Source organism: Desulfobulbus sp. (assembly GCF_031547805.1).
In the GTDB taxonomy this organism is placed as follows: Bacteria; Desulfobacterota; Desulfobulbia; order Desulfobulbales; family Desulfobulbaceae; genus Desulfobulbus.
In genome coordinates this window covers 115,344-200,913 of sequence record NZ_JAVBRQ010000035.1, presented here as the reverse complement: position 1 = coordinate 200,913, position 85,570 = coordinate 115,344, and the positions used below count along the sequence as shown (strand labels likewise).

General features: G+C 60.7%; 71 protein-coding genes, 6 tRNA genes, 1 pseudogene and 1 riboswitch (1 of these 79 running past the window's edge). Of the genes and pseudogenes, 31 read left to right on the top strand and 47 right to left on the bottom strand.

Annotated features, from left to right (window positions below; translation table 11 throughout):
* From RMR13_RS13125 to RMR13_RS13035, 19 genes are all read right to left on the bottom strand, one after another.
* Window positions 1-138, bottom strand: a 138-nt coding sequence (locus tag RMR13_RS13125) for a GTP-binding protein (protein ID WP_310601077.1), incomplete at its 3' end; no start/stop codon positions are given.
* A gap of 68 nt (window positions 139-206) precedes the next feature.
* Window positions 207-281: transfer RNA gene (locus tag RMR13_RS13120), tRNA-Thr, on the bottom strand.
* A gap of 52 nt (window positions 282-333) precedes the next feature.
* A tRNA-Gly gene (locus RMR13_RS13115) sits at window positions 334-408 on the bottom strand.
* Between the two features lie 49 nt (window positions 409-457).
* Window positions 458-542: transfer RNA gene (locus tag RMR13_RS13110), tRNA-Tyr, on the bottom strand.
* A gap of 82 nt (window positions 543-624) precedes the next feature.
* Window positions 625-700: transfer RNA gene (locus tag RMR13_RS13105), tRNA-Thr, on the bottom strand.
* 120 nt (window positions 701-820) lie between these two features.
* Window positions 821-2,023 carry a quinone-interacting membrane-bound oxidoreductase complex subunit QmoC gene (qmoC, locus tag RMR13_RS13100; RefSeq protein WP_310601073.1) on the bottom strand — a complete coding sequence of 401 codons (1,203 nt, stop codon included), beginning with the start codon at window positions 2,021-2,023 and terminating at the stop codon, window positions 821-823.
* 130 nt (window positions 2,024-2,153) lie between these two features.
* Window positions 2,154-4,403: an FAD-dependent oxidoreductase gene (locus RMR13_RS13095; RefSeq protein WP_409070293.1), complete on the bottom strand. Its 2,250-nt coding sequence runs from the start codon at window positions 4,401-4,403 to the stop codon at window positions 2,154-2,156.
* A 12-nt stretch (window positions 4,404-4,415) separates the two neighbouring features.
* The gene (locus RMR13_RS13090) at window positions 4,416-5,669 is read right to left on the bottom strand and encodes an FAD-dependent oxidoreductase (protein ID WP_310601071.1); all 1,254 of its coding nucleotides are present in this window, start codon (window positions 5,667-5,669) and stop codon (window positions 4,416-4,418) included.
* 188 nt (window positions 5,670-5,857) lie between these two features.
* Window positions 5,858-7,873 (bottom strand): adenylyl-sulfate reductase subunit alpha, encoded by a 2,016-nt coding sequence (aprA, locus tag RMR13_RS13085; protein WP_310601070.1) that lies wholly within the window; start codon window positions 7,871-7,873, stop codon window positions 5,858-5,860.
* Window positions 7,874-7,943: 70 nt separating this feature from the next.
* A complete protein-coding gene (gene aprB, locus RMR13_RS13080) occupies window positions 7,944-8,369 on the bottom strand; it encodes an adenylyl-sulfate reductase subunit beta (protein WP_310601069.1) in 426 nt (141 codons plus the stop codon).
* 382 nt (window positions 8,370-8,751) lie between these two features.
* Window positions 8,752-10,899: a DNA translocase FtsK 4TM domain-containing protein gene (locus RMR13_RS13075; protein WP_310601068.1), complete on the bottom strand. Its 2,148-nt coding sequence runs from the start codon at window positions 10,897-10,899 to the stop codon at window positions 8,752-8,754.
* Window positions 10,900-11,111: 212 nt separating this feature from the next.
* Window positions 11,112-11,537, bottom strand: a complete 426-nt coding sequence (gene nusB / locus RMR13_RS13070) for a transcription antitermination factor NusB (protein ID WP_310601067.1) — start codon at window positions 11,535-11,537, stop codon at window positions 11,112-11,114.
* Window positions 11,538-11,605: 68 nt separating this feature from the next.
* The gene (gene ribE, locus RMR13_RS13065; protein ID WP_310601066.1) at window positions 11,606-12,073 is read right to left on the bottom strand and encodes a 6,7-dimethyl-8-ribityllumazine synthase; all 468 of its coding nucleotides are present in this window, start codon (window positions 12,071-12,073) and stop codon (window positions 11,606-11,608) included.
* A 21-nt stretch (window positions 12,074-12,094) separates the two neighbouring features.
* Window positions 12,095-13,339 carry a bifunctional 3,4-dihydroxy-2-butanone-4-phosphate synthase/GTP cyclohydrolase II gene (locus tag RMR13_RS13060; RefSeq protein ID WP_310601065.1) on the bottom strand — a complete coding sequence of 415 codons (1,245 nt, stop codon included), beginning with the start codon at window positions 13,337-13,339 and terminating at the stop codon, window positions 12,095-12,097.
* A 79-nt stretch (window positions 13,340-13,418) separates the two neighbouring features.
* Entirely contained in the window at window positions 13,419-14,075 is a 657-nt protein-coding gene (locus RMR13_RS13055; protein WP_310601064.1) for a riboflavin synthase, read from the bottom strand.
* 1 nt (window position 14,076) lies between these two features.
* Window positions 14,077-14,685 carry a tetratricopeptide repeat protein gene (locus RMR13_RS13050; protein WP_310601063.1) on the bottom strand — a complete coding sequence of 203 codons (609 nt, stop codon included), beginning with the start codon at window positions 14,683-14,685 and terminating at the stop codon, window positions 14,077-14,079.
* Window positions 14,675-15,838, bottom strand: coding sequence for a DVU0298 family protein (locus RMR13_RS13045; RefSeq protein ID WP_310601062.1), 1,164 nt, complete (start codon window positions 15,836-15,838; stop codon window positions 14,675-14,677). The genes RMR13_RS13050 and RMR13_RS13045 overlap by 11 nt, the downstream gene beginning before the upstream one ends.
* Window positions 15,839-15,843: 5 nt before the next feature.
* Entirely contained in the window at window positions 15,844-16,476 is a 633-nt protein-coding gene (locus RMR13_RS13040; protein WP_310601061.1) for a tetratricopeptide repeat protein, read from the bottom strand.
* Between the two features lie 114 nt (window positions 16,477-16,590).
* The gene (locus RMR13_RS13035) at window positions 16,591-17,562 is read right to left on the bottom strand and encodes a bifunctional riboflavin kinase/FAD synthetase (RefSeq protein WP_310601060.1); all 972 of its coding nucleotides are present in this window, start codon (window positions 17,560-17,562) and stop codon (window positions 16,591-16,593) included.
* 399 nt (window positions 17,563-17,961) lie between these two features.
* On the opposite strand from RMR13_RS13035, the gene RMR13_RS13030 reads away from it, so the two are divergent.
* A tRNA-Leu gene (locus RMR13_RS13030) sits at window positions 17,962-18,048 on the top strand.
* A gap of 279 nt (window positions 18,049-18,327) precedes the next feature.
* On the top strand, window positions 18,328-20,817 hold the full coding sequence (locus tag RMR13_RS13025) for a glycogen/starch/alpha-glucan phosphorylase (protein WP_310601059.1): 2,490 nt from the start codon (window positions 18,328-18,330) through the stop codon (window positions 20,815-20,817).
* An 80-nt stretch (window positions 20,818-20,897) separates the two neighbouring features.
* Here RMR13_RS13025 and orn read toward each other — a convergent pair whose 3' ends face one another.
* Window positions 20,898-21,443: an oligoribonuclease gene (gene orn, locus RMR13_RS13020; protein WP_310601058.1), complete on the bottom strand. Its 546-nt coding sequence runs from the start codon at window positions 21,441-21,443 to the stop codon at window positions 20,898-20,900.
* Between the two features lie 339 nt (window positions 21,444-21,782).
* Here orn and RMR13_RS13015 point away from each other — a divergent pair, with 339 nt between their 5' ends.
* The 10 genes from RMR13_RS13015 (at window position 21,783) to RMR13_RS12970 (ending at window position 32,862) form a co-directional block, all read left to right on the top strand.
* On the top strand, window positions 21,783-23,186 hold the full coding sequence (locus RMR13_RS13015) for an FAD-dependent oxidoreductase (protein WP_310601057.1): 1,404 nt from the start codon (window positions 21,783-21,785) through the stop codon (window positions 23,184-23,186).
* Between the two features lie 6 nt (window positions 23,187-23,192).
* Window positions 23,193-23,582 carry a RidA family protein gene (locus RMR13_RS13010; RefSeq protein ID WP_310601056.1) on the top strand — a complete coding sequence of 130 codons (390 nt, stop codon included), beginning with the start codon at window positions 23,193-23,195 and terminating at the stop codon, window positions 23,580-23,582.
* 530 nt (window positions 23,583-24,112) lie between these two features.
* Window positions 24,113-24,904: an enoyl-CoA hydratase-related protein gene (locus RMR13_RS13005; protein WP_310601055.1), complete on the top strand. Its 792-nt coding sequence runs from the start codon at window positions 24,113-24,115 to the stop codon at window positions 24,902-24,904.
* Window positions 24,905-24,938: 34 nt separating this feature from the next.
* Window positions 24,939-26,234 carry an acetyl-CoA C-acetyltransferase gene (locus RMR13_RS13000; protein ID WP_310601054.1) on the top strand — a complete coding sequence of 432 codons (1,296 nt, stop codon included), beginning with the start codon at window positions 24,939-24,941 and terminating at the stop codon, window positions 26,232-26,234.
* A gap of 66 nt (window positions 26,235-26,300) precedes the next feature.
* Window positions 26,301-27,152, top strand: a complete 852-nt coding sequence (locus RMR13_RS12995) for a 3-hydroxybutyryl-CoA dehydrogenase (RefSeq protein WP_310601053.1) — start codon at window positions 26,301-26,303, stop codon at window positions 27,150-27,152.
* Between the two features lie 60 nt (window positions 27,153-27,212).
* Window positions 27,213-27,662, top strand: coding sequence for a PaaI family thioesterase (locus RMR13_RS12990; protein WP_310601052.1), 450 nt, complete (start codon window positions 27,213-27,215; stop codon window positions 27,660-27,662).
* A gap of 176 nt (window positions 27,663-27,838) precedes the next feature.
* Window positions 27,839-28,984, top strand: coding sequence for an acyl-CoA dehydrogenase (locus RMR13_RS12985; RefSeq protein WP_310601051.1), 1,146 nt, complete (start codon window positions 27,839-27,841; stop codon window positions 28,982-28,984).
* A gap of 139 nt (window positions 28,985-29,123) precedes the next feature.
* Window positions 29,124-31,121, top strand: coding sequence for a heterodisulfide reductase-related iron-sulfur binding cluster (locus RMR13_RS12980; protein WP_310601050.1), 1,998 nt, complete (start codon window positions 29,124-29,126; stop codon window positions 31,119-31,121).
* A 43-nt stretch (window positions 31,122-31,164) separates the two neighbouring features.
* Window positions 31,165-31,935 (top strand): electron transfer flavoprotein subunit beta/FixA family protein, encoded by a 771-nt coding sequence (locus RMR13_RS12975; RefSeq protein WP_310601049.1) that lies wholly within the window; start codon window positions 31,165-31,167, stop codon window positions 31,933-31,935.
* Window positions 31,936-31,944: 9 nt separating this feature from the next.
* The gene (locus RMR13_RS12970; RefSeq protein WP_310601048.1) at window positions 31,945-32,862 is read left to right on the top strand and encodes an electron transfer flavoprotein subunit alpha/FixB family protein; all 918 of its coding nucleotides are present in this window, start codon (window positions 31,945-31,947) and stop codon (window positions 32,860-32,862) included.
* Window positions 32,863-33,244: 382 nt separating this feature from the next.
* On the opposite strand, the gene RMR13_RS12965 is transcribed toward RMR13_RS12970, so the two are convergent.
* A complete protein-coding gene (locus RMR13_RS12965; RefSeq protein WP_310601047.1) occupies window positions 33,245-34,189 on the bottom strand; it encodes a Tim44 domain-containing protein in 945 nt (314 codons plus the stop codon).
* Between the two features lie 214 nt (window positions 34,190-34,403).
* On the opposite strand from RMR13_RS12965, the gene RMR13_RS12960 reads away from it, so the two are divergent.
* The 3 genes from RMR13_RS12960 to hflC all read left to right on the top strand — a co-directional run bounded on the left by RMR13_RS12960 (window position 34,404) and on the right by hflC (window position 37,644).
* The gene (locus tag RMR13_RS12960) at window positions 34,404-35,300 is read left to right on the top strand and encodes a rhomboid family intramembrane serine protease (RefSeq protein ID WP_310601046.1); all 897 of its coding nucleotides are present in this window, start codon (window positions 34,404-34,406) and stop codon (window positions 35,298-35,300) included.
* Between the two features lie 204 nt (window positions 35,301-35,504).
* Window positions 35,505-36,647: an FtsH protease activity modulator HflK gene (gene hflK, locus RMR13_RS12955; protein ID WP_310601045.1), complete on the top strand. Its 1,143-nt coding sequence runs from the start codon at window positions 35,505-35,507 to the stop codon at window positions 36,645-36,647.
* A 55-nt stretch (window positions 36,648-36,702) separates the two neighbouring features.
* The gene (hflC, locus tag RMR13_RS12950; protein ID WP_310601044.1) at window positions 36,703-37,644 is read left to right on the top strand and encodes a protease modulator HflC; all 942 of its coding nucleotides are present in this window, start codon (window positions 36,703-36,705) and stop codon (window positions 37,642-37,644) included.
* Window positions 37,645-37,761: 117 nt separating this feature from the next.
* Here hflC and RMR13_RS12945 read toward each other — a convergent pair whose 3' ends face one another.
* Window positions 37,762-38,439 carry a hypothetical protein gene (locus RMR13_RS12945; RefSeq protein ID WP_310601043.1) on the bottom strand — a complete coding sequence of 226 codons (678 nt, stop codon included), beginning with the start codon at window positions 38,437-38,439 and terminating at the stop codon, window positions 37,762-37,764.
* 294 nt (window positions 38,440-38,733) lie between these two features.
* On the opposite strand from RMR13_RS12945, the gene RMR13_RS12940 reads away from it, so the two are divergent.
* Window positions 38,734-40,035, top strand: coding sequence for a citrate synthase (locus RMR13_RS12940; protein WP_310601042.1), 1,302 nt, complete (start codon window positions 38,734-38,736; stop codon window positions 40,033-40,035).
* Window positions 40,036-40,122: 87 nt separating this feature from the next.
* Here RMR13_RS12940 and RMR13_RS12935 read toward each other — a convergent pair whose 3' ends face one another.
* From RMR13_RS12935 to RMR13_RS12915, 5 genes are all read right to left on the bottom strand, one after another.
* Window positions 40,123-41,547, bottom strand: a complete 1,425-nt coding sequence (locus RMR13_RS12935) for a DUF4139 domain-containing protein (RefSeq protein ID WP_310601041.1) — start codon at window positions 41,545-41,547, stop codon at window positions 40,123-40,125.
* A gap of 63 nt (window positions 41,548-41,610) precedes the next feature.
* The gene (locus RMR13_RS12930; RefSeq protein WP_310601040.1) at window positions 41,611-42,033 is read right to left on the bottom strand and encodes a PilZ domain-containing protein; all 423 of its coding nucleotides are present in this window, start codon (window positions 42,031-42,033) and stop codon (window positions 41,611-41,613) included.
* A 364-nt stretch (window positions 42,034-42,397) separates the two neighbouring features.
* Window positions 42,398-45,082, bottom strand: coding sequence for a DNA polymerase I (gene polA, locus RMR13_RS12925; protein WP_310601039.1), 2,685 nt, complete (start codon window positions 45,080-45,082; stop codon window positions 42,398-42,400).
* A gap of 221 nt (window positions 45,083-45,303) precedes the next feature.
* Window positions 45,304-45,846: a cold shock domain-containing protein gene (locus tag RMR13_RS12920; RefSeq protein WP_310601038.1), complete on the bottom strand. Its 543-nt coding sequence runs from the start codon at window positions 45,844-45,846 to the stop codon at window positions 45,304-45,306.
* On the bottom strand, window positions 45,837-46,154 hold the full coding sequence (locus RMR13_RS12915) for a hypothetical protein (RefSeq protein WP_310601037.1): 318 nt from the start codon (window positions 46,152-46,154) through the stop codon (window positions 45,837-45,839). Before RMR13_RS12915 ends, RMR13_RS12920 begins: the two co-directional genes overlap by 10 nt.
* Here RMR13_RS12915 and hemH point away from each other — a divergent pair.
* Complete coding sequence (gene hemH, locus RMR13_RS12910; RefSeq protein ID WP_310601036.1) at window positions 46,129-47,112, top strand: ferrochelatase; 984 nt, start codon at window positions 46,129-46,131, stop codon at window positions 47,110-47,112. The two genes, RMR13_RS12915 and hemH, sit on opposite strands and share 26 nt — an antisense overlap.
* Here hemH and rodA read toward each other — a convergent pair.
* The 5 genes from rodA to RMR13_RS12885 all read right to left on the bottom strand — a co-directional run bounded on the left by rodA (window position 47,104) and on the right by RMR13_RS12885 (window position 53,001).
* Window positions 47,104-48,225 carry a rod shape-determining protein RodA gene (rodA, locus tag RMR13_RS12905; RefSeq protein ID WP_310601035.1) on the bottom strand — a complete coding sequence of 374 codons (1,122 nt, stop codon included), beginning with the start codon at window positions 48,223-48,225 and terminating at the stop codon, window positions 47,104-47,106. The two genes, hemH and rodA, sit on opposite strands and share 9 nt — an antisense overlap.
* 5 nt (window positions 48,226-48,230) lie before the next feature.
* Window positions 48,231-50,315, bottom strand: coding sequence for a penicillin-binding protein 2 (gene mrdA, locus RMR13_RS12900; RefSeq protein ID WP_310601034.1), 2,085 nt, complete (start codon window positions 50,313-50,315; stop codon window positions 48,231-48,233).
* Between the two features lie 53 nt (window positions 50,316-50,368).
* Complete coding sequence (locus tag RMR13_RS12895) at window positions 50,369-50,908, bottom strand: hypothetical protein (protein WP_310601033.1); 540 nt, start codon at window positions 50,906-50,908, stop codon at window positions 50,369-50,371.
* Window positions 50,909-50,994: 86 nt separating this feature from the next.
* The gene (gene mreC, locus RMR13_RS12890) at window positions 50,995-51,879 is read right to left on the bottom strand and encodes a rod shape-determining protein MreC (protein WP_310601032.1); all 885 of its coding nucleotides are present in this window, start codon (window positions 51,877-51,879) and stop codon (window positions 50,995-50,997) included.
* Window positions 51,880-51,963: 84 nt separating this feature from the next.
* Window positions 51,964-53,001 (bottom strand): rod shape-determining protein, encoded by a 1,038-nt coding sequence (locus tag RMR13_RS12885; RefSeq protein ID WP_309410724.1) that lies wholly within the window; start codon window positions 52,999-53,001, stop codon window positions 51,964-51,966.
* Between the two features lie 228 nt (window positions 53,002-53,229).
* Between RMR13_RS12885 and RMR13_RS12880 the strand changes: the two genes are divergently transcribed.
* Window positions 53,230-53,305, top strand: a tRNA-Ala gene (locus tag RMR13_RS12880).
* 162 nt (window positions 53,306-53,467) lie between these two features.
* On the opposite strand, the gene RMR13_RS12875 is transcribed toward RMR13_RS12880, so the two are convergent.
* The 4 genes from RMR13_RS12875 to RMR13_RS12860 are packed head-to-tail and all read right to left on the bottom strand — an operon-like array spanning window position 53,468 to window position 56,438.
* Window positions 53,468-54,535: a hypothetical protein gene (locus RMR13_RS12875; protein ID WP_310601031.1), complete on the bottom strand. Its 1,068-nt coding sequence runs from the start codon at window positions 54,533-54,535 to the stop codon at window positions 53,468-53,470.
* Window positions 54,532-55,059, bottom strand: coding sequence for a DUF2914 domain-containing protein (locus RMR13_RS12870; RefSeq protein WP_310601030.1), 528 nt, complete (start codon window positions 55,057-55,059; stop codon window positions 54,532-54,534). Before RMR13_RS12870 ends, RMR13_RS12875 begins: the two co-directional genes overlap by 4 nt.
* A 33-nt stretch (window positions 55,060-55,092) precedes the next feature.
* Window positions 55,093-55,506, bottom strand: coding sequence for a hypothetical protein (locus tag RMR13_RS12865; RefSeq protein WP_310601029.1), 414 nt, complete (start codon window positions 55,504-55,506; stop codon window positions 55,093-55,095).
* Entirely contained in the window at window positions 55,503-56,438 is a 936-nt protein-coding gene (locus tag RMR13_RS12860; RefSeq protein ID WP_310601028.1) for a zinc dependent phospholipase C family protein, read from the bottom strand. Before RMR13_RS12860 ends, RMR13_RS12865 begins: the two co-directional genes overlap by 4 nt.
* 427 nt (window positions 56,439-56,865) lie before the next feature.
* Here RMR13_RS12860 and RMR13_RS12855 point away from each other — a divergent pair, with 427 nt between their 5' ends.
* Window positions 56,866-57,300 carry a cytochrome c3 family protein gene (locus tag RMR13_RS12855; RefSeq protein WP_310601027.1) on the top strand — a complete coding sequence of 145 codons (435 nt, stop codon included), beginning with the start codon at window positions 56,866-56,868 and terminating at the stop codon, window positions 57,298-57,300.
* Window positions 57,301-57,369: 69 nt separating this feature from the next.
* Window positions 57,370-58,692 (top strand): multiheme c-type cytochrome (seleno)protein ExtKL, encoded by a 1,323-nt coding sequence (extKL, locus tag RMR13_RS12850; RefSeq protein WP_310601076.1) that lies wholly within the window; start codon window positions 57,370-57,372, stop codon window positions 58,690-58,692.
* A 303-nt stretch (window positions 58,693-58,995) separates the two neighbouring features.
* Here extKL and arsM read toward each other — a convergent pair whose 3' ends face one another.
* Entirely contained in the window at window positions 58,996-60,219 is a 1,224-nt protein-coding gene (gene arsM, locus RMR13_RS12845; RefSeq protein ID WP_310601026.1) for an arsenite methyltransferase, read from the bottom strand.
* 188 nt (window positions 60,220-60,407) lie between these two features.
* On the opposite strand from arsM, the gene tatA reads away from it, so the two are divergent.
* Window positions 60,408-60,596, top strand: coding sequence for a twin-arginine translocase TatA/TatE family subunit (gene tatA, locus RMR13_RS12840; RefSeq protein WP_310601025.1), 189 nt, complete (start codon window positions 60,408-60,410; stop codon window positions 60,594-60,596).
* Window positions 60,597-60,767: 171 nt separating this feature from the next.
* Here tatA and RMR13_RS12835 read toward each other — a convergent pair whose 3' ends face one another.
* From RMR13_RS12835 to RMR13_RS12805, 7 genes and pseudogenes are all read right to left on the bottom strand, one after another.
* The gene (locus tag RMR13_RS12835; protein ID WP_310601024.1) at window positions 60,768-64,013 is read right to left on the bottom strand and encodes a DUF748 domain-containing protein; all 3,246 of its coding nucleotides are present in this window, start codon (window positions 64,011-64,013) and stop codon (window positions 60,768-60,770) included.
* 257 nt (window positions 64,014-64,270) lie between these two features.
* A complete protein-coding gene (locus RMR13_RS12830; protein ID WP_310601023.1) occupies window positions 64,271-66,259 on the bottom strand; it encodes a cobalamin-dependent protein in 1,989 nt (662 codons plus the stop codon).
* A gap of 8 nt (window positions 66,260-66,267) precedes the next feature.
* On the bottom strand, window positions 66,268-67,713 hold the full coding sequence (locus RMR13_RS12825) for a GTPase/DUF3482 domain-containing protein (RefSeq protein WP_310601022.1): 1,446 nt from the start codon (window positions 67,711-67,713) through the stop codon (window positions 66,268-66,270).
* Window positions 67,710-69,317 (bottom strand): DUF2868 domain-containing protein, encoded by a 1,608-nt coding sequence (locus tag RMR13_RS12820; protein WP_310601021.1) that lies wholly within the window; start codon window positions 69,315-69,317, stop codon window positions 67,710-67,712. The genes RMR13_RS12825 and RMR13_RS12820 overlap by 4 nt, the downstream gene beginning before the upstream one ends.
* Window positions 69,318-69,407: 90 nt before the next feature.
* Window positions 69,408-70,496 (bottom strand): adenylate/guanylate cyclase domain-containing protein, encoded by a 1,089-nt coding sequence (locus tag RMR13_RS12815; protein ID WP_310601020.1) that lies wholly within the window; start codon window positions 70,494-70,496, stop codon window positions 69,408-69,410.
* Window positions 70,493-71,587 carry a chorismate synthase gene (aroC, locus tag RMR13_RS12810; protein ID WP_310601019.1) on the bottom strand — a complete coding sequence of 365 codons (1,095 nt, stop codon included), beginning with the start codon at window positions 71,585-71,587 and terminating at the stop codon, window positions 70,493-70,495. The genes RMR13_RS12815 and aroC overlap by 4 nt, the downstream gene beginning before the upstream one ends.
* Window positions 71,588-71,713: 126 nt before the next feature.
* Window positions 71,714-71,989: pseudogene (locus RMR13_RS12805) on the bottom strand (GDP-mannose 4,6-dehydratase); the annotation flags it as partial.
* Window positions 71,990-72,125: 136 nt separating this feature from the next.
* On the opposite strand from RMR13_RS12805, the gene dinB reads away from it, so the two are divergent.
* Window positions 72,126-73,367, top strand: coding sequence for a DNA polymerase IV (gene dinB / locus RMR13_RS12800; RefSeq protein WP_310601017.1), 1,242 nt, complete (start codon window positions 72,126-72,128; stop codon window positions 73,365-73,367).
* Window positions 73,364-73,750: a hypothetical protein gene (locus RMR13_RS12795; RefSeq protein WP_310601016.1), complete on the top strand. Its 387-nt coding sequence runs from the start codon at window positions 73,364-73,366 to the stop codon at window positions 73,748-73,750. Before dinB ends, RMR13_RS12795 begins: the two co-directional genes overlap by 4 nt.
* 11 nt (window positions 73,751-73,761) lie before the next feature.
* Here RMR13_RS12795 and RMR13_RS12790 read toward each other — a convergent pair whose 3' ends face one another.
* Together RMR13_RS12790 and RMR13_RS12785 are read right to left on the bottom strand one after the other, a co-directional pair.
* Entirely contained in the window at window positions 73,762-75,468 is a 1,707-nt protein-coding gene (locus RMR13_RS12790) for a cation:proton antiporter (protein ID WP_310601015.1), read from the bottom strand.
* Window positions 75,469-75,519: 51 nt separating this feature from the next.
* Window positions 75,520-77,457, bottom strand: coding sequence for a potassium transporter Kup (locus RMR13_RS12785; protein ID WP_310601014.1), 1,938 nt, complete (start codon window positions 77,455-77,457; stop codon window positions 75,520-75,522).
* A 48-nt stretch (window positions 77,458-77,505) separates the two neighbouring features.
* Window positions 77,506-77,639, bottom strand: a riboswitch (cyclic di-AMP (ydaO/yuaA leader).
* Between the two features lie 223 nt (window positions 77,640-77,862).
* Here RMR13_RS12785 and RMR13_RS12780 point away from each other — a divergent pair.
* Entirely contained in the window at window positions 77,863-79,212 is a 1,350-nt protein-coding gene (locus RMR13_RS12780; protein ID WP_310601013.1) for an NAD(P)/FAD-dependent oxidoreductase, read from the top strand.
* Here the strand turns inward: RMR13_RS12780 and RMR13_RS12775 are convergent.
* The gene (locus RMR13_RS12775) at window positions 79,180-79,443 is read right to left on the bottom strand and encodes a hypothetical protein (RefSeq protein ID WP_310601012.1); all 264 of its coding nucleotides are present in this window, start codon (window positions 79,441-79,443) and stop codon (window positions 79,180-79,182) included. The two genes, RMR13_RS12780 and RMR13_RS12775, sit on opposite strands and share 33 nt — an antisense overlap.
* A 64-nt stretch (window positions 79,444-79,507) precedes the next feature.
* Between RMR13_RS12775 and RMR13_RS12770 the strand changes: the two genes are divergently transcribed.
* From RMR13_RS12770 to RMR13_RS12740, 7 genes are all read left to right on the top strand, one after another.
* Complete coding sequence (locus tag RMR13_RS12770) at window positions 79,508-79,783, top strand: type II toxin-antitoxin system prevent-host-death family antitoxin (protein WP_310601011.1); 276 nt, start codon at window positions 79,508-79,510, stop codon at window positions 79,781-79,783.
* Complete coding sequence (locus RMR13_RS12765) at window positions 79,783-80,055, top strand: Txe/YoeB family addiction module toxin (protein ID WP_310601010.1); 273 nt, start codon at window positions 79,783-79,785, stop codon at window positions 80,053-80,055. The genes RMR13_RS12770 and RMR13_RS12765 overlap by 1 nt, the downstream gene beginning before the upstream one ends.
* 285 nt (window positions 80,056-80,340) lie before the next feature.
* Window positions 80,341-80,826 (top strand): GNAT family N-acetyltransferase, encoded by a 486-nt coding sequence (locus RMR13_RS12760; RefSeq protein WP_409070297.1) that lies wholly within the window; start codon window positions 80,341-80,343, stop codon window positions 80,824-80,826.
* A 118-nt stretch (window positions 80,827-80,944) separates the two neighbouring features.
* Window positions 80,945-81,256, top strand: a complete 312-nt coding sequence (locus RMR13_RS12755; protein WP_409070296.1) for an ArsR/SmtB family transcription factor — start codon at window positions 80,945-80,947, stop codon at window positions 81,254-81,256.
* Between the two features lie 78 nt (window positions 81,257-81,334).
* On the top strand, window positions 81,335-83,485 hold the full coding sequence (gene aas, locus RMR13_RS12750; RefSeq protein ID WP_310601008.1) for a bifunctional acyl-ACP--phospholipid O-acyltransferase/long-chain-fatty-acid--ACP ligase: 2,151 nt from the start codon (window positions 81,335-81,337) through the stop codon (window positions 83,483-83,485).
* On the top strand, window positions 83,482-84,723 hold the full coding sequence (locus RMR13_RS12745; protein ID WP_310601007.1) for an amidohydrolase family protein: 1,242 nt from the start codon (window positions 83,482-83,484) through the stop codon (window positions 84,721-84,723). Before aas ends, RMR13_RS12745 begins: the two co-directional genes overlap by 4 nt.
* 2 nt (window positions 84,724-84,725) lie before the next feature.
* On the top strand, window positions 84,726-85,570 hold the 5' end (the start) of the coding sequence (locus RMR13_RS12740; RefSeq protein WP_310601006.1) for an MFS transporter. It continues 1,030 nt past the right edge of the window; the window shows 845 of its 1,875 coding nt (coding positions 1-845); it begins with the start codon at window positions 84,726-84,728; its stop codon lies beyond the right edge, outside the window.

Here is an 85,570-nt window from a genome sequence, read left to right as displayed (position 1 = left end):
GTCAGTGAACTTGGCCATGCCCTTGGTCGACAGTACACGGGTGATCGCCGCTGTCAGCGTTGTTTTGCCATGGTCGATATGACCGATTGTTCCGACATTGACATGCGGCTTCGTCCGCGTAAATTTTTCCTTCGCCATCTCATGTCTCCTTGGACAAATATTCAATCAGAATCAATCGATCTCTTGCGCATAATCGATTGTTACTTTGGAGCCCACGATCGGACTTGAACCGATGGCTTCCTCCTTACCAAGGAGGTACTCTACCACTGAGTTACGTGGGCAAAGATCGTCGAACCGGAGGTTGCCTTGCGCTTGGCGTTTATCAGGAAAAAATGGAGCGGGAAACGAGACTCGAACCCGCAACCCTCAGCTTGGAAGGCTGATGCTCTACCATTGAGCTATTCCCGCTTTACTCTTTATACTGCGTCGCCAAGCGCGGTACCATCGAACCAGGATGTGGTGGAGGGGGGAGGATTCGAACCTCCGAAGGCTCCGCCGACAGATTTACAGTCTGTTCCCTTTGGCCGCTCGGGAACCCCTCCACTGTATCACCAAAAGACAAGAGCAAGAAAGCTGATAACGTAACCCGCCAGCCGCTTTCTGGCTCTTGTCTTCTCTACTTCCTGGAGCTGGCGATGGGACTTGAACCCGCAACCCCCTGATTACAAATCAGGTGCTCTGCCAATTGAGCTACGCCAGCATGAGCCGGAAAATATACTCGACAAATTTTAAAAATCAATATGTTTTTACTCAAGCCGAACAATAAAAAAACCGGGAAGCGAACTTCCCGGTTTTTACTCAATACATGTGTCTGTACATCTCATCCGTTCAACGGATTCTTGACGTAAGATGATTCACGATAGCGCTCAAACGCCATGGCAAAAGTGCGATACACGAGGTGGGCGAACTTCGTGTACGGCATGTACAGGAAGAGCATTACCACCGAGATAAGATGGAGGTAGTACACGATATAGCCCAACGAGACGATACCGACCAGACGCAGAACCTCTGCCCCGAGTCCGGTCACGCCCACACCCATGATGATCCAGATCAAAAACCAGTCATAAAACGTATCGGTGGCCTTGCCAGCGGCTTGCATTCTGCTTCTGTTCATCCAGAGAATGCCGATACCGACAATCATGGCGACGGCCGAAACGTTAGCTAGCAGCTTGACCGGGTTCCACATGGAGATAGGGCCATGCATGGACGGAATCCAGATACCGATCACGTCTTGGGTGAAAAGCGAATAGCAGGTCACGATGAACAGACCGATAAATGCAAACACCAGGGGCCGATGGCCCTTGACCCGGTCGGCATTGACGGTGCACTCGCGGAACCGTTTGTGCTCCAGGATTTCAATGATGGCGGGCCACAGGAACAGTTTGACGAACTGGGGCACCGACGGCCGGTACAAGACATCGTTCTGGCCGAGGGAAGCGGTCATGCCCTGCCACAGGGTCGATATCCCCTTGTAGAGCGAAGTCAAGGCGATGCCAACCGCGGTCAGCATGATGATATCGATAAAAAGGACGTTCTTTGCCAGCAGATAAAAATCCCAATGTCCAAAAAATTGGGTGTATCCAACCTTGGCGAACTGCTCGCCGGTCGGAAAATGCATGCCGCCGGAAATCAGCCACATAATGAAGATGGCCACAGCGGGAATACCGATAAGCACCGGGAGATTGTCCTTCGAGCTGCACAGATCGGCCAGCCCCTTCGGCCAGCCAAGCGCCCGGTAGGCATAGGCTCTGATCGCACCCAGCACATCGCCCGGGCGAGCGCCGCGCGGGCACAGTTCGGTACAATCGCCGCACTGATGGCACAAGAACACGTTCGGATCCGTGATCAGCTTATCCTTCAGTCCCCATTGGGCAAGGATCATTTCCTTGCGCGGAAACGGTTTGGTGTCAGAGGAAAGCGGACATGCGACCGAGCAGGTCGCACATTGATAACACTGTTTCAATGTGTCACCGCCAGCCGCCTTCATGGCTTTGATAAATTCAAGATCGGGTTGCACGTTCATAGACATTAATTTCCTCCAGTCATGAAAGGTGAGGGGTCAACACATCGATGCCTCTCTTGCCAGAAATCGGCAAAAAGAGGTCGCCGCCATCCCACGATGGCCGAATGGCGGCGCATTCAGTTCTATATGATCAGAAGCCCTTGAACGGATTCGGCCCCATACCGACGATTTCTTCAACGAATTCATCGATGATCGTCGGGATCTTGTCGTAATCGGAAATGGCGATTTCACGGACACCGCATCGTTCAGGCTCAAGGCCAAGCGAGCCGAGGGTCTCGCCGATGTTCTCCATGCGCCGCGAAGCAATCTCAGATCCCTTGACAAAATGGCATTGGTAGTCGTCGCCATACTTACAGCCGAGCAGCAATGCGCCGTCCATACCGGAGGACATGGCGTCCTTGATCCACACCATGTTGACCGAACCCAAGCAGCGGACAGGAATGAAACGGACCAGCCGATTCATCTTGTTTCGGTGCATGCCCGACATATCGAGGGCCGGGTAGGCGTCGTTCTCGCAGACAAAAACGGCTATCCGCAGCTTCTCTTCGTCATCATCTGGTACTTCGATGGATTTGACCATCGATCCAATCATGTCGATGCTGTAGTCGGCAAAGTTGATGATCCGCTCGGGGCAGGCACCCATACAGGTACCGCAGCGACGGCAGCGGGTCGGATTGGGCAGCGGCGTGCCCTTCTCGTCGTCATCCAGGGCGCCGAAAGGACATTCTTCCGTGCAGCGCTTGCACTGGGTACAACGGGAAAAGAAGAAATCCGGATAGGTCTGGTCGCCGGAGCGCGGATGCACGGCAACACCACGGTTGGCCGACTCGATGCATTGAATAGCCTTCAAGGCTGCGCCGGTGGCGTCGTCGATGGTCTCTTCCATGGTTTCGGCCTTGCGGACGCCACCACAGTTGTAGACACCGGTCCTTCTGGTCTCATACGGGAAGCAGATGAAGTGCGAGTCGGCATAGCCGTCGAACAGATCGAGGTCGAGAAATGCCGGACCTTGGCGATAGGCAAGGTTGATCGTATTGGCGTCGGCAGTGGTCGGGACCATGCCGGCGGCCAGAACGACCATGTCGACTTCCAACTGGAGGTTCTCGCCCAGCAGATTGTCCTCGACATCCACGAGCAGGGCACCGCCGGCAGCCGCCACTTTGGTCACCGCCGCCTTGGTCATGAACACGCCGTCCTTGGCCTGCATGCTCTTGTAGAAGAACTCGGCATTGCCCGGAGTACGCATGTGCTGGTACAGAATGTAGGCCTTGCCATCGACTGGGTTGTCTTCGACCACGTAGTTGGCCTGTTTCAGGGCAACCATGGAGGTGACGGAGTTACAGTACGGAAAATCCTTGTCGTTTTCCTTGCCGCCAGGGCTCTGCACGAAAGCGACGCGGGCGGGAACATTGCCGTTCTTGGCCAATTTCTCGAATTCGGCGTTGGTCACCACGTTGGTCAACTTGCCGTAACCGAGGTGTTCATACTGGGAAACATCGGCGGGTTTCCAGCCTGTAGCCAGCACGACCGCGCCGAACATCTCGCCCTCGGGATTCAAGGTGGTGTACTTCTGCATGCCTTTATTCGGATCTTCGAGCTCGCCCTTGTTGATCAGATCTTGCTGGTCTGCGGTCACCTTGGCGGGAGCGTCCCATTCCGAGGTGGAACCGGTCACCTTAAAGGTCACGTTGAACTGACCGGGAGCACCGCCGATACGGGCCACCTCGGTGCCGGTTTTGACCGTGATCTTGGCATTGCCCTGCACCTCGGCAATCATGTCCTGAATGGTCGGATTCTCAAGGTCGGTATAGGGGTAGGCGGTGGGAAACATCTTCCGCCAGCCGAGAGCCTTGCCGCCGAGCTGGGCTTCCTTCTCGACCAGGGTCACTTCATATCCGGCCGTGGCCGCTTCCTTGGCCGCGGTCAAACCGGCGATACCACCGCCCATGACCAAGATGTTCTTGCAGATGGTTTCCAGCTTATACGGCTCGGGCAGCTCGGTCTTCTGAGCTCTGGTCACGGCCATCCGGACATAGTCAGTGCCCATTTCCTGCAGGAAATCGTCGACGCTGCCGTCCTCTTTCAACGAACCGGTCCAGGCCACTTGTTCGCGCAGGTTGCCGCGAACGGTGATGGTCTGCTCGCCGAAATTGAACTCCTGCTGCATGACGCGCGGCGAACAGGCGCAGACCACGATCGTGTTCACGCCCTGCTCAGCAATGTCTTTCTCGATGAATGTCCGGCCTTCCGCACCGCACAGGCAGGCATGGTCCTTCATTTCAATGCCGGAGTCTGAAGCTGCATCCTTCAGACCGTCAACATCAAGGACATCGCCAATGCCACAACCAGTACAAAGATATGCACCATATACTTTCTTCATTGACTCGTCCTCCTAGCGTCCGATCTGAATAGCTTTAAGGGCAGCAGCCGTGGAGGATTGTCCACTGGTGTACACATCAACGGCAGCTTTGGCACAACCGGCTGACAACATTCCCTTAGCCGCATCAGAAACCACAAATCCATTGCCATCCATGACCACATTCAACGCCTTGCCCTGCTCGCCCAGAGCGGGTTCCATACCGGTGGCCAAGACGCACATGTCAACCTTCTGATGCACCTTCGCGCCGGTAACGGCATTTTCAGCGGTGACGGTCACCCCGCCATCTCGCTCGGCGGCGATGTCGGCCACCTTGCCCTTGATGAAGATCGTGTTCGGGTCGGCCATGAACTTCTCGCGGAAGCTCTCGTACTTGCCCGGGGTGCGCAGATCGATGTAAAAGACATAGATCTTGGCTTCCGGATACTGGGCGCGGATATAGGAGATTTGCTTGAAGGTGGCCATGCAGCAAATGTAGGAGCAATGCTGCAGGTGGTTCTCGTCGCGCGATCCGGCGCATTGGACGAAGGCAAAGGAAGCAGGCTCCTTGTTGTCGCCGGGACGCAGGATTTTGCCCTTGGTCGGACCGTTGGCCGCAGCCAGACGTTCCATCATCATGTTGGTGACAATGGCATTCGAGGAGCTGTACTGCAGGTTGGTGATCTTGGTGGGATCGTAAGGATTCCAGCCGGTCGACCAGATGATGGAGCTGACTTTCAGGGTAAAGGTCTGCGGCTGCATGTCCAAATCGACCGCATTATATTTGCAGGCGGCTTTGATCGCACCCAGCGATGCAACCGAGCATGCCTCTTTGGCCAAGACATACTTGCGCGGAAAAGCCATCTCATGGGGCAGATAAACCGCTTTGGTCTTGCTCATGCCAAAGTTGAAGGCATCGTCGATTTCCTCGGCACACGCCTGGGCGCAGTCGCCACAGGCCGTGCAATTGGAATTGATATAGCGCGGCGCCGTTTCCAGCTGGACCTCAAAATTACCGGGAACGCCGCTCACCGACTTGACGGTCGTCAGCGTGTAGGTCCTGATCCGGCGATTGTCTTTGATGCGCTTAAAATTAATTTCAAGCCCACAGGTGGGGGGACAAAGTTTGGGGAAATACTGATTGAGCTGGGCAACCCGACCACCAAAGTATGCGTTCTTCTCGATAAGAAAAACATCTTTGCCGACTTCAGCAGCTTCGAGCGCGGCGGTCAAACCACTTATACCGCCACCCACAACCAGTACCGCACCATTGCCTGCAGTGTCACTCATGCCAATCCTCCATAACTGCTGGTATTGATGAAAGGTGATTTCTGGTTCAATTGATACGAAATGAGAAAAGCTACTTCATCTTTCGTCTCAACTCAAACAAAAACAACCCGGTTGCATACAAAAAATCTCCAGACTCCGCAAAGGGAGCCTGGAGATTTTTTATTCAGACAATCAATGTCTTATCGAGATCAGATCCAAGGAGTGGTCTCGATGATGTTGACGCACGGAACCTTCTCGCACTTCCATTCTTTGGTCTTCGGATCAAAGGTGGAGTTGACGAATACCTTCCAGTTCTCGTCGTCACAGGTCGGGTAGTCGGAACGATAGTAGAATCCGGGGTAACGGGATTCTTTCCGGAACTCGATGTGACGGATGTGGGTCTCAACACACCAGATGCGGTGATAGTTCTCCCAAGCGCGCATCAACTCGTGCAGATCGCCGGCAGCCATCTTCTCGGCATCTTCGCGCATCAACCGCAGCAGGTCGAGGCAGATGTTGAGCAATTTGCCGGAGGTCATGTAGTAGGTGGCAACGCCGCCGCCGTACTCGTCGGTGGCCTTCATCAGGCGCATCATCATGCCAGCCGGCTTGACGTAGTTCGGGTTCACGTCGGTGGCGGTGGTTGCATCCTTGAACTGATTGTACAGCTTAACCGGTGCGTACACCTCGTCGGCCAGTTCCTTTGCGGTCTGGGCCAACTCGGGGTTGAAGCCGGCGTTGTCGCGGCAGTACTTGACCATCTGCTTGGCAACGATACGGCCTTCAGCGTGGGATCCGGAGGAGAACTTATGGCCGGAAGCGCCGACGCCGTCACCGGCGGTGAACAGACCGTTGACGGTAGTCATACGGTTGTAGCCCCACTTGTACTGATGCGAACGAGGACCATCGATTGCAGGTACCCAGTCTTCGTTCGGACCGGAGGTCCAGATACCGCAGCAACCGGAGTGCGAACCCAGCATGTAGGGTTCGGTCGGCATGATCTCGGAACCAACCTTCTCGGGCTCAATGTCCATACCTGCCCACAGACCGGCCTGGCCTACGGACATATCCAAGAAGTCTTCCCAAGCCTCGGACTCGAGATGTTTCCAGAACTTCTTCACTTCTTTCTCATCCTTGCCGGCAGCACGCTGTGCATCCAGGAAGGCGTTCAGGGCGACGTCGGTGGCCATGTAGATCGGACCGCGGCCAGCCTTTAACTCGTTGAGCATCAGGTGGTTGCGCAGACAGGTCGGGGTAACCGCAGACTGTCCGTACGGCATGAACTGGGCCAATTCTTCCTTGACCGCCGGGCTGTTGGCGTAGAACTCGCCCAGACCGTTCTGTACTTTGGCCTTGAACAGGAGGAACCAGGCGCCAACCGGGCCGTAACCATCTTTGAAGCGTGCCGGTGTGAAGCGGTTTTCCATCATGGTCAGGGTTGCACCGACCTGAGCGCACATGGTGTAGGTGGAACCAGCGTTCCATACCGGATACCATGCACGACCCTTACCTTCGCCAGTGGACCGCGGACGGAAGATGTTAACCGCGCCGCCGCAGGCTACGAGAGCAGCCTTGCATTTGAAGACGTGAACTTTGTTCTCGCGGGTGGAGAAACCAACAGCACCGGCGATGGTGTTCTCTTTGTTCTTGTCGAGCAGCATCTTGACGATGAAGATACGCTCCATGATATTCTCTTCGCCCAGAGCCTTCTTGGCCGGCTCGGCAACGACGCACTTGTAGGACTCGCCGTTGATCATGATCTGCCATTTACCGGTACGAACCGGAGCGCCACCCTCGCGGAGGGTCTTGGCAGGCTTGGCGCCGTCGAGGTTGGAACCGTCTTCCGCTTTCTTCCAAACCGGCAGTCCCCACTCCTCAAAGAGCTTGACGGACTCGTCAACGTGACGGCCAAGGTCATAAATCAGGTCTTCGCGAACAACGCCCATCAGGTCGTTACGAACCATCTTGACATAGTCTTCGATGGCGTTCTCGCCGATGTAGGTATTGATGGCGGACAGACCCTGAGCAACGGCGCCGGAACGCTCCATGGAGGCCTTGTCGCACAGGATGATCTTCATGCCTTCGGGTGCCCACTTCTTGATCTCGAAAGCGGTGCCACAGGCAGCCATACCACCACCAACGATCAGTACGTCACAGCTATGCTCAACAATTTCCGGATCGACAACGGCAGCAAGCTCGCCTTTAGGCTTATTCGGTAATGCCATATTCCTATCTCCTCAGTAATAGTATCAAAAAGAACTAAAACGTTAATTAATCCTCAATCCGCCTTGGCGATCAGGCCAATTTGGTCGGGGTCGGCAGGTTGCTCTCGAGCAGCAAGCATTCGTCATCCAGATTTGCGCCCTTCTGGCCGGCGTAATCGTTGGAAGCGCCTTCAGCGGTGGTCCGGATGGGGAACTTGAAACGCTTTACGTTGCCGTTGCGGAATTTGACGGTCCACATGATGGAGTCAGAAGAACGCATCGGGTGCACCTGGCCGCCCAACGGCACGAAGTCATCATAACCGCGGACAAAGATTGCGCCCTGCGGACAAATCTTAACACAGGAATAGCACTCCCAGCATGCATCCGGCTCCTGATTGTATGCCTTCATAGCCTCAACATTGAGTACCATCAGGTCGTTGGGGCAGATGTACATGCAGGCGGTCTTATCTCCACCCTTGCAACCATCACACTTTGAAGGATCTACGTAACTTGGCATTAAACTACCTCCTCACTTGGATTTTCCATTATGGCACCCGATCTGGGAAGCCATCAACCTCTAACTTCTTTGTTCAAGAAACACAAATACGCATGGTTCAAGGCCATCCGTTTCCAACCGCGGCCAGGCGTGCAGCCCGTTCATTTTACACGCATTTTCAAACAATTTCCCTTGGTTGAAAAATGAACAGCCACTCATTTCCAGGCCCTGACACTATTAATTTGTTGCCATCTTGATGTCAAGAAAAATCGTCAAAACAGCACTGAACAGCAAAATTTAACGAAAGCATCAGAAATATGGATATATGCCGCGAGTCACCCCACCACGGCCCATCTTTATCCGCCTCGTTCAAGTCCTCGCCGCGCCACTGGCTGAACCGCCTTCATTCGTTTTCAGAATAGCTTGAGCGGACCAATACCTCACGCGGCCGAGACCCATCGGCCGGCCCGACGATTCCTTCCTTTTCCATGATCTCGATCATCCGCGCGGCGCGGTTATAGCCCACCCGCAACCGGCGTTGGACCATGGAAATCGAAGCCTGTCCCGTCTCCGTCACCACCGCCACAGCCTCGTCATATTTTTCATCATATTCCTCGCTGCCACCGTCGACACTCTCCGACGTCTCTTCGATGCCATGCAGGACCGATTCGTCATACTCGGCGGTGCCCTGGGTTTTGAGATAGGCCACCAACCGGTCGGTATCCTGTTCGGAGATGAAGGCCCCATGGATTCGCTGGAGCTTGGCCGCGCCCGGAGGCAAAAACAGCATGTCACCCATGCCGAGCAGGTGTTCGGCGCCGGAGCCGTCGAGGATGGTCCGCGAGTCGACCTTCGACGATACCTTAAAGGAGATACGGGTAGGAAAGTTCGCCTTGATCAGGCCGGTGAGCACATCCACCGACGGCCGCTGGGTGGCCAGGATGATGTGCATGCCCGCGGCGCGCGCCATCTGCGCCAGGCGGGCGATAGAGGTTTCCACATCCTTGGAGGCGACCATCATCAAGTCGGCCAATTCGTCGACAATGACCACGATTGCGGGCAGTTTCTCTTCCGCCACCTGGTTGTACGAGGCAAACGACTTGACCCGCCTCTCCTCCAGCAGGCGGTAGCGACGCTCCATTTCCCGAACCGCCCACAGCAAGGCGCGAGAGGCCATTTTCGCCTCCACCACCACGGGATGCAGCAGATGGGGAATATCGTCGTACACCGACAGCTCGATCCGTTTGGGATCGATCATCAGCAGCCGGACCTCCTCCGGAGTTGCCCGGAACAGGATCGAGGCGATGAAGGCGTTGATCGCGACCGATTTGCCCGCCCCCGTGGCCCCGGCGATGAGCAGGTGCGGCATGCGGGCCAGGTTGGCCACCACCGGCTGGCCGATGACATCGAACCCCAGGGCCAGGGTCAGCAGCGAAGAAGCCTCTTGATATTCGGGAGTGGTCAGGATATCGCGCAGGTAGACCGTTTTCCGGACCGGATTCGGTATCTCGATGCCAATGGCCGCCTTGCCGGGAATCGAGCCGACGATGCGCACCCGGTCGACCCGAAGCACCATGGCCAGGTCGTCGGCCAGGGTGACGATCCGGTTGATTTTAACCCCAGGCGCCGGCGAAAATTCGTAGGTCGTCACCACCGGGCCGGGCGAAATGCCGGCGACCGTTCCTTGGACGCCAAAGTCCTGCAGCTTTGAGGTCAGGGTCGCGCTCACCTCATAATAGTGCTCCCGGCTCAGCTCGACATCCTCATCCGCACGCCGGTCGAGCAGGGAAAGCGGCGGCATCTTGTACGGCCCCTTGGCGTCGGTTTTCACCGCGTGCTTTCGCTCCCGGACCGCTGGCTGCTCGCTGGCTTGGCGGGCGTCGTGCACCGGCGGCGGAGTTTCGTCCTGGGCCGAAGCGGTCTCCTCGGTCTGCTTCCGCACCCGCGATGCCTGCATCTTGACCGCGGGAGTTCGGGGTTCGGACGGCATTTCGGCCGGCGAGGCAAGACGCGGCCGCGAACGGCGCGACAGCCCCAGCGGGGAAAAGCGAACCGCCGCCATCAACGACAGCAACAAAACCAGAACCAGGACCAGCATCGTCCCGGCATTGCCGATGGCACCGCTGAGCAGGCGCCAGACCAAGGTGCCGAGATAGCCGCCCGGGGCAACGAAGGCCGAGGGCACCGCCAATTGCTCCACCGAACCAAACAGCCCCGAGGAACTGAGCATGATCCCGGATATGCCGGCGACGATGGCGGGCAGCCGGTCGGTGGCAGTGCGGGAAAGCAGGGTTGCCACCAGGGCATACCCCAGGAGCACGATGGGGAAAAAGCCGATCAAGCCGAGGAAGGAAAAGAGGTAGTGGGCCGAATAGAAGCCGATGGCACCGCACCAGTTGGCGGCGGGCGCTTGCCTGGCTGGCTCCGAACCGAGCAGCGGCACCAGGTAGCTGATGAGAGCGATGAAAAAAAACAGGGTCAGGAACAAAAGCAGCAGGGCCAGTACCTCCTGCCGCTTTCCTCCGCCCTTTTTGCTGTCTTGTTGCGCCATTGCCGCCGGTTCTCTGCCACGCCACCCCGGCCGATCCCGGCCGCATTTTTCCCGCGCTGCCCGTCAAAGGGCTTTCCCCTGTCAGTTTGCGGATGCCGGCATCGCCCTGGCCTTGTTTCTTCTTAAGGGTCAAGGCCCCTTGCACGCCTCTCGGAAAGCTCGATGCTGCGCGGCGTCGGTGCGACCTGTGGCAAGCTTCGGCCACAAACGTGCTACTGATGTAAGCCTGCTATTTGAATGGCGTCGAGCACGCCGTTGATAAAGGCCACCGAATCGTCAATGGAGTACCGTTTGGCAATCTCCAACGCCTCGTTGATCGCCACCTGGGCGGGAACATCGCCGCTATACCGTAACTCGAACACGGCGATGCGTAGGATATTCCGGTCGACCGCGGACATCCGCTCCACCCGCCAATGATGGGAGTGACCGGCCAGCAGGGTGTCGATCTCGTCGAGATGGCTGCTGATTCCCTCAACCAGGACACGACCGTAAGGTATGGCCTTCGGTCCCGCCTCGAAACTCTGGCAAAAAAACTCCCAGTCACGCACCAGCGCTTCCGCAGCGTTCGTGCGCTCCTGGAAATCGTGGCTGAAAAGAAATTGCAGGGCTAATTCCCGAGATTTACGCCGTAATCCCATAACACCTGAAAAGCGGAAGAAAAAATAAGTGCCGGAGGCAAGACGGCAGGTCGATCCACCACGCGTAATCAGCCAACTGCCTCGAGTAAATTGATCATCTCCAGGGCGGCGACTGCCACATCCGACCCTTTGTTGCCGGCCTTGGTTCCGGCCCGTTCGATGGCCTGTTCGATGGTTTCGGTGGTCAGCACGCCGAACAGAACCGGAATGCCGGCGTCGAGCATCACCTGGGCCGTACCCTTGGCGACCTCGCCCGCCACATAATCGAAATGCGGGGTGGCACCCCGGATCACCGCGCCGAGGCAGATCACCGCATGATATTTACCGGATCGGGCCATCTTCTGGGTCACCAGCGGAATTTCGAACGCGCCGGGTACGCGGGCAACCGTGATGTCGTCGCCGGCCACTCCGGAACGGGTCAGGCTGTCAATCGCCCCTTCCAGCAGTTTTTCCGAGATAAATGAGTTGAAGCGGGCCACCACGATGGCAATCTTCCGTCCCGTTCCCTGCAGATGTCCTTCTAAATAATGTGCCATGGTTGTTCCTGTTGAATATGATCACGGATCCCGGGTGACGCAGCCCATCGGCATGTCGCCGTACAGTTCCAGGATATGTCCCATCTTGTCGCGCTTGGTGCGCAGGTATTCCTTGTTTTCTTCCTCGCCGGGGATCTCGATCGGCAGCCGATCGACCACCTCGAGGCCGTATCCTTCCAGCCCGATGATTTTCTTGGGATTATTGGTCAAAAGTCGCATCTTCCGCACTCCCAGGTCCCGGAGGATCTGGGCGCCGATGCCATAGTCGCGCAGGTCGGGCTTGAAGCCGAGGCGGATATTGGCCTCGACCGTGTCCAAACCGTCGCTGTCCTGGAGTTTGTAGGCCTTCAATTTGTTGATCAGCCCGATTCCCCGGCCTTCCTGGCGCATGTACAGCACCACGCCACGCCCTTCCTGGTCGACCATGCGCATGGCGGCGTGCAATTGGGAGCCGCAGTCGCAGCGGGCGGACCCGAAAACATCGCCGGTCAGACACTCGGAATGCACGCGCACCATCACCGGTTCGTCGGGATTGATTTCACCCTTGATCAGGGCCACGTGCTCCTGCTTGTCGACGTCGTTCTGGTAGGCGATCAGCCGGAATTCACCGGCATGGAAGGTTGGCAGCCGTGCCTCGGCGGCCCGCCGGACCAGTACGTCCTTGCGCAGCCGATAGGCGACCAAGTCGGCGATGGTGGCGATCTTGAGGCCATGTTGCTCGGCAAAGACTTCCAGGTCGGGCATCCGGGCCATCGTCCCGTCATCCTTCATGATTTCGCAGATGATTCCGGCGGTGCGGAGGCCGGCTATCCGGGCCAGGTCGACCGAGCCTTCGGTCTGGCCGGTCCGGACCAGGACTCCGCCGCCCCGCGCCCGCAAGGGAAAGATGTGGCCGGGGCTGATGATGTCGCGGGGCGTGGCCTTGGGATCGGCGGCCGCCTGGATGGTTCGCGCCCGATCCGCCGCCGAGATGCCGGTGCTGACGCCGGTGCGGGCTTCGATGCTGATGGTGAATCCGGTGCCGAAGGGCGATTGGTTGTTGGGCACCATCATCGGCAGGCCTAGCTGATCGACGATGTCCGGGCTCAAGGCCAGGCAGATCAGGCCGCGTCCATGGGTCGCCATGAAGTTGATGGCCTCGGGCGTCACCAACTCGGCCGCCATGCAGAGGTCGCCCTCGTTTTCTCGGTCCTCGTCGTCCACCAGGATGACCATTTTTCCGGCCTTGATATCCTCTACCACTTCCTCAATCGAGCTGACAGCCATAACCTTGCCTCATCAAGACAGGGACGCACCGCGCCCCATTCAAAACCCACATCCACGCCCCGGAATGAGCCTCCCCGGGCTATCTCAAAAAGCCATGCTCGGCGAGAAACCCGGGATTGATGCGGGATTGGCCCCCGCTTCCCGACGTTTGCCCGGCCAGCAACTTTTCCACGTACTTGCCGATCATGTCGACCTCAATGTTGACCCAATCCCCCTCCTTAAGCCCGCCCAAGGTGGTTATCGCCAGGGTATGCGGGATGATGGACACCGAAAACCGGTCGCGGTCGCAGCTGTTCACCGTCAGGCTGACGCCGTTGATGGTGATCGATCCCTTTTCAATGACATATCTGGTCAAGCCCGGATCAAGGGAAAAAGTGAACAGGGTGAAATCGCCGGCCGGACGCCGCTGGCGGAGCTGCCCTTGGGCGTCGACATGGCCGCTGACCAGGTGACCGCCCAGACGGTCGCTGAGCCGTAGCGCCCGCTCCAGGTTGACCTTGGAACCGGCCTGCAACCGGCCCAATCCGGTGCGGTTCAAGCTCTCCGGCGAGACATCGGCATAAAACCTGTTTCCCTGAATATCCCGGGCCGTAAGGCAAGCGCCGTTGACCGCGATCGACTCGCCTTCCTCCGGGTCGGTGAAGGCAAACCCCGCCTCGATGCCGAAGATCATGCCGCCTCCGGACGGGCGCTTCTCAAACAGCGTGCCCAGCCCTTGGATGATCCCGGTGAACATCTTACTCTCCCTGCTCCAACTCGACGGCTCGTTTGGTGAATTCTTCGGCCAGGCGCGCATGCTTGAACCGGGCATGGATGCTGGCCACCGAACGGTAGGCGTCGGCCCCCTTCAGCCGCTCCCCCTGTTCGAGATAGGTTTCGGCGATCACGATCAGCACCTCGACCGCGCCCTTGGGGTTGCTGGTCAGGCGGTAGTGCTCCAGGATGTCGTAGAGCAATTCCAGCGCCTTGCCCTGATCGCCCAATTTGCGGTAGGCGGCTGCCATTTTCTTGTTCAGTGCCAGGACGGAAAAGCTGTCGTCTTCTTTTTCGCAGATGTCATGGGCGCGTTGATAGTTGGCAACCGCCATGGCATATTCGTCGCGGGCCAGACAGGCATCGCCCAGCCGGTCGGAGGCGTTGGCCACGCCGGCCTGATCGCCCTGCTCCTCAAAACCCCGGAGGGCATTGTGGAAGGCGATGGCCGCCTGGGCATATTCGCCGTCGCCATACAGCTTGCGGCCTTCCCGGTAGTCTTTTCGGGCCTGGTCCTCTTCTTCCTGCGCACCGCCGTTGTCCTTGGCCACCGGGCCAATGTTCTGCAGCGGCTGGATAAACTCATTTGCCATCGGGCTCTTCCTCATGAATGAAACGGGTGGCCTGGGCACACAGCTCGGCCACGGTTGTCTGAACCGGCTGCCCCTGTTCGTAAATGGTGATGGGGGTGGTGTCGTGCTGCAGGCCCATGATCTGAAAGCCCGCTTCCTTGGCCTTGATCCGGCCCAGCAGTCGCAGGGTCAGGCCCCGGAAGACCGGATCGGCATGGTTGAGCACCGGAAACAGGGCGTAAAAGGGGATTTTGCGGATCAGGTCGGGCCGGGTGACGGCAATTTCGCCCAATCCCCAGAGCACGGCCTCACGGGTCCCCGGATCGCCCATGAAATTAAACAGGTGGCGGGTAAAGGCCCCGTAGATGTCGGGCCGGGCGGCGATGATCGCGCCGATCGACTCGACCATGCCCCAGGAACTGGCCGCCGAATCGGAACAGGCCTCGAACAATCGGTGGAGCAAATCCGCCACCGGACCGGGCTCGCGGGTCGCCACCCGCCCGCACACCTGCCCCAGCACCCAGGCGATGCGATAGCGCATCCCGGCCTCGGGTTCGTACAAAAGCCGCTGCAGATAGCGCAGCACCTTGCGGTCATCGGCATAAAGCGCCACCAACCCGTCGACATCGCCGCTGCGGGCCAGATCCTTGACCATCTGCTTGTCGACCCGCTTCCTGGGCCGCTTGGGATCGCAGCTCGGCTCCGTGGCCGGTTCGGCAACAACCGGGGCAGCAGCCGGTGCCGCCCCCTCTTCGGCCTGCGCGGCCGGCCGGGAAGCCACCTGTTGCTCGAAACGCTTGACCAATTCGGCCATTTCCTTGTGCAAGCGGACAAAATAAAGGATGCCGCGCACGGCCCGGCCGTCGAGATTCCGCTTGGGCACCACCTGATGGGTCACCTCGTCGTAATCCTCGATGGTGCCGGTCAGGTAATCGTCCTCGGGCACCAACTCCCAGGCGAGATCCCACTGATCGTTGCAGGCGCTGACTAGGCACTCGACCATGGCCGCGCCGATGTTGTGCCCGGTGGTGTCGCTGACATAGACCGCCCCGCACTCGCAGGTTCCCATGGGGAACTCGCGCATCTTGCGCTGAATGCCCTCGGTCGGCCGGCCGATATCCATGCCGCAGAAGGGACACCAGGGTTTGAGGATCGCCTCCGCCTTGCTGCCCATGACGCTTACGCCAGCTTGGCCTTCAGGGCATCGACGAAACGGGGGTCGACGCTGTAGCCCAGTTCGCTGGCCTTTGCCATGTTGCGCTCGGACTCCCGAAAGTCGCCCTTGAAATAAAGCGCGACCGCCAGATTGTTGCGGGCCATCGGGGAGTCGGGTTCCAGGGTGACGGCCTGGCGGGCCGCCTCCACCGCCTTGTCGTCTTCCTCGACCATGGTGTAGGCTGAGGTTAGGTTGATCCAGGCGGTGATCAACTTGGGATCGATCTGCACCGCCTTGCTGTAGCATGCGATGGCCTGGTCGACCTCGCCCCGGTGCTGGCGGATGAGGCCGATATTGACATGGGCCTCGGCCATGTCCGGACTGATGGCCAGGGCCTGATGGTTCAGCTCCAGGGCGCGGTCGGTGTCGCCCCGGTCAAAGAAGATGGCACCCAGGTTGATCATCGACTCCATGGATTGGTTGTCCAACTCGATGGCCTTCTCCAATTGGGCGATGGCCTCGTCGATCCGCCCCGCCTGCCGGTAAACCAGGCCGAGATGGTGCCGGGCCATGACATTGTTCGGCTTCTCGGCCACCACCTTTTCCAGTTCTTCGATTACTGCCCCGAGATCGGCAGTTTTTGGTGTTTCCGTCATATGTGCGACCTTTTCATTGGGTGACTAGACAAACCTGTGCCGGCAGATTCCGGCAATCCGGCCAAAAATGTGCTCCAAAGTATAGACACGAACGGGCCGCATGCAAGAGCGGCCTCATGCCTCGGAATTCCGATGATAGGCGATCAGCCTTCTCTGCTGTTCCTTGGCCAGCACCTTGCGCGCCACCTCGATGTCCCGGCGGATCTGCCGGGACAGGGCATCGATCCCGTCAAAGGCGATCTCGCCGCGCAGGTGCCGCAGGAGGTTGATCTTCAGGGGCCGGCCGTAAATATCGGCGTTGAAATCGAAAATATGGGTTTCCGCCACCAGGCTCGTGTCGCCGAAGGTCGGATTGTAGCCGATGTTGGAAACGCCGCCATACTGTCTGCCGTCGTAGATCACCTGGGTGACGTACACGCCCCGTTTGGGGCAGAGGTCTTCTTCCGACAGGTACAGATTGGCAGTGGGAAACCCGAGCTGCCGGCCTCCGCGCTGGCGTCCCCACTGCACGTCGCCGCGAATCTGATACCAGCGGCCGAGCAGCCGGCGGACATCCCCCATCTTGCCGGCAGCCACCAATTCCCTGATCCGGCTGCTGGAAACCAGCTTGTCCTGCTCGTAATGGGCGGGCATCACCATCACCGAAAAGCCTTTTTCCTCGCCCTGTTGCCGCAGGAAAGCCGTATCGCCCCGGCGGCCCTTGCCCATGGCGTAATCGTAGCCGACCACCAGATCGCGCATGCCCAGCCGGCCGAGTAACACCTTGTCCACGAATTCATTCGCGGTGGTCATCGCCATCTCGCGGGTGAAGGGGATGATGACCAGCACGTCGATCCCGGCCCGACCGATCAACTCGATCTTCTGGGGCGTGGTCGAAATCAGCCGGATCCCCTGGGGGCTCAGCACCTTGAGCGGATGCGGATCGAAGGTGACGGCGATGCTGGTGCCCTTGTTCTGCCGGGCACGGGTCACCACCAGATCGAACAGCATCTGATGGCCGAGATGCACTCCGTCGAAGTTGCCGATGGTGACGTGCGCCCGCGAAAAAGGGGCCGCGATCTCATTGAGGTCGGTGAATATTTCCATGGAAGCTCCGCCGGCTTCCGGCGGACTCGTTGTATAGCAAAACAGTGAATTCCCGGCGCCAGGACTCCCTTGCAACCATGGAAAGGAGGATATGTACCCCAAATCGGGAAAACACGCAAACAGTTCATGCCCTTTGCCGGACAGGAGCGCTTCGAGGATGCGCGGCGCCGGCCACGGGACCGCGCCGGAGGCCTCGATCCGCAACAACCGGGAATCACAATATTTTATCCAAAAAAAACAATCTATTCAACCGGTACACCGGCAATCGCCCCTGCGGTTTTCACCGGCTCGTACCGTTCCCACACCCCGGTTTCCGCGCCGCAGACGCAAACATTTGTCATCTTCGCCAAAGAATTGCTTGACAAACACCCCGCCGGCGAGCATATTTGCTGCCGCAGTGCCGAAGTGGCGGAATTGGTAGACGCGCTAGGTTCAGGGTCTAGTTGGGGTTCCCCAGTGGAAGTTCGAGTCTTCTCTTCGGCACCATCTTATTATCGACGGATTTCCACGGAAATCCTTTAACCCCGGAAAATCGACTGATTTTTCGGGGTTTTTTCTTGCCCTTCCGCCATCTTTCCGCCCCCTGCCCCTCTCCGAAGTCCCGGCCAAGTCTCCTAGCGGCACCGATATGCCGGCATAAATCCCGCCATATCGAAACCGTATTTGCCGCGCGCCGGTTTATCCGGTACAATGGCATCTGTATCTGTTCATCCACGGCGTTCATTCGATTTTCCCGCAACCCGATTGCCCCTCCAGGAGACTTCCATGGACCAGCCGATTGTCGATCCCGCCAGTAATCACGCCTATACCTCCATCTTCCAGGGAACCGGAGTCGAGGATTTCAAGAAATGCATCCAGCATCACCTGATGAGCTTCCAGGGCCGCGATCCGGACCGGGCCGGCGATCCGGATGTCTACCGGGCCTTGTCCTACGCGCTGCGCGACGTGCTGATGGAAAAATGGATCAAGACCCAAAAGACCTTCTATGCCGGCAAGATGAAGCGGGTGTACTATCTCTCGCTCGAATTCCTGGTCGGCCGGTCGCTGGGCAACGCCATCATCAACATGGGCCTGCTGGACGAGGTGACGCAGGCGGTGGAACAGTTGGGCTACGATCTGGAACGGCTGCGGGAATGCGAGGAAGACGCGGCCCTGGGCAACGGCGGCCTCGGCCGGCTGGCCTCCTGCTTCATGGATTCGATCGCCACCATGAAGATACCGGCCTATGGCTACGGCATCCGTTACGATTTCGGCCTGTTCAATCAGAAGATCGTCGACGGCTTCCAGGTCGAGACCCCCGACAGCTGGCTGCGGCTGGGATCGCCCTGGATGTACGAGCGCACCTCGTTCATGTATCCGGTCCAATTCTACGGCCACGTCACCACCACCACCGACAAGAACGGCCGCTTCCGAGCCCGCTGGGCCGATACCGAAATCGTCATGGCCATGGCCTGCGACATGCTGGTGCCGGGGTTCAACAACGACCACGTCATCAACATGCGTCTGTGGCGGGCCAAGGCCTCGCGCGAACTCGACCTGCGCTCCTTCAATGCCGGCGACTACATCAGCGCCGTGGAAAGCAAGGTCAAATCCGAGACGATTTCCAAGGTCCTCTACCCCAGCGACGATATCAGCGAAGGCCAGGAACTGCGCCTCAAGCAACAGTATTTCTTCGTTGCCGCCACTTTTCAGGATATTCTCCGCCGCTACCGCAAGGATAACGACACCTTCGACGATTTCCCCAACCAGGTGGCGGTGCAGCTCAACGACACCCACCCGGCCATCGCCATCCCCGAACTGATGCGGCTTTTGCTCGACATCGAGGGACTGGGATGGGAGCAAGCCTGGAATATTTGCGTTAAGACCTTTGCCTACACCAACCACACCCTGATGCCCGAAGCCCTCGAGACCTGGCCGGTCAGCATGCTGGGCCGGGTGCTGCCGCGCCACCTGGAGATCATCTACGAGATCAACCGGCGGTTTTTGGTCGAGGTGGCCCTGCTCTATCCGGGAAACATGCGGAAGATCCAGGAAATGTCCCTGATCGAGGAAGGCCCGGTGCGCCGGGTGCGCATGGCCAATCTCGCCATTGTCGGCAGCCATTCGGTCAACGGGGTGGCCGCGCTCCACTCCGAATTGCTGAAGAATTATCTCTTCCGCAATTTTGACGAAATGTGGCCCGGAAAAATCAATTCCAAGACCAACGGCATCACCCCGCGCCGGTGGCTGCTCAAATGCAACCAGGGGCTGGCCCAGCTCATCGGCGAAAAAATCGGCTACGACTGGGTCGTGGACCTCGACCGACTGCGCGGCCTGGAGGCCTACAGCGACGATCCATCCTTCCACCGCCGCTGGCAGGCGGTCAAACTGGCCAACAAGAAACGGCTGGCCAAGATCATCGCCGCCGACTGCTGCATCGAGGTGGATCCGGACACCCTGTTCGACATCCACGTCAAGCGCATCCACGAGTACAAACGGCAGCTGTTGAACGTTTTGCACGTGATTCACCTCTACCAGCGGCTGATCACCTGCACCGACGAACCGATCACTCCCAGGACCGTTATTTTCGCCGGCAAGGCTGCGCCTTCCTATCACAAGGCCAAACAGATCATTAAACTCATCAACTCGGTCGGAGCCGTGGTCAACAACGACCCCCGCATCGGCAACCGGCTGAAGGTGGCCTTCATTCCCAACTATTGCGTCTCGCTGGCGGAACGGATCATTCCGGCCGCCGATCTCTCCGAGCAGATTTCCACCGCGGGGACCGAAGCCTCGGGCACCGGCAATATGAAATTCGCCCTCAACGGCGCCCTGACCATCGGCACGCTCGACGGCGCCAACATCGAAATCCGCGAGGAAGTGGGCCCGGAGAACATTTTTATTTTCGGCATGACCGCCGATGAGGCGGAGTACGAAAAGAAGTGCAAGTCGCGCACCCCATGGCAGATTTATGAGAACAACCCCGAGGTGCGGGCCATTGTCGAGGCGATTGCCAACGGCGTGTTCAGCAACGGCGACACCGAACAGTTCCAGCCGCTGGTCAACGATCTCCTCAACGAAAACGACCCCTATCTGTTGCTGCTCGACCTAGAGTCATACCTCCAGTGCCAGCGTCAGGTGGGCGAGCTATACACCGACCGCGCCACCTGGACCAGGAAGTCGATCCTCAACGTGGCCCGCATGGGCAAATTCTCCAGCGACCGAACCATCAAGGAATACGCCGAGAAAATCTGGCAGGTAAAGGTCGGGGAGTAAGCGGACGCGGTTGTCAAAGATGCGGCAGCCGCTTGAGCTGCCGCGCTCCCTTTCGGGAGAGAGGGGGATGGTGCGGAATCTCAGAACTCTTTCTTGAGGAAAACATCGCCGTAGTGTTTGAGTTCGGCGATGGACTCGCGGATGTCGTCGTGGGCCAGGTGCCGGCATTCCTTGATGAATCGGGGCAATTCCGGAGCCCAGCGCTGGGCCAGTTCCTTAAGGGTGCTCACGTCGATATTGCGGTAGTGGAAGTAGTGTTCCAATTCCGGCATGAAGCGGGCCAGGAACCGCCGGTCGTGCCAGACCGAGTTGCCGCACATGGGCGAAACCCGGCGCCCGACCCATCGTTTCACGAACTCCAAGGTTTCGAGTTCCGCCTCGCGGTAGGTGTAGGAGCTGCCGCGCACCCGCTCGATCAGGCCTGAATCGCGGTGGTGCTTGCAGTTCCAGGCGTCCATGGCGGCAAGCACCTCTTCCGGCTGATGAATGGCGATAACCGGCCCCTCGGCCAGGATGTCCAGGCGGGAGCTGGTCACCACCGTCGCCACTTCCAGGATGCTGTCGGTCAGGGGGTTCAACCCGGTCATTTCCAGGTCGATCCACACCAGATTGCCGTCGTCTTTCATCGCATTCGGATTCCTTCCGTCTCGCTGCACCAGGGCCCCCCTTCCTTATCCTTTCAGTGGACCACAGCCTGGTTTTCGCTTCAACCTTTTTTCTTCTTTCTTTCCGGGCTTTCATCCGGGAAGATGCAGCCACGGGCCCTCTTTCCCTTAAAAGAAATCCCCCATAACCAAACAGGAAACAGCCGCCTCGCCCCTCGCCCTGCCGGGGAAAAATTCGATGGCCTTCCCGGATAAAATATGGCAGAACGAACGAACAGCCAACCGCAACGCCGGTAAAATTGCCCACGAAGTGCAACCGTTCGCGACCGCGGACCGTTTTCCCCCACCCCATGGAGCGCCATGCCCCCGACCAGCACCGGACAGCAGTACGACGTGATCGTTGTCGGCGGAGGCCCGGCCGGGTTGTTCGCCGCCTACCATCTCAGCGAGCACACCCCGCTTCGCATCCTGTTGATAGAAAAGGGCAAGCCATCCCTGAAACGGACCTGCCCGATCGGGGAAAAAGGCTGCGCCCACTGCCAGCCGTGCAACATCCTGTGCGGCATTGGCGGTGCTGGTCTCTTTTCCGACGGCAAACTCAACTTCATCCATAAATTGGGCAAGACCGACCTGACCCAGTTCCTCGGCATTGCCGACGCCTGCGCCCTGATCGACGAAACCGAGTCCATCTTCAATCGTTTCGACATGGACGGCCAGGTCTATCCCACCGATATGGAACAGGCCCGGGCCCTCCGCAAGGAGGCCCGCAAAAGCGGCATCGAGTTATTGCTGATCAGACAAAAGCACCTCGGCAGCGACAACCTGCCCCGGCACATCGAAGCCATGGTCCGCCACATGGAACAACAAGGGGTCCGCTTCCACCATGCCGAAGCGGTCCGGGACATCCTCGTCCACCGTGGCCGGGTGACGGGAGTGGAAACGGAGCGGGGCACCTACCGCGCCGATTCGGTCGTTCTGGCGCCGGGCCGGGCAGGGGCCGAATGGGTTGCCGGCCTTGCCGGCCGCAGCAACATCCGGGTGTCGCAACGCGGCATCGAGGTGGGGGTTCGGGTTGAAGTGCACAACGAGATCATGCAGGATCTCTGCTCGATCATCTACGATCCCACCTTTTTCATCCGCACCGCCAAATACGACGACCAGACCCGCACCTTCTGCACCAATTTCGGCGGCTACGTCGCCTTGGAGAACTACCAGGATTTCGTCTGTGTCAACGGCCACGCCCGCTCGGACCGCAAATCCGACAACACCAACTTCGCCTTTCTGTCCAAGGTGGTGCTGACCGACCCGGTGGAAGACAACCAGGCCTACGGCGAATCCATCGGCAAGCTGGCCACCCTGATCGGCGGCGGCAAGCCGATTCTGCAGCGCTACGGCGATCTCAAACGGGGGAGGCGTTCCACCTGGAACCGCATCCGCAACAGCACCATCGAGCCGACCCTGAAGAACGTGGTCTGCGGCGATATCGCCATGGCCCTGCCCGAGCGGATTCTTACCAACCTGGTCGACGGCCTGGACCAGCTCAACCAGATCATCCCCGGGGTCGCCAACGACGAAACCTTGCTTTATGCCCCGGAAATAAAGTTCTTCGCCACCCAAGTGGACACCAACCACGAACTCGAAACCGCGATTTCGGGCCTGTATGTCGCCGGTGACGGTCCCGGGGTGGCGGGCAACATCGTCTCCGCCGCTGCAACCGGCCTGATTGCCGCGAAGGCGATCGCCGCCCGCCGGCGCAAGGAGTGAACAACCATGCCAACCGCGACGAGAACCCCGGTCACCACCGACAAAGCTCCGGCCGCCATCGGCCCCTATTCCCAGGCCATGGCCACCGATACCCTGCTGTTCACTTCCGGCGCCATTCCCCTTGATCCCCTGACCGGAACCATCCCGGAGGGGAGCATCGAAGACCATGCCCACCTGGTTTTCCGCAACCTGTCCGCCATTGCCGAGGCAGCCGGCACCAGCTTGGACAAGGCGGTGAAAGTGACGGTCTTCCTTACCGACATCTCCCATTTCCAGCGGGTGAACGCCGTCTACGCCCACTATTTCTCCGAACCCTATCCGGCGCGCAGTGCCTTGCAGGTGGCGGCCCTGCCCCTGGGTGCCTCCATCGAAGCCGAAGCGATCATCGCCCTGTAGACACAAACGCCAACCGACCCGTCGCTGTTTTTTTTTGCTTGGCCCATGCACCGCGACTCCATCCCGGGCATGCTGGCCGCCACCACCTTGTGGCTAGATCGCATCGCCGGACAGTTGCTCCGGGTTGGCTATCCCCCTCCCCCATCAATACCACCATGTGCCATCAACGCCTTGTCCGCGTTCCGGCCGAATTCGTCCCGAACCTTGCACCGGATGCCGGCACCGTGTGCCCTTTCCCTGTTTCCAGCAGAGTGCTGGGCGCGTTCCCCGGCATTCTACCGAGGGCACAGGCGCCCGGAAAAAGCCAAAAAACGTTTGACAGCCCGACACTTTTGAAATAGAAATTACGCACTTTGCGGCCCCCTGTTTTCGACCCGTTCCGCCGGAAGCCCAACTTCGCTCATAGGTTACGAAAAACGCGGGCATCAGCTACGCTCTTTTGCCATAAACGGGTAAGGGGTTCGTGTGCGAGCGACCTCCCTGCGCCCTTTTTTTATGCGCTTTCTTCTCACCCCAACTAGGAGGAAACGGTGGCCTACACATCCATTGAACTTACCTGTGGCGAAGGCATTGCAACCCTGACCTTCAACCGGCCCAAAGCCCTCAACGCCCTCAACACCATCCTACTCGAAGAATTCGCCGATGCCCTCGAAAGCATCAAAAAAGACGAAAGCATCCGCGTTCTCATCCTCACCGGTTCCGGCGAAAAAGCCTTTGTCGCCGGCGCCGATATCACCGAAATAGTCACCCTGACGCCCCTTGGCGCCAAGAAATTCGCCCAGCGCGGCCAGGACGTCATCGGCAGGCTGCAAGCACTCGCCATTCCGGCAATCGCCGCGGTCAACGGCTATGCCCTGGGCGGCGGCTGCGAAATGGCCCTGGCCTGCGATTTCATCTATGCTTCCGACAAGGCGATTTTCGGCTTGCCCGAGATCAGTCTCGGCGTCATTCCCGGATTTGGCGGCACCCAGCGCCTGCCGCGCCTGATCGGGGCCAACCGGGCCAAGGAGATGATCTTTACCGGCAAGCACCTGACCGCCGTCGAGGCCAAGGAGATCGGCCTGGTCAACAAGATCTTCGCCCCCGAGGAATTGATGGCGGCTGCCAACGAGACCGCAAAATTGATCGCCGGCAAGGGCAAGGCCTCGCTGTGCGCGGCCAAGCAAACCCTGAACCAGGGGCTCAACGCCGACCTGGTCACCGGACTTGCCATTGAGCGGGACGCCTTTGCCCTTTGCCTGGCCAGCCAGGATGCCAAGGAAGGGACGGGCGCCTTTTTGGAAAAACGCAAGCCGGTTTTCGCCGGTGGCCTCAACGACTGACGCCAGAGCTGAAACCCCAAGGGAGGAGAGCGATATGAACGAAGTGGTGATTGTCAGTGGCAGCCGGACAGCGGTTGGCGCCTTTGGCGGCAGCCTCAAGGATACCCCCGTGGTCAAGCTCGGGGCCAGCGTCATGCGGGAGACCCTGCGCAAGGTCGGACTCCGGCCGGCCGCCGGTCCCGACCTGTTGGCACTCGCCCCCGGCAAGCTGCAGGGGCAGGGACTGATCGAACTGGAAACCGGGGCCGGCGCATGGGAGAGCGCCGCCACCCCGATCGACATCGACGAAGTGATCATGGGCAACGTCCTCCAGGCCGGCCAGGGGCAGAATCCGGCTCGCCAAGCCATGGTGCGGGCCGGGCTTGCCAAGGAAACGCCGGCCTTCACCATCAACAAGGTCTGCGGTTCCGGCCTCAAGGCCATTGCCTTGGGCGCCCAGGCGATCATGACCGGCCAGGCCGAGGTGATCCTGGCCGGCGGCCAGGAAAACATGTCCATGGTGCCCATGGCCCTGCCCAAAGCCCGCTGGGGCCACCGCATGGAGCTCACCGGCATCGGCGAAGTGTATGACCTGATGGTCTACGACGGCCTCTACGAAATCTTCTACGGGTACCACATGGGGGTCACCGCCGAGAATATCGCCCGGATGTACAATATCAGCCGCGAAGACCAGGACCGCCTGGCCGTGCTCAGCCACGCCCGCGCCTTGCGGGGCATCAAGGAGGGCCTGTTCGCGGACGAGATCGTCCCGATTCCGGTGAAGGCGGGCAGGCAGGAGGTGCTGTTCGCCCAAGACGAACGGCCCATGGAAACCTCCATGGAAAAAATGGCCAAACTCCGGCCGGCCTTTGCCAAGGACGGCACGGTGACGGCCGGCAACGCCTCGGGCATCAACGACGGGGCGGCCGCGGTCCTGATGATGAGCGCTGCCAAGGCCAAACAGCTTGGCCTCAAGCCGCTGGCCACCATCGAGGGCTTCGCCTCCGGCGGGCTTGACCCCGCCTACATGGGGCTCGGCCCGGTGCCGGCCATCCTGAAGGCGCTCAAGCAGTGCGGCAAGATCATAGCCGACATCGAGATGATCGAGCTCAACGAGGCCTTCGCCGCTCAAGCCATCGGCTGCATGCTGGAGTTGGGCATCGATGTGGAAAAGCCCAACCAACTGGGCAGCGGTATCTCCATGGGCCATCCCATCGGCTGCACCGGGGCCCGGCAAATGGTCACCGCCATTCACCACATGCAGCGCACCGGCTGCGCCACCGGCCTGATTTCCATGTGCATCGGCGGCGGCATGGGCATGGCCATGGTAATTGGCAATCCGAACAAATAGGTTTCGACTTCGCGGCCGGACGCCCCGGCCGGATTCATATATCTTTCAGGACAAGGGAGAGTGGTTATGGAAGTGAAAACATTCGGAGTGATCGGCGCCGGCCAGATGGGCAACGGTATTGCCCAGGTGGCCGCGACCAGCGGTCTGTCCGTCATCATGCACGACATCAAGCAGGAATTCGTTGAACGCGGCTTGGCCACCATCGCCAAGAATCTCCAGCGCAACGTCGACAAGGGCAAACTGGCCGCCGCCGACAAGGATGCCATCCTGGGCCGCATCAAGGCCACGACCGATCTCAAGGACTTGGCCGCCGCCGAGTACGTGGTCGAGGCCGCCTCCGAGAACGAATCGATCAAATTCAAGATTTTCGAGACGCTGGAAGAGATCTGCCCGCCGCACACCATCCTGGCCTCCAACACCTCTTCCATCCCCATCGGCCGCATCGCCTCGCACACCAAGCGGCCGACCAAGGTGATCGGCATGCACTTCATGAACCCGGTTCCGGTGATGAAGCTGGTGGAGGTCATCTGCGGGCTGGCCACCTCGCCCGAAACCCTGGCCATCACCCTCGAGTTGACCAAGCGGATGGACAAAACCCCGGCCCAATCCAACGATTTTCCGGGCTTCATCGCCAACCGCATCCTCATGCCGATGATCAACGAGGCGGTTTTCTGCCTGTATCATGGCGTCGGCACCAAAGAGGACATCGACACGGTGATGAAATTGGGGATGAACCATCCCATGGGGCCGCTTGCCCTGGCCGATCTCATCGGCCTCGACACCTGCCTGGCCATCATGAACACCCTGCACCAGGGACTGGGCGACTCCAAATACCGCCCCTGCCCGTTGCTGCGGCAGTATGTCGAGGCCGGTTGGCTGGGCCGCAAGACCGGACAGGGTTTTTATATTTATAAATAAAGCGAACAGCAGGGGAATCCCGGCCGACGCGGCCGGGCAGCTTTCGCAGAGGAGACGACGATGAGCGAACTGGCATTTCAGGATCAGTATCCCGACGACTATGCCCATTGCTATGGCTGCGGTCGGCTCAATCCCCAGGGACATCATCTGAAAAGCTATTGGGACGGGGAGGAGACGGTTTGCCGCTTCACCCCGGACCCCAAATATACCGGTGGTTTTCCGGGCTTTCTGTACGGAGGCATGATCGCCTCGCTGATCGACTGCCACGGCGCCGGCACTGCGGCGGCCGCCAAGGCCAGGGAAGAGGGCAAGCCGATCTCGCGTTTTGTCACCGCGTCCCTGAAAGTGGACTATCTGGCCCCCACCCCGATTAACACGGAATTGGAGGTGCGCGGCAAGGTGGTCGAGATCAAGGGCCGGAAAGTGACGGTCGAGCTGAGCTTGGCTGCGGCCGGAACGCTCTGCGCCAAGGGCTCGGTCCTCTATATTCAGATCAAGGGACAAGAATAAGGGAGACGCACGCCGATAAGGCGCGTTTTACGCGCCACCGACACGAAGGGATAGGAGATCCGCCTGGGGCGGCGGATTCCTGCCGGAGAAGAAACCAACGCTGTTTCGGCTGGGGCGGCAACCCGCATGCCCATCGCAAAGTCGAAAAACACACCATTATTCAGGGGGAGAACAACATGAATTTTGAATTGACCGAAGAGCAGAAACTGATCCGCGACATGGTAAGAAGCTTTGCCGAGACCGAGGTCGCGCCTTCCGCCGCCGAACGGGACGAGACCGAACGTTTCGACCGGGCTCTGATGTTCGACCGGCTGGCCGAACTGGGCCTGACCGGGATCGTGTTTCCGGAAGAATACGGCGGCGCCGGAGCCGACTACATCAGCTACGCCATTGCCGTCGAAGAGCTCTCCAGGGTCTGTGGCTCCACCGGCGTCACCCTGTCGGCGCATCTCTCCCTCTGCGCCAACCCCATCTACATGTTCGGCACCGAGGCCCAGAAGCAGAAATTCCTGACTCCTCTGGCCAAGGGCGAGAAAATCGGCGCCTTCGGCCTGACCGAGCCGTCCGCGGGCTCCGATGCCGGCGGCACCAAAACCACCGCCACCCGTGACGGCAACGACTGGATTCTCAACGGTTCCAAGATTTTCATCACCAATGCCGGTGAAGCCGAGATCTACGTGGTACTGGCCCGGACCGACAAATCCGCCGAAAAGCACCGGGGCATCAGCGCCTTCATCGTCGAGAAAGGGACCCCCGGCTTCTCCTTCGGCAAGAAGGAAAAGAAGATGGGCATTCGCTCCTCCCCCACCATGGAGTTGGTGTTTGAAAACTGCCGCATCCCCGCCGAGAACCTGCTCGGCCAAGAAGGCCAGGGATTCAAGGTGGCCATGAAAACCTTGGACGGCGGCCGCATCGGCATTGCCGCCCAGGCTCTGGGCATCGCCCAGGGGGCCTTCGATGCCGCCTGCGCCTATACCAAGGAGCGCGAGCAGTTCAACAAGCCGATCGCCGCCTTCCAGGGTGTGTCGTTCCAGCTGGCGGACATGGCCACCCAGATTGAGGCCGCGCGTCTGCTGATCTATAACGCCGCCTACAAAGCCAGCGCCGGCCTGCCCTACTCCCAAGATTCGGCCATGGCCAAGCTCTTTGCCTCGGAAACCGCCATGCGGGTCACCACCCAATCGGTGCAGCTCCACGGCGGCTACGGCTACACCCGCGAATTCCCGGTCGAGCGGATGATGCGCGACGCCAAGATCACCGAAATCTACGAAGGCACCAGCGAGGTGCAACGCGTGGTCATCGGGGCGGCATTGGTCAAATAAGTCGTCCTACGGCCGCATGACGGCCGCATTGCTTGATGGAACGGTCTTGCCAAGAAGAGAGCAACGGCGTCAGCCGCCTCTCTTCTTCTGTAAAAGCATGAACACAACATCCGTTGTTGGGTAGGAAGGGAGAGCCGGGATGGAGTTTACCCGTGAAATTTATTGGAATGTCGGTCATGGGTTCGCGACCTTGGCCCCTATGTACGGCCTGCTGCTGGTGGCCGTGGCTATTTTTGCCCTCGGCCTGGTCAAGCGGCTTAAGGTCTACCGCCTCGGACAGCCGCTGGACCGGACTGACCAGCGGCGCGAACGGATCAAGCACATGCTGGAGACGGTGCTCCTGCAGACCAAGGTTTCTCGGGTGCCGGGCGCCGGCACGGCCCATGCGCTTTTTTTCTGGAGTTTTTTCGTCCTGTTCATCGGCACGACCCTGATCGTCCTTCAGGCCGATTTTTCCGACCTGCTGTTCGGCATCAAATTTCTCAAGGGGACCTTCTACAAACTCTTTTCCCTGACCCTTGACCTGGCCGGCCTGACGGCCATCCTGATGTTGGCCGGCCTGCTGGTGCGGCGGTATATGGTCCGGCCGCAGGGCCTGGTGACCAAAGGCGACGACGCCCTCATGCACGGCCTGCTGTTCGCCATCCTGATCACCGGTTTTCTGATCGAGGGCGCCCGCATGGCGGTCACCGAATTGTACGTGCCCCAACTGGCGGCCTGGTCTCCGGTCGGTTGGGGCGTGGCCGCCCTGCTGGCCGGAGTGGGCGAACCCGGGCTGCGGACCCTGCATACCGGGCTCTGGTGGTTCCATCTCCTGCTGGCCCTCGCGTTCATCGCCGTCCTCCCCTACTCCAAATTCCGCCATATCCTCACCACCAGCGCCAACGCCTTTTTTGCCGACCTCGGACCGGTCGGCAAATTGAGCACGGTCAACCTCGAAGACGAAAACACGGAGAAATTCGGCGCCAACGAACTGGCCGATTTGCGCTGGAAGGACATTTTCGACGCCGACGCCTGCACGCTGTGCAAGCGGTGCCAGGACCGGTGCCCCGCCTACGCCACCGGCAAGCCCCTGTCACCGATGCAGGTCGTCAACCAGATCGGCGAGGTCGCCTTTGCCAAGCCGGATGCCAACCTGATCGAGACCATCGGCCGCGAGGCCATCTGGGCCTGCACCACCTGCCGTGCCTGTCAGGACATCTGCCCGGCATCCATCGAGCACGTGGGAAAAATAGTCGAGATGCGGCGCAACTTGGTGCTGATGGAAGGCGAATTCCCTGGCGAGGAGGTCATGGCCGCCATGGAGCAGACCGAAGTCAACGGCAACCCGCTGGGTATGGGCTATGCCTCGCGCGGCGACTGGGCCGAGCCTCTGGGCGTCAAACCGCTGTCCGAGGACCCCGAGGTGGATGTGCTGTATTTTGTCGGCTGTTACGCCTCGTTCGACAAACGTAATATCGCGGTGGCCACCAGCTTTATCAAGCTCTGCCAGGCCGCCGGCATCAAGGTCGGCATCCTCGGCAAGGAGGAGAAATGCTGCGGTGAGCCGATGCGGAAGATGGGCAACGAATATCTCTACCAGACCTTGGCCATGGAAACCGTGGAGATCATCAAGGGATACGGCGTCAAAAAAATCGTCACCACCTGTCCCCACTGTTTCAACACCCTGACCAAGGACTACCGCGATTTCGATTTCGACATCGAGGTCGTTCCCCATGCCCTCTTCCTCGAAGAATTGGTTACCGGCGGCAAGCTGCCGATCAAGGCCGAGGACTTTGCCTGCACCTATCACGACTCATGCTATCTCGGCCGGCACAACGGTCTGTACGATGCCCCGCGGAAACTGATCCGATCGATGGGCGGCCGGATCGTTGAAATGGCAAAAAATCGGGACCAGGCCTTTTGCTGCAGCGCGGGCGGCGGGCGGATTCTGGCCGAGGAAAAACTGGGCGAGCGAATCAACGTCAAGCGCGTGCAGATGGCCGTGACGACCGGTGCCGGGCAGTTGTTGGCCAACTGTCCCTTCTGCCTGACCATGTTCGAGGACGGCGTCAAGGGTGCCAATGTCGAGGAACAATTACGTCCCAGGGATATAGCCGAGGTGCTGGCCGAGCGGCTCGCCTCGGAAAATGCATAGAAGAAAAACCATTAGAGTCGAATCTGATTGCTGGAGGAGCACAATGAACATACTGATCTGCATCAAACAGGTTCCAGACATGGAATCGAAATTCAAGATCAACGGCGAGGGCACCTGGTATGACCGGGCGGACCTGGCCTGGCGAATGAACGAGTACGACGAGTATGCCGTCGAGCAGGCGGTACGGCTGAAGGAGCAGGTCAAGGATGCCGACCTGACCGTGCTGTGCATCGGTCCGGACCAAGTGACCGAATCCATCAAGAAAGCTCTGGCCATGGGCTGCGACCGGGGGGTGCACATCACCGATCCGGATTCTGCCCAACGCGAGCCGATCACCATCGCCACCATGATTGCCGGTTTCGCCAAGGACAAGAATTTCGACATCATCTTCACCGGCATGCAGTCGCAGGACCGCGGCAGCGCCCAGGTCGGGGTGATGGTGGCGGAGTTGCTCGGCATCCCGGCGGTGACCACCATTGTCGATTTTGCCTACGACAACGGCTCCATCCAGGTCAAACGCGAATTGGAAGGGGGGAGCAAGGCCCTAGTCACGGCCACCGCGCCAGTGGTGCTCACCTGTCAGCTGGGTCTCAACACTCCCCGCTATCCGACCCTGCCCAACATCATGAAGGCCAAGAAAAAAGAGCTGCTCGCCCTGGCTCCCGACACCGGCGGCATCGGTGCCCGGCAGGAAACAGCGGCTTGCTATTTTCCCGAGAAGAAGGGCGGCGGCCTGGTGCTGGAAGGCGAGATTCCCGAACTGGCTGACAAACTGATTCAGCTGCTCAAAGAAAAAACCTCTGTTTTGGCCTAGGAGAGATTCATGAAGACCTTACTTGTGGCGGAATTCCGGGAAGGAAAACTGCGCGCCGAATATAGCCAACTGATCGCCTTCGCTCAACAACAGCAGACCGAGGCGGCCATGTTCCTCGTGGGCAGCGCCGGCGAACTTCCCAAGTTCAACGGCACCCTGTATCTGGCCGATGCGGCCAAGCATGGCGAATACAACCCCACCGTGCATAAGCAACTGCTTTTGGAGGTGATCGACAAGGAACAACCGACCCAGATTGTCTTTCTGCATTCCTCGTACGGCTGGGATTTGGCTCCGCGCATCGCCGTGGCGCTTCAGGCGGCGCAGATTTCCGAAATCATTGCCGTTGAAAACGGTCTGCCGGTTGTCCCGGTCTGCAACGCCAAGCTGCGGCGCAGTATCAAATCCACCACCGGCCGGACCGTGCTGACCATTCAGGCGGGCGCTTTCGGCCTGGAAGGCGAACCCGAAGGCACGCCGACCGTGGTGGCGATCGATACCGGTGCCACCGGCAAGGTGCAGTGCACCGGCTATGAGGCCGCCAAAATCGAGGGCGTGGACCTGACCAAGGCAGAGATCATCGTCAGTGCCGGCCGCGGCGTGGGCAAGCCGGAGAACGTGGCCATGGTGCAGGCCCTGGCCAAGGCCCTGGGCGGCGAATACGGCGCCAGCCGGCCGGTGGTCGATGCCGGTTGGGTCGAGCACAATCGGCAAGTCGGCACCACCGGTAGCACGGTCACCCCGAAGCTTTACGTGGCCTGCGGTATTTCAGGCGCCATCCAGCACCTGGCCGGCATGAAAAAATCGGATTTCATCGTTGCCATCAACACCGACAAAGATGCCCCCATCGGCGAGGTAGCCAGTGTTCTGGTAGTGGCCGACCTCAAGCAATTCCTGCCAGTGCTGACCGAAAAGCTCAACGCGCGCTAGGCGGGTTTTCAACCGCTTGCTTGTTTAGCAACCAACGCCGCGTGGCCTCCCTGGCCGCGCGGCGTTTTTTTTTGCAGAACCCTCGTCCTGCCAGCGCCGCTCCAACCCCGTCGGAAAATACGGTTCTATTGAAACCTCTTGATATTTCTCCTCTTTACGTTCGTCGAAACGACAAACAAAGGACGTTCGGGACAAGGATGACGCCTGGCCACATGTCGAACGCGGTGAGAAATATCACTTGAGCAAACGGCTTTCCGGAGCGTCAAGAACACCGTCGATTGCCAGCGAACGAGCCTGACTGAAGTCCGATGGGACGCAGAAATAAAAAAAGCCGCCTCCCAAACGGGAGACGGCTTCCAAGTTTTGGCGGCCAGAAAGGGATTCAGCCTTCGACGACCTGAATGCCCTCGAGTTTCCAATCCTCGGTGAGAACCGGCCGGGCCCAGGTCCATTGCTCGGCAAATTTCACCGGCTCGGTCATGCTGCCCTCGATAAGGGCGCCGGTTTTGTCGTCCACGGTATAGTCGAGCAGGTTGGCGGTGAACAGCACGGTGACATAATCCTCGCCATTGTTGCAACCGGCATCCACAATCTCCAACCTGCGGATGGCGATGCTTTCCAGTTTATTGATTCGACCGGATTCGCGCATCCGGGCAAAATGCCCCTCATACTCCGCGGCCAACTGGGTGCCCAACAGATGCCGGTAGGAATCCAGATCCCGGCGCATCCACCCGGCCTGCACCTTGAAGAAGACGTCCGAAGCCACTTCGAGGAAATATTTATCGTCAAATCCGGGATCGGTCTGCCGAATCTCCGCCAATCCCTGCTCCGCGGTGTGCACCTCGCGGATCGGCGGCACAGGCGGGACCGAACCGCCGCCAAAAGGGGATTGTTCGGCCTGGAATCTGCTGGAACCGGGGGATTGGTATCCGGCCGAGGAAGGGGCCGGTGGCCGGTTGACGAACCGCTTGTAGAGAAAATAGCCCACACCGCCCAGAAGCAGCAGGGGCACGATGCCGATACCGTTGCCGCCCATGCCGAACATGCTGCCGAAGAGCAGGCCGCCCAAGGCACCGCCGACCAGGCCGCCCATCAGGCCCCGGCCAAAACCGCCGCCCGGTTGCTGCATCTGTTGCTGTTGCCGCTGTTGGCCGAATTGACCGGGTGCAGTTTGTTGGGGAGCGGACTGCCGCATGGGGCTGCTGAACGAACGTCCCCCGGATTGAGACCGGGCATCGGCGGCAGGAGTGAACACGGTGGCATCGACGAGCGTCAGGGTAAACACGACCAAAAGAAAGGGGGTCAATCGTTTGAGCAAGGCAAGCATAATGAATTGTCCATCGAGAAGGTTGGCGGGTGCAAAATCAATTGCGCCCGGTGAAGCGGAGCTGTTGCAAAGGCGGCCAGCACCGGATACGGTCAACTATGTAAACTAGGTATAATGTAACGGTCGTGCCTCCTTTGTCAAGGCATACCGGCCGCCGCCGGGCCTACGGCCAATCTCGCCGGCCTCTGGCACCACCACACCAAACCGTCCTCACATGCAGACAAGCTCAAACGATCGCGGCGAGCCGACCGGTTTGGTCGCGGTCGCCCAAGGGACACCGGACGAAATCGAATCGCTGGCCCTGGTGCTGGAAGCGGTCGAAATCCCCTTTCATTACGCTCAAGACATCGGTCAATTGCTGGTGCCCTCTGCTCATGCATCGGACGCCCTGTTCCATTTGGAAGAATACCGGCGGGAAAATGCACGTTGGCCGTCTCGTCCCCCTCCGGTCCGTCCCCTGTCGGCGCAGGCCCAGCCCACCGTGCCAATCCTGTTGCTCCTGGCTCTCTTTTTCGTCCAAACCGGCCCGTGGACACCGGGTAACCAGTGGTTTCTCCGGGGAGCTCTCGACAGCACCGCCGTTTTCGGCCGGGGAGAATGGTGGCGCCTGCTCACCGCCCTGACCTTGCATGCCGATCTCGCCCACCTCGCGGGCAACTGCCTCATCGGCGGCATGGTCATTCATTTGCTTGCCCGAATGATCGGGTTTGGCCAATGCTGGCTGCTGCTGCTCCTCACCGGAGCCCTTGGCAATCTCGCCAATATCTGCATGCGGCAGCAAGCCCATCTTTCGGTGGGCTTTTCGACCTCGGTCTTCGCGGCCATTGGCATGCTGACCGGCTTGCAGTTGGCGCGCTCCTCGTCCCGTTCGGCCAGGGAACTGCTGCTGCCCCTGGGAGCGGGAACGGGACTGCTCGCCTTTCTCGGCAGCGAAGGGGTACGCACCGATCTCGGCGCCCATCTGTTTGGTTTTGCCTGCGGACTTGCCTGCGGCTGGTTGGGGGAGCGAAGCGGGTGTATTGCCCGCCTGCAGGCTCCGGGCTGGCAAATCCCACTCATGCTTTTGGCGTTGGCCGCGCCGGTCGCGGCCTGGATGCGGGCATTGGCGTAAGGCAAGCATTAGCAGCCTGCCCGACGGCAAACGCCACGACGACCGGGAAAAGGTCCAATGAGGACCGATCTTTGTTTGACGGAAGCGGAGCTAATGCATAATGTGTATCCCGTTTACCCATCTTCCAACGTTCCGACAGACAGACCGGGCCTCCGGATTTCTCGGCATGCCTTTTTTCAGTCTGCAACCCATGGAGCCGTATTCATGCCGATGAACGAACAACCGCCTTGGGGCAAGAAGAAGAAACCGGCGGGGCCGGAAGACTTTCTTGCCATCTTGATCCAGAAGATCAGGGATGCCTTCTCCGGCCAGGGGGAGGGTCCCGCCCCACGCAACGATCAAGGGAACCAATCCCCGGAAGAACCGCCCAACCTTTTCGCCGGGGCCGGCAAGATTCTGGCGATCGTTGTCGCCGCCCTCATCCTCCAGGGCGCGTTCACCTGCTTTTATACCATCAAGCCGGGCGAAGTCGGCATCATCCTCCGTTTCGGCAAATATACCCGCACCACCCAGCCCGGCCTCCACTTCAAGATCCCCTTCGTCGAGGATCTGGCCAAGGTCGATGTGGAAAAGGTGCGCAAGGAGGAGTTCGGGTTCCGCAGTCGCAACGCCGGCGCGAGCACGGCCTTTGATCGCAAGGGATACGATTTCGACCGCAAGGGATACGACATGGAATCCCTGATGCTGACCGGCGACAAGGATGTGATCGAGGTCGCCTGGATCGTGCAATACAAGGTCAGCGACCCGGTCAACTTCCTGTTCAAGGTGCGCGATGTGGCCCAGGCGGTCCGTGACGCATCCGAAACCGTGACCAGGAGAATCGTCGGCAACATGGACTTCGACTACGTGCTCGGCAACCGCGAAGTGCTGGCCGCCAGTGCCAAGCGGGAATTGCAGGGCCAGATGGACCGGCTGGAATGCGGAATCAGCATCGTCACCCTCCAGCTCCTCGACATCAACCCGCCGGAGCAGGTCAAACCGGCGTTCAACGAGGTCAACGAGGCCGACCAGGACATGAAGCGGCTGGTCAACGAGGCGGAGGAGACCTACAACAGGGTCATCCCCAAGGCGCGGGGCAGCGCCAAACAGATCGTCGAGGAAGCGTACGGCTACGCGGCCGAGCGGACCAACCGGGCCGTCGGCGAAACCAACCGGTTCAAGGCGATCGTCAAGGAATACCAGGGAACCGAGGACATCACCCGGCAGCGGCTGTATCTCGAGGCCATGCAGGAGATCCTGCCCAAGGTCGACCGGGTCTACGTGATCGACAAGAGCCAGCAGAACATCCTGCCGCTACTCGATCTCACCCGCGCCTCGGCCAAGGAGCAGCAGCCCGTTGCCAAATAGCCCGGAGCCCCACTTGTCCGGCTGTTTCTACCACTCCCTCAACCGACACGATTTCATGAACAAAATCATTCGCCTCATCCTCCTGGCTTTCATCGCCGCCGCCGCCGTCACCGTCTGGGATGGTTTTTTCATCCTGCCCGAAGGGCAGCAGGCGGTCATCACCCAGTTCGGCGCCCCGGTGGGGAAACCGGTCACCAAGGCAGGGATCGAATTCAAAATCCCCTTCATCCAGGTCGTGCAGTATTTCGACAAAAGGGTGCTGATCTGCGACGGCGATCCCAACCAGATCCCGACCATCGACAAGACGTTCATCTACATGGACAACACCGCCCGCTGGCGGATCGTCGATCCCCTGCGGTTTCTCCAGGCAGTGGGCACGGAAAAAAGAGCCACCTCCCTGCTCAACGACATCATCGCCGGTACGGTGCGCGACCTGGTGAACAAGCACGACCTGATCGAGATCATCCGCAGTTCCGACTGGACCCCGGACTATATGGCCGCCAAGGTCCAATCCCGGGACATGGTCGTGCCGCCCAAGGTAGGCCGGGATCGAATCAGCCAGATGGTGCTCGACACCGCCGCCAAGATCACGCCGCAGTACGGCATTGAGCTGCTGGACGTCATGTTTCGCCGGGTGAACTATATCGAATCGGTCCGCTTGAAGGTGTATGACCGGATGATTTCGGAACGCAAGCGAATCGCCGCCGAGAAGCGGTCGACCGGTGAAGGCCGCAAGGCGGAGATCCTGGGCCGAGTGGATCGCGAGTTGCAGGAGATCACCTCGACCGCCGAGCGCGAGGCCACCGAAATCCGGGGCAAGGCCGATGCCGAGGCCGCAAAGATTTACGCGCAGGCCTACGCCGCCAACCCCGAGTTCTACGCCTTTCAGAAGAGTCTGGAAACCTACCGGTCGATCGCCAGCAACAACACCTCGCTGGTCCTCTCCGCCGATTCCGACCTATTCCGCTACCTGGAGAGCCAGAAGGCAAAGAAGTAGACGCCAATCCTTTTTTCGCACAGCTGGCCCGAGTCGGGAGCCATCGGGCCACGGCTCGTGCCAGCCTCTCAATCCCTGCTCCCGAACCGGCTTGCCTACGGCTGGGGTCCTTAAGCTTTATTCCCCTAAATCGCCCTCCCAACCGTCGCCCGCAAAGCTGGGCCGCTGCTCCGGGGCATAGGGAATCCGGCCGCGCTCCTCAAGCACGGCCTCGAAGCGAAGCAGTTCCTCTTCGGTGCTGATCGCGTCTAGCCCCAGTTGGTCGTAGCGGCAGGAGCAGTGCACCAATTGGCCCCCGCACCACGGGCAGAGTTCCACCGGGCAGCCCAGCTCGTGCAACTCGCCGGTCACTGCATGGCAGGCGGGGCAGACATCCGCATCCATCCGCACCGGCTCGTACACGGCCAGGGCCTCGGGCGACGCGCAGACCGCGGCAAAATCCTCGGTGCTTTCGTAGCCGAAAAAGTCGAGCAACTCTTCCGCCAGGTAGCCGTCGGCCATGCTGCCCTGGAACTCCAGCCCCTCGCTGGAGACCAGATACAGATACCGGTCGCGGGCGGTACATGCCACCAAGAGGAAAATCCCGCGTTGGCGATTGACCACCCGAATCTCCTTGACCCAATCCTCCCGCGCCTCGGGCAGATAACTGTAAAACTCCTGCAAAAGGGCCAGGCCCATCCGATCCTCGCGGTAGATATCGAGCAGGTCCTCGGCCTCGGCCCGGTCCTCCTCGGCCACGGCGTAGTCCATGGCCTCGCGAATGCGCGCCAGCTTTTGCGCCAGATCCTCAAACATTTTCTCTTTCCTCGTCTCCATGCCGGGCAGCGAAACATCCCTTTTGGCCCGCCCGCCCCACCCGCTTGGGCCAGGCCGCACCCCGCCCGCGCCCTGTCTTGAATTTCAGCGGTAAATACGATAAGGTGCTGCGTTGTTATGCGTATTCGGGCGAAGACGGACCAAGCGGGAGGTCTTTGCCGCCACTCTACCCAAACAGCGAAGCCCGTGCATTCTTTTTCCGCGGCGCCCCCGGCGCCCAAGCACACCCGGATCCGGCCTCGCTGTGCCCTTGATTCCAGAAGGAGGACGCCCATGTCCGACATGTCTTTTGAGCAAACTGCAACGCTCGCCATCGACGGCACCACCTACGAGCTGCCCATCGTTCACGGAATCGAGGGGGACAAGGCCATCGATGTCCGCGATCTGCTGCGCCAGACCGGCTACACCGTCTTCGATACCGGCTACAAGAATTCGGCCTCCTGCTGCAGCACCATCACCTATCTCGACGGCTCCAAGGGCATCCTCCGCTACCGGGGCTACGCCATCGAGGATCTGGCTTCGAAATGCCTGTTCATCGAGGTGGCCTACCTGCTGCTGCACAACAAGTTGCCGAACCGGGTCGAGCTGGAGAATTTCCGGACCCTGCTTGAGTACCACGCCCTGATCCACGAGGACATGGTCCATTTCTTCGACAAGTTTCCGCCCAATGCCTCGCCGATGTCGATCCTGTCGGTGCTGGTCAACACCCTGCACAATTTCTATCCGGAAATGAGCGCCGATCCGTTGGAAAACATCGACATGACCGCCAGCCGCCTCATCTCGAAAATCAGGACCATCGCCGCGTTTTCCTACAAGAAATCCATAGGCCAGCCCCTGGTGTATCCGCGCAACGACCTGTCCTACTGCGGCAACTTTCTCAACATGATGTTCAACACCCCGGTCAGGCCCTACCTGGTCCTGCCCGAGGTGGTGGCCGCCCTCAACAAGCTTTTGATCCTCCATGCCGACCACGAGCAGAACTGTTCGACTTCGGCGGTCCGGTTGGTCGGCAGTGCCGGCGGCAACCTCTACGCCTCGATCTCGGCCGGTATCAACGCCCTGTGGGGGCCGCTCCACGGCGGCGCCAACGAGGCGGTCATCCAGATGCTCGAAGCGATCCACAAGGACAACAACGACTACAAGAAGTACATCGCCAAGGCCAAGGACAAGAACGACCCCTTCCGCCTCTCCGGGTTCGGGCACCGGGTCTACCGCACCTACGATCCGCGCGGCACGATTATCAAGGATGCCTGCGACGAGATTCTCGGCATCCTCCACATCAAGGATCCGTTGCTGGAAATCGCCCGCAACCTGGAGGAACTCGTGCTCAACGACCCCTGGTTCGTCGGACGCAATCTCTATCCCAATATCGATTTCTACTCCGGAATCATTTACCGGGCCCTGGGCATTCCCACCAACATGTTCACCGTCATGTTCGCCCTGGGACGGTTGCCGGGTTGGATTGCCCAATGGAAGGAAATGCGGGAGGATCCCGAAACCAAGATCTATCGCCCCCGCCAGATCTACATCGGCGCTCCGGCCCGAAAATTCGTCCCCCTCGCCGACCGGGCCTGACCGGCCCATTACCTTTCGCCCTCACCCTCAAAAAAAACGGATCGTGCCTCAAGGCACGATCCGTTCCGCTCCACCCGCATCTTGCGGTTAATTCCGGATGCTCACCCGATAGGTCAGGGTGGCGCTCTCCAGCGGCGGCACCGTGACCAGCCATGAAGCCAGGTGGGCGGACTCCTTGCGATGCTTGCCCGATTCGCTCAGGATCTGCCAGTCACCGGGGATCGGTTCCTGCACCTTGACCACGACCGCTTCCTTTTTCGCATTCTTCAAGCGGATGGCATATTCGCTTTCATACTGAACGCCAGCGCCGGCGGACTCCGGCCCTTTGAGCTGTTTGAAATCCGTCTGAACTTTGTCGGCGGTAATATCGAAGGCCTCGCCCAGATGGAGCCGGACCAGTTCCTTCTCCGGGGTGTGGTCGACCGTGTCCTCGCCGACGAACTGCAAACCGCCATTGCTGTCTTTCTTGTACACCCGCACCACGCCTCCAGGCAGGGGCCGGCCCAATCCCGCATCCTGGTCGTTGCGCACCTCGACAAAGACGCCGACCTTCATTTTCTGGCCGATTTCCCCGATGCGGGCGCGGAAGTAATGCTCTTGCCCTTTGAGCAGATATTCTTTTCGGCACGCCACTCCGTCGGCCTTGAGCAGCGCCACCTGTTTCTTCTGGTTTTCCCCGATGGTGGTCGGGCGTTCGAGCGAATAGAGATGGTACTCGAACATCGGCTCTTCTTCCAGGGCCTTGTGAGCCGAAGCCATGGACATGGCTTCGCGCCTAAGTATCTGCATCGGCATCGGCTGCGGCGCCACGTTGACGTCACCGGCAACCAGTTGCAGCCGCGCTTGCGGATATCGGGCGCCGCTCTCGTTGATCAGGGTCACCCAACCGCTGAGATCAAGGCGATCGTCGGCGGCGTTGAGTTCCGCCACGTAATCGGCTCGCCAGGAGAGTCCGGCGGTCAGATAGCTCAACTCCACCTCCCGTGTCCCGGCGGCACCGCTTTCGACCTGCATGGTCAGCGTGGGCCGATCGCGCAGGGTGTCGGGTACATCGGGAAAAATCAGGTGCCCGTTGACCTCGGTCTCGATCTGATTGCCCACCTGCAATACCACTCCGTTGCCGGCGCTGAGCACCTTGGCCTGCACGGACCGTTCCTCACCGGTGACCGGCTGCTGCCGGCGCAGGGTAATTTCCCGGCCCACATATTTTTGCAGCAGCGATTGGGGCGTTAAAAGGTCGTATTCGAAATTCTGCTCCAACACCCTGAGATTTCGCCCTTGCATCACCGCCGTTTCCGGCTTGATCTGGGCGCTCACCTCGCGAAAGGCAAGGGTGCGCGTGCCCTGGGGCAGGTCAACGGTACGACGGTCCTTGATCAGGGCCAGGTTTCTCGTATAGATGGTGACGTTCACCGCCTGTTGGTCCTGGCCGCCGACAACGATTTCCTCGTCGGCCAAAAGGGGGGTGGCGCTTGCAAGCATTGCCGCGGCCAGCATCAGCACTGTTTTCATTTCACCTTTCACTCGAAATAAAGAGATGTGGACCACTACGCCGATTCCGGCGACAAAGGATCTTCAGCTGTCGGTGAGGGCAAGCTCGGCAATGAAGCGTTCGATCTGCGCCAGCTGCTCGCTGGTCAACGGACCGAATTGCATGCTGAACCGCTTGACCATCAGACGGCTGAAAATCGAAGCCGGAACCGGCTGCATTTCACCGACCACGGAAAAAGGGATGTCGGGCAGATAAAAACGTGATTTGGCGTCGAAGAGATCGATGTGCGTGGAAAAATCGGGATCTTTCTCAAAAACGGCGCACTGGACGGCAAGGCCTCCCTGGCTGATATCGACCAGGGTCCCGGTGTGTTCACCGAAAAAGGCGAACGTTTCGTTCTTTGCCCGAAATCGTTTGTGACGTCGACGTTCGGCCCCATTCGTGCCTGTTTGTTGCAAATCCATAAGAGAGTATTCTAACCTTTCACCTTGTCGTTCTGCCGGCACTGAAATTCCGGCAATATTCGCGTACCAGTTGCCACCGTTGGGACACGCTCAACCGGAAATAAACCGGACTGAGCATCAGAATTCGGATAGCTTCGCGTGGATGCATCGGTACACCTCCCATTGTTGCTTACCCTGGTTGAAGCAAGAACCGAACCTGTTTACACAAATCGATTTATCAGCCAGTTGCAGCACAATTGCATCCATCAACAAGGAAAAAATCTGCCAAGGCCCCCCCTCGATTCCGCCTAAACGGAAAGAAAGCCCCTCCTTCGTCTTCTCAAAAAAATAGCATTATTACAAAATCATAAACAAAAAACCACAGCGGCCGAACGGCGTATGTTTCACAAAAAAGGAAAAGCCCCCTTCACTCTCCTTTCTCGAGACTGTTGCCGTGACCGAGATGCACCACCAAGGGGACGCGAAGAGCCATGGCGGATTCCATGCAGCCTTGTACCAGGGCCGAGACCTCCTCAAGCTCCTCCTCCGGCACCTCAAGCACCAGCTCGTCGTGGATCTGCAACAGCAGACGAGTCCGACATTGTCGTCGTTCCAATTCGCCATCCACCTGAATCATCGCCAATTTTATAATATCTGCCGCAGTTCCCTGGATGGGGGTGTTGATGGCGGTCCGCTCGGCGAATTCGCGTTGCACGCGATTGCTGCTGGTGATGTCGGGCAGGTATCGCCGTCGGCCCAGCAGGGTTGTCACAAATCCGTCTTGCCGCGCCTGCCCGACAATCGCCCCCATGAATTCCCTTATTCCGGAAAAGTGCGCAAAGTAGCGGTCGATGAAGGTTTGGGCATCCTTGCGGCTGACCCGCAGCTGACTGGCAAGGCCGAAGCTGGACATGCCGTAGACGATGCCGAAATTGATGGTCTTGGCCACCCGCCGCATTTCCGAGGTCACCAGTTCCGGGGCCACGAAGAAGATCTCCGCCGCTGTTCGCCGATGAATGTCCTGGCCGCCCCGGAACGCGGCCAGCAATTCGCGGTCTTCCGAATAATGCGCCAGAACGCGGAGATCGATCTGCGAGTAATCCGCGGCCAGCAGGGAACACCCCTCGGCGGCGATGAAGGCCGAGCGGATACGCCGTCCCTCTTCGGTGCGGATGGGGATATTCTGCAGATTGGGATTGCTTGAACTCAAGCGCCCGGTGGCGGTGCCGCATTGGTTGAAGGAGGTGTGCACCCGGCCGGTGGCAGGATTTTGCAGGCTAGCCAATTTATCGACATAGGTCGATTTCAGCTTGGCCAGGTTTCGGTACTGGAGGATCAGGGCCGGCAATTCGTGGGTCAGGCTTAGATTTTCCAGCACCTTGACATCGGTGGACCAGCCGGTCTTGGTTTTACGCCCCTTCGGTAGTTGCAGCCGGTCAAAGAGCACCTCGCCCAACTGCTTGGGCGAATTGATGTTAAAGCGCATCCCCGCCGCATCGTAAATCCGTTGTTCGTCGTCCTCCAGCCGCTGTCCGAACTCGTCGGCCAAAGCCGCGAGCCGGCCGCCATCGACCCGGATACCCTCGCGTTCCATCGCGGCCAGGACCGGGATCAACGGGCTTTCCACCTCCTGCAGCAGCGAAAGCAGATTGGCCTGGACCAGGAGCGGCCGCTGATGGAGATAGAGCCGGATGGCGCCGTAAACATCCTCGCAGCTGTAATTCTTGGCCGCCTCCAGCCCGACCCGGCAGAAGGCATCTTCGGCCTTGTCGCCCCCCGTGACCTCGGCAAAGGCGGTCATCCGAATGTCGATTTCCTGGCACAGGTCGTCGAGCTTGTACGAATGCCGATCCGGATCGAGCAGCCAGGCCCCGATCATGGTGTCGTACAGTGGGCCGGACAACCGGATGGCACCGTTGCGGGGCGAGGCCAGGATGGCCAGATCGAATTTGAGATTGTGGCCGATGGTGACGATTGCGCGTCCTTCCAGCAGGGGCCGCAAAAAGGCGGCCAGCCGGTCCAGGGACAGCTGGCCGCCCACGGGCTTGCCCTCCGCGTCGCAATGGCCGCAAGGCAGATACCAGGCATCGCCCTCCTCGACCGCGAGCGAAACCCCTACCAACCGGGCCCGCAACGGGTCCAGCGAATCCGTCTCGGTGTCGACTGCCAGCAGCCCGGTCGTGGCCAATCGTGCCTCCAGCCGGGCCAAACCTTCGTCGTCCCGTACAAGATGAAAGCGGGCGGTGTCGACCTTGGCCGCCTGGACCGTATCTTTGAGCAGGGAATGAAACTCCAGTTCGGTCAGCAGGCTGCGCAGCTGTTCCCGGTCGGGTTCGACCGCCCGATAGCGCTCCATTTCCTCGGGCACAACCGCCGCCGCATTGAGCCGGACCAAGTCGCGGGATAAAAACGCCTCGGCCCGATGCTCCCGAATCTGCTGGATACTCTTCGACGGTTTCAAGGCGTCGATTTGCCGGTAAAGATTTTCCAGGTCGCCGTACTCGGCGATCAGTTTCTGGGCGGTCTTCGGTCCGACGCCGGGAACTCCGGGAATATTGTCCGAGCTGTCGCCGGTCAGGGCAAAATAATCGAGCAGGCGGGTCGGGGACAGCCCGTATTTTTCCGCCACCGCCGCCTCGTCCATTACCCGATCGTTCATCGGATCCCACAGGTTGACTTCGGGCGAGACCAGTTGGAGCAAGTCCTTGTCGCCGGAGACCACCACCACTTTGTATCCCTGGCGGACCGCCATCGCCGATGCCGAAGCAATGAGATCGTCGGCCTCCTGGTCGTCCTGTTCCAGCAGGAGAATGCGATGGGCCAGAACCAGCTGGCGGATGTAGGGAATCTGCCGAGCGAGGTCCTCGGGCATGGGGGGGCGATTGGCTTTATAGCGTTCGTACAAACGGTGCCGGAACACCGGGCCCCGGGTGTCGAAGGCCATCGCCAGGTACTGCGGCTCGCGTTCCTTGAGCAGCCGGCGCAGAATCGAAGCAAAGCCGTAGACCGCATGGGTCGGCAGGCCGCCGGCGGTGGACAACGGTTTGACGGCATGGTAGGCCCGGTAAATATAGGCGCTGCCGTCGATCAGGTACAACTCGGGGACGCTCATGGACGCTCCTGGACAAAGACAAGGCAATGGCGGACACGCCGGCAACCGGGGCGGGCGCGTTTGCTCTGTTGTACACAGCAACTCTCCGGGAACCAACCCTTTTTTCGCCACGGCCCAAGACCTCACGCCCTGGCTGCGGACATAAAAAAACCCCGCCGGCAGCGGGGTTTTTCGATAATTCGGGACAATCGGTGTCCCGAGGGCCGGACAGAGACTTGTTTTCAGGCACTGGCAGCCTTGACCCAGGTGGCCTGCAAGCCCTTGTCGCCCTCCTCCATGGCAAAATGAACCTCGTCGCCCTCGGCAAGATCCCCCATGGCGACGTCCTTCAAACTGCTGGCATGGAAAAAGACATCGAGCTTGTCATCGGTGACGATGAACCCGTAGGATGCATCCGGGGCAATCTTGCGGATGATGCCGGAGGTCTTGTCGTCGATCACCGCCCCCTGAACCTTGACCGCTTTGTGATCCTGCCGTTTCTTGACAATTTCCTTCAGTTGCTCGCCCAGGACATCGAAGGCCTCGACCAGAAGCGGGCGGACACTCTCGCCCCACCGCTTGACCGCCACCGTATCGTTGGGAACGGTGGCCACCAGCCGCACCTCGTGGCCGCCTTCCTTGTAGCCCGGAGTGGCCTCGATACTCACCCGCAGGTGCAACACCAGGTTCGCATAGTGACGGATCAGTTTGGCCCGTTCTTCCTCGATCTTTTCCTGCCAGCTCTTTCGTATGTCAAGATTCTTGGCCTCGATTTTCAGTTCCATAAACATCCTCCACAGAGAAAGACGCCAGCGGCCCCATGCCGCTGCCTGTCGGCCATGTCGCCATAGCCCACGCCGTGAACAAACCGACGTTTTTCGTTGATTATTTCCGTTGTTCCAAGGGGAAGGGCACGGTGCGGAGCGTGCGAAACGCACGAAAAGTGAATGATTTTGTGGGCATACGGCGTAACCATGCCTCCATTATAGCCATTGATCGGCGGAGAAATCAAGGGGCGGGAGTGCATTTTCTTGACGGCCGCCTTGGCGAACCAGTAGAGTGGCGCCATGAAGACTGAAAGCAAAATCGGCATCTTACTCCTGAATCTCGGCGGGCCCGAACGGCTTGAAGACGTGCGGCCTTTTCTGTTCAACCTGTTCTCGGACCGGCAGATCATCCGCCTCGGGCCGGCTTTCCTGCAAAAGCCCATCGCCCGAATCATCGCCCACCGCCGTGCGCCGGCCAGCATGGCCAATTACGCCCGGATAGGCGGAGGCTCGCCCATCCGCAGGAAAACCGAGGAGCAGGCCCAAGCCCTGGAACAGGCGCTCCGCCCGGATGGGGATTTCGTGGTACACCCCTGCATGCGCTACTGGCACCCCCGGGCCGAAGAGGCGCTGCGGGATCTGGCGCGGCAGGGGGTCAGCAGCATAATCGCCCTGCCCCTCTACCCGCACTACTCCATTGCCACCACCGGTTCCTCGCTGGGCGATCTCCACCGCACCGCGGCTCGGCTCGGGATCGGCATCCCCATCCGCGAGATCACGGCCTGGCCGGACGAACCGGCCTACGTCGACTGTCTGGCCGACCGGATTCTGGCCGGAGTCCGCTCCTTTGAGGGCCAGCCGGTCCAGGTGGTGTACAGCGCCCACAGCCTGCCGGTGCAATTTATCCAGGAAGGCGATCCCTATGTCGAGCATCTGCAGCGAACGATAGCCGCCATCGAGGAGCGGACCGCCATTGCGGGCCGACTCTGCTACCAAAGCCGCAGCGGGCCGGTGGAGTGGCTGGGACCGGCGCTCCCCGAGACGATAACGGCCCTGGCCGGCGAAGGCTGCAGCCGTCTTTTGGTGGTGCCGATCTCCTTTGTTTCGGACCATGTCGAGACCTTATACGAGATCGACATCCAGTACCGGGAGATGGCGGAGGGGCTGGGAATGCGCTTTGTCTCGACCCCTGGCCTGAACGCCGATCCCCGTTTCATCGCCGGGCTGCGCGATCTGGTCCTGGCCGCTCTGGACGGCAAGGGAACGACGGCGAGTTCAGGGTGAGGTCGGCGCGGCGGGGAAGCTCCGCATCCGCACGCTCATGATCAGACCGAGGGCGGCCATGTTGGTCAGCAGCGAGGAGCCGCCGTAGCTGAACATCGGCAGGGGCACCCCGACGACCGGCAAAAAGCCCATGATCATGCACAGGTTGATCACCGCCTGCCAGAAAATCAGCATGGAGCAGCCGAACGCCAGGATAGCGCCGCACTTGTCCTTGGCCGACATGGCGACGTTGATTCCCCAGGCGACCATGAAAAAATAGCAGCTCAGGAAAAAGACCGAACCCGCGAATCCCCATTCCTCAGCCCACACCGCAAAGGCAAAGTCGGTGTGCCGTTCCGGCAGGAACTGGAGGTGCCCCTGGGTGCCCTCGAGAAAGCCCTTGCCGAAAATCTTCCCGCTGCCCACCGCTATTTTGGACTGCATGATCTGGTAGCCGTGATTCATGATGTCCGCCTCGGGATTGAGGAAGGTCTCGATCCGTTTGCGCTGGTACTCCTTCAGTAAAAACTTCCAGCCGACAAAGACGCAGCCCATGGCGGTGGTGCTGAGAATGGCCAGCGTGCTCCATCGCAGCCGCATGAACAGGGTCAGGGACACGAAGACGATGACGCAGATCAGCGCGGTTCCCAGGTCGGGCTGCTTGGCGATCAGCACGAAGGGACAGGCCACCAGCAGCCCCGGCCGGATCAGGTCGCGCAGGCGGTAGCCGTTGGGGACATCGAGATTGGAGTAGCAGGATGCCAGCACGAGAATCAACGCCAGCTTGGCCGGCTCCGAAGGCTGCAGATTGAAAAATCCCAGGTCGATCCACCGCTGCGAGCCGGCAATGGCCTTGGTGAACATCAGGGTATACACCAGCAACAACAGGATGATGCCGTAGAGCACATAGCCGAATTTGGCGACTTTCTGGTATTCCTGGCTCAGGATCACCATCATGATCAGCAAACCGGTACAGAAAAAAAGCAGTTGCTTGAAGAAGACCGAAGAGGCGCCCCGGTCCGGGATATGGGTCGAGCTGTAGAGATTGATCAGGGCCATCCCTCCCACCAGGAGGACCATCAGCAGCATGACCCAATCAAAATGTTGCAGCAGGCGGCGATCAAAATGAAACATGGCGTTTAATGGGGCAGTTCGTTGAGTTGGGGAGCGGTATCCGTTTCCCGGTTTTCCTCGCCGGGCTCGTCCAGGGGCGGCGGATCCGTATTTTCAAGCAGTTCCTGATTGAGGATGACCCGCTCGGTGGGACGGCCGCTTGGCTGCGGCGGCTTGGGTCCGCTCGACTCCGCGAATTTCTGCTCGAAATATTTGTTGAGAATCTTGGCGGCGATCGGCGCCGAGGCCGTGCCGCCGTGCAGACCGTGTTCAACCAGAACGGTGACCACGATCTCGGGATTCGACGCCGGGGCAAAGCAGGTGAACCAGGCGTGGTCCCGGTATTCATACGGGATATCCGCCTCCTTGAGATGGATGTACTGGGCCAGGCGCACCACCTGGGCGGTTCCGGTCTTGCCGCCGACGACGATGCCGTGCTGCTCGTCGATCTGTGCCTCCCGCCCGGTTCCCCTGCGGCTGTTGACCGCATCGATCATGCCTTCCCGGACCAGCTTCATGTTCCGCCCCTGTCCCGGTATTCGCGAGATGATTTCCGGCTGGAAGACATTGACTTCCTTGCCGTCCGCATCGACCACCTTGTCGACCACCGCCGGCTTGTACAAGGTGCCGCCGTTGGCGATCACCGCCGTCATCTGGGCCACCTGCAACGGGGTGGTGAGGTCGTAGCCCTGGCCGATGGCGACCGACAGCGTCTCGCCCTCGTGCCATTTCACGTTGTACCGTTTCCGCTTCCATTCCGTGCTGGGCACGATCCCGGCCTTTTCGTGTTCCATCTCGATGCCGGACCTCTCGCCCAGGCCGAACATCCGGGCGTACTTGGCCAGCCGGTCCACTCCCAGCTTCAATCCGACCGTGTAGAAGTACACGTCGCAGGATTCGGCCAGCGCCCGTTTGAGGGTCACAGTGCCGTGTCCGCCTCTTTTCCAGCAGCGATAGGTGCGATTACCGAAATGCATCGAACCGGGGCAGAACACCGGGGTGTCCGGGGTGATGACACCCTCCGCCAGGCCGGCAAAGGCCGTGATCGGCTTGTAGGTCGAGCCGGGGGGATATTGTCCCTGCACCACCTTGTTGATCAGCGGGTGGAGCGGATTGTCGAGCATCGCCTTCCAGGCCTTCTGGGAAATGCCGCCGACAAACTCGTCCAGATGCAGCTGGGGCGCGCTGGCCACGGCCAGCAGCCGGCCGGTGTTGGCCTCCATCGCCACCACCGCGCCCGCCCAATTCTTCGCCGCCATTTCCTCTTCCGCGATCTTCTGCAACTCGACGTCGATGGTCAGGTACATATCCTTGCCCGGCTGGGGCTCGACGTCCTTCAAGTTCTGCTGCTCGAACCCCAGGGCGTTGACTTCCATGTTGTTGCTGCCCTTTTCGCCGCGCAGATCCAGCTCGCGCAGCCGCTCGAGCCCCATCTTGCCGATCAGGTCGCCGCCCCGGTACAGGGTTTTGTCGGCCTTGTCCAGCTCGGCCTTGTTGATCTCCCCCATGTAGCCGATCAGGTGCGAGGCCAGGTTGCCGAAATGGTAGATGCGCAGGGGCACCACCTCGATCTTGATTTCCGGCAGATACATCCGGTTGTTCTCGATCCGAGCCACGGTTTCCCAATCGATGTCTTCCGCCAGCCGGACCGGGATATGCCCCGGCGTGCCCGCCATCTTGCGAATCTTTTCCAGCAGGGTGGCAGAATCCAGCCTGAGCAGCCTGGTCAGCCGCTTGAGCCATTCATCGTTGATCTTGTTGCTTTCCCGGATCCAAACGACGTTGAACGAAGGCCGGTTGGTGACGATCTCCCGCCCCTTGCTGTCGTAGATATTGCCGCGGGGGGCGGCGATGTCGATGGAGCGGACGCGGTTGGAATCCGCCAGCTGATTATAATACTCGCCTTGTTCGACCTGCAGGAACCAGAGTCGGGTGACGATGACCGCGAAGAAGGCGATGATCACCACAAAGGAGTAGAGCGACTTCTTGCGGTAGCCGTTCAAGTCGCTCTCATCGCGCTTGGGCAGCCTGGTGACGGCGCTGTCCTTGGCCCGTTCGGCCTCGAACAGCGGCTCTCCCTTCTTCCGGTTCGGTTTCCTGACGTTTTTCATGGCGCCGCCAAACAAATTACCCACATCCCACCTGCACGGTTCACCAACAATATTCAGGCCCGTCGGCGCCGGTTATCGCTGCGCAAACGTAATTTGCTCCAGGACAGGAAACCGCGTTGGGAATACTTCTGGATCAGATCGAAGAGAAAAAACAGGGGATAGGAACACAGTGCCACCAGCAGCATGCGCAAGAGCATCTTCCACCATGACCAGGCGACTTGCTGGCCGGGCAGGAGGAGTTCGAGAAAAAGGTACACCGCCCACGAAACCGCCAGGAAGCTGAGGCTGATCAGGGGCAGGTGGTACAGGAGTTCGTTGACCGGGATCTGGCCGGCGAGTTGGCGCAGGAAAAAATAGCCGCCGAAACAAATCAGGGCATAGGTTCCTAAAATGGTTCCGGAAAGAACGTCGAGTACGCAGGCCAGGGGGAACAGGATGATCAGGCTGCGGAGCACATCAAGGCGCAGGGCCAGATACGCCACCAACACATAGTAAAAATCGGGCGTCACGAACGAAACGGGCGTGCGCATGCAGACGGTCGTTTGCAGGATCGCCAGCACCACGCCAACGACAATGAAATGCAGTACCACCATCGCTTCTTTCCCATTCACGCCTTGGCGTCAGTCATCTTCCCACCACGGGCGGCCCCGCCGCCGGTCGTTGGAACCGGACCGGACCGTCAGCGCTGTTCCATCTGCTTGATTTCTCCGAGCTGCGGCTGCTGGAGGATCAACAGGTTTTCCAATTTCTGGTAATCGACCGAGGGCGTCACCTCGATCTCGTGGAACATGCCCCTCGGCTTCTTGATGATTTTCGAGATCACGCCCACCTGCAACCCGGTGGGGAAGATGCCCCCGTAGCCGGCGGTGACGACATGGTCCCCCTCCTCCACCTCGGCGGTCTTGAGAATGTACTCCAGCCGGTAGGTCAGGGTGCCGTTGCCCTTGAGAATGCCGCGCACCCTCGATTTCTGCAGCAGCACGTCTATGGCGCTCGACGGCGCGATCGCCAGCAACACCTTGGCGTAATTCGGCGTGACCGCGAACACCTGGCCGACGACCCCGTCGCTGTTGACCACGGGATTGCCCTTGCCGACCCCGCTGTTCGAGCCGCGGTCGATGATCACCGAGCGGAACATGGCCGACGGATCCTTGCCGACAATCGTCGTGGCGACCGCCTGTTGCTGGTCCAGGGAATTCTTGAATTCGAGCAGCTTGCGCAGGCTGGCGTTGGTGGCCATGGCCTCGCGGCTTTTGTTGAGGATATTTTCGTTTTCCTGCAGCTGCTGGACCAGCCGTTTGTTCTCTTCGCGCAGTCGGAGGCTGTCCTGTAGGATATCGATATATTCGCTCTTGAAGGTTTCCAGGTAGGAGCTGCTCAGGGTCACTGCCTTTTGCAGCGGCCCCACCGCCTCGAGCACCAGCTTGTGCAGCGGCCCGAAGTCCTGGCGGCCCAGGGTGGAGACCAAAAAGATCAGTCCCAAGGTCATCAGCAGACCGGCAAGGATGACGATGCGAAAGAGACGATAGCGGTCGCTTCGTTTTCTGGTGGGCTTTTTTCTCATCGGAGAAGAGATCGTGGCGAAGACCGGTGCGGCGACGAAGAAACGGGCGGGAAACAGCAAGCTCCCGGTCGATCTCCGCCGGAACTACTCGATGGCGATTTCCCGGAGGATCTCGATATTGTCGAGGGCCTGCCCCGATCCGAGAACCACGGAGGACAAGGGATCCTCGGCCACGATGATCGGCATGCCGGTTTCGAGCTTGAGGCGCTTGTCGAGGTTTTTCAGCAACGCGCCGCCGCCGGTCAAGACAATACCCTGGTCGACGATGTCGGCGGACAACTCGGGCGGCGTCTGCTCCAGGGCCACCCGCACGGCATCGACGATCACGTCGACCTGCTCGGCAATGGCGGCCTGGATCTCCTTGGAGGTGATGGTCAGGGTCTTGGGCACACCGGCCACCAGGTCGCGTCCCTTGATTTCCATGGTCTCGTAGGGCTCCTCGGGCAGCACGTTGCCGATGGTGGTCTTGATCTCTTCGGCCGTGCGCTCGCCGATGGCCAGGTTATGCTTGCGCTTGATGTACTGGAGGATGGCATCGTCCATTTTGTCGCCGGCCACCCGGACCGACTTGGCATACACGATGCCGGCCAGCGAGATGACCGCCACCTCGGTGGTGCCGCCGCCGATGTCGACGATCATGTTGGCGGTCGGCTCGGTGATCGGCAAATCGGCACCGATGGCGGCGGCCATCGGTTCCTCGATCAGGTAGACTTCGCGGGCGCCGGCGGATTCGGCGGTATCGCGCACCGCCCGCTTCTCCACCTGGGTGATGCCCGAAGGCACGGAAATGATGATCCGGGGATAGACCAGGGTGCGGCGTTTGTGCACCTTGTTGATAAAATAGCGGATCATGGCCTCGGTAACCTCGAAATCGGCGATGACGCCGTCTTTCATAGGCCGGATGGCCACGATGTTGCCGGGGGTGCGGCCCAGCATCTCCTTGGCCTCCCTGCCCACGGCCAACACCCGGCTGCCGCGTCCGTCCTTGCGGACCGCGACCACCGAGGGTTCGCGCAGCACGATCCCCTTGCCTTTGACGTACAGCACCGTGTTCGCGGTTCCCAAATCAATAGCCAAATCGTTTGAAAGCCAGCCGAAAAGAAAATTAAACGGAGAAAACATCCGATATCACCTGTCTTGAAGTCTCTATGTTATCTGCGTGCGCGCGGTGCGCGGGAGGATGGGGTAACCGGATTGTTGACGCTATCGTTACCGCCGCAGCGAGAAATCTTGCCACATTACCAACAGAAGCACCAGTTGGCAATCGATATGGCGCAGGTCCGAAAAAGAATTGAGAAAAACTTGACAGCTCCCGGTAAAGCATGGTAAGTGCCTCCGTGAAATGCACATGGGGCTATAGCTCAGCTGGGAGAGCGCTTGAATGGCATTCAAGAGGTCAGCGGTTCGATCCCGCTTAGCTCCACCAAAATATCAAGGGGTTACGGCAAAAAGTCGTAACCCCTTTGTTATTCCCGACGTTTTTTAAACGTTTTTCCTTCGCCGGCATTCCCACCGCCCATTCAGCCGTCCACTCCACAACTCTCCCCAGTAATCCAGTGCACGGAGCCGGAACAACCGGCCGCCACGATCAGCCTTTCTTTTCCTCCCTGGGGGAGGAGGCATTGTCGCCTGTAAAGGCATTGATCACCGTATCCATGACGGTGAACAGCAATTCGACGCTATATCCCGCAAGAAAAGCCAGGGCTAGCGGCGAGAGCGACAGAATGGGATCGGCGCCCTTTTCCGGACTGACGAACCAGACAATGGCGATGCCGCCAAGCGTGCCGAGACACAAGCGGATATGGAAGTTGATGATCGATGCGTTGATAAACGCATACGCTTTGATCTTGGAAGATAAATTGCGAAGGATATACACGCAGGCGCCCAGAAACCCGTATACCAACGGCAGCAGGTACTTCTGCAGGATATCCATGGTGACCGTGGCACTTTGAAGATACGCAATATTTTCTTTTATCGCGTCCTCCGGAGAGTTGTCCGGATCGTACATCGTGTCGATGCCCAGAATGGTGTTCGGGATGCGGCTCCACAGTTTGAGCCAGTGGTAATTGGCATCGAGATATATTTCCAGATTTTCTTTCTTTGTCTTTAACTCCATGCTTTCAGAGGCTGTGCTCTGCCGCCGCGACCGCCTGGATTCTTGAGCCCCTTCATGCGCCAGGCCCGGCTCCAAGCTGTCGCCAGTCGTTTTCCCGCCGGCAAGTATGCGCATTTCCACTTCGCTCAGCTGGGCCTGCGTCGATTTCATATCCGAAATAACGAAAGCGCCGATCGCCCAATACGCTTGCAACATGACAAGAACGGCCAGGGCGAGAATAGCGGTTACCGTATAGCGCTGAACCGTCTTTTGCACAGGAGACTTTTGCCCTGCCAAAGAAGCCATCGCCTGCACGCTTTCGGCCGAAACCGGCGCGACCGCGGCGGTCAGCAGGGCAAAATGCCGCCAAAAGGCCGTCTCTTCGGCTTCCGTCAGCTCACTCTGCATACCGGACTTGACGACGATGTTCACCGTCTCTTCGGTCAGGCTTTTCCCGTTTCTGGACGCAAAGGCCAGCAGAAGCTGCGCCTCGGCAACCGCGCTTTTGAGTTCGGGATTTACAGCCTGGAGAGTTGTCGGGCTTGAGGCGTCAGGCATCATTGCACCCTTATGTCAAATGAGCACGGCCTTGTTCCCTTGTCGCCCGGGCACTGCAAGATCTCTCCGGAATGATCGACGATATCGACCCGCCACCATCCGCGGGACAGGCGTTTTTTCCCGCTCCAGACACGCCAGTAAAAGTATCCCTTGGCATCCACTTCATACGACAGCTTGTCCAGATCTTCTTCCCGGCCGATGCTGAGCGGAATCCCCACGTTGAGATCCGCGCTGACTCGGTCAACGCCGTAGCGGTACCATTCATGGCGGATAAAATACTTTCCGTCCGGCGTATTGCGCAGCTTTTCAAGCAACTCGGGCGAACCCTTCAGCTGCACCCAGCAATAGAGTTCCTTGGTCCTGACCGGCGACGCAAATATTTGGCCGTATTGCCGGGTGCCCCTGTCCACGGCATCGGTCCATTGGAATTTCTCCACCGTGACCAGTTGTTGCCCATGGGCGGCATAAGAAGAAACGGCGAGACACATGGCCGGGACAAGGAAAAAGAAACGTACAAATCGGTGCATAATCACTCCGCAACGTGTTTGGCAGCGTTTGAGTCAGTCGCAAACGCTTTCAAGCTGAAGCGTAAACTCACAGGGAGGAAGGGGGGCCTGCTGCCAATGCAGCACATCCACTTGCCCGGTGCAGCCGCTGTCTTCGATCAGCGCATGTTTCCCTTCGGGGTCGCACATGAGCACACTGGAATGTTTGTTGCTGTTTTTTGCTTTCAGCGTGTAGGGCGCGAAGCCGTCGAGCAGCTTGGGGTTGTGCTCCGTTGCGAGTGCGAGCAGTTCGGCGTTCTGCAGCTGCGGCGGCACATCGCCGTATTGAACCGCGGATTCGACGGTGGCGGCAAGCCGTTTCAGCGCCGCCGCCTTGGTGAACATTTCATCGGAATCGGGCGTTTTTCGGGCAAAATGGCATCCGGAAACGAACAAAGCAATTATGCTGAGAGATACAATTTTCTTCATGCCACCCTACTCCAGAATGCCAATTCGTTTTGATTGTCGCGTCCCGTATCGAGATTCCAATCGCCGATCAGAGCCTGATAACTGGCGTCGGAATTGTACACGGCCGATGCAAGCGCCGCCCACACCCGCAGCACATTGGCTTTGGCGCGATCAAAAACCGCGTCATAATCCATGGTGCCGTCAGGCGTGTTCAACTGTCTGACATATTGGCGATCTATATCTTTGACATTGGGGTAGGTCACTCCGGCATTGACCGCCACATGCCGGGAAAAGGGGAAGAGCTTTTGGCCTTCCTCGGCCAAATCCATGGTGGACAGAAAGGCGGCGTGCCAACTGTCCGGGGCGGGGAGGTTTTTCTGATATTCCTCCGGATGGCAGCTGCGGAGCATGGTCCGCCAGATTGTCGCCACCTCCTTGTTCAACTTTTTTTCGTCGGACTGCGAGGAGCAAAGGCAAATCCCGCTGTCGAGATATTCCGACAGGCCCACGGCCCCGACATTCAGACGCTGAAAGATGTAGGCGTCTTGATGCATTTCGCAAACGCGGTGCGCGGTTTTATTTTGCGCATATGGGCCGACTTTCATTTCCACAACAGGGTGTATCGTCGTATCGGTGACGACATGCGCGGCGTAGCCAAGCAACCATGCGAACATGCTCTTTTTCGCGTTTCCGCTCAGCTTTCGCACCTCTTGTACACCGACATCGAGCATTTTGCCTGTATTGGTGTAATGCATGAGGTCGGCCCATGCCGCGGAACCGGCATGGGCAAGATGCAGATAGGGATAATCCGGGCTCACTGCCCCGAGATCGCAAAAACAGGAATTGGCAAGAAGATCCGCTTTCGCGGCTTGAGGAAAACCAGGTTCTTTGTTCAGAACATTTGATGCAGTCAACAAGCCTACAAGGGTCAGGTGGGCATAGGCACCGGGCATTCTTTATTCCTCCGTGGTGGATGAAAAGAACGGGCTGTATTGATAGATTGATAAAAAACAATCAATTACGAAAAACAATGTATTCCGATTATCCTGTATGCGTTTTTGTTTCAAGCACAAAATTGTTAACCTCCGACCTCCCTCCAAGAAAGCGTGCAGCTGCTCCCGCAATGCCTTGGCTTCCAATGCGCCGAACGTGCGAAATCCGGAAAGCAACGCCACCGTAGTCCGGATTATCCACAGTTCCGAGCAAGCCAATCCGTGAATCCATGTGTTTTTCGTTGACACCGTTATAACTTTTTAAATATAACGTCAGGGTTTCAAAACACGCCGTTCCAAAACCCGAGGATTGAGGAAGAAGTAGCGAAAACACACCGCGACACGATTGCGGACAACAGACTGCTTTATCGGGGAGGAGAAATATCATATGCGCCACGTGCCTATTTGTTTCTTTCTACTAGTTTCATTGCTTTTTTCAGGAAAAACGTTCAAGGTCTTTGCTGATGAGGGAAAGATCGATGCGCCTCAAGGGTACCGAGGGCCGGACTTTGTCATTATCCAATCGGCCGTGGATGTCGAACAAGTACCCAAACCAGCCTATTTGCCCCACAAGAAGCATCAATGGCTTGATTGTGACGGATGTCACCACAGCAAAGGACCCGATGGCAAACGGATTGATACCATAGCCGGATACAAGATCGAAAAATGCGAGACCTGTCATAACAGCACCATTGCATTGCCGGTTAAAGTTGCAACTCTCAAACGAGCCAGCCATAGGCTATGCATGGAATGCCATCGCCAACAAAGCAAGGAACTCGCGCAATGCGATGTCTGTCACCAGAAACCGAGCAACCAGCAGTGATCGTCCCAAACGCATTCAACAACGCAAGGAGGAGGATATATATTGAATAAAAAAATTTTTTCAGCCTTCATGTTAACGTGCTTGCTCGATGCATCAGGAGCAAGCCTGTCCGGTGCGGCGGAAAGTGTTGCTGCCACCCCTCAACCCGCTGCAACACCTTCCGAAGCCAAGGCAAAAACCATTGCCGAGTTGGCGGCCCGCTACGATTCGACCCCATGCATGGATTGTCATATGGATGTATATGACGCCTGGGAAAAATCACTGCATGCTCGATCGATCTTCGGGCCTGAGAAGGTGGGCAGGACCGCGGCAACCTTTAAAACAACCATCGAAAACGGCCTGAAGGAATGGCCCTACTCGGGGGTGAAAAAGCCCGAGGATGTACAAGTCAAGCATCTGATGATATGTGCCAAATGCCATCTTCCCCAGTTGCAGGAAGCCGAAGACAGCGTTGCCCAGGAACTGGTCAAAAACATTTATGCCTATGTCGACAATCCGGATGACTTGGAAGCGAAAAAGGTCCTGGAGTCCTTGAACATTGGCTGCATGGTGTGCCATAACCGCAACGCGATCGTCCATAAGTGGACGGATGGCCCTCCGCAAAAGGATGCTGTCTATGGCACCAAGGATGATGTCCATTTGGATGACAAGCATCCCTTCCTGAAAAAAAGCAAAATCATGAAAGAGTCCATCCAATGTGGACAGTGCCATGGGTTGGGGCCGAATTTCGAACTCGATAATCCCACCCAATGCGCCACCTTGTACGGCTCGCATCTTTTTGCCTACATTCCCGATGGCGGCCAGGAAACATGCATGGAATGCCATATGGAAAAAAGCGGGCTCGGCCACAACATCCAAAGCTATCGTGCGCCGGAAATGGTGAAGATGGCGTTGGATGTCCAGGTCGAAGCAAAGGCGTACCAATGGCGCGACGTGGCAACGACCACACCGGCGGCGCACGTCATCGTCGAACTGACCAACAAGGCCGGGCATGCCATCCCGGATGGCTGACCGACCCCCAACCGGGTGGCACTGTATGTGACCGCGAAAACGAAGGAAGGAAAGGAATTTTATTCAGCAGAAAAAATCTTCATGCCGATCCCGCAGCAAATGGGCCGGGGCGACAAGATGGGCCGAGGGCCGTACGAAAAAAGCGGATTGGTGCGTGACACCAGCATTCCTCCCCGTCGGACATTGAAAGAGGAATTTTCCATACCGGTCTACACCGAAGAGAAAAAAGACGGAAAAACCGTGCGAAACATTATTGCCAACGATTTTGTCGTCGATGTCGAAGTGTGGTATCTGCCCTACGGCAAGAAAGACGATCCCGGCAATGCGCAAAAATGGTTTGCCACCTCCAAACCGCTGCGTATAGAGGCGGGCGGCAAATAGGATGGCACTTTGGGTCCATCCCGTGATGAAGCCGGGCGCTCGCTTGCCGGTGGATTCGCCCGATCTTTTTGCAGAAGAAAACAGTTGATCGTTATATTTTTTATGATATAATGAATAAATCGAGCTTGGAAGTAAGGTTCCAAGCCCGGTGCAAGCCCTCTGTCGAATTGCCTCGGCGGAGGGTTTTTGTTTGCCATGCCGGTAAAAAAAGCGAAGCCGATCCTCTCCTCTGCAAGGAACCTCTCCCTTCCCCCATCACGGCCGATTCATCATCCGCCTCCCGGGCTAGACCCAACCATCCCCCTATTTCAGGGCTTCGATGGACAGGCTGACGACGTAGTCGGCCATCTCTTCACCCTTCGGCAAGGTCTCGGCGATCTGCTGATACAAGGGGTCGTTCCATTCCTGCATCTTTCGCACATAGTCCGGCTTGGGGGTCAGAACGATGGCGGTAAAGCCGGCCTCTGCCAGCATGGCCCCGGTTTCCTCCGTCAGCACCGCCCCGGCCACGCATCCCACCAGGGCCGCGGCCAGGGTCCGGACGTTCTCCGGCAGGGGTTTGAGCAGGGCCAGGTCAGAGACCGCCACCTTGCCGCCCGGCTTGAGCACGCGAAAGATGTCGCGCCAAACCTGGGGCTTGTCCGGGGAAAGGTTGATGACGCAGTTGGACAGCACCACGTCGACGCTGGCGTCCGCAACCGGCAGATGTTCGATCTCGCCCAAGCGGAACTCGACGTTGTCCAGGCCGGTGCGTTGCCGATAATGGGCGATATTGGCCCGGGCCTTGGCCAGCATTTCCGGGGTCATGTCCACGCCGATGACCCGGCCGGCGGCCTTGACCTTTTCACCGGCCTGAAAGACGTCGAAGCCGCCGCCGCTGCCGAGATCGAGCACCACTTGCCCTTCCAGCAGCGCCGCAAGGGCCACCGGGTTGCCGCAAGAAAGCCCCATGTTGGCACCTTCCGGCAAATTGGCCAGGCTGGCCGCGTCATACCCCACGGCCTGGGCCAGCCTGAGCGGGTCGAGATGGCCGCTGCGCGGACTGGAGCAGCAGGAACGTTGCCCGGTGGCAATGGCCGCGTAGCCGCTACGCACGGTTTCCCGGACCTCTTCACTCGCTGTGTTTTTTTCCGATGAACCCATATTCATGTTCTCCAGGTTGAAGTGATTGTCGCCACCGCCAGGCGGCAGGAATTCCGGCGCCACCTCGCTTGCCGCCCGGTACTCCCGGCATTGGTCCGGGTCGCCCTGACAACACTCGGCGGTCAGGTAGGCGATGGCCGCCAGCATCAGGGGAATGTCGGCCTTGTAGCGGGTGTTGCGGCCTTCCCGCTCCATGCCGGCGAGCCCGCTGTTGACGATGACTTTCAGGTGAAAGGAAAGATTGGTCTTGGACATGGCCAGCATCCGGGCAATTTCCCCGGCAACCAAGCCGGCCGGCGCGTGTCTGACCAAAAGCCGGAAGATGGCCAGCCTGGCCGCGGAACTCAGGACTTCGAAAATGGCGGTGGCGGTTTTTGTCTCCATGGCTCGACAGTTCAACATTCATTGAACAATGTCAAGATCAAGATCGAGCCGACGCCTGTATTCCCACATTGTCGGAGAGCATCGTGCCGACGGGCCGAATATTTGAGGCCTCATACAAGACTCATTGACAGAAAAATCCGAAAGGATTAGCCTGCCACGGCATACTTTAACCCAAGGAGGTTTCCGCCATGTTCTCCGGTATTTTTCAACCCATGCATCTTCTTGTCATCCTGGTCATCGTCATGATCATCTGGGGACCGGGCAAACTGCCCGAACTCGGGGAAGGCTTGGCCAAAAGCATCAAGGCCTTCAAGAAAACGATGAGCGACGATCCCGCGCCCACCACCATCGAGCACCGGGAAGGCAAGAAAGACTGATCGTTTTTTGCCGCCAACACGACAAAAGGCAGGGCCAAACGGCTCTGCCTTTTGTTTTTCCCCTTTGCCCATGCTTCCCTGCCGGGCGGAACATCCGTGCAGGCACCGCCTGCGGGATCAAGCCATTACGGCGCCCCTTCGCACCCTCTTTTTCATTTTCTTGAAAATTGCTCAGAAAACATCCAGGGAGAGGGTGAGCGCGGGCGGCTCGTCGTCGGCCAGCGGTTCCGGCGGCCTGCTGCCGACCCGTTCCTTGGAAATCCGCTGCTGACGCGCCAAAAGGGCGATTGCGGTCTCGGCGCGTTGTTGCGCCAATTGGCGCAGGGCCTCGTCGCCGGCCCGTTCCTGCTCGACCAGGCGGGTATAGAGTTCTCCGGCCCGGAGCGTGGCTTGCTCGGGGCTCCTGCCGCCGGGGATCATCTTGTAGAGATGGAGGCCGCCGATCATTTTCGCGGCCATGCTGGCTTCCTTGCGCGGGCTGTCCATGGCCCATGCCGGCATCCTGGGTGTGATCGCCCCGGTTTCGATCTGGCTGTCCAACACGGCCAGCGCCTCCTTGCCCGACCGCTTCACATACAGCTCTTCCAGGGCATCCTGGGTATCGTCGTCCGAAAAATCGAGCAATTCCGGTATCCCGTCCGGACCGGGCTTGGTGCCCAAGAGGGCGGCCACGGCCCGGCGCACGCTTCGCTCCCGCAGCTCCAGGCCGTCGATTCCGGGGCTGTAGCGCCCCTGGACGATCAGCTTGAGGTTCGGCCGCCGGTCAAGGGCCTCGGCCAGCTTGAGCAGCCGGTCCTGTTCGACGGGAGCCAGATCGTGGCTGCCGGGTGCGAAGGCCACGGTCTCGAACCGGTCGGCATTGCCTCCGAGCAGTCCCCCCAGGGCCATGAACGGCGCCGCCGCCGCCTTGGTGATCACATTGGTCAGCATTTTCCAGACCAGCGCGCCGAGGCTGAAATGCGGATCGTTCAAGTCGCCGGTCACCGGCAGGCCGATGTCGATCCGGCCGCTGGCATCCTTGAGCAAAGCGATCGCCAGATCGAGGGGCAGATTGCCCGCTTCCGGGGCTTCCACCTTGTCCCCCAGGACCAGGTTGTCGATCACGATCTTGTTGTTGCCGGTCATTTTGTAGTCCTGGAGCGTGTAGCCCAGATCGGCTGAAATCTTGCCGCTCTTGATCAATCGCCCGGCGAACTTGCCGGAATACGGCGAGAGGTTCCTCATCTCCAGGTTGCGAAAAACCAGGTTCAAATCCGAAGCCTTGGCAAAATCGCTGGGCCTGAGCACGCCGCTGATCTTCGCGGTCCCCAGCTCATCGACCCGCCCTTCCAGCTGCACCTTGGCCTGCTTTTCCTTCGCCGAAGCGAGCCCGACCACCGTGCCGCCGAGGTCGTGGATGCGGGTCTTGAACTGGGGCAGCAGGCTGAGATCGGCAAAAACCAGGTCGCCGCTTTCGATCCGGACCCGGTCGATGCGATAGCTCAACCCGTCCTTCTCCGGCGTTGAGTCGGCTTTTTTCGAGGCCGGACGCGGCTGCTGGCTGGACGGGCCGGGTTGGCCGGGCTGCTCCTTGATTACCTGGGCCAGGTTGAGGGTCTTGTCCTTGTTGACAATGATGGCGCTCACCGGTTTGACGACCGTAATTTCCTGTGCCTCCAGCCGGGTGGGCTCAAGGGTCAACCGGCATTTCGGCACCTTGAGCGCGTCCCAGCCCAGATAGGGCTTGTCGGTGGCCGCATCGACCAGGCGGAGTTTCTCCAGGGCAAAGCTGCCCTCGTAACTCCCCTGAGCCGGCATTTTCGGCAGCCCATAGCCCAGGCGGCCGCGGGCCGACACCAGGGCCGAAGGCACCTTCAAGCGGACAAACGGCTCGAGATACGGCTGCAGCGACATCAGCGCCAGCTTGCTGAGATCGATATCGGCTTCCACCGCCAAAATCTCCGGCTGCACGGTCCCGCTGACGGCCGCGCTCCCGCCCTGTTCCGCCTGAAACCCGATGGCAAAGTCCATGGGGGAATGGCCGTCGATCCCGGTCAGCTTGACCTTGACATTGCGGAGGCTGACCACCGGCTTGTCCGTTGCCGTGGTCAAGTCGGTGAACCGAATGCGGAACTGTTCGAGCTCAAAGGACTTGATCAGGGTCTTCCAGGCGGATGCCGGCTCGGCCGCGGCCTGCTTCGCCGTCGCGGACTTCTTGTCCTTGGTCGTCGTCCCGGCCGTGCCGCCCTGGCCGAGCCGCTGCCAGCCGAATCCCCCGTCGGCCTCGCGGACCACGTCGGCCTGGCCGTTGTGGAGCGCAATCCGCTCGACCGTCACCTTCTGCCCCTTCAGATCCAGGTCGCCGCCTTCGAGCGACAGGCTGTCCGTGGCGAAAAGCGGCTCCTTGGCATGGGCACCGGCCACCTTGAGGCCCTTGATCCGGGCCGTTATCTCCTTGAGGGACACCGCCGGGGCACCCTTGCCCAGCTCAAGATGCGCCTGCAGGCGGCAATCGAGGCCCTCCAGCGCCATCTGGGCAGGCACCGCGCGGCCTTGTCCATCGGCTGTGGCGGCTGTCTTCCCCGCCTGCCGCAGCTTGAGCGCCAGGCCGGTAGCCGCCAGGTGCACATCCTGCAAACCAACCCGGATCGGCGCCTTGGCCGCATCCAGTTCATAGGCAAGGGCAAGATCGACGGTGCCATCCGGCCGGTCCAGATTCAGACTGTCCGGGGCAAACTGCCACAACTTGGCCAACCCGATCCCCTTGAAGGCCAAGTTGCCCTGCGAGCGCAGCGGCAGCAACGAAAAACCTCCCTCCGCGTCCAGGGTACCGTGCTCCGCCATGGTGGCGGCCAATGTATAGGTGGCGGATTGGTCCGGCAGGGTGGAACAATTGCGGACATCCAGGCCGATGTCCTGCATGGCGAGTACCGCCGGCACGGCCGGCCGCTTGTCGGTCAGGTGCAGCGCCGCCTGGCGCAGGTCGAGCCGGTACAGGAAAAATGGCAGGGGCGAGGAGGAAGGCTGGGCATCCTGTGCTTGATTGCCGGCAACAAACCGCATGAGGTTGAGGGTGCCGTCGGGCTCGATTTCCAGGTGCGCTTCGGGCTTGACCAGCGTCAGTTCGCGCAGCACGAGCGCCCGGCGCCACAGACTTTCCGTTTCCAGATCGGCAAAAAATCGGTCGAAGGCCAGCAGGGGCTGGCCATTTGCCTGCCGCAAGCTCAGGCCCTTGATTTCAACGGTCAGGAGGAAGGGATTGAGGCGGATCGATTCCACCTCTGCCCGGCAGCGCCAGTTTTGCTCGGCAAGATGGGGGAGGGACCGGCTCAGCAGGAAGGGCAGCGCCAGAAAACCGGTCAGCGCATAGAGCGACACCAGGCCCACCGCAGCCACAAACCACTTGCCGGTCACCACCTTGCGTAGAACCTTGCCCATGTTCCTCCCGTGGGAAAAAGGCGGGCATCCCGCCGTATTGCGTGCCACCGAAATCTTCGTACAGGCCAGCGCCGCACTTCGGCGGCCTCAACCCGCCGGCCCGGTCGGGCCATCCGCACCCAGCGATTCGATGCCTCGGCCATGCGGCAGGAGAGAATATCTAAACAAAACAACGAATAACATATTTGATGCGGATTGCCAACCGTGGGGAGCCGATCTCCCGCCAACCGTCACGGCGCAAGCGGCCGGGGCTCCGTTCAAGGACACGGGGCCGGGATGAGCAATCCCTCGTCCAGTAGCCGGGCAAGAAGGAGGTCGTGCTGTTTCGGGTCGATACGCGCTTCCCGGCCAACAGCCTTGCGGTAGTCTGCAAGGGTGAGGGGCCGCTCGAAGCGCCGGAAGGTGTCCCGGTACAAGGCGTGGGGCATGGCCACGATGCCGCTGGGTAAAAACAGGCAGACCGTGCGCCGGTAGGGCGGGTTGCGGTCGAACTCGTCCAGGCGTTGCAGCAAAGCGGGCAGATCGAGATAGTCCTGCTGGTGGATGCCGATCCGCTCCCGATCGAGCACCAGGCTTGCCGAGGCGGTGTCCTGCGGGGACGGATGAGTACTGGCGGAACGCGAAGCTCGATCCAGTTTGCGCAGGCCGAAACGGAACAAATCGGCCAAAAACGGGATCTGCGGCAGCTCACCGGCAACCAGGCGTTTTTCCAGGGCTTCCAGCACCGCCGCCAGCGGCGGCTCGGCAAAGAAGGCCGTCCGGCTGCCCTGCTCCTTGAGCCAAGGCTCGATCGTGGCCGCCAACTCGCTCAGCCAGCGGTCGCCCAGGCAGGCCAGGAGGATGTGCAGGGGTTCGCGCCACCAACGCTCCAGCCGCTCCAGCACCAGCAGCAGGGCTTCGTGCCGGATCAGGAATGTCGGCGGCAGGTGGTCGGGCATCAGCAGGCAGAGGTTGTCCACCGGAAAGGGATAGAGCCGGCCCTCGTCCAATTGGGTTTTGCGCGCCAGGAAGCGGGCGAAATCGCGGGGTCGATCTTGGCACTCCTCCCAATAGCGGCTGGCAACGTCGGTGGAGAGATGGTCGCTGCACACCTGGACCGGCAGTCCCTGACGCACCATCCGGTGCGCGAACAGCAGCACCGCTCCGGCTTCCCGCTCCAGCTCCGCCGCGTCGAGCAAGGGATGATAGCGGCTGAAGAAAACCTCGATCCGCACCCGGCCGCCAAAGGCCGCGGCGATGGCGCGGATGTTTGCCTCCAGCGAGGCCAGGCCGTAGGTGGCGCCCCGCTTGATGGCCGCCCGCCGGCCATCGTCGGTCACTTCCGGCGAAAATTCGATGATCGGCGGTGCCAGGGTGCAGGCAAAGGCCTGTCGGTACAGCTCCAGGAATTCGGCGTCGAGCAGGTGCCAGGCGCCGTAATGCAAAAGGAAATGGCCTTGCAGGTGAGGATCGTCGGCAATGGCCCGGAACAGGCGTTTGACCAGGCCCTGGTCGTTTTCGTAGCAGAGGTAGAGTATCCGGGTCCATGGCTTCAGCCGGTGCAGATCGGCAAGGATGGCCGCGATCGAACGGGTGACCGGCCGCGTCCGGCCGGAATGGAGGCGAAAGGCGTGGCGGCTGCCGCCGCAGTAGGCGCAGTCGAAGGCGCAGCCCCGGCCGAGCAGGAGCGGAAAACCCAGCTTGGTGTCGATGGTCCGGATATACAGCTCGGCATCGAGCAGCTGCGAGCAGTCGCCAAAGGCCAGTCGGTCCAACTGCTGCTGCCCGATCAGCCAGGTGCGGTCGCTGCGCCGGATCGCGCCGTCCTGCCCGCGCCAGACCAGGTTGGCGATGTCGGCCGGCGGTCGTCCTTGCAGCAGGTGCGCCACCGGCTCTTCCGGATCGCCGGTCACCACGCAATCGAGCTCCGCTACGGTGCGTAGCAGGTCCTCGGCAAAATAGGCGGCGGTGAAGCCGCCGGCCAGGGTTGGCACCGTGGAGTTCCATTCCCGGACCACGGCCAGGGCCGCCAGCAGGCCGTGGACCGTTTCCTGCCAGTGGCAGGCAAAGCCGACATGGGTGGGGGCGAACTCGGCCAGCACCGCCAGCAACCGGTCCCGCACCTCGGCCTCCGGGTACAGGGCGGGATTGAAGAGCCGCGCGGCCATGCCCTGTTGCTTCAGGGCATCGCACAGGCCGAAACCGCCCATGGGGATGTAGAAAAAATAGGGACTGGCGCAGTTGACCAGCAGAAAGCGGGCGGCCATGCGCGTGCTCAGGCAGGGGGCTCGTCGCTGGTACCGGCTGGCAGGCGATCCTCGGCGATGTCGACGAACTGGTCGCGGAGCAAATCCTGCAGGGCCATCGAGGCCTCTTCCAGCTCGCCTTCGTGCCCCTTGCGCACCGCCTGGAAAAACCGGTCGCAAATCGCCCGCTGCTCCCGGCTCCAGTGGCTGGTAAAGCCGCCCTTACCCGCCGTCGGGACCGGGTGGGTCATGCGTTCGTAATCGCGGCGGCCGTGCGCCCAGTTAATCACGTGGGCATAGAACAGCAGCCCCCGGTCGAGCAGGATGTAGAGCAGTTGGATGTTGGTCACCGGCCCCACCTGCAACTGGTCGTGGCCCATGCGCATGCCCAGAAGCCGGACCCCGGAGAGGAGCTCCTTGCCCTTGAGGGCGGTGGCGCCGGCGCCGATCAGGCCGCCGACCGCCGAAAACAGGCCAAACGAGGTGCCGATGGTGGCGGCGTCGATGCCCACCCCCAGGGCCGCTCCGCCCAGGGCTCCGGCCACGATCACCTGCCACTCGCGCAGTCCGAGGAATTCCCAGGTCTTGCGGCTGAACAGATCTTCCGCCAAAATCGACTGCGGCGGCAGGTCCAGATTGAAGATGTTGTGCTTGAACAGGCCCCGGATCGCCTCTCGGGTCCGGTGCTCGAGGGCGGCGACCTGGGCGCAGTACGCCTGGTGCAATTCCTGCCGGCGCTGCTGCTCGTCCTCGGGGGCGCAGGGCACGGTTTGCCGGTAGGCCAGGGCCTCCTGGAGGAAACCGGCCAGGAGGGCCGCGGCCCGCTGGCTGCGCAGCTCCCAGTCGTCCTGGAAGGCCTCGACCACCGCCTGCAGGACCGGCGCCAGCCGCTGGTCGATGGCCTTGAGGCTCTCCAGCAGGTCGATCCGCTGGCGGTAATTGGCCCGACAGGAATTGAACAGCCGGATCGCGTTGAAATGCTTGCGAAATTCGTTCTGCCACTGGTCGAGAAAACCGGTTTCCTCCTCCTTGCAGTTGATCACCGCCATCCGGGGGGCACCGCTCAAGCGGAGGATCTCCATTTCGGCCCGGTCGACGTGGCGCAGGGGCCGCGAGCCGTCGACCACGAAGATCACCCCCGCTCCCTCGGCCACCGGCCCGAGCAGTTCGCAGTCGTCGTGAAAGTCCGGATCGTCCCGGTGGGCGGCAATGAAGGCCGACAGCATGGCCTCTTCCGAGCCCTGGTAGGCATTGAGCCATTGCAGGGTTTGGCGCGGATTCTGGAATCCGGGGGTGTCGATGAAGCGGATGATCTCCCGGCCGTCGATCCGCACCGGGAAGGATTGGCGGATCACGGTCTCGCCGGGGATGGGGCTGACCCGCACCGAATCGTCCTCGGCCAGGGTGGAGAGCACCGAGGATTTTCCTTCGTTGGGGTGGCCGATGATGGCGAATTCAGGCACAGGGGATTTCATGGCGACACCAGGGGGCGGACCGAGAGCTGCGGGTCGCCCAGGGCCCGCATCTTCTGGCTCCAGACCCGCAGGTGTTCCGGATTGACCGGGGTCAGCACGGCCTGGGCCGTGGGCCGGCCGATCAGCAGGATGGCGATCGGCGCCTGCTCGCCCACCAGCCGGCGCAGGCCATGGACCAGGGTTTCCGTTTCCTTGAGCGGCGGCTGCCAGGCCTCGTGCAGCACCAGGGCGCCCGCCGGCGGGGTCGCGGCCAAGGCCAGGGGGGCCAGGATCTCGGCATCGGTCAGGCCGGGCACGCCGTGGCGCACATAGTCGAAAGCAGCATTGAACTCCGGCCGCAACTGTCCGGCCAGGGCGGCGCGCAGCTCGTCCCCGTCCAGCTCGTCCGGGATCAGCAAAAGCCAGCGCTCCCCTGGCGCGAAAGGCATGGCCGTTGCCGGCACCGGCGCCTCGGAGGCCGTTTGCCCCGGTTCGCCGGCCGGAGCCGGAATCCGGCCGGCATCGGCCCGCGCCCCATCCCCCAGGCCGTTGGTATCGAGCCGGGGCGCGGTCATCCGTTGTACCAGCGGCCGGATATCCAGGGTGGCGAAATGGAGCTGCGCCAGGGCCCGTCGCTGCCGCACCAAAGCCAGCACCAGCAACAGGCAACGGGGCAGCAGGCCGTACGCCACCACCGCGCAGCAGAGAAAGGGCCACCAGGCGACCAGGTTGGCGGTCGAAAGATGGGCGATGCCTTCCTTGAGCACCATCTGGCTGCCCTGGACCTGGGCCAGGGTCGGCACCGCCTGGGGCAGCCACCAGGACCAGGGCAAGGCGATCCACCGCACCAGGCCGGCCACCAATTCGGCGGAGAGCTGCAGGCTCGACTGCCAGGCAAAGGCGATGTCGGCAAAGCTCACCTTGGCCAAAGTGGCACCGAGCACTCCCAGGTTGAAGCCGATACCGCCCAGTTGCACCAGGGCAAAGGCCGGCCAAATCAACAGCGCCGCCAGCTCCTTGCGCTGGCGCACGTTGCCGGCGATGGCCGCCAGGTCAAGCCGCTGGCGCCCGGTCAGAACCGGTTGCAGCCGCCGGCGGATACCGTCCAGCCCGCGCATCAGCATCCGGCCCAGGAAGAGATAGAACACCGAGGTTTCCAGCGGCAGCCGCAGCAGCAGCCGATAGCCGAACACCAGTCCCTGGAAGATGAGGATCGCCATCTGCAGGAGCACGAACAGGCCGAAATAGACCGACACGTTGAGCGGCGTCGTCCCGGCGTACAACAGCAGGGAACCGGCCCCGCCCAGACCGGCGAACAGGCCGAGGCCGAACAGCAGCACCTGGCAGAGGACCGCCAGCTCCCGCCACACGGTGCCGGGCAGCGGCGTGCCCTCGGCCGCCTGTTGCCGCCGATATTGCAGCCGGCGGATGGTCAGCCATTTCCGCACCAGCGTCCGGGGCGGCGCCGTGTCGGCCTTGCCCAGCTGCGGCTCGATCTTGGCCAGATAGATCATCCGGTCGCGCTTGGCCAGGGCCGCCTCGCCGCCCGCGTGCCGCGATTCCTCGTCCATCCGAAAAAAATAGTGGAAATCGATCAGATCGGCGATGGTCCACGAAATCTTCATGCGTCCACCTCCGGCGAGGCCGGCCGCGCGCGGCGTGAAAACGGGACAGGGGGGCGGGGCGGCATGGGGCGGGCTCCGGGCGGATGCGACCTAGGCGGCGGCCGAGGGAGGGGGCTGCTGCCGCTCCTCGAGAAAATAGGTGGACTGCGTGCCCTTGCCCTTCATCTCCACGTCGAGCGAGCAGGAAAACGCGAATTCGTGCCGCAGCTGACTGTACACCGCGGAGGAAACATTGACGCGCATCGGTTCGGACAGGGTCTGCAGGCGGGCGGCGACGTTGACCGTGTCGCCGAAGATGTCGTAGAGGTATTTTTTGGTGCCGACAATCCCGCCCACCACCGGGCCGACGTGAAGGCCGATCCGTACCTGCCAGTTCCGAGCGAAGCGGTTGCGTTCCCGGACAAAGTCCACCATGGCCAACGCGGCCTTGGCCGCGTCGCTGACATGCCGGTCGCTCGGCTCGGGCATGCCGCTGACAAAGAGGTAGGCATCGCCGATGGTCTTCATCCGGTCGCAGTTGTTGGCCTCGGCGATCAGGTCAAAGACGGTGAACAGATCGTTGAGCTCGCCGATGAGCACCTCCGGCGCCAAGGTGGCGGCGGCGGCCGTGAACTGGACGATATCGACGAAACAGACCGCCACGTTGGCAAAGCTGTGGGGGATGCAGCTGCCCTTTTCCATCAGCTCGGCGGCGACATGTACCGGCAGGACGTTGAGCAGCAGTGCTTCGGATTTCTGTTTTTCCAGCTCAAGCTGGCGGTTTTTTTCGGCCAGCTGCCGCTGCAGCCGGCAGATCTTGAGGTGGGTGCCGATCCGCGCCAGCACCTCGGCCGGGTGAAAGGGCTTGGTGATGTAATCGACCCCGCCGGCGGCAAAACCGCTGAGTTTGTCGGCGGTGTTGTCGAGTGCTGAGATGAAGATGACCGGGATGTCGCGGGTGGACTTCTGGCTGTTGAGCCGATGGCACAGCGCCAGCCCGTCCATATCCGGCATCAGGATGTCGAGCAGGATCAGGTCGGGATGTCGCCGTTCGAGCTGGTCGAGGGCCTCCTTGCCGTTGCTGGCGAGTTGCACGGTGAAGCCGGCCTTGTCCAGCAGATTGTGCAGGACCCGCTGGTTGATCATGGAATCCTCGACCACCATGATGGTGGCCGACTGCTGGCCCTCCTGATCGATCATGACGAACCGGCCGGCTGCCGGCCGCGCTGGCGCAGGGCCATGTCGACCAGCACCAGGGCGGCCATGGCCTCGACGATCGGTACCGCCCTGGGCACCACGCAGGGATCGTGGCGGCCCTTGGCCGCCAGGGTGACCGGCTCGCCGTTGAAATCGACGGTTTCCTGATCCTGGCCGATGGTGGCCACCGGTTTGAAGGCCACCCGGAAGACAATGGGCTCGCCGTTGCTGATGCCGCCCTGGACGCCGCCGCTGAAATTGGTGCTGGTGCCCAGCCCGCCTTCCTTGCGGACAAAGGGATCGTTGTGGCGGCTGCCGCGCATGCGGGTGCCGGCGAAACCGGAACCGATCTCAAACCCCTTGGTGGCCGGAAGCGACAGCATGGCCTGGGCCAGCCGGGCCTCCAGCTTGTCGAAAACCGGCTCGCCCAAGCCGACGGGCACCTGGCGGCAGACGCAGGTGAGAATGCCGCCGACGGAATCCTTGGCCGCCAGCACCTCCTTGACCAGGGCCTCCATCCGGGCGGCGGCGGCGGGATCGGGGCAGCGGACCAGATGCCGGTCGACCTCGGCCCGGCCAATCCGCTCCACGTCCGCCGGCGGGGCCTCGATATCGCCGACCGCGCTCACCCAGGCCACGATCTCGGTGCCATAGGTTTCGCGCAGCCATTTTTCGGCAATGGCGCCGGCGGCCACCCGGCCGATGGTCTCGCGGGCGCTGGACCGGCCGCCGCCGCTGGAGGCGCGGATGCCGTATTTCATCTGGTAGGTGTAATCGGCGTGCGAGGGCCGGGGAATTCGGCTCATCTCGCCGTAATCCTGGGGCCGCTGGTCCTTGTTGTGGACCAGGAGCATGATCGGGGTGCCCAGGGTCCGACCAAACTCGGTGCCGGAATAGATGACCACCTGGTCGGCCTCCTGGCGCGGGGTGGCCAGGTCGGACTGGCCCGGCCGCCGCCGGGAAAGCTGGGGCTGGATGTCCGCCTCGGTCAGCGCCATGCCGGGGGGACAGCCGTCGACGATGGCTCCCACCCCTTTGCAGTGCGATTCGCCGAAGGTGGTGACCTTGAAAAGTGTTCCCAGCGTGCTGGACATGTGCGCTCCTTCTCCCTTGTTGTTACGACCGCCGATGGCGACGCGTCCGCCGGCGGTTTCGGCCCGCAGGCATGGCCCGGTTCGCTATTTTCCTGAAAATCTGTCGATATACCACTCGGCGGCCTGGTCCAGCCCGGTGCAGGCCTCGCGGCAGGTCACCAGGTCGCGGATGTCGCCGCGGATGAACCGAAACCGCGTCCAGGCCTCGGCCCCAACCCGGGTTTCGACCTCGTCGAGGTTGTGCTGATGGCCGGTGGCGAAGTTGTCCAGGCCGACGACCCGCTGCCCCAGGGCGAGCAGGGTTTCCAGCAGGTTCGAGCCGATAAAGCCGGCGACGCCGGTCACCAGCCAGGTGGCCGGTTGTTGGCGCAGGAGATCTTTTTGTTGCTGATACGCGTTCATATTGTCCGTTTTCATGCCTGAGAGTATGGTGGGATGAAGAAAAAACGGGTGCATGTCGGTGCATCCGCATCGATAATAGCCGTGAGCGCAACCAGCGTCAATGGCGATAACAGCCTGAGGCTAAACCATTTTTCCCATGCCGTCCGTTCGCAAGATCATTCACGTCGACATGGATGCCTTTTTCGCCTCGGTCGAGCAGCTCGACCGGCCGGAACTGCGGGGCCTGCCGGTGATCGTCGGCGGCGATCCCGGCAGCCGGGGCGTGGTCGCGGCCTGCTCGTACGAGGCCCGCGTCTTTGGCGTCCATTCGGCCATGCCCAGCGGCCGGGCGCACCAGCTCTGCCCGCAGGCGGTGTTCGTCAAGCCACGGATGGAACGCTACCGGGAAATTTCACGGGAAATCATGACCCTGTTCCATCGCTACACCCCCCTGGTGGAGCCGCTCTCGGTGGACGAGGCCTTCCTCGACGTCACCGACAACCAACTCGGCGAGCCCTCGGCCACCCGGATCGCCGAACACATCCGCGCCGCCATCCGCGCGGCCACCGGCCTCACCGCCTCGGCCGGGGTCTCCTACAACAAATTCCTGGCCAAGATCGCCTCCGGCCACCGCAAGCCCGACGGCCTCACCGTCATTCCCCCGGACCAGGCCCAGGCCTTCCTGGCCACCCTGCCCATCGGCAAGTTCTACGGCGTCGGCCGGGTGACCGAACACAAGATGCGGGAGCACGGCATCCGCACCGGCGCCGACCTGCTCCGCCATTCCTCCCAGGAATTAGTGGCCTTGTTCGGCAAGTCCGGCCGGTTCTTCCACGACATGGCCCAAGGCATCGACCACCGACCGGTGGAGCCGGTACGGGTCCGGAAATCCATCGGCTCGGAAACCACCTTGGCCACCGATATCCTCACCCTGGCCGAAGTGAACGCGGTGCTGCGGCAGCAGGTGCAGGAGGTGGCCGAGGTGCTGGCGAGCAAACGAACCGGCGGCCGTACCCTGACCCTCAAGATCCGCTACAACGACTTCACCACGATCACCCGCTCCTGCACCACGGCCCAGGGATTTTTCGACCCCGCCGATATCTTCGCCTGTCTGCCGCACCTTGTGGCCGCGACCGAGGCGGGCAGACGGCCGGTGCGCCTGGTCGGGGTCACGGTCGCCAACCTGTGCGACGAGCGGGAAGCGCGCCAAAGGCGCATCCGCCAGTTGTCCTTGCCCTTCCCGGAATCCGGTTGCGGCAGACGGCCGCAGCCGGCACTTCCCCACAACGTTTTTACCATCGACCGCCGGCAAGACGGCCCCGCCGCCCTGCCCTGCCGCACGCCGGTCGTCGCCACCGCCCCATCCACCGGCCGCCACGGCCAAGGAGGCCAGGAATGAACCTCCCCGCCCAAGGAGAAATCGTCACCCTCGATCGCATCGAGGCCATCTGCGCCCATTTCGGGCTCAAGGCGCTGTGGACGAAAATCCTCCGGGATCCTCCCGACCTGCCCTTTCAGTCCGACGGCTGTTCGCTGTGGTTTGACCAATGGAAGGGATACGATCTCTATCCGGCCTGCTTTCGGCACGATCTCAAGTACTGGGCGGGACGTCCGGGGGAAGAGGTGGAGCGCCTGGTCGCCGATGCCGAACTGATGATCGAGGTGGCCCGCCTGATGGGCTCGACCGGGATGGCCGAAACCATGTTCGCCGGCGTGCGTCTCGGCGGCGGCGCATGGACCAGGACCTCCTTTGCCTGGGGATTCGGCAGAACCCGGCCCTGATTGTCGCGGGGTCACTCCTTGCGCAGGTACACCGTCGAGGTCCGGATCAAAGCGAGAAAATCGGTGAAGCCGCGCGCCTGCAGGGTCTGCTCGATCATCGCCGGGTCGCGGTAGAGCTGGGAGAGTTCGGTTACCATGTCGCCGCGCATCGCGGAATCGGCCGTCGGCGATAAAATCAGAAACACCACGTGGACCCGGTGCTCGTCGAGCGGCGACAGCCTGAGGCCCTCGGCCGAGATGCCGACCACCACGTAGGGCCGGCCGATCTCCTCCACCCCGGCGGCCAAAAGCAGCACGTCGTTGACGATGGCGGCGCAGGCCACGTCCTCGGGGGCGCACTGCACCCGGCGGATGCGGTGCGGCTCCAGCCGCCCCTTGAGCACCCGGCCGACCACCGCCGCCATCTCCTCGATCGCCGCCTTCATCGAATCGGCCCGCAATCCGGGCAGGAACAGGGCCGACCGGAACGCATCCTCCAGCCGCACCTTGCGGACGGGCCGCAGGATCGCCTGGATCATCGGCCCGCCCATCATCGAGGTGACGATGGCGGCGATCACCAGGGCCACGAACAGCTCCTGGGAAATAATCCCCCGCTCCAGGGCGAGCAGCCCCAGGATGATCTCCATCGCCCCGCGCGAATTCATGGCAAAGCCCGCCGCCAGGGCCTCGCGGTTGCCCATCCGCGCCCACTTGGCCCCCATGGCGCCACCGACCAGCTTGCAGCCGCAGGCCAGCACCAGGATGGCCAGGACCAGGGGGCCGTCGAAATGGGCGATGAAGTTGACCTTGAGTCCGATACTGGCAAAAAAGATGGGCGAGAAGACGTTGGCGATGAACTGGTCCAGGATGTAGCGGCTGCGGCGGCGCAGGTTGGGCGAGTCGCCCACGGCCATGCCGATGAAAAAGGCGCCGAAAATGGCGTGGATGCCGATCCATTCGGTGAAGGAGGCCCCCAGCAGGGTGAGGATGACCACAAAGCCGATTTCACCGCCCGGCCACCAGGTGTAGGCCTGGACATAGGGCAGCAGCCGATGGATCAGCTTGCGGCCCGCCGTGAACACGAAGACCACGAACCCCAGGGCCAGGAGCACGGTGCGGGTGACGCCGTGGCCGAGGTCGGCGGCGTTGTCGATCATGCCCAGGACCACGGCGAAAACGACCCAGCCGACCAGGTCGTTGAAGATGGCGGCGCTGACGATCACCACCGCGAAATCGCTGCGATAGAGGTTGAGGTCGAGCAGGGTCTTGACGATCACCGGCAGGGCCGAGATCGACATGGCGATCGCCAGGAACAGGGCGAAGAGCAGCGGGTCGATATGCGGCTGGGCCCCGAAGAAATGCGGCAGGTGCCAGGCGCAGAGCAGGCCGGCGGCAAAGGGGATGGCGATGCCGGCCACGCCGACCTTGAGCCCGGCCAGGCCCTTGCGCCAGACATTGGAAAGGTCGACCTCCAGCCCGGCCACCATCAGAAAAAGGGTCACGGCAATGCCGGCGATGGTTTCAAAGGCCACGGCGCCCGGCCCGTCCTGGGGAAAGAGGAAGACGTTGATCTCCGGCGCGGCCGCCCCGAGCACGGTGGGCCCGAGCAGCACCCCGGCCAGCAACTCGCCCACCACCGCCGGCTGCCGCAGGCGGTGCGCCAACTCGCCCAGTACCCTGGCCGCGATCAGCAGGACGCTTAAGGAAAGCAGGAGAACGGTGATGGCATCGGGTTGCATGAACGTTCTTGCAAAAAAAAGGATGACCGCGTCCGGAAGCCTCCGGCCCGCTCAGATCTCAACCTGGTTACCGAGCTCCACCACCCGGTCGGGCGGCACCTTGAAGAACGAGGTGGCGTTCCAGGAGTTGCGCGCCATGAAGATGAACAGGTGCTTGCGCCACTTGGCCATGGGCGAGGTTCCGGTGGGCAAAAGGGTCTCCCGGCCGAGGAAGAACGAGGTGGTGTAGATGTCGATCGCCAGCCCCTTTTTGCCCAGGAGTTCGAGGACTCGCGGAATGTTGGGGCTCTCCATGAACCCGTAGTAGGCCTTGACCCGGTAGAAGCCCTGGCCCAGGTCCTCCAACTGCACCCGCTCCCCGGCCGCGATGGTCGGCGTCTCCGCCGACAGGACGGAAAAAAGCAGCACCCGCTCGTGCAGGGCCTCGTTGTGCTTGAGGTGGTGGAGCAGGGTATGGGGGATGCCCTCGGGGTGGATGGACATGAAGACCGCGGTGCCGCTGGTCCGCTGCGGGCTGTACTTGGCAAGATCGTTGAGGAAGACGTCGGTCGGCAGGCGCATCAACTCGTAATGCTTGGCTAAGAAGGCCCGGCCGTCGCGCCAGGTGATCATGGCGGCGAGGATGACGGTGGCAATGCAGATGGTGATCCAGCCGCCGTCCGCCACCTTGAAGATGTTGGAGGCCAGGAAGGAGCTGTCGAACAGGAGAAAAAGCAGCAGCAGCGCCAGGCTCTGCCACAGCGGCCAGTTCCACTTGATCCGGGTGACCTGGAAATAGATGGTCGAGGTGATGGTCATCGAGGCGGTCACCGCAAAGCCGTAGGCCGCGGCCAGGCGGTCGGATTCCTCGAACACCAGCACCAGGGTCAGGCAGGCGATCATCAGCATCCAGTTGACCGTGGGGATGTAGATCTGCCCCTTGGCCATCTCGGAGGTGTGGACGATCCGCATGCGGGGGATGAATCCCAGCTGAATGGCCTGCTGGGTCAGAGAATAGACCCCGGAGATCATGGCCTGGGAGGCGATGATGGTCGAGAAGGTGGCCAAAAACACCAGAGGATAGAGCATGTCCTTGGGCGCCAGGGCGAAGAAGGGGTTGATGCCGGCGCTCTCCGGGTTCATCAGCAGATAGGCGCCCTGGCCGAAATAGTTGAGCAGCAGGCCGGGCAGGACGACCAGATACCAGGTCAGGCGGATGGGCAGGCGGCCGAAATGGCCCATGTCGGCGTACAGGGCCTCGCAGCCGGTGATGCACAACACCACCGAGGCCAGGGAAACCGTGCCGTGGAGGTGATTGGCGGAGAAGTAGGTGATTATGTGGACGGGGTTGAGGGCGGAGAGCACCAGCGGCTGCTTGACGATGGCCATCAGCCCCAGCACGCCCAGGGTGGCGAACCAGACGGTCATCACCGGGCCGAAAACCTTGCCGATGACCGCGGTGCCGTGCCGCTGGAAGAAGAACAGCGAGCCCAGGATCACACAGGTCAGGGGAACCACGAAATGGGCGGCCGCGTCGGTGGCCATGTTGATGCCCTCGATGGCCGACAGCACCGAGATGGCCGGGGTGATCACGCCGTCGCCGTAGAGCAGCGAGGCGCCCGAAGCGGTGAGGACGGTCAGGATGGCCCAACGCCGCTTTTCGTTCTTCAGCCGGCTGCGGAGCATGGCCAGCAGGGAAAAGGTGCCGCCTTCCCCCTTGTTGTCGGCCCGGAGGACGAAGAGGATGTATTTGATGCTGACCACGAAGATCAGGGACCAGAAGACCAGGGAGAGAATCCCCAGGATGTTGGTCTGGGTGGTCGGCACGCCGTGGGTGCCGAAAAAGCACTCCTTCAAAGTGTACAGCGGACTGGTGCCGATGTCGCCGTAGATGATGCCCAGGGCCGCCAGGGCCAGGTGGCCCAACGGGGCCTGGGGATGATGGTGCTCGTCGTGGGCGGAGACAGGTTGAGCGGGTGCAGGGGGGGCGGGGGCAACGGACGCGTCCACGGAATTCTCCTGTTGGTGACCAAGGCAATGCAGCCTCTGGCAACAACCGGAGGCTCCCATGATGCTGACGAGGTGAGCTGACGGGCTCGGGCTGAGAGATGCCTTACGCGTGTGCGATCCGCCCCGTGAAGGTGGTTCCCCCGCTCCCGCGGCAAGCCGGCGGGATTAAGCGTTTTCTTTTGCAGCGCGCCGCATCCGCGAAAACCGGCTATCGCATACTAACTATGCACGGCTGCGGCGGCAACGCAATATCTTCTCTCGTTTTTTTGCCTTTTGCAATCGAATTCTTCGGAGGCGAAAGGCCTCCGGCCACCTGGAGCCCGCAAGCCCGAGCGGGCCCGCCCGTTCGGGTGGACCGACAACGATTGTGATGTTTTTTCCCGTGGTATGGGGTAGTACTCCGGCATGCGCGCTTCCACCTCCTGTTCGTCAATCGACCTCGCCGGCCCGACACCGGCCGGCCCGTCATCCCGAGTGGTGGTGGTGGGCGGCGGCGCCGCCGGTCTGATGGCCGCGGGCCAGGCCGCCTTGACGGGTGCCCGGGTCGTGCTTCTGGAAAAGATGGCCCGGCCCGGCCGCAAGCTCTGCATTACCGGCAAGGGTCGCTGCAATCTCACCAACGTGGCGCCGCTACCCGAATTCCTCGGCCATTTCGGCGCCACCGGCCCCTTTCTCCGCCAGGCCTTCCACCGTTTCTTCACCCCACACCTGCTTGATTTCTTTCACGAACTTGGACTGAAAACAGTGACCGAACGGGGAGGCCGCGTCTTTCCCGCCTCCGGCAAGGCACCGGAGGTGCTGGCGGTGTTCGAACGCTGGCTGGCGCGTTGCGGGGTCGAAGTCCGCCCGGGCATGGCGGTCAGCCGCCTGGTGCTGGCCGAAGGAGCGGTCACCGGGGTGGTCTGCGGGGCCGAAACGATTGCCTGCGACGCCCTGGTGCTGGCCACCGGCGGCGCCTCCTATCCCTTGACCGGCTCCACCGGCGACGGCTACCGGCTGGCGGAGGCGGCGGGGCACCGCCTGGTTGCCGTCCGCCCGGCCCTGGTGCCGCTGATCGCCCAGGGCAGCCCCGCAGCCGGAATGGCCGGCCTGCAGCTGCGCAACATCAGGGCGCGGCTGTTCATCGACGGCAAGAAACGGGAGGAGGCCTTCGGCGAGCTGACCTTCACCGAGGACGGCCTGAGCGGGCCGGTGATCCTCACCATCAGCGGCCGGGTGGTCGATGCCCTGCGGGCGGGGCAAACGGTGCAATTGCTGCTCGACCTCAAGCCCGCCCTGGACGAAAAAAAACTCGACGCCCGCCTGGTACGCGATTTCGAGCAGCGGCGCAAGGAACCGCTGGCCGCCGTGCTGCGCGGCCTGCTTCCCAGGGAGATGGTGGCGGTGGCCCTGGAAGCGACAGGTCTGGCCGCCGAAGCGCCGGCCGGTGCCATCCGCAGCGAGGAACGCAAGCGGCTGCGCCACTGGTTGAAGAATTTCCGCCTGCCCGTCACCGGCCACCGGCCCCTGGCCGAGGCCATCGTCACCGCCGGCGGGGTCGACACCCGCGAGGTCGATCCCCGCACCATGGCCTCCCGGCTGGTGCGCGGCCTCTATTTTGCCGGCGAGGTGCTCGATCTCCAGGCCGATACCGGCGGCTACAATCTCCAGGCCGCCTTTGCCACCGGCTGGCTGGCCGGCCGCTCGGCGGCGCAGGGAAAAAGACGCTACGAGCTCACCATATCACCGGATAACGCAAATATTGGCCGGCAGTGAAAGCATGTCCTTGAGCATGAGGTGGTAGTTTTTTTCTTTGACGCTGCGGGTGTTCAGCGCCTGTGTGGCTTCGGTTTCGATGATGGCGAGGTCGTAATCGTCCTCTGTGCTGCACCCGACGCACCAGCTCACAAGGCACTTTTCGCCGTCATGCCCGGCGTCGACGATGTACCGGGCCAGCCTGCCGTATCGGTCGCGTTCCGGCTGGCAGTGGATGTGCTTGGCAAGCATCCGTCAGCCTTCCATTGACGAAGAGAAAAACTTGTACTATATATTGTACAAATGAGGTGAAATCATGCTTGACGCCATCAGTTATTCCGAAGCTAGAAAAAACTTGGCCTCCCTTATGGAGAGCGTTTGCGACGACAGCGACGTTGTGGTCATTACCCGCAGAAAGGCCCGGCCCGTGGTGCTGATGTCGTTGGACGAATACAACAGCATCCAGGAAACAGCGCATCTTCTGCGCAACCCGGCCAACGCCGAACGGCTGCTGGAAAGCATCGCCGAACTGCAACAGGGCAAAGCCCTCCCGCGCGCTCTTGCCGACATTACAGAAGAAGACGGCCAATAATGGCCCTGCTGACCTGGACTCCCAAAGCCTGGGAGGACTATCTGTACTGGCAGGAACACGATAAAAAGAAATGCAGGCGCGTCAATCTGCTGATTGCCGCCGCTTTGCGCACGCCTTTTGAGGGCGAAGGCAAGCCGGAGGCGTTGAAATTCCAGCTTGCCGGTTTCTGGTCGCGCCGTATCGATCAGGAACACCGCCTCGTCTATGCCTGGGACGAAAAGTCCGACACCCTGACCATTCTGCAATGCCGCTACCATTACGATAAACGCTGACGTGCCGGAGTTCATCGAATCCTTGGGGCGGCAGCCTTCAATTCGCGTTGCCCGGTTTCAATTTCCCGCAGCAGGCGGCGCAGTTCGTGTTCCGGCCCCTTGCCTTCGGCCAGGGCTGATTTTCCAAAACCGTCTGTTTATGCTCCAGGCTGGGAACGGCCATGCCGCAGCACACCCGCTTGGCGAAAGTGGACAGGAACAGCCCGGCCCTGGCGGCGCAGGAAAAAAGACGCCACGATCGCAACATATCATCAGATAACGCAAATATTGGCCGGCAGTGAAAGCATGTCCTTGAGCCATCGTCCCGTTGCCGAAGAAGAGATACCGCTCATCTGCGGTTTTCCGCAAAATGCAGGCGAACTGTTCTTCTGCTTCCCGCAGGCCACATTCCCGCTGACCGTGCCGCAGTTGCGCGAGGCAATCGCCCGACGCTCGGACTCAACGGTGGTTGAACTCAATGGCGCTGTTGTCGCTTTCGCCAATTTTTACCGATGGGAAACGGGCGGCTGTTGCGCGATCGGCAACCTCATCGTCGCCCCGGCAGCCCGCGGGCTGGGCGTGGGTCGATATCTCATCGAACGGATGATGGACATGGCTTTCACCAAGCACCAGGCCGCCGAGGTCAGAATTTCCTGTTTCAATCGAAACGTGGCGGGGCTGCTGCTCTACCCCAAGTTGGGGTTTCAGCCCTATGCCATTGAGCAACGGCAGGATAACAAGGGGAATCAGGTCGCGCTCATTCACCTGCGACTGCCGCGTCATCCGGCCTGATCCCTGCCCTCAATCGCCCGGCCACTCTTTGGTGGATCGTTTCGCTTGCGGCGCCATGCATGCAAGGCGCGGAAGAAAAGTTTTGACAAAACGTGTCGACAAGTGTAAATATATGGACATGAAAATCGATTATACCCGTACCCTTCCGGATGCTTGGCAACCGATGTCCCGCGTGTTCACCGCGCTTGGCGACGAACACCGCCAACGCATTCTCTTGCTGTTCGAAAAAAACGAACGACTCAATGTCGGCCAGATCGCCGAGGTTTCGACCCTGTCCCGATCCACGGTCTCGCATCATCTCAAAATCCTGCGCGAAGCCAAGGTGCTGAATTCGGAAAAAATCGGCAAGGAGGTTTGGTACTGGATAAACTGCCCCTACCTGGAGCAGGTGCTCGACAACGTCTTGACTTATGTCCGGAGCTTGGAATAAAATTTTCCCTGATATGTCGAAATGTTTAAAAATATAGTTTCAATCCGCTCGTTCTCCACTCTATCGTGAGGTGCCCGCATGTTTCGCTCATTGATCACGTTCCTGCTTCGAGTTTGCTGCCGTTTGCTCTTTCGGGTGTCGGTCCGGGGGGACAGCAACGCCTTCGCCGCCGAACGGTTACTGGTGGTGGCCAACCACGAATCTTTTCTCGACGGCTTGCTGCTCGGGCTGTTTCTGCCGCTCCGGCCGGTTTTCGTGGTGCATACCGTGGTGGCCAAAAATCGTTTTTTCCGCCTGGTTCTCTCCCTGGTCGACTACCTGGCCGTGGACCCGACCAATCCGATAGCCATGAAAAAAGTGGTGCGGTTGCTGGAGTCGGGGCGACCGGTAGTGATCTTTCCCGAAGGACGCATCACCACCACCGGCAGTCTGATGAAAGTGTATGACGGCCCGGCCTTTGTCGCCGCCAAAACCGGCGCCACCATCCTGCCGGTGCGCCTGGACGGCGCCTCGCGCAGTTATTTTTCCCGTCTGTCGGGCAAGACCCGGAAATCGCTTTTTCCCAAGATCCACATCACCGTCCTGCCCGTCACCCGTATTCCCATGCCCGAAGCGGCCACCGCCAAACTGCGCCGGAAAATGGCCGGCGAAGCCATGCGGCGCTTGATGCAGGAAATGATTTTTGCATCCAGGCCATCCCAAACCCTGTATACCGCGCTCTGCGACGCGGCGGAGATATTCGGCAGCACGCGCCGGGTGCTCGAAGATATCCGGCAAGTCGAATATTCTTACAAGGATCTGTTGCGAATAACCCTCGCGCTCAGCCGCCAGGTGGAACGAATCACGACGGAGAACGAACGGATCGGCTTGCTGCTACCCAACATGGCTTCCACCCTGGGCCTGCTGCTCGGCCTCTCCGCTCGCCGCCGGGTTCCGGCCATGCTCAACTACACCGCCGGCATGGAAGCCATGCAAGCGGCCTGCACCGCAGCGGAAGTCCGTCTCGTCCTGACCGCGCGCGCCTTTGTCGAACAAACCAAAATCGCGGATAAATTGTCCGGACTGCGCGGTATCGAACTGGTGTACCTGGAAGACCTGATCGGCCAGATCCGTCTGCCCGATAAAATATGGCTCTGGGCCTATGCGCTCCGATTCCCCAGAACCTTTGCCCTTCCCTCCTCTCCCGAGGATCCGGCGGTCATCCTTTTCACCTCCGGTTCGGAAGGCCAACCCAAGGGTGTGGTGCTCTCCCATCGGGCCATTCTCTCCAATATCGCCCAAGTACGGGCCGTGATCGATTTTTCCGTGGACGACAAGGTGCTCAACGCCATGCCGATTTTCCACTCCTTCGGGCTGACCGCCGGCACGCTGATGCCCGTTCTCACTGGGGCGGGGCTCTTTCTGTATCCCAATCCGCTCCATTATCGCATCATCCCGGAGCTGGTCTACGACCGCAACTGCACCGTTTTGTTCGGCACCTCGACGTTTTTGAACAATTACGCCCAATCCGCCCACCCGTACGATTTTTATCGGCTCCGCTATGTGGTGGCCGGGGCGGAAAAGCTCACCGAGACCGTGCGCAACCTGTGGTTCGAGAAATTCGGCATTCGCATTTTCGAGGGGTATGGCGCCACCGAAACCGCGCCGGTTCTGGCAGTGAATACCCCCATGGCGTATCGAACCGGCACGGTCGGCACCTTTCTGCCCGGCATCGAAGCCAGGGTGCTGCCGGTGCCGGGCGTGGAACACGGCGGCCTGCTCCACGTCCGCGGCCCGAACTTGATGAGCGGCTATCTCAAGGCGGATCGGCCCGGCGTGGTGCAAGCGCCGACTTCCGAACTGGGAGCGGGCTGGTATGCGACCGGCGATGTAGTGGACGTCGACGCCGAGGGATTCGTCAGCATCTTGGGGCGGCTCAAACGCTTTGCCAAGATCGGCGGAGAAATGGTCAGCCTGGAGGTGGTGGAAAAATTGGCCTCGGCCGTCTCACCGGAGCACAGCCATGGCGCCCTTGCCCTGCCGGACGAGTCCAGAGGCGAAGCCATCGTGCTGTTCACCACCGATGCCGACCTCACTCGTGCCCTGTTGGCCGCGGGTGCGAAAAAACTCGGCATTCCGGAATTGGCGCTGCCGCGTAAAGTGCACTTCCTGGACGCGCTGCCCCTACTGGGCACGGGAAAAATCGACTACCCGTCTCTCACCCGACGCGCCGGGGAACTTTCGGCATGAAACCTTCGGATCTTCTGACAAGGCGGGGTTTTCTCGGCCTGCTGGCCGGGGTCGCGGCCCTTGGCGCCACCGGACCCATCCTGGCAAAACCGCGTCTGCGCAATCCCTGCCGCCCGGCGGAATTTCCCGACCTGGAGCACTATCCGAGGCTCAATACCCTCTGGCAAGAGATCGATCCGCACCAGTTCTGGGACTGCCATGTTCATCTGGCCGGCACCGGCGACAGCAAGAGCGGCATTGTCCTTGGAGCGCAACTTGCTTCCGCCCGCCACCCGCTCCAGTACGGGCAGCGCCTTGTGTATATGAACGGCGGCTGCACCGATTCCAGCCAAGGGGTGGACATCAGTTACGTGTCCCGCTTGCTCCAACTGATCGATGCCATGCCCCAGGGCGCGAAGACCCTTCTGTTCGCCTTCGATCGTTTTCATGACGAGGCCGGGCGCCCGGATTCCGACAAATTGACCATGTACGTCCCGGACGAATACGCGCGCAGTCTTGCCGCAGCCTATCCGGCCCGATTCGAATGGGCCGCCTCCATCCATCCCTACCGCAACGACAGCCTGCCCGCCCTGCAACAGGCCGTAGCCGGCGGTGCCCGAGCGATAAAATGGTTGCCTTCGGCCATGGGCATAGATCCGGCCGCCCCTCGCTGCGACGATTTCTACCGCGCCCTGGCCACTGCCGATCTGCCCTTGATCGTTCACTGCGGCCAGGAGCAGGCGGTCGAAGGCAAGGGCCGACAGCACCTCAACAATCCACTCCGGTTACGCCGAGCGCTGGACGCCGGCGTCCGGGTCGTCGTCGCTCACTGCGCCTCCATGGGGACGGACATCGACTTGGACCGCGGACCGGCGGGGCCGAAAACCGACAGCTTCCGCCTCTTCAGCAGGATGATGGACGAACCGCGGGCACAGGGACTGCTTTTTGGCGACATTTCCGCCATTACTCTCCGCAACCGCCCATTGGCGATCACCAAGACCCTGCTTTCCCGAACCGACTGGCATTCCCGCCTGCTGCACGGCTCCGATTATCCGCTGCCAGGCATCCTGCCCCTGATTGCACCGGCCAGCTTGGCGCGGGCGGGCCTGTTGCCCGGAGATTCCATCGACGGATTGGAAAAATTACGCGAGCATAATCCCTTGCTTTTCGATTTCGCGCTCAAACGGCTGCTCCGCTGGCAGGGGAACTCCTTTGCCGCCTCTGTTTTTCAAACTCGTCTTTTTTTCACGAGGGCCTGACCATGAGTTCCCAGTTCAGTCTGTTCAATACGCCACGATTTCGGCCTTTCTTCATCACCCAGTTTCTCGGGGCCTTTAACGACAACCTGTTCAAGAACGGGTTGGTGGTCATGCTCACCTTCCAGGCGGCCGCATGGACGGATCTCAAAATCGAGATTCTGGCCAATTTGGCGGCCGGGATCTTCATCCTGCCGTTTTTTCTCTTTTCCGCAACCGCCGGCCAACTCGCGGACAAATACGACAAGGCCATGCTGGCCCGATTGGTCAAATTGCTGGAAATCGCCATCATGCTCGTGGCTGCCGCGGGATTTTGGCGGCACAGCCTGCCTCTGCTCCTGGGGGCCTTATGCCTGCTCGGTTGCCATTCCACGCTGTTCGGACCGGTCAAATACGCCATCTTGCCTCAACACCTGCGGCAAGAAGAACTGATGGGCGGCAATGCCCTCATCGAAGCCGGAACGTTCATAGCCATCCTCATTGGCACGCTGGCCGGCGGTCTGTTGGCCGGGGCCGCCCATCCCCTGTGGATAGCCGGTTGCGGCCTGCTGATCGCCGTCGCCGGGTACCTGACCAGCCGCAGCATCCCGACCGCGCCGCCGCCGGAGCCGCAATTACGCATCAATCCGAATCCGGTCACGGAAACCTGGCGCAACATCAATTTCGCCCGTGAAAACCGCTCCGTCTTCCTCTCCATTTTGGGTATTTCCTGGTTTTGGCTTTATGGCGCCCTGTTCCTGGCCCAATTCCCGGCCTACGCCAAAAATGTCCTGGGCGGCGGCGAATCGTCCGTCACCTTGCTGCTCGCCGTTTTCACCACCGGGATCGGTGCCGGTTCCCTGCTCTGCGA

What these genes read in the sequence shown, in the direction of transcription:
- qmoC (WP_310601073.1), bottom strand. Translation starts at nt 2,023, where the DNA reads ATGAACGTGCAACCCGATCTTGAATTTATCAAAGCCATGAAGGCGGCT.
- RMR13_RS13095 (WP_409070293.1), bottom strand. Translation starts at nt 4,403, where the DNA reads ATGAAGAAAGTATATGGTGCATATCTTTGTACTGGTTGTGGCATTGGC.
- RMR13_RS13090 (WP_310601071.1), bottom strand. Translation starts at nt 5,669, where the DNA reads ATGAGTGACACTGCAGGCAATGGTGCGGTACTGGTTGTGGGTGGCGGT.
- aprA (WP_310601070.1), bottom strand. Translation starts at nt 7,873, where the DNA reads ATGGCATTACCGAATAAGCCTAAAGGCGAGCTTGCTGCCGTTGTCGAT.
- aprB (WP_310601069.1), bottom strand. Translation starts at nt 8,369, where the DNA reads ATGCCAAGTTACGTAGATCCTTCAAAGTGTGATGGTTGCAAGGGTGGA.
- RMR13_RS13075 (WP_310601068.1), bottom strand. Translation starts at nt 10,899, where the DNA reads ATGGCGCAACAAGACAGCAAAAAGGGCGGAGGAAAGCGGCAGGAGGTA.
- nusB (WP_310601067.1), bottom strand. Translation starts at nt 11,537, where the DNA reads ATGGGATTACGGCGTAAATCTCGGGAATTAGCCCTGCAATTTCTTTTC.
- ribE (WP_310601066.1), bottom strand. Translation starts at nt 12,073, where the DNA reads ATGGCACATTATTTAGAAGGACATCTGCAGGGAACGGGACGGAAGATT.
- RMR13_RS13060 (WP_310601065.1), bottom strand. Translation starts at nt 13,339, where the DNA reads ATGGCTGTCAGCTCGATTGAGGAAGTGGTAGAGGATATCAAGGCCGGA.
- RMR13_RS13055 (WP_310601064.1), bottom strand. Translation starts at nt 14,075, where the DNA reads ATGTTCACCGGGATCATCCAAGGGCTGGGCACGCTGTTTGAGAAGCGC.
- RMR13_RS13050 (WP_310601063.1), bottom strand. Translation starts at nt 14,685, where the DNA reads ATGGCAAATGAGTTTATCCAGCCGCTGCAGAACATTGGCCCGGTGGCC.
- RMR13_RS13045 (WP_310601062.1), bottom strand. Translation starts at nt 15,838, where the DNA reads ATGGGCAGCAAGGCGGAGGCGATCCTCAAACCCTGGTGTCCCTTCTGC.
- RMR13_RS13040 (WP_310601061.1), bottom strand. Translation starts at nt 16,476, where the DNA reads ATGACGGAAACACCAAAAACTGCCGATCTCGGGGCAGTAATCGAAGAA.
- RMR13_RS13035 (WP_310601060.1), bottom strand. Translation starts at nt 17,562, where the DNA reads ATGGAAATATTCACCGACCTCAATGAGATCGCGGCCCCTTTTTCGCGG.
- RMR13_RS13025 (WP_310601059.1), top strand. Translation starts at nt 18,328, where the DNA reads ATGGACCAGCCGATTGTCGATCCCGCCAGTAATCACGCCTATACCTCC.
- orn (WP_310601058.1), bottom strand. Translation starts at nt 21,443, where the DNA reads ATGAAAGACGACGGCAATCTGGTGTGGATCGACCTGGAAATGACCGGG.
- RMR13_RS13015 (WP_310601057.1), top strand. Translation starts at nt 21,783, where the DNA reads ATGCCCCCGACCAGCACCGGACAGCAGTACGACGTGATCGTTGTCGGC.
- RMR13_RS13010 (WP_310601056.1), top strand. Translation starts at nt 23,193, where the DNA reads ATGCCAACCGCGACGAGAACCCCGGTCACCACCGACAAAGCTCCGGCC.
- RMR13_RS13000 (WP_310601054.1), top strand. Translation starts at nt 24,939, where the DNA reads ATGAACGAAGTGGTGATTGTCAGTGGCAGCCGGACAGCGGTTGGCGCC.
- RMR13_RS12995 (WP_310601053.1), top strand. Translation starts at nt 26,301, where the DNA reads ATGGAAGTGAAAACATTCGGAGTGATCGGCGCCGGCCAGATGGGCAAC.
- RMR13_RS12990 (WP_310601052.1), top strand. Translation starts at nt 27,213, where the DNA reads ATGAGCGAACTGGCATTTCAGGATCAGTATCCCGACGACTATGCCCAT.
- RMR13_RS12985 (WP_310601051.1), top strand. Translation starts at nt 27,839, where the DNA reads ATGAATTTTGAATTGACCGAAGAGCAGAAACTGATCCGCGACATGGTA.
- RMR13_RS12980 (WP_310601050.1), top strand. Translation starts at nt 29,124, where the DNA reads ATGGAGTTTACCCGTGAAATTTATTGGAATGTCGGTCATGGGTTCGCG.
- RMR13_RS12975 (WP_310601049.1), top strand. Translation starts at nt 31,165, where the DNA reads ATGAACATACTGATCTGCATCAAACAGGTTCCAGACATGGAATCGAAA.
- RMR13_RS12970 (WP_310601048.1), top strand. Translation starts at nt 31,945, where the DNA reads ATGAAGACCTTACTTGTGGCGGAATTCCGGGAAGGAAAACTGCGCGCC.
- RMR13_RS12965 (WP_310601047.1), bottom strand. Translation starts at nt 34,189, where the DNA reads ATGCTTGCCTTGCTCAAACGATTGACCCCCTTTCTTTTGGTCGTGTTT.
- RMR13_RS12960 (WP_310601046.1), top strand. Translation starts at nt 34,404, where the DNA reads ATGCAGACAAGCTCAAACGATCGCGGCGAGCCGACCGGTTTGGTCGCG.
- hflK (WP_310601045.1), top strand. Translation starts at nt 35,505, where the DNA reads ATGCCGATGAACGAACAACCGCCTTGGGGCAAGAAGAAGAAACCGGCG.
- hflC (WP_310601044.1), top strand. Translation starts at nt 36,703, where the DNA reads ATGAACAAAATCATTCGCCTCATCCTCCTGGCTTTCATCGCCGCCGCC.
- RMR13_RS12945 (WP_310601043.1), bottom strand. Translation starts at nt 38,439, where the DNA reads ATGTTTGAGGATCTGGCGCAAAAGCTGGCGCGCATTCGCGAGGCCATG.
- RMR13_RS12940 (WP_310601042.1), top strand. Translation starts at nt 38,734, where the DNA reads ATGTCCGACATGTCTTTTGAGCAAACTGCAACGCTCGCCATCGACGGC.
- RMR13_RS12935 (WP_310601041.1), bottom strand. Translation starts at nt 41,547, where the DNA reads ATGAAAACAGTGCTGATGCTGGCCGCGGCAATGCTTGCAAGCGCCACC.
- polA (WP_310601039.1), bottom strand. Translation starts at nt 45,082, where the DNA reads ATGAGCGTCCCCGAGTTGTACCTGATCGACGGCAGCGCCTATATTTAC.
- RMR13_RS12920 (WP_310601038.1), bottom strand. Translation starts at nt 45,846, where the DNA reads ATGGAACTGAAAATCGAGGCCAAGAATCTTGACATACGAAAGAGCTGG.
- hemH (WP_310601036.1), top strand. Translation starts at nt 46,129, where the DNA reads ATGAAGACTGAAAGCAAAATCGGCATCTTACTCCTGAATCTCGGCGGG.
- RMR13_RS12915 (WP_310601037.1), bottom strand. Translation starts at nt 46,154, where the DNA reads ATGCCGATTTTGCTTTCAGTCTTCATGGCGCCACTCTACTGGTTCGCC.
- rodA (WP_310601035.1), bottom strand. Translation starts at nt 48,225, where the DNA reads ATGTTTCATTTTGATCGCCGCCTGCTGCAACATTTTGATTGGGTCATG.
- mrdA (WP_310601034.1), bottom strand. Translation starts at nt 50,315, where the DNA reads ATGAAAAACGTCAGGAAACCGAACCGGAAGAAGGGAGAGCCGCTGTTC.
- RMR13_RS12895 (WP_310601033.1), bottom strand. Translation starts at nt 50,908, where the DNA reads ATGGTGGTACTGCATTTCATTGTCGTTGGCGTGGTGCTGGCGATCCTG.
- mreC (WP_310601032.1), bottom strand. Translation starts at nt 51,879, where the DNA reads ATGAGAAAAAAGCCCACCAGAAAACGAAGCGACCGCTATCGTCTCTTT.
- RMR13_RS12885 (WP_309410724.1), bottom strand. Translation starts at nt 53,001, where the DNA reads ATGTTTTCTCCGTTTAATTTTCTTTTCGGCTGGCTTTCAAACGATTTG.
- RMR13_RS12875 (WP_310601031.1), bottom strand. Translation starts at nt 54,535, where the DNA reads ATGATGCCTGACGCCTCAAGCCCGACAACTCTCCAGGCTGTAAATCCC.
- RMR13_RS12870 (WP_310601030.1), bottom strand. Translation starts at nt 55,059, where the DNA reads ATGCACCGATTTGTACGTTTCTTTTTCCTTGTCCCGGCCATGTGTCTC.
- RMR13_RS12865 (WP_310601029.1), bottom strand. Translation starts at nt 55,506, where the DNA reads ATGAAGAAAATTGTATCTCTCAGCATAATTGCTTTGTTCGTTTCCGGA.
- RMR13_RS12860 (WP_310601028.1), bottom strand. Translation starts at nt 56,438, where the DNA reads ATGCCCGGTGCCTATGCCCACCTGACCCTTGTAGGCTTGTTGACTGCA.
- RMR13_RS12855 (WP_310601027.1), top strand. Translation starts at nt 56,866, where the DNA reads ATGCGCCACGTGCCTATTTGTTTCTTTCTACTAGTTTCATTGCTTTTT.
- arsM (WP_310601026.1), bottom strand. Translation starts at nt 60,219, where the DNA reads ATGGAGACAAAAACCGCCACCGCCATTTTCGAAGTCCTGAGTTCCGCG.
- tatA (WP_310601025.1), top strand. Translation starts at nt 60,408, where the DNA reads ATGTTCTCCGGTATTTTTCAACCCATGCATCTTCTTGTCATCCTGGTC.
- RMR13_RS12835 (WP_310601024.1), bottom strand. Translation starts at nt 64,013, where the DNA reads ATGGGCAAGGTTCTACGCAAGGTGGTGACCGGCAAGTGGTTTGTGGCT.
- RMR13_RS12830 (WP_310601023.1), bottom strand. Translation starts at nt 66,259, where the DNA reads ATGGCCGCCCGCTTTCTGCTGGTCAACTGCGCCAGTCCCTATTTTTTC.
- RMR13_RS12825 (WP_310601022.1), bottom strand. Translation starts at nt 67,713, where the DNA reads ATGAAATCCCCTGTGCCTGAATTCGCCATCATCGGCCACCCCAACGAA.
- RMR13_RS12820 (WP_310601021.1), bottom strand. Translation starts at nt 69,317, where the DNA reads ATGAAGATTTCGTGGACCATCGCCGATCTGATCGATTTCCACTATTTT.
- RMR13_RS12815 (WP_310601020.1), bottom strand. Translation starts at nt 70,496, where the DNA reads ATGATCGATCAGGAGGGCCAGCAGTCGGCCACCATCATGGTGGTCGAG.
- aroC (WP_310601019.1), bottom strand. Translation starts at nt 71,587, where the DNA reads ATGTCCAGCACGCTGGGAACACTTTTCAAGGTCACCACCTTCGGCGAA.
- dinB (WP_310601017.1), top strand. Translation starts at nt 72,126, where the DNA reads ATGCCGTCCGTTCGCAAGATCATTCACGTCGACATGGATGCCTTTTTC.
- RMR13_RS12795 (WP_310601016.1), top strand. Translation starts at nt 73,364, where the DNA reads ATGAACCTCCCCGCCCAAGGAGAAATCGTCACCCTCGATCGCATCGAG.
- RMR13_RS12790 (WP_310601015.1), bottom strand. Translation starts at nt 75,468, where the DNA reads ATGCAACCCGATGCCATCACCGTTCTCCTGCTTTCCTTAAGCGTCCTG.
- RMR13_RS12780 (WP_310601013.1), top strand. Translation starts at nt 77,863, where the DNA reads ATGCGCGCTTCCACCTCCTGTTCGTCAATCGACCTCGCCGGCCCGACA.
- RMR13_RS12775 (WP_310601012.1), bottom strand. Translation starts at nt 79,443, where the DNA reads ATGCTTGCCAAGCACATCCACTGCCAGCCGGAACGCGACCGATACGGC.
- RMR13_RS12770 (WP_310601011.1), top strand. Translation starts at nt 79,508, where the DNA reads ATGCTTGACGCCATCAGTTATTCCGAAGCTAGAAAAAACTTGGCCTCC.
- RMR13_RS12765 (WP_310601010.1), top strand. Translation starts at nt 79,783, where the DNA reads ATGGCCCTGCTGACCTGGACTCCCAAAGCCTGGGAGGACTATCTGTAC.
- RMR13_RS12760 (WP_409070297.1), top strand. Translation starts at nt 80,341, where the DNA reads ATGTCCTTGAGCCATCGTCCCGTTGCCGAAGAAGAGATACCGCTCATC.
- RMR13_RS12755 (WP_409070296.1), top strand. Translation starts at nt 80,945, where the DNA reads ATGAAAATCGATTATACCCGTACCCTTCCGGATGCTTGGCAACCGATG.
- aas (WP_310601008.1), top strand. Translation starts at nt 81,335, where the DNA reads ATGTTTCGCTCATTGATCACGTTCCTGCTTCGAGTTTGCTGCCGTTTG.
- RMR13_RS12745 (WP_310601007.1), top strand. Translation starts at nt 83,482, where the DNA reads ATGAAACCTTCGGATCTTCTGACAAGGCGGGGTTTTCTCGGCCTGCTG.